The sequence below is a fragment of the Mesorhizobium sp. B2-3-10 genome (assembly GCF_006442275.1).
Lineage (GTDB): Bacteria > Pseudomonadota > Alphaproteobacteria > Rhizobiales > Rhizobiaceae > Mesorhizobium > Mesorhizobium australicum.
Map to the genome: position 1 here is coordinate 110,396 of NZ_VFVT01000003.1, position 113,870 is coordinate 224,265.

A 113,870-nucleotide genomic window follows, 5' to 3' on the forward strand; every position below is an offset into this window, starting at 1 on the left:
AAAAACCGGCATCGAGGGGCGCATGATCGTCACCGGCGTGCGCCATGTCGGTGTCGAGTCGATCGAGCGTGCGGCACGCTTCGCGGCGCGTTGCGGCCATCCGCTGGTCACCGGGTTCGGCGTCGCCGGCGATGAGCGCATGGGCGAGATGGAGGACTATGTCAGGGCTTTCGAGATCGCGCGCGAGGCCGGGCTCGGCATCACCGTCCATGCCGGCGAACTGACGGGCTGGGAAACCGTCCAGGCGGCACTCGACCATATCCGCCCGTCGCGCATCGGCCATGGCGTGCGCGCCATCGAAAACCCTGACCTTGTCCGGCGCATCGCCGACCAGGGTGTCGTGCTGGAATGCTGCCCCGGCTCCAATATCGCGCTCAAGGTGTTCGACAGTTTCGCCGACCATCCCTTTCCCGCCCTGCAGGCGGCCGGCTGCAAGGTGACGCTCAACTCCGACGACCCGCCCTATTTCTGGACCTCGCTGAAGCACGAATACGATATCGCCGCCGAACATTTCTCGATGAGCGAAAAGGCGCTTGCCGCTGTCACCAGAACAGCCATCGAAGCCGCCTTCGTCGACAGGAAGACCAAGACAGCGCTGCTCGGTCGGTTGGACGCGAAAGTTCGGTGAACAGTCAGTAGTCGGTAGTGACGGTGCACGCATCGAGCGGTTGAAGGCCGGCGCTTTCACTGACGCAGGGACTCGCAAATCGGCTCACTATTCACTACTCACTGTTCACCACTCACTATTCCGTCGGAGCACATCATGAAGGGCGTCACAGTCGTCGATCATCCGCTTGTCCAGCACAAGCTGACCATCATGCGCAAGAAGGAGACCTCGACGGCCGGCTTCCGGCGGTTGCTGCGTGAGATATCGCTGCTGCTCGGCTATGAGGTCACCCGCAATCTCGAACTGACGACGACAACGATCGAAACGCCTATGGAGACGATGGAGGCTCCGACGCTGGAGGGCAAGAAGCTGGTCTTCGCCTCGGTGCTGCGCGCCGGCAACGGCCTGCTCGAAGGTTTGCTCGACCTGGTGCCGGCGGCCCGCGTCGCCCATGTCGGCCTCTACCGCGATCATGAAACGCTGGAGGCCGTCGAGTATTTCTTCAAGGCGCCGAGCGACCTCGCCGACCGGCTGGTCATCGTCGTCGACCCGATGCTGGCGACAGCCAATTCGGCGATCGCGGCGATCGACAAGTTGAAAGAGCGCGGCGCCACCAACATCCGCTTCCTGTGCCTGCTGGCGGCGCCCGAAGGCATCGAGCGCTTTACCAAGGCGCATCCGGATGTTCCGGTCTTCACCGCGTCCATCGACCGCCAGCTCAACGAGAAGGGCTACATCATGCCCGGCCTTGGCGATGCCGGCGACCGCATGTACGGGACGAAGTAATACCCGAGCAATGTGCTTGGTATTTTTTACCAGGCGTTTACGCAAAGACGTGGTTCCGGCGCGCGTTAAAGCGGCAAACACCATCCGGCGCTAATGATCAGCTCTTCACAAAGGCCGATCCATGCTGCGCAAGCTTCTCATTCTCAGCGTCTTTGCCGGTGCGTCGGCATCGATCCCGGTCGTCTACCAGTCGAATCCGCGAATATTCGAAAACCTGCTGAAATCGGCGGTGACGGCCAAGCCAGCGGCCGAGACGCAACCGGATGTCAGCCTGGCCTCCGTTCCCGACAAGCCGGTAGCGCCGCTGCCGACCGGCCGGAAGGTCGTGGTCGCGGCGGACGGGCGCGGACACTTCTCGTCGACCTTCAGGCTCAACGGCCGTCAAGTCGACGGCATGATCGACACCGGTGCGACGCTGGTCGCGGTCAATATGTCGACGGCACGCCGGATCGGACTGTCGCTCAATCCCTCCGATTTCAGCCACGAAGTCAACACCGCCAACGGCACCATCAAGGCAGCCGTGGTGACGATTGATCGCTTGCAGATCGGCAGCATCAGCGTCGAGGGTGTGCAGGCGATCGTACTCGACGACAGGGCACTGCGCACCAACCTGATCGGCATGAGCTTTCTCAACAGACTCGGCAAATACCAGGCCGAAAACGGCACATTGCTGCTGGTTCAGTAGGTCCACTCAGCCACGCGGCAGAATCCGCCGGATGACCGACTTGTCGGCGGCCGGCTTCGAAGCACCGATCGCATACGCTGAAAGCACGGTCGCGGCTGCCGTCTCGGCATCTAACGGTGAGCGGGCGTGGATCAGAGCCAGCGCATCTCCGGCGTGTACTTCCGCGCCTATGGGCAGCAGCCTGGTGATGCCGACCGAGGGGTCGATCCTGTCCTCGGGCCGGGTGCGCCCGCCGCCCAGGCCGACGACCGCGAGACCGATGTCGCGGGTGGCGATGCCAGTGACGAACCCCTCCGACGTCGCCTTCACCGCGATTTCCGTTGCTGCTTCCGACAGATATTTCTCTGGCTTCTCGATGAAATCGGCGGGGCCGCCAAGCACCGTCACCATGCGCGCGAAGGTGGCGGCTGCGCGGCCGCTGGCGAGTGTCTCGGTGGCGCGTCGCATGCCGTCCTGGTTCGACGACACCAGTCCCGCCGACTGCAGCATTTCGGCTGCCAGCGCCAGCGTCACGTCCTCCAGCCGCCGGTCGCGCAGGCGGCCGGTCAGGAAATCGACGGCATTGCGCACCTCGACGGCATTGCCGGCGGCGGAGGCAAGCGGTTCGTTCATGCCGGTGATCAGTGCCGAGACTTTCAGTCCGGCGCCGCTGGCGACCTCGACGAGGCTGTTGGCAAGCGCGGTCGCATCCCGGGATTTCTCCATGAAGGCGCCATTGCCGACCTTGACGTCGAGCACCAGCGATTGCAGGCCCGCCGCGAGCTTCTTCGACAGGATCGATGCGGTGATCAGCGGCACGGACTCCACGGTTCCGGTCACGTCGCGGATGGCGTAGAGCCGGCGATCGGCAGGTGCCAGGTCGGCGGTTTGGCCGATGATGGCGCAGCCGGTTTCAAGCACGGCTTTGCGGAACAGCGTGATGTCGGGTTGGCTGATGTAGCCGGGAATGGCATCCATCTTGTCCAGCGTGCCGCCGGTATGGCCGAGACCACGGCCCGAGATCATCGGCACATAGGCGCCGCAGGCGGCAACGATCGGCGCCAGCATCAGCGAGACATTGTCGCCGACACCGCCCGTCGAATGCTTGTCGGTGACAGGGCCTGGCAAATCCGACCAGTCGAGCACGTCGCCCGAATCGCGCATGGCCAGCGTCATCGCCACCGCCTCGTCGCGGTTCATGCCGTTGAAGAACACCGCCATGGCGAAGGCCGCGACCTGGCCATCGGTGACGGTACCAGACGTCACGCCGTCGATGAAGGCGGCGATCTCGTGAGGCGCCAGCTTGTGGCCGTCGCGCTTGTGACGGATGATTTCCTGTGGAAGCATCAGCTCTCCAGCAGCCCGTCACGGAACACGCGCTGCAGCACCGTTGCCAGCCGCGATCCGCCAACCGGCGCCATGTCCTTGGTTTCCTGGTGCGAAAGCTCGGCTCCGGTCATGCCGGCGGCCAAATTGGTGATGACCGAACAGGCAGCGACGCGAAGGCCGAGGAAACGCGCGAGAATGACTTCCGGCACGGTCGACATGCCGACGGCGTTGGCGCCCATGATGCGCGCCATGCGGATTTCGGCCGGCGTCTCGAAGCAGGGGCCCGAGAACCACATGTAGACGCCCTTATGAAGCGCAGTGCCGGTCGCCTTCGCCGCGCCTTCGATCGCGTCGCGAATGCCGGCATCATAAGCTTCGGTGAGGCCGACGAAACGGCGGTCGCTGGGCTCGCCGATCAGCGGGTTGGTGCCGGAGAAGTTGATATGATCAGTGAGCAGCATCACCGAACCCGGCGGCATATCCGGATCGACCGAGCCGGCCGCGTTGGTGAGGATCAGTTTCGTGATGCCGATGCCGGCGAGCACTTCCAGCACCGGACGCATCGCCGCGGCGTTCCCATGCTCATAGTAGTGGGCGCGGCCGGACAGCATGAGCACGGGAACGCCGGCAAACAGCCCGGCGACCACTTGGCCGGCGTGGCCGCTGACACCGCTCCTGGGGAAGCCGGGCAGGTCGGCATAGGAGACGCGGATCGGATTCTCGATCCGGTCGACCAGGCCGCCCAGGCCCGAACCCAGCACAAGCGCGGTCGACGGCGCCAGGCCGTCCAGCCTTTCGATAAGGTGGTCGACCGTTTTTTGCGTCATATCAGCCAGCTCTTCATTTCAGGATGTCGCCGCGGAAGCCGTAGGGCAGCATGTCGCCCATGGTCACGGTTTCGGCCACGCCGGTGTTGTCGCAGAGATAGAGCTTCGTTTCCGGGCGGCAGAATTCGGCCAGTCGCTGGCGGCAGCCGCCGCAAGGCGAGCATTTGGCCATGCGTTCGGCAAGGACGGCGATTTCAACGATCTTGCCGCCGCCGCCCATGATATAATGGCCAAGCGCGGTGGTCTCGGCGCACCAGCCTTCCGGATAGGAGGCGACCTCGATATTGGCGCCGGTGAAGACGCGTCCGTCCTCGGTGCGTATGGCGGCACCCACCGGGAACTTGGAATAGGGCGCATAAGCCTTGGCCATGGCGGCCTTGGCCGCTTCGAACAGATCATGCGACATTCAGGTGTTCTCTCCGATGATCGTGTCCAAAACCCGGCGCTTCGTCTGCGCCGAACTGTCGACCTTTAGCGTTCCTTGACATAGGGCACGCCGCCGGCGCGCGGCGGGATGGCCTTGCCGATGAAGCCGGCAAGCAGGACGACGGTGAGGATATAGGGCAGGGCCTGCATGAACTGCACCGACACCTTGCCGACAATGGGCAGCGGCGTTCCCTGCAGGCGGATCGACGCCGCGTCGAGGAAACCGAACAGCAGACAGGCGAACATGGCGTTGACCGGCTTCCATTTGGCGAAGATCAGCGCGGCCAGCGCAATGTAGCCCTTGCCCGCGGTCATGTCCTTCACGAAGCCGCCATTCTGCACCATCGAAAGATAGGCGCCTGCAAATCCGGTCAGGATGCCCGTGCAGATCAGCGCGCGATAGCGCAGCCAGGCGACCGAGATGCCGGCGGTGTCGACCGCGGCCGGATTCTCGCCGACCGCGCGCAGCCTGAGGCCAAAACGCGTGCGAAACAGCACCCACCAGGTGAACGGCACCATCGCAAAGGCGAAATAGACGAGGATTGAATGGCCGGAGATCAGTTCGGCATAGATCGGACCGATGATCGGCACGCCCCTGATTGCATCGGCGCCGGGCCAGATGATCGCCTCGAATCGTTCGCCCGGTTGCAGCGCCGGCGTGCGGCCACCCTGCTGGAACCATGCCTGGCCGAGAATGATGGTCGATCCGGCGGCGACGAAGTTGATCGCAACGCCCGAAACGATCTGGTTGCCGCGATGGGTGATCGAGGCAAAGCCGTGCACCAAAGCGAAGGCGACAGAGATCAGGATCGCCATGCCGAGACCGATAAGCGCCGAATGGAACACGGAAGCCGCGGCAGCACCCGCGAAGGCGCCGACCAGCATCTTGCCTTCGAGGCCGATGTCGAAAATGCCGGCCCGCTCCGAATAGAGGCCGGCGAGGCAGGCAAGCAGCAGCGGCACCGACAGGCGGATGGTAGAGTCCAGCACCTGGATGATCGCGTTGAAGATATCCATCTCATGCGCCCTTCCCGTTGACAGCCTGCATGCCCACCGATTTCGGGCTGAACGAGGCGAACAGAGCCTGGATATAGGGCCTGAACATATGCTCCAGCGCGCCGGCGAAGAGGATGACCAATCCTTGAATGATGACGATCATGTCGCGGCTGATTGCCGGCATCTCGAAGGCGAGTTCGGCGCCGCCCTGGTAAAGCATGCCGAACAGGATCGCCGCCAGCACGATGCCGACCGGATGCAGGCGGCCCATCAGCGCCACTGCGATACCGACGAAACCGGCGCCAGAAACGAAGTCGATCGCGACATTGTGCTGGTCGCCCATCACCGGGTTGAGCGCCATCATGCCGGCCAGCGCGCCCGAGATCATCATCGCAGTGATGATGATGCGGGTTTCCGAAATGCCGGCATAGCGGGCCGCTTTCGGGCTGTGGCCATAGGTGCGCATCTCATAGCCGAGCTTGGTGCGCCAGATCAGCAGCCAGACCAGGAAAGCCATCACCAGCGCCAGCAGGAAGCAGATGTTGAGCGGGGCCGAGCGGATCTTGGCGCCGAACAATTCGATGATCCAGTTCAGTTTCGGCAGCTCCGCACCGGCGAGGAAGTTGCGCGTCTGCGGCGCCTGCGACCCTGCCGGCTTCAGCGGACCGACCAGCAGGTAGACCATGATCGAGGCGGCGATGAAGTTGAACATGATTGTCGTGATGACGATGTGCGAGCCGCGCTTGGCCTGCAGGTAGGCGGGGATCAACGCCCACAATGCGCCCACGAGCGCCGAAGCGACGATTGCCAGCGGAAATGTCAGCCACCAGGGCAGTGTGCTGTCGAAGGAAAGGCAGACGATGGCGATGCCGAGGCCAGCGATGTAGGCCTGTCCCTCGGTACCGATGTTGAACAGGCCGCAATGCGCCGCCACCGCCACCGAAAGCCCGGTGAATATGAAGGTCGTGGCGTAGAAGAGGGTGAAGGCGATGCCGGTGCCCTTGCCAAAGGCGCCTTCGACCAGGATGACGGCGGCACGGAAGGGGTTTTCGCCGACGAGCATGACGACGAAGCCAGCGACGATGAAGGCGACCGACAGGTTGATCAGCGGGATCAGCCCGTAGTCGGCCCAGGCCGGCAATTTGGCGTAAGGCGTGCTCATTGCGCCGCCTCCCGATGCTCGACACCGGCCATCAGCAGGCCAAGCTCGCCTTCGGTCGCGTCGGGGCCGCGCTCGCCGACGACCCGGCCGGCAAACATCACCAGGATGCGGTCGGAGAGCGAGCGGATCTCGTCTAGCTCGACCGAGACCACCAGCACCGCCTTACCCTGGTCGCGCATGGCGATCAGGCGCTTGTGGATGAACTCGATGGCGCCGACGTCGACGCCCCGCGTCGGCTGGCCGACGATCAGCACGCCGGGGTCCTGCTCGATTTCACGCGCGAGCACGATCTTCTGCTGGTTGCCGCCGGAAAAATTGGCCGTCTTCAGGCGCGGATTGCCGGGACGAATGTCGTATTTCTCGATCTTGTCCCTGGCATCGGCCATGATGGCATCGATGTTGAGAAACGGTCCCCTGAGGTAACGGGGATCGTCGTGGTAGCCGAGGATGGAATTCTCGTTCTCCTCGAAGGCCAGCACCAGCCCGACATGGTGGCGGTCTTCCGGTACGTGGGCGAGGCCACGGTCGCGCAATTCGCCGGGATCGGCCTTGCCGGTGAGATCGATCGGCTTGCCGTCGAGCGTCACGGAACCGGAAACGGCGTGCCTGATGCCGGAAATCGCCTCAAGCAACTCGGATTGCCCGTTGCCGGCAACGCCGGCGATGCCGACGATCTCGCCGGCGCGCAAATCGAAGGAGACGTCGTCGACCATGGTGACGCCACGGGAATCCCTGACCGTCAGGTTCTTGACCGCGAGCTTGACGGCACCGGCCTCGGCTTCGCCCTTTTCGACCCTCAAGAGGACACGCCGCCCGACCATCAGTTCGGCCAGTTCCTCGACGGTGGTTTTCCTGGTCTCCCGGGTCGCCACCATCGTGCCCTGACGCATCACCGACACGGTGTCGGTGATGGCCATGATCTCGCGCAGCTTGTGGGTGATCAGCACCACCGTCTTTCCCTGTTCCTTCAACTGCCTGAGGATGCGGAACAGGTGGTCGGCCTCGGCCGGCGTCAAAACGCCCGTCGGCTCGTCGAGGATCAGGATTTCGGCGCCGCGATAAAGCGCCTTCAGGATTTCCACACGCTGCTGCAGGCCGACCGGCAGTTCTTCGATGATCGCATCGGGATCGACGTCCAGCCCGTATTCGCGCTCCAGCCGGTCAAGCTCGGAGCGCGCCTTGGCGATGCTGCTCTTCAGAAGCGCATCGGTTTCGGCGCCGAGGATGATGTTCTCCAGCACCGAGAAATTGTCGACCAGCATGAAATGCTGGTGCACCATGCCGATGCCGAGCGCGATCGCGTCGTTGGGTGTCTTGATCGATGCCGGCTTGCCGCCGACGCGGATCTCGCCGCTGTCGGCCTGGTAGAAACCGTAGAGGATCGACATCAGCGTCGACTTGCCGGCGCCGTTCTCGCCGACGATGCCATGGATGGTGCCGCGCGCAATCTCCAGATTGATGTCGCGGTTGGCGCGCACCGCGCCGAAACTCTTGTTGATGCCGATCAGTTCGATTGCGGCTTGCGCCATGCAGCCTGTCCCACTCTTATTTTTTTATCGCTTGGTCAAAACGCCTAGCATGGCACTCCGCCCATGCCAATTGTCCGGAGCAGCATCCACTCTCGACAAATCCCCGCGCGCTTGTCAATTTCGAACGTGGCCGAAGCTCTCACATTCGCTACTATGGCGAGGTCGATTTGACGTTGCGGCGCAAGGTGTCGCGGTACAAACTGGGGACTTTGCATGATCATGCCCGCCGACCGGCTGACGACGCTGGAAATCCGCGCCGCGGAGCAGGAGAAGACCATCGAGGAACTGTCGGGCCAGATCGCCGAGCAGTGGAAGGTGATCGAACGCATGCAGCGCAAGCTTGATGCGCTGACAGACCGCTTCCTGGCGCTTGAAGAGCAGGCGGCACCGGATGTGCCGGTGACCAAGCCGCCACACTGGTGAGGAGAGGGGGAGGGCACGGATCATGGCCGGTGAGAGCGATCGTATCGCAAGGGCCGGCGACTATGTGCTGGGCCTGATGAACGATGCCGAGCGCGAGCGGGCCGAGCGCGATCTCGAGATCGACCCTGCGTTCCGCGACGCGGTGGTGCAGCTGGCCGAGCGCATGCATGTCTTCGATCGCGCCGAAAAACCAGCCGGCGTCAATCATTGGGAACTGGTTACGCAGCGACTCGCCGAATTGCCACAGATGCGAGGCGTTGGCCTGGGCGGCAACGATGCAAAGTCGCCGACAGTGATCCGAAGCCTGTCCCGACAGCCGTATGGCGTTGGCGTGCATTCGCTCGGCGGTCGGCGTGGACTTGTCGTCATGGCCGGGCTGATTGCGGCCTTCGCGCTCGGCTATCTCCTGGGCACATTGTGATCGAGCCGGCGCGACATCAGCATCATCGTTTCGCCGTCCTGTTCGCACAGCTCGATCGCGTCCCAGCCGAGCGCCACGTAGAACTCGCGCGCTTGCCAAGTGTAGAGGTAGAGCGTCTCGACGCCGGCTGACGCTGCATGCGCTTCGATCGCCTTGACCAGCGCGGTGCCGGTTCCCTTGCCTCGATGGCCGGCATCGACGACAAGCCCGGCCAGCCACGGTGTCAGATCATGCGCCGGTTCCAGTTCGTGGCGGACCAGCAGGCAGGTGCCTATCGGCACATCGTTCACACGGGCAACCAGAGCCTTTTCGAGGCCGTCGCTGGTCAGCAGGTTGCGAAGCCCTGCCACATCCTCTTCCAGCGTCCTTCCCGTCCCCTCGAAGAAGGCGGCAATCCGCAGTCGCGCGACGACTTCGATGTCATGCCCGCGGATGGGTTCGATCGTTGGCTGCATTCCTCGCTCCATGCCAGCTTCGTTCGATCGGCAAAAGCAAAACCGCCGGGCTTTCGCCCGGCGGTTGCAGATCATGGCCGTACGGTGCCGCCGATCAATAGGGGCAGGCGTTGTCGGCTGTGTAGTCGTGCACCTTGACTGTGCCGGCGATGATGTCGGCCTTGGCTTTTTCGACGGCCGCCTTCATTTCGTCGGTCACCAGTGCCTTGTTGTTGTCGTCCATGGCGTAGTCGACGCCGCCTTCCTTGAGGCCGAGATTCTCGACGCCACCCTTGAAGGTGCCGTTCTTGCCATCCATGAAGGCGGTGTAGACGGCAACGTCGACGCGCTTCAGCATCGAGGTCAGCACCTTGCCGGGCTGCAGGCCGTTCTGGTTGGAATCGACGCCGATGCCGAGCTTGCCGGCATCGGCCGCCGCCTGCAGCACACCGACGCCGGTGCCGCCGGCGGCCGCGTAAACCACGTCGGCGCCCTGGTCGATCTGCGTCTTGGCGATCTCGCCACCCTTGGCCGGATCGTTCCACGCCGCCGGCGTATCGCCAGTCATGTTCTGGATGACGTCGGTCGCGCCAGCGGACTTGGCGCCGCCGACATAGCCGCATTCGAACTTGCGGATCAGCGGGATGTCCATGCCGCCGACGAAGGCAACCTTCTTCGACTTCGACGCCATCGCGGCCATGATGCCGACGAGATAGGAGCCTTCATTCTCCTTGAACACCAGCGAGCGGACATTGGGCAGGTCGACCGCATCGTCGATGATGGCGAAGTTGAGGTCCGGGTATTCGGCCGCGACCTTCTTCAGCGCATCCTCCCAGGCAAAGCCTGCCATGACGATCGGGTTGTGGCCGTCCTCGGCGAAGCGGCGCAGCGCCTGCTCGCGCTGCGAGGCGTTGGACACTTCGAACTCGACATAGGCGACGCCGGTCTCGGTCTTGAATTTTTCGGCGCCATGGTAGGCAGCCTCATTGAAGGATTTGTCGAACTTGCCGCCCAGATCATAGAGGATGGCCGGCTGGACATCCGCGGCGAAAGCCGGAAGAACCATTGCGGTTGCGGCCAGAAGGCCGAGAACGATACGTTTCATGTGATCCACACCCTGTCGGTTATTTTTTCCGTTGCACACCGCCTGCTGCCCGGTTCTCCGGCAAGCAAACGACGTTAGCCAGGAGTGTATTGCCCTCCCGCTCCCGGGCAATCTGGCACGGCCCGAAACAAAATTCACGCGGAATTTTGACCTTTTGGAAAAGCGTGCCACGGGCAAGCCAAGCCGCGATCCGATCTTGCGTGCAAGCTTTCAGCAGCCGGCCGGAATGGTGCGGGAGATGGGTTCAGTTCGCGGCGAACTGTCCCGTGCGCCGCTGCCGCCGATAGCCGATGGCGTACAGCAGCAAGGCCAGCACCGCGAAGACGGCAAAGCCCGGCTGGTTGAGCACCCAGGCGATGACTGTGTCCCACAGCAGCGGACTGGCCTTGGCGCGGACGAAGGTTTCGAAGGCGGCCCGCGTGTCCGGCGAGACGGCCAGCCAACTGGCGTTGAGCGGGGTCAGCACAAGGGCCGAAGCCGCCACCGTGCGCGTCGTGTCGAGCACCGCCATAATGACGGAAACCGATAGCGCGACCATGGCCGCAAGACGAAAGACGAAGCGAAACATCAAGGCTCTCCCCCGGTTCCCCCTGGACGCTGACCAGAAGACCGCCGGTACATGTCCGAAACAGAAATAGAATGCGTGCGGTTCAGCTGCAATCGCGATACGCGAATTTAAGGCCCGCGCTTTTCTGGGCCCTATGCGACCGGCTCGCGCCTGGGGCGGTGAACGAGCCAGACGGCAAGAATGCCTCCGGCAATGGCGCCGACCACCAGCCCGGCCAATCCGATGAAGGCGGCAAAGTAGCCGCAGCCGCCCTCGAAGCAACTGACCTCGGCGACATCGGCGATCACCGAGCCAGCCAGGAAGCCGCCAACCGCGCCAATGACCGCGCCCAGGACGATGCCGAGCAAGGCAGCCACGATGGAAACGAAGACCGACGGCGCTTCGATCCGCGACCTGGCATAGACGCCCTCGGCGCCGGACCCACGGCGCAGCAGATAGATGCAGAGCAGGCCGATGGCGATTTCGGCGCCGCCGATAAGCAGGCTCCTGGCGGAAAAGACGAAATCGGGCACGGCGAGCACATAGGCCTGCCTCGCCAGCACCCAGGCGATGGTCGCCACCTGCCAGATGATGAACTGGCGCGGGAAGCGCGCCGAGCGGCCAAAGGCAAGGCCGAGCAAATAAAGCCCCCACAGGATGGTGATGATGTCGACGGCAAGCCCGCCAAGGAGGAAATAGAAGATCCTGTCCGGCAGGCCGGAATTGCCGGTCAGCCACCAGGCGGAGGCCAGGCCGTAGACCGACCACGCCATGACGAAGATGAGCCAGCCCACCGGCACGTAGGACAGCCCGCTGTCCGGGCGCCCGGTTGGCGCCTGCCCCGGCATCCTGCCGCCCGGTTGTTCACTGCCTGATGTCATGCCCGGACGATGCCCCCGCAAAGCCTCCGTTCCACTCGACAGGTGGCCCGCGACGAAGTCAAGCGCGGCCGGCCTTGCGGGCTCGCCTGTGCACATCATTCGGGGCGTCGGCACCTCGAAACGGATGCCGCGGCGGCCTCGCGAAGCGCTGTGTGGCCGGCAAAGCGAATAGACTGTCGTTATGGCTTGGCATTCGGCGCGGGATCGACTAGATGAGCCCCGCGCCTGTTGCTTTGACGGCTCAGGTGCCGGGGAGAGGTGTCCGCTGGTTGGCGGCACCCATAGCGCGGAAATCGCTACTCCTCCCTGAAGGGACTGCATTGTCCCCAACCCGCGCGGCGAAACCGGCCGTCGCGAAAAATGCAAGGACGGAGAGGTGGCCGAGTGGTTGAAGGCGCACGCCTGGAAAGTGTGTTTACGGGAGACCGTAACGCGGGTTCGAATCCCGCTCTCTCCGCCATTCTACAGAATAGCTGAATTTATTCAGCAAATCATGACCTTAGTGGATCGACCACCGGCGACTTAGACCAATCACTTAGACCAAACTGGCATCATTCCTCAATCTGCCCTCGGGCACGCTTCGCCGTCTGCCTTGCGACAATAGGCGGTAAGTATACTAGTGTGCCGTTCTGGTGATCTGACCATCGTGCGACGGACACGGCCCTGGAAGGAGACTTGTGCTCGTTAGAGTTATTTGGATTGTGGCTATCATCTGTTGCATCTATTGGTGGGTTCGAACCGTGGTGCCAACGATCCGGTTAGCTCTTTATTCTGGCATCCTAAAGGTGCGCGGGCGAGTTTACCTGCGCGAGATGCAGCCCATCCGTTTCTGGCTCGGAGTTACTTTCAACTTCTTTGTCATATTCCTTTTTTTGCTCGGTCTGTGGGCTCTATTGAGCCCAGGGTGTTGTGGAGAAAAGGCCCCGGGCGGGGCGATAGTGGGAGCTTGGGACATCCCGCCTATGCCCAACGACCCGGGGAAGTTGAATTAGAGCCCATGCGCCTTCCGGGCCGCTGCTATGGCCTGAGCATGCCCATGGAACACATGCCATTCACCCTTGGCCGCAGCCCTGCGGAGCGCCGGGTAATCGGCCTCGTCGACATGCTCGAAGTAGGTCTGAAGGTTCAGCCCATGCTGCCGTAGCACGTTCCTATCGAGGTGCTGACTGAACGCAGTCTCGACCACAGCCACCTCAACCTCCTCGATCCCGAAGGCTTCACCCACGGGTATCTCTCCGGTCGCGACGTAGGCGTCCACGATGAATTGCTGCTGGGCCTCGCTGTGGGTTTCCCTGAAGCGGTCAAGGCTCCGGTCGGCCATCCGCACAAACTCGGCATGTTGCTTCTCTTGCTTCTCGTCGTCGTTCAGTTCGTCGTCGGCCTCGGCGTCCTCGGCATTGTCCACGGCGGGCAACTCAGGGGCCGAAGCCCCCTCGCCACTCTCGGCCCCCGTGGTTACCTGAAAGACTTTGGCGCGGTGTAGCCACGGGCAGCCAGACCGTCGACCTCGGCCTTGTTGAACTCGTCCTGCGTGATCTGCCCTCGGCCATGTCCTTGGCCTGCTGGTATGAAACCTCGATACCGCCGAGGACCTTGACCGTGGTCTTCTCGACCTCTGCCGTAGGCGGAACAATCCCGACGTCCTGATACCGGATTGCCCTTGGGTCTTCACACCCATGCGCTGGGCTGCAAGCTGCTGGTTGAACTTGGACATCGAGAGTTCGACAGCACGGTCAATCTCCTCCTGCTTGGCCAGCTCTGCCGCCTCGGTAGCAAGGGCACCTTGCTTGGCCCTGTCAGCGTCAGCCTGTGCTTCCTGTGCCGGAACAGGCCCTTGGCCACGAGGGTGTTGTCGGTTTGGAACTTGTTCGGGTTGTGCTCGACAAGAACCGGTCGTCGCGCATGCGCTCGACGGCTTCGGCCAGGCAGGCCAATGATTGTTCGGTTGGCGGATGGTGGCGAGCGCTTGTGCCGGCTCTGGGCAAGGTTGCATAGTCCAACAAAGCGACTCAGCGTGCTGTGCGCATCGGCTCGGAGCAATCGTGATTGGACTTTATGACATCTGGCCTGCTTTTGTGGTCGTCGCGCTGCTTTGGCCGCTTGCGGGCATGCCGCTGTTTCAGCGGGTAGGTTTCGGATCGAACTCCTCCAGGGTGCGGGCAATAGACGGAATGCGAGGCTATCTGGCGCTTGCCGTCGTGCTTCACCACGCCGTCATCTACCATGAAATGCTGGCGACCGGCGCATGGAAGTATCCGCCCTCGGCTTTCTATGGCCCACTGGGACAGGTAGGCGTATCCTTGTTCTTCATCATCTCTGCCTATCTGTTCTGGGGGAAACTGCTGTCGGCCAGGTCCTCCGTGGATTTTCCGACCCTGTTCCTCAAGCGGGCTTTCAGGATCGGGCCGCTCTATGTTGTGGCCGTCGGCACGGCGATGGCTTTGGAGGTCGCCGATGGCGCGATCGACTATTCGGCCTTCGCAACTTACGAGCAGGCATTTTTCAATCTGCTGTTCGGTGTCTTCGGCTACGTCCCGCTTTCGAGTTCCCGCGTCTGCGCATTGGCCTGCGTAACCTGGACCTTGCCCTATGAATGGCTGTTGTATTTCAGCCTGCCGATCGCGGCGATATTCAGCCGGCATCCGGTGGCCCGCATGGGCTTGCCAGCCGTTCTCCTGGTTTTTTCAATTCTCATGTCAGTGAACGGAGGCCGCCCCGCCTACGGCTTTCTCGGACTTTTCGCGGGCGGAATGTTGTGCGCAACGCTTGAAGCACACGGCCTGCTGGTGACGTGGCATCGGCATGCCTTGTCCGCCGCCGCCCTTGTGATGCTGGTGTGTATCTTCGCTGTCTATAAGACTGCCTACGCGCCGGGGCCGATGCTGCTATGCATTGCCACCTTCTTCCTGGTGGTGACGGGCGCTGATTTCTTTGGTCTGCTGACGGCCTCACGCTCAGTGCGGCTGGGCGAGATCAGCTTTGGCATCTATCTCTTGCAGGGACTAGCCTTCGTCTCGACATTCTCCATCGCGCCCGTGCGGGCCTTCGCCATGGACAACCCCGCCCAATATTGGCTCGTGATATTGATTGCGATGGTGCTTCTGATCCTCCTGGCGCTGGTCGCGCATCTTGTGGTCGAAAAGCCGGGCGTCTCGCTGGGGAACCGTCTTGCGGCAGTTCTTCGCCTGTCGACGCATCGCGAGGTGCGTGAGACGACAGCCGCTGACGCGGCGCAGCCCTGGGGCATCGCGGACGTCTCACAAGACAGTCTGCAGGCAGCGCATAACGTCCAAGAGCGATGATTTCCGGGCCGTTCGAATGCTGATTGGCCTGTGCTGGCGGGAACGATGGGGGCATGGCGATCAGAGCACGACAGCCGCTTTTCATGTGAAATCTCCCGGCCCGGAACCTCTTGGCCCGCGGCGCGTTTCACGGCGTCCCGTCCGTGGACCAGCCCGGATATTTCTCCTGGCGCTGCTATAATCAGGAGCCCGCTTCATGTATGACAAGTTGTTTCATCCGCCCGTCGCACTGACCGTCGGTCTCGGCTTCAAGCGCGAAATCGCCTCGCTGGCCGAAATGCACGATTTCCTGACCAACTGGACGACCTCCCGACGTGGTCCGTTTTATCGCAATGCCGTCGAGGCGTGCAGCCTGGCCCTGGAAGGCTGCATCACGAGGGACGAGGCGCGCCATGCGCTTGTTGAATTCGCGGAAGCCACCGGTATTCTCTGGCCCGAGATCGAGCCGGTCATCGTGGCGCGGGCCGTCGCACGCGGCCATGGAGGCTACGCCGCCTGATCGTTTGAGCTGTCATTGCGATGGCCAGCTCGTAAGGCCGCTCCCCCGAAAGCCCGGCTTGGCCCTCCGAGCCCGGCTTTTCCGTTCCATCTTGCGGAGGGTCCGCAGACCAGGCCGCGGTCAATCGCACCAACTCGATGAGATGACGAGCGATGCCTCGAAGACATGGCGCCCGCTCTCGTCGCGCACCTTCACGGTGATGGCCGTTCGGTCGTTTTCGATCATCTCGTCGCGAATGATGTCGGGCAGGATAAGGATTGCCTCGCGCCGCAGACGCTCGCGCGAGTCGAACACCTGACCATGGTCATCCACCGTCAGGCCATCGCCATTGTAAAGGTCGAGAAAGTATCTGGGCATGATGCGGCCGGATCCCGAGCTGATGAAATTTCCAAAAGAGACTTGAGCGACAATTCGCGGGCTAAGCCGTTGTTCCATCAGAGATGATCTTCGTTGGCGAATAAGCGCCTTCTAACAAATGTTAATGCCCGCCGGCGCCCGACGACCTAGTGCTTCGGTAGCCGCCCCTTGCTTTCGACAGTTGGCGATCGGCTCTGAGCCCTTTCGCTGGAGATAGCGGTGCTGGAATCCCTGTATCTGAATCTCGCCCAGCACGACGCGCTTTCCGATGCCGAAAAGGCGCTGCTGGCAGAGGCCATGACTTTCGAGCGGCATTTCGCGGTCGGCCAGGATATCGTCGCATCGGGCGCGCGGCCCACCTATTCGACCCTGGTCCTCGACGGTTTGGCAGCGCGCTACAAGGTGCTCGAGAACGGCGGCCGGCAGTTCACCTCGCTGCAGGTGCCTGGCGATTTCGTCGATCTCCACGCCTTCCTCCTGAAGACGATGGATCACGGCATCGTTGCCATGTCGCCCTGTCATGTGATGTTCGCCGATCACAGCCGGCTTCGCGCCATCACCGAGGAAGCGCCGCATCTGACGCGGCTGCTGTGGCTGGACACGCTGGTCGACGGCGCCATCCATCGCGAGTGGATCGTGGCGATGGGCCGCCGCTCCAAGACCTCACACCTGGCCCATCTCCTCTGTGAGCTTTTCGTACGGCTGCAGGTGGTGCAGCGCACCAACGGCATGAGCTTTCACCTGCCGCTCTCACAGGCCGAGCTGGCCGATGTGCTCGGTCTTTCCGTCGTACACATGAACCGCGTCATCGGCGCCTTGCGCAAAGTCGGCGTCGTCAATTGGGCAAATCACACGGTGACAATCCTGGATTGGCACAGGCTCCAGGAAATCGCCGAGTTCGATCCGACCTATCTCAGCCTGACGCGGGAGCCGCGGTAGAGCGTTCCCAGCAAGGCCGCAAAGCGCGGCGGCATATCCTTCCCGGCAATCCGCGTCGACGAGCTGCTCTTCGACGGCGAGCCGCGCCGGAACCTTTATAGAATTCCTATTTCTTTCCCATCCGCCCCGTCTCGAACCTTTATGGCGATCGGGTCATATTCACGTCGAGCAAAAGCCGTCGGACGCCGCCCAGTGCGGCGCGCTGTCTCACGGTATTGCCGACCTGTCTTTGGCGGGCGAACAGTAGAAACTGGAAGCAAGGAAAAGCACAATGGACATTATTGTTCTTGGGGTCGGGGCTTTGTTCTTCGGTCTTTCCATCGTCTACGTCAAAGCTTGCGACAAGATTTAGGCTGAAGGATCGAACCATGCTTGTCGATTACATCCTCGGCGGTGGCGTGACCTTGTTCCTGCTCGCCTATCTGACATACGCCCTCATTCGTCCAGAACGCTTCTGAAGGCACGGAAAGCCACAGCCATGACACTGAACGGATGGATACAGATCCTCCTCTATTGCGGGATCCTTGTTTTGCTGGTGAAGCCGCTTGGCTTCTACATGCACCGCGTCTTCAATGGTGATCGCACGCCGCTTTCACCGATCCTCGGCCCGCTTGAGCGCGGGCTCTACCGCATTTGCGGAACCAGCGAGCGCGAGGAGCAGCACTGGACCACCTATGCGGTGGCTCTCCTGCTGTTCAACCTGGCGGGCTTCCTGGTGCTCTATGTCCTGCAACGCCTGCAAGGCAGTCTGCCCTACAATCCGGTCGGCATGAGCGCGGTCGACCCAGCGCTCGCCTTCAACACCGCCGCCAGCTTCATGACCAACACCAACTGGCAGAACTACGGCGGCGAAAGCACGATGTCCTATCTCGTGCAGATGGCCGGGCTGACGGTCCAGAATTTCGTTTCGGCCGCCACCGGCATCGCCATTGCAATCGCGCTGATCCGCGGCTTCGCCCGGGCGTCGGGCAAATCCATCGGCAATTTCTGGGTCGATATGACGCGCGCCACACTTTATGTGCTCTTGCCGCTCTGCGTCGTGCTCACCCTGGTCTATGTCTGGCTCGGCATGCCGCAGACGCTGGGGCCTTACGTCGACGCCACGACGCTTGAGGGCGCCAAGCAGACCATCGCGCTGGGGCCGGTCGCCTCGCAGGTCGCCATCAAGATGCTCGGCACCAATGGCGGCGGTTTCTTCAATGCCAACGCGGCACATCCCTTCGAGAATCCCGACGCCATCTCCAACCTGATCCAGATGCTGTCGATCTTCGTCGTCGGCGCCGCATTGACCAACGTCTTCGGCCGCATGGTCGGCAATCAGCGCCAGGGCTGGGCGATCCTCGCCTCAATGGGCGTGCTGTTCATCGTTGGCGTCGCCGTCTGCTACTGGGCGGAAGCCGCGGGCAATCCGCTGGTGCATGCGCTGGGCATCGACGGCGGCAACATGGAAGGCAAGGAGACCCGCTTCGGCATCGCGCTCTCGGCTTTGTTCGCCGTCATCACGACGGCCGCTTCCTGCGGCGCGGTCAACGCCATGCACGATAGCTTCACCGCGCTCGGCGGCATGGTTCCGCTCATCAACATGCAACTCGGCGAGGTCATCGTCGGCGGCGTCGGCGCCGGCTTCTACGGCATGCTGATGTTCATCCTGATCGCCGTCTTCGTTGCCGGCCTGATGGTCGGCCGCACGCCCGAATATCTCGGCAAGAAGATCGAGGCGAAGGAGGTCAAGATGGCGATGCTGGCCATCCTGTGCCTGCCGCTGGCGATGCTGATCTTCACGGCGACCGCGGTGGTGTTGCCGAGCGCGGTGGCGTCGATCGCCAATGGCGGGCCGCACGGCTTCTCCGAGATTCTCTACGCCTACACCTCGGCGGCGGCCAACAACGGTTCGGCTTTCGGCGGCCTCAGCGGCAACACGCCCTGGTACAACATCACGCTCGGCATCGGCATGCTGATGGGCCGCTTCCTGGTCATCATCCCGGCGCTCGCCATCGCCGGCGCGCTGGCGGCGAAGAAGACCGTCCCCGCCTCAGCCGGCACCTTCCCGACCGACGGTCCGCTGTTCGTCGGGCTGCTAGTCGGCGTCATCGTCATCGTCGGCGGCCTGACCTTCTTGCCGGCGCTCGCCGTCGGACCTGTCGTCGAGCACCTGGCGATGATCCATGGACAGACATTCTGAGGCAGACATGTCCTGGTTCAGCAACAAGCGCCGCAATATCAGGCATCGGGCCGATCCGGGGAAGGAGGGGCTGCCGCCTCCCTTCCCGACCATGTCGACGTTTTTTGGGCTTGCCGCCGCCATGATCGCGCTTTGGCTGCTGGCCTACGGGCTTCCTCATCTTTTTTCGGCATCCGACCAGTCGCCGCCGCACACCAACACTGAAGCCGGAGCTTCAAAATGAGTCAGTCAAAGTCAGCCAGCATCATGGATGCCGGCATCCTGTGGCCCGCCATCGGCGGCGCCTTCCGCAAACTCGATCCGCGCACGCTGGCCCGCAACCCGGTGATGTTCGTCGTCGCCGTCGTCTCGGCGCTGACATCGGTGCTGTTCGTCAAGGACCTCGTCACCGGCGGCGGTGATTTGCTGTTCACGCTGCAGATCATCATCTGGCTGTGGTTCACGGTGCTGTTCGCCAATTTCGCCGAAGCCGTCGCCGAAGGGCGCGGCAAGGCGCAGGCGGATTCGCTGCGCAAGGCTCGCACCGAAACCCAGGCCAAGCTTTTGACGGGCGTGGACCGCACCAGGTTCAAGCTGGTACCCGGCACCAGCCTGAAGGTCGGCGATATCGTTCTCGTCGAAGCCGGCGACATCATCCCGTCCGATGGCGAGGTGGTGGAAGGCGTCGCCTCGGTCAACGAGGCGGCGATAACAGGCGAATCCGCGCCGGTGATCCGCGAATCCGGCGGCGACCGATCGGCCGTCACCGGCGGCACGCAGGTGCTGTCGGACTGGATCCGCGTGCGCATCACCGCCGCCGCGGGCCACACATTCCTCGACCGCATGATCTCGCTGGTCGAAGGCGCCGAGCGCCAGAAGACGCCCAACGAGATCGCGCTCAACATCCTGCTCGTCGGCATGACGCTGATCTTCGTGCTGGCCACAGCGACCATCCCGAGCTTTGCCCACTACTCGGGTGGCTATATTTCGGTGACCGTGCTCGTCGTGCTGTTCGTGACGCTCATCCCGACCACGATCGGCGCGCTGCTGTCGGCCATCGGCATTGCCGGCATGGACCGGCTGGTGCGCTTCAATGTGCTGGCCATGTCGGGTCGCGCCGTCGAAGCCGCCGGCGACGTCGACACGCTGCTCCTCGACAAGACCGGCACCATCACGCTCGGCAACCGCCAGGCGACGGAATTCCGCCCGGTCAAGGGCGTCAGCGAGCAGGAACTGGCGGACGCGGCACAGCTTGCCTCGCTCGCCGACGAGACGCCGGAAGGCCGCTCGATCGTGGTGCTGGCCAAGGAAAAGTATGCCATCCGTGCCCGCGACATGGCGACATTGCATGCTGCTTTCGTGCCCTTCACCGCGCAGACCCGCATGAGCGGCGTCGACATCGACGGTTCGTCGGTACGCAAAGGCGCGGTCGATTCCGTGCTCGCCCATGTCAGCCAGACGACATCGGCCAGCCGCGCGACGCGCCCGAACAGCGACACGATCAGGGATTTGCAGGCGATCGCCGACGACGTCGCGAAATCCGGCGGCACGCCGCTGGCGGTCGAGCGGGACGGGCGCCTGCTGGGTATCGTGCACCTCAAGGACATCGTCAAAGGCGGCATCCGCGAGCGTTTCGCCGAGCTGCGCAAGATGGGCATCCGCACGGTCATGATCACCGGCGACAACCCGATGACGGCAGCCGCCATCGCGGCCGAAGCCGGCGTCGACGACTTCCTTGCCCAGGCGACACCGGAGGACAAGCTGAAGCTGATCCGCGACGAGCAGGCCAAGGGCAAACTGGTCGCCATGTGCGGCGACGGCACCAACGATGCGCCAGCCCTTGCGCAAGCCGATGTCGGCGTCGCCATGAACACCGGCACGGTCGCTGCTCGCGAGGCCGGCAATATGGTCGACCTCGACAGCGATCCGACCAAGCTTATCGAGATCGTCGAAATCGGCAAGGCGCTGTTGATGACGCGCGGCTCGCTGACCACCTTCTCGATCGCCAATGACGTGGCCAAGTATTTCGCCATCATCCCGGCCATGTTCGCCGTCTTCTACGTCGCGCCCGGCCAGACCACAGGTCCGCTGCAAGCGCTCAACATCATGCATCTGGCGACACCGCAGAGCGCCATCCTGTCGGCCATCATCTTCAACGCGCTGATCATCATCGCCCTGATCCCGCTGTCGCTGCGCGGCGTGAAGTACCGGGCGATCGGCGCGGGTGCGTTGCTCAGCCGCAACCTTCTCGTCTACGGTCTCGGCGGTATCGTCGTGCCGTTCGTCGGCATCAAGATAATCGACATGGCCGTCACGGCCCTTGGCCTTGCATAAGGATCATTCCGATGCTCAAGCAGATCAGACCCGCGATCATCATGATCGTTTTCTTCACCGTGCTGACCGGGCTCGTCTATCCCATCGGCATGACCGGCATCGCCCAGGCGCTGTTCCCGCGCCAGGCCAATGGCAGCCTGATCGAGAGGGGCGGCAAGGTGATCGGCTCCGAACTGATCGGCCAGGCTTTCGCCAGCGACACGTATTTCCACGGACGGCCGTCGGCTGCCGGCAACGGCTACGATGCCAGCGCCTCCGGCGGCTCCAACCTCGGTCCGACCAACCCGAAGCTGATCGAGCGCATCAAGGGCGACGCGGAAAAGCTGAAGTCTGAGAACCCGGACCAGCCGGTGCCGATGGACCTGGTGACGACGTCCGGCAGCGGCCTTGATCCGCAGATCAGTCCCGAGGCCGCTTATTCCCAGGTTCCGCGCGTGGCCAAGGCAAGGCGCATCGACGAGGCCAAGGTCAAGGCGCTCGTCGACAGCCAGGTCGAGGACCGGGAATTGGGCGTGCTCGGCGAGCCGGCGGTTAATGTGCTGGCCCTCAACCTGGCGCTGGATGCCGCGAAGTAGGTGATGTCCGGCGCCGGGGATCGACACGGTCCCCGGCGCCATTCATGATCGGACCCGATGCCGGACGACAGAAGCTACGTCGAAAACAGACCATCTCCCGACGCGCTGCTAGAGCATGCCGAGCGGGAAGGGCGCGGCCGTCTGCGCATATTCCTGGGCGCGGCACCCGGTGTCGGCAAGACCTACGAGATGCTGATGTCGGGTCGTGCCAGGGTGGCCGACGGTGCCGACGTGGTGATCGGCGTGGTCGAGACGCATGGCCGCAAGGAAACACAGGCCCTGGTCGAGGGGTATGAAGTCATTGCCCGCCGCAGGGTCGACTACAAGGGGCGCGTCCTCGACGAGATGGATATCGATGCCATCCTTGCCCGGCGTCCGGCGCTGGTCCTGGTCGACGAACTCGCCCACACCAACGCGCCCGGCAGCCGCCACCCCAAGCGCTATCTCGATGTCCAGGAAATCCTGGCGCGGGGCATAGACGTCTATACGACGCTGAACATCCAACATGTCGAAAGCCTGAACGATGTCGTCGCCCAGATTACCCGGGTCAGGGTGCGCGAGACGGTTCCAGACTCCATCATCGACCAGGCGGATGATGTCGAGATCATCGATCTGACGCCCGACGACCTGATCAAGCGGCTGGAGGAGGGCAAGGTCTATTTCCCCAACACCGCGCAGCGCGCCGTCGAGAACTATTTTTCGCCCGGCAATTTGACGGCGTTGCGGGAACTGGCGCTGCGCCGAACCGCCCAGCGCGTCGACGAGCAACTGCTCAACCACATGCAGTCCCACGCCATCCAGGGTCCGTGGGCGGCGGGGGAGCGGGTTCTTGTCTGCGTCGATGCCCGTCCGGGCGGGGCAGCCCGCATTCGCTACGCACGCAGGCTGGCCGACAGGCTTCGTGCGCCATGGACGGCGCTTCATGTCGACACGCCTCGCTCCGCCGGCATGTCCGAGGACGACAAGGACAGGCTCGCCACACTGCTGCGCCTCGCCGAGCAGCTCGGTGCCGAGGTGACGACCATCCCGGGCCAGAGCGTCGCGCAGGACATCGTTCGCCATGCGACGGCCAACAATTTCACCCACATCGTGGTCGGCAGGCCGACCCGGTCGCGCTGGCGCGAACTGATCGAAGGGTCGCTCACCTATGATCTGATCCGCAACGCCGGCGACATCAGCGTCCATGTCATCTCCGGAACGGAGCGGGACACCGAAACGTCTTCCAGGAGAGTGAACGCGGCAGCCGAGGAAAGGCATTTCCAGGCCAAGCCGTATTTGCTCGCCACGGCTTACGTTGCCGGATCATTGGCCGTCAGCACTGCTCTCGACCAGTTCCTCGACGTTCGCAATCTGGCGATCGTCTTCCTGCTCTCCGTGCTGACATCGGCGGTGGCCGGTGGTCTCTGGCCGGCGCTTTACGCCTGTTTCCTCAGTGTCCTTGCCTTCAACTATTTTTTCCTCGAGCCACGCTACACGCTGACGATCCGCGATCCTGAGAGCATCGTCGCGATTGCCGTCTTCGTCGCCGTTGCCGTCATCGCCAGCAACCTGACGGCGCGCGTGCAGCGTCAGGCCGCCGCCGCCCGCTCGCGGGCGCGGGCAACCGAGGACATCTATCTGTTCTCCAAGAAGCTCGCAGGCGCCGGCACGCTCGACGACGTGCTCTGGGCCACCGCCTTCCAGATCGCCTCGATGCTGAAGCTGCGCGTGGTGCTGCTGCTGCCGGAGGACGGCACGATCACCGTCAAGGCAGGCTATCCGCCCGACGACACGCTGGCCGAGGCCGACATTGCCGCCGCACGCTGGGCCTGGGAACACAACCGTGCCGCCGGACGCGGCGCCGACACGCTTCCTGGCGCCAAGCGCCTCTATCTTCCCTTGCGCACGGGACGCACCGCAATCGGCGTGGTCGGCCTCGACAGTGACAAGCAGGGCCCGCTTCTGACGCCCGAGCAGCAGCGGCTGCTCGACGCGCTGGCCGATCAGGCGGCGGTGGCGATCGAACGCATCCAGCTCGTCGCCGATGTCGACCGCGCCAAGCTCGCGGCCGAAGCCGACCGGCTGCGCTCGGCGCTGCTGACCTCGATTTCGCATGACCTGAAAACGCCGCTCGCCGCCATCATGGGCGCGGCCGGCACGCTCAAGGAATTCGCGCCCGACCTCCCCGAGCAGGACAGGGCCGAGCTCCTGTCGACCGTGATCGACGAATCGGAGCGGCTGAACCGCTTCATCGCCAACCTGCTCGACATGACCAAGATCGAATCCGGGGCGATGGAGCCGAACTACGCCCTCCATTATGTCGGTGATATCGTCGGCACGGCGCTCGACCGTGCCCGCAAGATCACCAGCGAGCACAAGATCGAGGTCGATATTCCGCCCAACTTGCCGGTGCTGCGGCTCGATCCCGTGCTGTTCGAACAGGTCCTGTTCAACCTTCTCGACAACGCCTCGAAATATTCGCCGCCCGGCTCGACGATCCGCATCCAGGCCTGGGCGGATAATGGCTCCGTCATCGTGCGGATCATGGACGAGGGACCGGGCATTCCGGCGCAGGACCTGGAACGTGTCTTCGATACCTTCTACCGGGTGCGCAAGGGCGATCAGGTGCGCGCCGGCACCGGGCTCGGCCTGTCGATCTGCCGTGGCTTCGTCGAGGCGATGGGCGGCACGATCGCGGCCGCCAACCGGACCGACCGCCCCGGTGGCGCCTTCACCATCAGGATGCAAGTGCCGGCGCAGGCGCGCGATATCGGCAACCGCGGCGACGAGCCCGGCATGGATCGGCCTCGATGACCACTTCGAATGTCAGGATACTGGTCGTCGACGACGAGCCGCCGATCCGCAAGCTGCTGCGGGTCGGCCTTGGCAGCCAGGGTTACGCGGTCAGCGAGGCGCCGAACGCCAAGGCGGCGATCGAGCTGATGGAACAGGAGACGCCGGATCTCGTGCTGCTCGATCTCGGCCTGCCCGGCATGGGGGGCCATGAACTCCTGCGCAAATGGCGGGAGGAGGGCGTCGACGTTCCCGTCGTCATCCTCTCCAGCCGTACCGACGAGGCCGGCATCGTCAGCGCGCTCGAACTCGGCGCCGACGACTATGTCACCAAGCCGTTCGGCATGAACGAACTGGTGGCACGCATCCGGGTGGCGCTGCGCCACAAGTTCCAGCAACAGGGTGAGAAGCCGATATTCCAGAGCGGTGACCTCAGCGTCGATCTTGTCAAGCGCGTCGTCAAGGTCGAGGACAGGGAGGTAAAGCTCTCGCCGAAAGAGTACGACATACTGCGCATCCTGGTGCAGCATGCCGGCAAGGTGCTGACCCACCACTTCATCCTGAAGCAGATCTGGGACGATTCGACAGACGTGCAGTACCTCAGGGTCTATGTCCGTCAGCTCAGGCAGAAGATCGAAAAAACCCCCGACCAGCCGCGCTACATCACCACCGAGACCGGTGTCGGCTATCGCCTGCGTGTCGAGTAAAATAGCCTGTCCGATAAACCTGCGTCAGCCGATGGCCTCCAGAGGCCGATTTGCCGCCGCCGATATCCGCAAGGCGGCGAGACAGCCCAGAATGCCGAGTGGCACGAAGGCAAGGAACAGCCAGCTCGCGACATTGGCCGCCGCGTCGTGATTCAGGCCTTGCGAAAAGCCGCTGGCATTGGCGACGATGCCGGCAATAGCGGCGCCCACGGCATAGCCGATGCGCTGCATGGTCGGCACCGCCGCCGAGGCGATGGTCTGCTCGTCGTCCGGTGCGGAGGCGACGATGACGCGGGTCAGGAACGGCCAGGCAATGCCGAAGCCGCCGCCCTGCAGCAGGGCGCAGACCAGGATCAGCGGGATCGAGCCCAGCGGTATCGTGTAGGCGAAGCCGGCGATGCCCGCCGCGATCATCAGCGCGCCGCAGACGATGATCAGCCTTTCGCGTCGCGGCGGCGCGTTGGCGACGAGGATCGACAGGATCGACCAGGCGATCGATTCGGCGGCGATGATGTAGCCGGTGGTCAGCAGCGGAATGTCGTGCAGGCTGGTCAAGAGCAGCGGCCCGTAGACGCCGAAGGAGCAGGTCGCGATGGAAAAGGCGGCGACCATCGTCATGCCGGCGCCGACCGGCGTGCGCCAGGAGAACAGCCGCGCCGGGAACAGCCTGGAGCGCGGCTTCAGCGTATCGACGTAGAAAAACAGCGCGAGGCCCGTCAGGCCTAGCACGATCAGCAGCGAGGAACGCAACAGGGCGATGTCGACGCCGGCCGAGGCGATCAGCACCACGGCGACGGCAAGGCAGCCAAGCGCCACGAAAGGGAAGGGCGGCGCTTTGCCGGCACTCGTGCTGGGTTTCTTCGCCTCCGGCGTGTTGAGTACGAGGAAGCTTGCCAGCGCCATGGCGGTGCCGCCGAGTGTGAAGACGCCGAAGGCCCAGCGCCAGGACAGCAATTCGGTCATAACAGCGCCAAGCAACGGGCCGCTGAAAGCAGCGACGCCCCAGATAGCCGACATGATACCGAAAAGCTGCGGCCAGATGGCACGCGAAAACAGCCGCTCGACCGATACGAAGGCCAGCGACACCAGCGCGCCGCCGCCGAGGCCCTCGATCAAGCGGCCGGCAAGGAACAATTGCATTGAGGGCGAGGTGGCGCAGATCAGCGCGCCGGCGGCATAAAGCAGGGCCGCGACCACCATGTTGGTGCGCAGCGGAACATAACTCACCAGGCGTCCGGCGGCGGCACCGGCGACGATGGCGCCGAGTTCGTAGATCGCCAGGGACCAGCCGACGAGCTGTACGCCGGCCAGTTCGCCGACCATGGCCGGCATGACCGTCGCCACCATCGTCTCATTGGTGGCGTGCAGCAGGATGCCGAGGCTGATGAAGCAGAAGCGGGCGAGATCGCCGCTTGCCCACAATGCGCGCCAGTCGACCTTGTTGCTGGTGATTTCAGTCATGTTCACCCCTGCCTTTGCCTATCTCGCTTGTAGCGCATGGCGCCAGAGGCCAGTGCGGGCTTCCGGCAGGACCATAAGGATCGACAGCGCCGTACCAGGCGCTGCCTACCCAAGGGCAGGCTTCTAGAACCTCAAGTATGGTTGAGTTCAAGCGGCTTTTTTGCAGACGTTCGCGAAGCCTCTCAATTTCGCCATCCACGGGCGGAGCAGCCGCGTAGCGGCGTCGCGAAGACCCGAGGATCCATGCCGCGACCTGGCTGAGGGGTGCAGCGGTGCTGGGTCCTGGACCGCTGCAGCGCTTCGGAGCCCCGGCATGGATCCTCGGGTCTGCGCCGCGTCGCTACGCTCCTAGCTCCGCCCGTGGATGACGAATCGCTGCGGAAGCCGCCCTCATGGCCCAGTCAATTCTCGGTGCTGCGCAACTGGAATTGGCTGACGCCGATGGCGAGATTGATGCCGGTCTGCGTCTGCAGGCTGAGCGGCTGCAGGGTAAAGGCCTGCGAGGAGCCGCCGACGAGGAGATTGGCGCCGGCGCCGACGGCGGCGGTCACTTCGGCGCTGGCGCCGATGTAGTCGCCGGCCAATGCACCCGGCGCGTAGATGTTCTTCAGCGGCGTCAGCACCAGCCAGCGCATCACCGCCTGCTTGGTCGTGCCGATATCGAGTCCGTATTTGTTGACGGCGCCGAAATAGGCTTCCGGCGCGAAGCTCTTGTCGGCCGGGGTGAAGGTGCAGCTCAAATCCTTGCTCGAGCCGAAGATGAAGCCGGTGCCGCCCGATATGGCGCATTCAAGCGCACCGAGTTCGATACCCTGGTCCTGCGCTCGTGCAGCGCCCGCAAGCATGATCGTGGTCGCGGCAGCGGCGATGGCTGTCCTGAACATGGCGGTCCCCTCAAAATCAAACGGCGCGGAACCATACTATCTGGTTCCGCGCCGCAGGGTGAGGGTCGTGGGAGCGCGTGGCTCCCTGCAATCACTTGAGCGAGTGGATCAGCTCCAGCGAGGTGACGGCGACCGCCAGGTTGACGCCGGTCTGCGCCTGGACGCTGAGTGGCTCCAGCATGAAGGCGCTCTCGAAGCCACCGACCAGCAAGTTGGCGCCGCCACCGGTGACGACGCTCGCCTCGGCGTTGACGCCGTAGTAGCTGCCGGCAAGGTCGCCCGCGTCACGGTCGCGGGTCGCGGCAAACACCGCCCAGACCAACTGGCCCTGGTGCGTCTTGCCGAGATCGACGCCGAGCTTCGAGATGACGCCGGTGTAAATTTCAGACGGCCCGTGATGATAGGGCCGGAACACACAGGACACGCCCTTGTTGGAGGTCACGAGATAGCCGGTGCCGCCATCGATGGTGCAGTCCAGCGTGCCGAGCTGCAACCTGCCGGCGCTGGCCGGGGCGGCAGCGAACATTGTCGTTGCAAGGGCGGCGGCGCAGACGAGTTTCTTGATCATGGGAGGGTCCTTTCGCAATCAGTCTTCAGTAACGTCTCGAGCGCCGCGACCGTTCCGCCGAAAACTTGGCGCGAACAAGGCGAGGGTTAACGGCTTGTCGCGGGGGTTAATACAGGGTTGCCGGATTGGCGGCGATCTTCAACGCCGCGTGTCCTTTCGGATACGCACGATGCAGTGCGCACCTTGCCGTGGGCCTGATGAGCCGACGTCAGCTGACGCGGGCGAGGCCGTCCTTGGCCGGCTGGTAGCTGGGGTTGAGGCGCACAGCCTCGCGATAGGCCTTCGCCGCCTTTGCCTTGTCGCCGCGCCGTTCGTAGATCAGCGCCTGGTTGGCCCAGGCCTCGGCGTTCTGGCCGTCGAGCTTGATGGCCATGTTGAAATCGGAGAAGGCGTTATCCTCGTCGCCGGTCGCCAGATAGGAGAGGCCGCGGCCGTTATAGGGCTCGGCGGCGTCAGGAGCCAGCGAGATGGCGGTCGAGAAATCCTCGATGGCGAATTTGTGCTGGCCCTGGCTCTGGTAGATCAGGCCGCGATTGTGGTAGGCGCGGGCGTCCGTCGTGTCGAGCTGGATCGCCTTCTGGAAGTCGTTGAAGGCATCCTGGGTGCGGCCGGCCTTGCGGTAGAGATTGCCGCGGCCGATATAGGCGGCGTCGTAATTGCCGTTGATCTGGATCGAGCGATTGTAGTCGGCAAGGGCTGCTTCCTGGTTGCCGAGGAAACGCTGGATGAGGGCCCGGTTCGAATAGGCCTGGTAGAAATTCGGATTGAGCTGGATGGCCTGGTTGAAATCCTTGAGCGCCGCCTGGTACTGGCCGCCGCGGCCATAGGCCGAGCCGCGGACATTATAGCCTTCCGGATCCTGGGGATTGCGCTGGATGACCGCCGACAGCGAGGAGATGTTCTCGCTCGACCCTTGCGCCTTGTCGATGTTGTTGAATTCACCGGCCGGGCCCGATGTCTGGCAGCCGGCAAGCACCAGTCCAGAAAGCAGGGCCGCTGTCAGGGCGAAACCACGCAATGCGGTCCCGCGCTCCACGCTTGTTGCGTTCATGTCTGCCCTGTCCTCACTTGCGCCGTCGTTCAGGTCCGGTTCCCCCTCCGGGCCGGGTCACATCAAAATAAAAGGGTGGCGGCGATTCCGCATCGCGCCACCCTGGTATCCTTCGAAAAGGACGAAATATTGGCGATAATCAGCGCGGCGGACGCGCTGCACCGGCGGCACCGCCAGCAGCGACCGGACGCGGGGTCATCGGCAGCAGGCCTTCGCGCTGTGCGCGCTTGCGGGCCAGCTTGCGGGCGCGGCGAACGGCTTCGGCCTTTTCACGGGCGCGCTTCTCGGAAGGCTTCTCGTAGTGGCCGCGCATCTTCATTTCGCGGAAAATGCCTTCGCGCTGCATCTTCTTCTTCAGCGCGCGAAGCGCCTGATCAACGTTATTGTCGCGGACGAGTACCTGCACGGGCAATCCTGTCTTTCGGGTTTGATATCAACAGGCAAGCAGCCATAGCCGCAAGCCTCCGCGGCGCTCGACACCACGAATTGTGGCGGCTGATAGCAGAATCAAGCCTCGCTGTCCACAGTCGAAATGAGAGACGACAGCCAAATTGCCACGTCGCCTGGAGATAGTGTGCCCGTTACGCCGTCGCCAAGTGCAGCCGCTCGAAATCCTCGAAGAACTCACCGTAGTCGCAGGTGATCTCCTCGCCGACGGCGATATCCCGGGTCGCGGTCGCGCCGCCATATTGCGAAAAGTCGGTGTTCGGTGTCGCCGAATGGTTCATGAAGCGGCCATTGTCGACCTCGTAGACCATGAAACCGGGCTTGTCCGGGCTCGGATAGGCATAGCGGTCGAGCAATTCCTTCAGGGGCTGGGGTGCGGCCTCATATTTGTCCATCGGAATCAGCCGGTCGAAATCCGGATCCAGGCGCCAGATCGAGGCGCCCTTCCGGATTGGTTCGGCGGCGAACATGCCGACGCCTTCGATTGCGCTCTGGGCGACATAGGTTCGGACCAGCATCATGGTTTCACAACCCGTCTTGGCAAGAAGACCCGTTTCGACAGGAAACGGAATCGCCAAATCGCGCCGAAAAAGCAAGAGCGGCGGCCTGCGTCACAACGACGAACAGGCAGTTCTCCGTAAAAATCCTTCACGTCCGGTTGATCGACACACCGCCATCGGCAAACAACGCGGTACCCGTGGTGAAGCTCGAGGCGTCAGAGGCAAGGTAAAGCGCCGAGCGGGCGATCTCTTGCGGCTGGGCCATGCGTTTCAGGGCATGGAGGCCCTCGACGAAGGCGCGGGCCTCGGGTGTGGTTGTCGTCGCGCCGGGTGTGTCGGTGCCACCCGGCAGCAGCGCGTTGACGCGCAGTCCCTTCGGTCCGTATTCGGCGGCCAACACCTGCGTCAAACCGATCAGGCCTGCCTTGGCGGCAGCGTAGGCGGCCATGCCCGGCATGCCGGCGGTATAACCGACAAAGCTCGATGTGAAGATCAGCGAGCCGCCGCCGCGCTCCAGCATGGCCGGTATCTGATACTTCGCGCCGAGAAAGGCGCTGGTCAGGTTGGTGTCCATCGTCCCGTGCCATGTCTGTGCCGACATGTCGGGGACGGAGCCCATCAATCCGACGGAGCCGGCATTGTTCAACGCGATGTCGAGGCCACCGAAGCTGCCGACCGCCAGCTCGACGAGGGCTTTCGCATAGCTCTCGTCGGTGACATCTCCCGCGAGAACGACGGCCGTGCCGCCGGCGTCCTCGATTTCGGCGGCGAGTGCATCGAGCTCCGCTCGGCGGCGAGCGGAAATGACGAGCCTGGCGCCTTCCTCGGCGAACAGCTTTGCCGTGGCGCGGCCGATGCCGGAACTGGCACCGGTGACGATGGCGATCTTGTTGGCGAGTGCGAGCATGTTTGGCATCCTTGTCCTTCGCGCCAGCTTCGCCGGCGATCGGATGCTTGGTCGCAAATCGGCAGAACAGCAGCCACCCGAAAGCTGCAGAGATCCGCGCCACTACTGCCGCAGCAGCCATGCCAGACGATCCAGCGAGAACGCGTAGCTGATGACGATCAGCAAGGCCATGATGATGGCCGTAATGGTATGGCCCGCCAAATGGAAACCCGCGGCGCCGCCGAACAGGACGATGAATTCCAGCGCCAGCCTGACAGCGCCCGGTACAGGCACCGGTGCCCGGCCCGACCGGCTTGGATCGTTGAGGACCGCGAAGATACCCCATGCCGCGGCTGCGGCGAGCGGCAGGGCAATGGCGAGGACCCAACGCCACGCTTCGTCCGAAAGGCTCCAGCCTGCCGTGCCGAGGCCAAGCAAGGCGGCAAGCTCCAGCAGGAAGCGCAATGTGAGATTCCACCAGGCGTTGCCCATCATCATCCTCCGAATCCCAGCGCCGAGAAGTGTGACTGAAGGCAATCGTGGGAGCCAGGCCGGATAGCTCTTTTTCAGCGCGGCGCAAAACGGCAAGCGCCGTCGCAAACAGCGCAAGGGTGGCAGCGCTGTTTCGCTAGTGATACACCTCGCGCGCCGGGGCTTGATGATGAACGCCCGGCTGCCATTTGCGAGGCTGGAACGTGAAGAAATATTCGGTATTCGCCATCGCCCGCGAGGCCATGCGCGGCCACAAGGGCTGGGAGGAACAATGGTCCTCGCCGGAGCCGAAGAAGGAATACGACGTTATCATCGTCGGCGCCGGCGGCCATGGGCTGGCAACCGCCTATTACCTCGCGACCGTGCACGGCATCACCAATGTCGCGGTGCTGGAAAAGGGCTGGCTGGGCGGCGGCAATACCGGCCGCAACACCACCATCATCCGTTCCAACTATCTCTATGACGAGAGCGCCGGGATTTATGACCATGCGCTGAAGCTCTGGGACGGGCTCTCCCAGGAGCTCAACTACAACGTCATGTATTCGGCGCGTGGCGTCATGATGCTGGCGCACAATGTGCACGACATCCAGGTGCTGAAGCGCCATGTGCACGCCAACCGGCTCAACGGCATTGACAATGAATGGCTGACACCCGAGCAGGCGAAAGCATTCTGCCCGCCGCTCAACACCTCCAAGGACGCACGCTATCCGGTGGTCGGTGCGGCGCTGCAGCGTCGTGGCGGCACGGCGCGCCATGACGCGGTCGCCTGGGGTTATGCGCGCGGCGCCTCGGCGCGCGGCGTGCACATCATCCAGAACTGCGAGGTGACCGGCGTCAAGCGGGCCGCCAATGGCGCGGTGACGGGCGTCGACACGACGCGCGGCTTCATCGGCGCCAAGAAGGTTGGCGTCGTCGCCGCCGGACACTCCTCCGTCATCATGAACATGGCCGGCGTGCGCATGCCGCTGGAAAGCTATCCGCTGCAGGCGCTGGTGTCGGAGCCGATCAAGCCGGTCGTGCCTTGCGTTGTGATGTCGAACACGGTGCACGCCTATATCTCGCAGTCCGACAAGGGCGAGCTGGTGATCGGCGCCGGCACCGACCAGTATGTCTCCTATTCGCAGACCGGTGGGCTGCACATTCTTCAGCATACGCTCGACGCCATCTGCGAAATGTTCCCGATCTTCACGCGCATGAAGATGCTGCGGTCGTGGGGCGGCATCGTCGACGTCACACCCGACCGCTCGCCGATCCTGGCCAAGACGCCGGTGCCCGGCCTCTACGTCAATTGCGGCTGGGGCACGGGCGGCTTCAAGGCGACGCCGGGGTCCGGGCATGTCTTTGCCCACACCATTGCCAAGGACGATCCGCACCCGATCAACGCGCCCTTCACCATCGAGCGCTTCCGCACAGGCCGCCTCATCGACGAGGCGGCGGCCGCGGCGGTGGCGCACTGATGATGATGGCCGAGGTGGCAGTCGCGGTGCCGCTGATGCTGGCGGGGGAACAGGGCATGTTCCATGTTCCGACGGCGCAGGAAGTGCGGCTGCAGCCGATCAGCCGTGCGGGAAACGAGACCGGCTGGCCGTTTTCTGTCGACGAGGGAATGCTCGCCTGCGTCTGGAGTGTCGGCCAGAAAGTGGTGATGTTCTTCGAAGGCAGGCCGCATGGGCTGGATGAAGACGAGGATTTCCAGCCGCGTGGCGTCATCGTTACGACAGATCCGATGCAGCTGACGCTCGGCAACATGGCCAACCGCGATCTGTTCAGCGCGGCGACGAGCGTCGAGGAGCGGCTGCGGCTCGTCGCTCCCTTCATGACCATGGGCCAGAAGCTTTGCGATCAACCGGCTGGCGCGCGCGTCGGCCACGGCGAATTGTAGGAACAAACACGATGCTTCTCATCCGCTGCCCCTATTGCGAGGAAGAGCGCCCGGAACTCGAATTCCGCAACGCCGGCGAGGCGCACATCGCACGCTCGGCCAACATATCAGGCGAGAGCGACGACGACTTCGAGAAGTTCTTCTTCATCCGCTCCAATCCAAAGGGCATTATCTATGAGCGCTGGCGCCACATGCATGGCTGCGCGCGCTTCTTCAACGCGGTGCGTGACACCGTCACTGACAAGTTCGTCATGACCTACAAGGCCGGCGAACCGAAACCCTCCAAGCTGCCCGGAGTAGCGAAATGAGCGGCGCGTTGCGCATTCCCGGCGCCGGACGCCTCAGCCAGGCCAAGACCGCGCGGTTCAGCTTCGACGGCCAGTCCTACGCGGGCATCGAGGGGGACACTCTGGCCTCGGCGCTGCTCGCCAATGGCGTGCATCTGGTCGGCCGATCGTTCAAGTACCACCGCCCGCGCGGCATCCTGTCGGCCGGCGCGGAGGAGCCGAACGCGCTGGTGCAGATCGTGCGCGACGACGCGCGCAAGACGCCGAACGTGCGCGCCACCGTGCAGGAGCTCTATGACGGGCTCGCCGCCAATTCGCAGAACCGCTGGCCGTCGCTGTCCTTCGATGTCAGCGCGGTCAACGACCTGGCCTCGCCGCTGTTCTCGGCCGGCTTCTACTACAAGACCTTCATGTGGCCGAAGGCGGCCTGGAAGAGCCTTTACGAACCCAAGATCCGCGAAGCCGCCGGCCTCGGTGTTTCGCCCGACAAACCCGATCCCGACCATTATTCCTCGCGCTACGCCCATTGCGACGTGCTGGTGCTGGGTGGCGGCGCGGCCGGCATCGCGGCGGCACTTGCCGCGGCGGAGACCGGCGTGCGCGTCATCCTGGCCGACGAGCAAGCCGAGTTCGGCGGCAGCCTGCGCTTCGAATCTGGTGCGAAGATCGACGGCCAGGACGGCTTTGCCTGGGCACAAGCGGCGATCGCCAGACTGAGCGCGATGGACAATGTCCGGGTGCTGCCGCGCACCACGGCGTTCGGCTATTACGCGCAGAATTTCGTCGGTCTGGTCGAGCGCGTCAGCGATCACCTGAAGGTCCCCGGCCACGATCTGCCGCGCGAACGGCTCTGGCAGGTCCGCGCCAAGCGCGTGGTGCTGGCCTCCGGCGCCATCGAGCGTCACATGGTGTTTGCCAACAATGACAGGCCCGGCATCATGCTGGCGGGTGCGGCGCGCACCTTCCTCAACCATTATGGTGTCGCGGTTGGCCGGAATGTCGGCGTCTACACCGCCAACGATTCGGCTTACGGCGCCGCGATCGACCTGAAGAAGGCCGGCATCAACGTGGCGGCGATCGTCGATTTGCGTGACAACCCGACCGGCCCGGTGATCGATGAGGCCAGGGCCCTCGGCATCGAGATCAATTTCGGCCGTGCAGTGATCCGCGCCGGTGGCAAGCTGCGCGTGTCGTCGATGACGGTGCAGCCGAAGAATGGCGGCGGCGAACGCACTATTCCCGTCGATGCGATCCTGATGTCCGCCGGCTGGACGCCGTCGGTGCATCTGTTCTCGCAATCGCGCGGCAAGGTTGCCTTCAACGACGAGACCAAGCGCTTCGTGCCTGGCACCTACGCGCAGGACTGCGTGTCGGTCGGTGCCTGCAACGGCACCGACGGCCTGACGGCGACCGTGGACGAGGCCTATGCGGCGGGCGCCAAGGCGGCGAAAGAAACAGGCGGCAAGGCGTCCAAGGGCATCAAGCCGAAGGTCGAAGCCTCGGAAAGCTGGTCGCGCGGCATGCTGGGTGCTGGCCCCGGCGCCGGGCCGGACACGACGGTGAAAGCCTTCGTCGATTTCCAGAACGACGTGACCGCCAAGGACATCCGCCAGGCGGTGCATGAAGGCATGCGCTCGATCGAGCATGTCAAGCGCTTCACCACCAACGGCATGGCGACCGACCAGGGCAAGACCTCTAACATGCACGGACTGGCGATTGCCGCCGAAACGCTGGGCAAGCCGATCCCGGACGTCGGCCTGACCACGTTCCGCGCGCCCTACACGCCTGTCACCTTCGGCGCGATCGTCAGCCACGCGCGTGGGCCGCTGTTCGACCCGACACGCAGAACCGCGATCCATCCCTGGGCCGAGGCGCAAGGCGCGGTATTCGAGGATGTCGGCCAGTGGAAGCGCGCCTGGTACTTCCCCAAGGCAGGCGAGGACATGCATGCGGCGGTCGACCGCGAATGCGTCGCCGTCCGCAACCAGGCCGGCCTGTTCGATGCGTCGACGCTGGGCAAGATCGAAGTGGTCGGCCCGGACGCGGCGAAGTTCATGGAACTGCTCTACACCAATCCGTGGGAGAAGCTGGAGCCCGGCCGCTGCCGCTATGGCATCATGCTGCGCGAGGACGGCTTCATCTATGATGACGGCGTCGTCGGCAGGCTGGCGCCGGACCGCTTCCATGTAACGACGACGACGGGCGGCGCGCCGCGCGTCATGAACCACATGGAGGATTACCTCCAGACCGAGTTCCCGCATCTTAATGTCTGGCTGACCTCGATCACCGAGCAGTGGGCGGTCATTGCCGTCCAGGGGCCGAAGTCGCGCGAGATCATTGCGCCGCTGGTCGAAGGCATCGACATGTCCGACGAGGCGCTGCCGCACATGTCGGTGCGCGAGGGCAAGATCTGCGGCGTGCCGACGAGGCTGTTCCGCATGTCGTTCACCGGCGAGCGCGGTTTCGAGGTCAATGTGCCGGCCGACCATGGCCAGGCGGTCTGGGAAGCGTTGTGGGCCGAGGGCCAGAAGCATGGCGCCACCGCTTACGGCACCGAGGCGATGCACGTGCTGCGCGCCGAGAAGGGCTACATCATCGTAGGCCAGGATACGGACGGTACGGTGACGCCAAACGATGCCGGCCTGGACTGGGCGGTCGGCAAGAAGAAGGCCGATTTCGTCGGCATTCGCGGCCTGACGCGGCCTGATCTCGTCGCCAAGGGGCGCAAGCAACTGGTCGGCCTGAAGACCAAGGATCCAAAGGTGGTGCTGGAAGAAGGCGCGCAGATCGTCGAGGATCCCAAGCAGGCGATCCCGATGAAGATGCTCGGCCATGTCACGTCGAGCTATTGGTCGCAAAATTGCGGCCGTTCCATCGCGCTGGCGCTGGTCGCCGGCGGGCGTGACCGGATGGGCGACACGCTCTATGTGCCGATGCCGGACGGGGTGATCGAAGTGGAGGTTACCGGCATGGTGTTCTTCGACGAGACGGGAGGGCGCCTCAATGGCTAAGGCTGCTGCAAAGACGGCCACGATGGCTTCTTCATCAGCAGAGCGGCGTCCGGCATTGGCCGGGCGCACTGTCTCCGCAACGAGTGTCAAGGTCGAGGTGCTGCCGCCGGCCGAGCGTATCTCGCTGCGCGCGCCGGAGGCTTCAGTCGCCGCTTTGTCGAAGGCGCTCGGCCTGACCTTGCCGAAGAAGCCGAAAACCTCGGCGTCGAAGGGCGGGCGTACGGCGCTGTGGCTTGGCCCGGACGAGTGGCTTGTCATCGACGAGGCCGGCAAGGACCCACTCGCCGATTGCGCAGGAGTTTCCGCCTTGCATTCGTCGGTCGGTATCTCGCATCGCAACATCGCGATTTTAGTCGCCGGTCCGGCGGCGGAAGCCGCGATCAATTCGGGCTGCCCGCAGGACCTGTCGCTCGACGCCTTCCCGGTGGGCGCCGCTTCGCGCACCATTCTCGGCAAGGCCGAGATCGTGCTGCTGCGCACGGCCGACGAGGCCTTCCGGGTCGAGTGCTGGCGTTCCTTCTCGGACTATGTCTTTACTTTCCTGTCCGAGGGAGCCCGCGACGCCGCCGGCTGACCCCGGAACGTTTGCCGCCCGCGTCCGTTGAGCGGCGACAGTCGAGGGAGAGATGCCGATGCCGTCGAAGTCCGCGCCGAAATCGCCGAAAACCGCGGCGGTCCGTTCGCTCGAACATGAGCGGCATTACGAGGCCAACGCCGAAGAGGAACTTGAGGAAGGCCTCGAGGACACGTTCCCGGCCAGCGATCCCGTGTCGATTACCGGGTCGTCCATTCCTGGAGCACCGGCGAAACCCGGCAAGGCCAAGACCGTCCCCGGCCGCAAGACCCGCAAACCCTGATTTCAGAATTTTTGGCTGACGGCCTCTTCCCAAGACCTCCGTGGATGCGATATTCAAAGCGCTTTGGAGAGGAAAAATGCCTGTTAGAGCCGTTGTCTGGGGTGAAAACGTCCATGAACAGACCAATGCCGCCGTGCGCGACCTCTATCCGCTGGGTATGCATGGCACCATTGCCGCCGCACTCAACCAGGACAAGGGCGTCGAAGCGACCACCGCCACCTTGCAGGAACCCGAGCATGGCCTGAGCGAGACGCGCCTAGCCGCCACCGACGTGCTTTTATGGTGGGGCCATGCCGCCCACGGCGAGGTCAAGGACGAGATCGTCGAGCGCGTGCAGAAGCGGGTCTGGGAAGGCATGGGGTTGATCGTGCTCCATTCCGGCCACTACTCAAAGATCTTCAAGCGGCTGATGGGCACGCCCTGTTCGCTGAAATGGCGTGAGGCGGGCGAGCGCGAGCGTGTCTGGGCGATCAACCGCGGCCACCCAATCGCGCAAGGCATCGGCGAATGCCTGGAGATCGGCGAGACGGAAATGTATGGCGAGCCGTTCGCGGTGCCGGAGCCGCTGGAGACGGTATTTGTCTCCTGGTACCAAGGCGGCGAGGTGTTCCGATCGGGGCTGACCTATCAGCGCGGGGCGGGAAAAATCTTCTACTTCTCGCCGGGCCATGAGACCTATCCGATCTATCACAATGAAGGCGTTCAGCAGGTGCTACGCAACGCCGTGCATTGGGCGCACAACCCGGCCCCGGCCTGGTCCGGCATCACCAATGCGCCGAACGTGCCGACGGACAAGGCCAAGGAGAAGATCGTCCAGAAAGGCCTGCGCCTGCATGCGGACGGTGACAAGGGACTGAGCTGATGCACCGCCTGCTCTTGCTCGGCACCGGTTGGATCGCGGCGCATCATATCGAGGAGTTCGGTCAGGTCCCGGGCTGCGCCATCGTCGCTTGCGTGGACCACCTGCCGGGCCGCGCGGCGGCGTTCGCAGCCGCCAACAAAATAGGCACTTTCTTTGAAAGCCTCGATGCGGCGATCGCTTGGGGTGAGTTCGATGCCGCCATCAACGCCACGCCCGACCAGGTTCACAAGGCGACGACGCTGGCCCTGCTGGCCGCCGGGAAACATGTGTTCTGCGAAAAGCCGCTGGCGCCGAACCACGCCGATGCGCTTGCGATGAGCGATGCCGCCGAGGCGGCCGGGCTCGTCAACATGGTCAACCTGACCTATCGCAACACTCCGGTGATCCAGGAGGCGCGGCGCATGGTGCGGGCCGGCGAGATCGGCGAGTTGCGCCATGTCGAGGCGAGCTACCGGCAAAGCTGGCTGGTCAGCAAGTTCTGGGGCGATTGGCGGGTCGACGACAAATGGCTGTGGCGCCTGTCGGGCCGGCACGGTTCGACAGGTGTTTTGGGCGATGTCGGCATCCATATCCTCGACTTCGCGACCTATGGGGCGGCCGAGGATATCGTCAGCCTGCATGCCGATCTGGTGACGTTTCCGAAAGCGGAGGGCGACCGCATCGGCGACTATGTGCTCGACGTCAATGACAGCTTGGCGATAACGGCGCGGCTCGGTTCAGGCGCGCTGGCCACGATCATGGCCAGCCGCTACACGACAGGCCATGGCAATGATTTGTCGCTGGCCCTGCACGGTACCAAGGGCGCGATCAAGGTCGAGACCGACGGCAAGGTTTCGAAACTGTCCGCTTGCCTGGGTGACGACGTCGATCAGCACCGTTGGCGGACGCTGACGCCACCTGGCGTCAAGCACAACGCCCAGCGCTTTGTCGATGCGCTGGACACGGGACAGAACGGCGATCCGTCGTTCCGGCGGGCCGCCGACATGCAAAGGCTGATCGACGCCGCCTTCGAAAGTTCAGCGACCAAACTGCCGGTCTCGATCGGCTGAAATCACCATCCGGCCGGCTGAGCCGGCCAGAACCTACTTTCGAAAAATCTCAGTAGGCGCTCGGCATGATCCACGGGTTCACCGTGATGCCGAGCCGGGGACCCTTCCCGTCGGTCGTGGCTTCCGTGGAGGCCTTCTTGTCGACTGAGCCGGTCGAAGCGCAATCGAGCTTCATATTGGTCTTGGTGTCGACGCAGGTCGCGGCGGGAACGTGCTTGACCGCGTGGCTGGCGTTGGCGGCAAAGGCCGAGCCCGAAAGTGCCAGCACGGCGGCGAGGGTGAGGAGTGTCTTTTTCATGGCCTGTCTCCGGTTTCGGCGGGTGAATTTTTTTCGTACATGTACGTTATTCCGTACAAATACGTCCGTCGATCGCGAAGTTCAAGAGAAATCGTACGCGTACGGTAGTTTTTTGTTAACCAAGAAAGTCGCCCCGGAAGGCTTGGAGGGGCGGTGCGGAATCTGGGAGAACAAAGGATATAGCGCTCAGCAGTTGACCGGTGTCTCGGTCAATGGCGGCACATCTTGCGTGCTGAGCGTGGCAAGGGTGAAGTCGCACATTCGCTTCACGAAAGCCTGCGGGTCGCCGAACGGGTAGAAGGGGAAGGTGATCAAAAGCGAGATCGTGCCATGGCCGACGGCCCACAGTATGGTGGCGATGGCGCGTGGATCGCCATGCAATTTGCCGGCGGCGACACAGGCCTCGACCCTGCTGATCAGCGCCTTCATTGCGGGGTTGCTTTCCTCCATGTCCTCGTAGCTCCTGCCTTCCGGCAGCTTGGTCTTTTCGGTCATGAAGACGGTGCGGTATTCGTTGGGGTTGCCGAGCCCGAAGGCGGCATATTCGGTCATGACCGCCTGCAAGGCCTCGATCGGATCGTCGGACGGGTGCTCCTCGATGCGTCGGGCGAGCGTTTCGAACGCGTCCTCGGCCAGGGCGAACAGGATGTCCTGCTTGTCGGCGAAGTAGGAATAGACCGACATCGGCGCATAGCCGACCCGCTTGGCCAGCTTGCGGATGGTCAAGCCTTCATAGCCTTCTTCCTGGACGAGCTTGTGCGCGGCCGCGACAAGCTCCGAGCGCAGTTCGGCCTTTTGTTTCTCGCGGCGTTTCTGGACGCTCAGCGGCAAGTCCGTTGCCCTTGTCTGGTTGGTGCCTGGCTAAATTATATACGCTGTACGGAAACGGACAAGGGTGCCGCGGGTTCCCACGCGGCAGGCGTCAGATCGCGCCGACACCGCCATCGATGGCCAGCGCATGGCCGGTCATGAAGGAATTGGCCGGGTCGGCGGCAAACAGGATGGCCGTGGTGATCTCGTCGACTTCCGCCACGCGCTTCATCGGTATGCCACGGGTCAGCTCGGCCAACGCCTCTGCCTCCGGAATGCCGGAGACGCTCACGAAACCGTCTATCATGCCCGTTCTGGTGTGGGCGGGGCAGATGGCATTGATGCGCAGACCCTTGCTGGCATATTCGACCGCCGCCGACCGGGTCAGGCCGATCACGCCATGCTTGGCGGCTGCATAGACCGAAAGCTTCGGCGCGCCCGAAAGGCCGGCGGCCGAGGCAATGTTGACGATGGCGCCGCCCTTGCCGGTCGCCTTGAACTGCCGCTCCATTTGCGGGATCTGGTGCTTCATGGCGTAGAAGACGCCGAGCAGGTCGATCTCGAGCACCCGGCGGGCTTCGTCCGATGGAACCTGCGGCAGGCGCACGAAACTCTGAACGATGCCGGCATTGTTGACGGCGACATCCAGGCGGCCAAATTTTTCCAACGCCAGCGCCACCAGTGCTTCCGACAGTGCCTCCTCGGCAATGTTGCCTGCCAGCATCGCGGTCCCGGTATCGAGCGTCTCGGCGAAACTCATCAGGGCCGTTTCATCCAGGTCCGAGAGAACCAGCCGGGCGCCTTCGGCGGCAAAGCCCTTGGCGGCGCCACGGCCGAGGCCGCCGGCCGCGCCCGTGATCAGCACCGTGGTTCCATCAAAGCGGCCCATTGCTTAGTCTTCCTTGTCGATCAGCTCGGCGGCGAGGTGCGACAGCAGCTTCACCGCCTCGCCATAGGTCCTGGCTTTTTCCGGATTGGAAGCATTGCCGTCCAGCGCCCGCTTGTAGACACCTTGGCAGATTGCCGCCAGGCGGAAGAAGGAGAAGGCGAGGAAGAACGTCCAGTTGCCGATGCCGGCGAGGCCGCGCCGCCGGCAATAGGCAGCGACATAGTCTTCTTCCAAGGGCAGGCCGAGGGCCGGGCGATCGATGCCGCCAAGGCCGCGAAAGCCGGAGGCATGCGGCAGGCGCCATTGCATGCATTGATAGGCGATGTCGGCGAAGGGGTGGCCCGATGTCGACAATTCCCAATCGAGCACCGCCAGTACCCTCGGCTGGTCCGGCGCAAAGATCAGATTGTCCAGCCGATAGTCGCCATGCACCAGCGATATCAGGCCGTCATCGACCGGCAGGTGGGTTTCCAGCCAGGCGATCAGCCGGTCCATGTCGGCAATGATACCGGTTTCGGAAGCACGGTACTGGCCGGTCCAGCGTGCCAGCTGCCGCTCGAAGTAATTGCCGGGGCGTCCGAAATCGCCAAGACCCACGGCCTCGACATCGACATCGTGCAGGGCGGCGAGCGTGGCGTTCATGGCGTCGTAGATCGCGGCGCGTTCCTCGTTGCCGTGCGTCTCCGGCAGTGCCGGATCCCAGAAGATGCGGCCGTCGAGGAAATCCATGACGTAAAACATGCGGCCGATGGGCGAATCCTCGGTCGACAGGTGCAGCATTTCGGGCACTGGTACGGCGGTGCCGGAAAGCGCCTTCATCACACGGAATTCGCGGTCTACCTGGTGAGCCGATTTCAGGAGTTGGCCTGGCGGCTTGGCGCGCAGCACGTAACGGCCGCTTGCCGCCGTCAGGAGATAGGTCGGGTTGGATTGGCCGGATTTGAATTTTTCGATGGCCGCGAGTCCGGAAAAACCCGGGATATGCGCGTCGAGGTAAGGCGCGAGCGTCGCCTGGTCGAGCGCGTTGGCGTCGTTCATGCTGTCTCGGGCTGGCGTTCAAGCAAGGTCAGCGTCAGCCAACGGGCGGTGAGCGCCGGTTTTTTGGAGCCTTCGATCTCGATGGTCACGTCGTGCGCCGTCTGCACCCAGCCCGACGGCCTGACCTTGACGTCGGCCAGCACGAAACGGGTGCGGATGCGCGCGCCGGTCTTCACCGGGGCGAGAAAGCGCAGCGAATCGAAACCGTGATTGACGCCCATCTTGCCGTTTTCCAGCGGCGGCATGGTCTCGAACGTCATCGCCGACAGCAGCGACAGCGACAGGAAACCATGCGCGATGGTGCCGCCGAACGGCGTTTCGCGCTTGGCCCGCTCCGGATCGCAGTGGATGAACTGGTGGTCGTCGGTGGCGTCGGCGAACTGGTCGATCATGCGTTGCGTGACCACCCGCCAGGGCGAAACGCCGACCTCCTTGCCGACACTGGCCAGAAGCACATCGAGACTGATTGGTTCCACGCTCATGTCCTCCAGTTCACCTCCGGCTTCTGCGGCCGGAAAATGTCATTCCTTGAACAAGGTCAACCCATGCTGCACCGACTGCCCGCCGTCGATCGGAAGGATGGCGCCGGTGACATAGCTGCCTGCACGGCTGCACAAATAGAGCGTTGCGCCGGCAATGTCATCCGGTGTGCCGATGCGGCCGATCGGGACATGGCCGCCGACATGCCTGGCCTGCTCGTCCGTGCCGGTGGCAAATGCGGTCATACGGCTCTGGAAGGGACCGGGGGCAAAGGCGTTGACGGTGATGCGGCGGCCGGCGAATTCGAGCGCCAGCGTGCGTGTCAGGTGATGAACGGCCGCCTTGGAGGCGGTGTAGGAATAGGCGTCGTCGGCCAGCGGCTGCGTTCCCATCACCGAGCCCAGATTGATCACGCGGGCAGGATCTTCGTCGCTGGCGGCGGCATCGAGCAGCGGCAGCAATTCGCGCGTCAGATGGAAAACCGCGGTGACATTGACGCCGAACACCTTGGCCCATGCCGAATAAGGGAAGCTCTCCAGCGGCGCGCCCCAGGACACGCCGGCATTGTTGATGAGGATATCGAGTTTGCCGGTGCGCGCCTTGACCTCGCCGACCAAGGCAGCAATGCCGGCTTCGCTGGAGACGTCGCCGGCAAAGCCTTCCGCTTGGCCCGGAGCGCCAAGCCCGTTCAATTCACTGGCCACCTTGACGCAGTCCTCGCCCTTGCGCGAGGCGATCATCACGCTGGCGCCGGCATTGACCAGCGCGGTCGCCGCCATGCGGCCGATGCCGGTCGCGGCTCCCGTCACCAGCGCGGTCTTGCCGGTCACCGAAAACAGCTCGTCCAGATAGCTCATCACAATCCTCCGCACGGCCTGCGGGCAAACAGTTCGCGTTGACAAGGCTATCCGAAGTACGGTCATCCTTGCCACTGACAAAATGCCCGGCCTGCATGAAGGGTTAGCGACCGATGACGGAGATGAATCTCGGCATGACCGAACGGTTGAAGCCGATCCACGCCCGCGTCGCGGCCATGGTGCGCGACGAGATCATGCCGCTCGACAAGGAATTCCTGAGCGAGGTCGGCAAGGCCGGCGACCGTTGGGTCTACAGCAAGCGCCAGAGGGAGATCCTTGAAGGTTTGAAGAAGACCGCACGGGAGCGCGGCCTATGGAACTTCTGGCTGACCGGCTCGGAACGCGGCTACGGCCTGTCCACCGTCGAATACGCCTATTTGGCCGAGGAGATGGGCAAGGCGCATCTGGGCGCCGAAACCTTCAACTGCTCGGCACCCGACACCGGCAACATGGAGGTTCTGGAACGCTACGGCTCGGCCGAGCACAAGCGGGAATGGCTCGAGCCGCTGCTGGACGGAAAGATCCGCTCGGCCTATCTCATGACGGAGCCGGACGTCGCCTCCTCCGACGCCACCAACATTTCCATGCGCTGCGAGCGGCAGGGCGGCGACTATCTGCTCAACGGCGAGAAATGGTGGGCGTCGGGTGCCGGTGACCCGCGCTGCGCCATTTACATCGTCATGGTGCGGACCGCCGGCGATGAAGAGCCACAGCACCGCCGCCATTCGATGATCCTGGTTCCCTCGGGCGCGAAGGGCGTGACCAAGGTCCGGGCGATGCAGGTCTATGGCGACGATGACGCGCCGCATGGCCACATGCATCTTCGCTTCGACAATGTGCGGATATCGACGTCGAACCTGATCCTCGGCGAGGGCAGGGGCTTCGAAATCGCGCAAGGCCGGCTCGGCCCCGGCCGCATCCATCACTGCATGCGCGCCATCGGCCAGGCCGAGATGGCGCTGGAGATGCTGTGCCAGCGTTCCCTACGCCGCGAGGCCTTCGGCCAGAAGCTGGCGAAACTCGGCGCCAATCTCGACATCATTGCCGAATGTCGCATGGAGATCGAGATGGCCCGGCTGCTCTGCCTCAAGGCGGCATGGATGATCGATCAGGGCGACTCGCGGGCCGCGGCCCCCTGGATCAGCCAGATCAAGGTCATCGCGCCGCGCGTGGCGCTCAAGGTCACCGACGAGGCGGTGCAGATGTTCGGCGCGCAAGGCATCAGCCAGGATACGCCTCTCGCACGCTCGTGGACGCATCTCAGGACGCTGCGCCTCGCCGACGGGCCCGATGCAGTGCATCGGCGGCAGGTGGCACGCATGGAGCTGAAGAAATACACGCATGAAAAGACCTGAGCGCTGCCCGGCAGCGTTGCCGCTGACAAACAAGGAATACCGTCAATGACGATCCCCTCCGAAATGAAGGCGCTGCTCTTGGTCGGTGACGGCTATACGAGCACGCCGAGCGGCAGTGCGCTCGAGGCGATGGAGCCGTATCTCGAGCCGGGCAGCATCCCTGTGCCTGCTCCCGGACCTGGCCAAGTGCTGATCAAGGTCAGCCTCGCTTCGATCAATCCATCGGATGTCGCCTTCATCAAGGGCCAGTACGGCCAGCCGCGCGTTATGGGCCGTCCGGCCGGCTTCGAGGGTGTCGGCACGGTCGTCGCGGGCAGCGAGGAGCCCTATCCCAAGAGCCTTGTCGGCAAGCGCGTCGCTTTCGCCACCGGTCTGAGCAATTGGGGCTCGTGGGCTGAATATGCCGTCGCCGAGGCGGCGGCCTGCATTCCGCTTCTCGATACGGTTCGAGACGAGGATGGCGCTGCGATGATCGTCAATCCGCTGACCGCGATCGCCATGTTCGACATCGTCAAGCAGGAAGGCGAAAAGGCCTTCGTCATGACCGCCGGTGCAAGCCAGCTCTGCAAGCTGATCATCGGGCTGGCGAGGGAGGAAGGGTTTCGGCCTGTTGTCACGGTGCGCCGTGACGAGCAGATCGCGTTGCTGAAACAACTTGGCGCGGCGCATGTCCTCAACGAGAAGGTGCCTGATTTCGAGGCCACGCTGCGCGAGGTGATGAATGCCGAACAGCCGCGCATCTTCCTCGATGCCGTCACCGGGCCGCTGGCGTCAGCCATCTTCAACGCGATGCCAAAAAGGGCGCGCTGGATCATCTACGGCCGGCTTGATCCCGAGGCAACGATCATCCGCGAGCCTGGCCAGCTGATCTTCCAGCACAAGCACATCGAAGGCTTCTGGCTGAGCGAGTGGATGCGGCAATCCAGGGATCGGCGAGGTCCGGCGGTCCTCGAGGCACAGAAGCGTTTTTCCGACGGACGCTGGTCGACCGACGTGACGGCGGTCATTCCGCTGGCCGAGGCAATGGCGCGAATGCCGGCGGAACTGGCCAAGCCCAACGGCAAGGTGTTCATCCGGCCCTGATGCCGTCTTATGCGGCGCCGGAAGGGCGATCGCAGGCTTTCTGGACGCTTTTTCCAGTTCGGTCGACCATCCTTGATAATCCCCGAAATTGATCGCCGCGTCTTTCGGCCCCTATGCCTCGTCGCTTTGTCCGTGATATGTCGCCGCCATCGAATGCCGGGACGGCGCCAAGGCTGAGGCGTCTTCCCCAATGGCGTGCGGGGTGAATTGATGACGATTTCCAAGCCGGTTTTCGATCGTTTGGGGCTGGGCATGTGGATCGGGGCATTCCTGATCGTTCTCGGCCTGGTGCTATGGTCGCCCGGCACGCGCACGGTGACGCAGGCCTATGGATATGGCAGCGAAGCGTTCCTGACCGGGCGGCCGCTGTACAATCTTCAATCCGAGATGGGGTACCTGTATGCGCCAGCCTTCGCCGCGCTCTACCTGCCGGTGCTGAAGCTCGGACCCTATCTGGGCGGCGTGGTGTGGCATGTGGTGGGCTTCGCAGCGCTCACCTTCGCGGCGATGCGGCAAGTGCGCAAAATCGGCGGTGAGGAATTGCCATGGCTGCTTTCCTTCGGCCTCTTCCTTGCCCTGCCGATGGCGCTGGGTGCGATCCGCAACGGCCAGGCGACGATCCTTTTGACCGCGGCCTGCTGGCTCCTGACCCTGTCGGCGCTCGAAGGGCGGCGCGCCGAAACCTTCTTCTGGGCTTCGGTCGCCATCATCGCCAAACCGACCGCGATCATCATGCTTTTGCTGGTGGGAGCCCTGCGCCTGCGGCTGATACCCGTGCTCGTGCTGGCAGTGCTGTTGGTACTGGCCATACCGTACGCGTTCGCGCCTGCCGGCTACCTCAACCAGCAGTACGGCGATTTCGCCCGCATGTTGACCTCCATGGCCGTCGACAAGTCCGGCCACTTTGTCCCTACCGACTTCACGGCGCCTTTCACCTCGGCCGGGCTGCCCATGCCTGAGTTCGCCGCCACGATCGTGCGCATCGTCGGGGCATTGCTTACGCTGTCGACCGTCCTCTGGTTCGACCGCAAGCTCCAGCCTGGAATAGCCGCACTGGCGATCTTCCTGGCGGCTGCCTTCTACATGTGCGTCTTCAATCCGCGTGTCGAGCCAAATACCTATGCCATGATCGCCGTGCCCGCCGGCCTGGCTATCGCCACACTGTGGCGGGAGGAGCGTGGCGGCGTCCTGGCCTCGGTGCTGTCGACGGTATTGTTCCTCACAGGTTTGACCAGCGTCGAGCGCCACATGCATGATTTCTTCTACCCTTGGTTCCGGCCGATCGCGGTCACCTTCATCGCCTGTTCGCTGATCTGGTGGTTCTGGGCCAAGGCGCGCGAAAAGATCGTGAGCGTCGGACCCGTTGCACATGGCTGATCCGCGTCAAAAACTCGACATCGTGGCGCCCTTCTTCAACGAGGCGCAATCGGCGCCGGCCTTTGCCGCCCTGCTCGACAGGCTCGAGGAAGCGGTATCAAGCCGTTTCGGCATGGCCGTCCACAAGATCCTGGTCGACGACGGCAGCCTCGACGATGGCGCCAGGCGATTTTCGCAAGCCCTGTCGGGATCGTGGGAGATCGTTCGCCTCAGCCGCAATTTTGGCAAGGAGGTCGCGGTGCTCGCCGGCCTCGACCAGTCGCGGGGCGACATGGTGCTGATCATGGATTCGGATCTGCAGCATTCCATGGATATCAGCTTGAAGATGATCGCCGAGCTGGTGGAAAGCCCCGATATCGACGTCGTATACGCGCAGAACGACCGCCGCGAGGCGAGCTGGCGGCGCAGCCAGCTGGCGCGACTTTTCTACAGCCTGATCAACAGCAGCCAGCGTTTCGACATTCCGGAGAACGCCGGTGATTTCCGTGTCATGCGCGGTCCCGTGGTGCGCGCGCTGACCAGCCTGCGCGACAAGCGGCGCTTCAACAAGGGCCTGTTCGCATGGGCCGGTTTCCGTCAGAGAGCCATACCCTATTCGCCGGAAAACCGCGCCATCGGCACGTCGAAATGGAGCCGGCTCAACCTGATCGCCTTTTCGCTGGAAGGGTTTACATCGTTTTCCGTAATTCCGCTGCGCATCATCAGCTTGAGCGGGATGCTGGCGGCGCTGGCGGGCGTCGTTTACGGCGCCAAAGTGTTCTTCGAGGTGATGTTCTACGGCGTTGCCGTGCCTGGTTACCCCAGCTTGATGGTCGCCGTCGTGCTGCTCGGCGGTCTCAACCTCACCTTGCTCGGCCTGATCGGCGAATATGTCTGGGTCACGCTGTCGGAGAGCAAGGACCGGCCGGTCTATCTGGTGCGCGATGTGGTGCTCAGCGAGACCGCTCACGACAAGCCGCCGGGCGCGTCCCGCGGATGACGCGGCGCATTCGCCTGATCGCCGATGACTACGGGCTGGCACCAGGGGTTTGCGCCGGCATTCTCGACCTGCTCGACCGCGGACGCCTGACCGGCACCAGCTGCATGACCGGTTTTCCGGAATGGGCCGAGGCGGCGGCGCGCATAAAGCCGCTGCGCGGCCGCGCGGCGATCGGGCTGCACCTGACCCTTACGGACCAGCCAGCGGTCACTGGCAAATCGAGCCTGGCGCCCGAGGGCCGGTTGCCGCCGCTTCGTTCGCTGGCCCTGCCGATCCTGCGCGGGCGGATCGACGAGCGCGACGTCCATGCCGAACTCGACGCGCAATATAGCCGTTTCGTCGAGGCGCTGGGCCGCAAGCCCGACTTCATCGACGGTCATCAGCACGTGCATTTCCTGCCTGTCGTGCGCGGCTGGCTGCGGACACGTTTTCCCGACACTGCCGGCAGGCCGGTGCTGCGCGGCGCTCCGGCGCTGAGCGATGCCGCCGCCGCACCGAAAATCGCGGCAATCGCTGCCGTGGCCGCCGGCTTCAACCAATCGATGCAGCGCGCCGGCTTTGCCGTTTTGAAGCCGCTCGCCGGCATCTATGACTGGCGGCAACCCGAAAAGTTCGCCCCCCTGCTGGAGGCTGCCGTCGAGGCGCTGTCGGACCGTGGGCTGTTCATGTGCCACCCCGGCCATGTCGACCAAACGCTCTGCGCGCGTGACCCGATGCAAGGCGTGCGCGAAGTGGAATTCGGCGTTCTGGCTTCGGATGCGTTCGGCGCGAGCCTGGCCCGAGCCGGTGTCGAGATATTGGACGGCAGGGAATGAATGGCGTTCAGCCACGGCGTTCGACCGGCAGTAAGATCGTCCGTTTTGCGCTGGTCGGACTGGCAAATACGGCCATCGACCTTGCCGGTTTTTTCCTGCTGCTCAAGCTGCACGCCCCGCCGCTGTCCGCCAATGTCATCTCGTGGTCGATTGCCGTCGTCTTCTCTTTCGTGGCGAATGGCTTCTGGTCGTTCGAACGCAATCACGCCATTCGGCTGCATGATGCCTTCCTGCGCTTCGTCTCGGCTGGGGCGTTAATTTCGCTCGGCGTGTCCAGCCTGTCGATCGCACTCTTCGCCGGCATCGGCGGTGTGTGGCCGGCAAAGATCGGCGGGGTCATCGTGGCGGCCGTGCTGAACTTCCTTGCCGCGCGTTGGTCGATCGAGGGCCGGCTGCTGAAATAGGTATCTCTATTCCGCCGGTTCCACATTGGTGTAGGCGGCTTCCTCGAGTTCGCGCTTCAGCCGTGCTTCCTCATGGGTCTTCGGCGTGACGAAGCGGCCAAGCAGGAGATAGGCGACCGGGGTCAGGAACAGCGTCGAGATGGTGGCCAGGCCAAGGCCGCCGACAATGACCCAGCCGAGCGCTACGCGTGCCTCGGCGCCCGCACCGGCGGCCAGCACGAGCGGCACACCGCCAAGTATGGTGCAGATCATCGTCATCATCACCGGCCGCAGGCGGATGGTGGAAGCCTGCTCGATCGCTTCGCGCACGCCCAGGCCCCGATCTCGCAGCTGGTTGGCGAATTCGACGATCAGGATGCCGTTCTTGGCCATGACGCCGACCAGCAGCACTAGGCCGATCTGGCTGTAGGCGTTGAGGCTGGTGCCTGAAAGCAGCAGCGCGAAAATGGCGCAGGCAAGGCCGAGCGGCACCGTCGCCATGATGATGACGGCGCTGACGAAACTCTCGAACTGGGCGGCCAGCACCAGGAGGATGATGACCAGGGCGAAGCCGAAGATGGTGACCATGGCGCTGTTGGTTTCACCCAAAGTCGCAGCCTCGGCCAGGGGCAGGATGCGGCTTCCAGGCGGCAGGAGCGGCGTGGCGATCTGCTCGGCGCGTGTCAGCGCATCGCCAAGCGCGAAATTGCCTGAGAGGTTGGAGGTGATCGCCACCGATGGCTGCTGCTGTTCGCGCGACAGCGACGGCGGCACGGCGCGCTCGGTCAGCGTGGCGATGGTCGACATCGGCACGAAGCGGCCGTCCGCCGTCTTGAGAAAGACATTTTCCAGGTCGGTCGGGTCGTTGATCGGATTGGTGGTCGAGACCAGCTTTACGCCGTAGCTGCGGTCGGCGATGTAGACATCGACGACGTCGTTGCCGTCGAGCATGGCTTGCATGGTGTTGGCGAGCCCCGTGATGTCGATGCCGAGATCGGAGGCGCGCTCACGGTCGATGGCCACGGCCAGTTGCGGCTGCGTCGGGTCGATCGACAGGCGCGGCGTCTGAAAGCGCTCATCCTTCTGCATCTCGGCGATGATCTTGACCGCTGCATCGCCAAGCGCCTTGCGGTCGTTGCCGACCAGAGCGAATTGCAGGCCGTTGCCGGCGCCGCGGATGCCGAGACTGTTGGGTTGGACCGGGAAGATCCGCACGCTGGGCACCTGCCTGGCCAACTGACTGATCTCGGCCATGATCTCCTGCTGGCTGCGGCTGCGCTCGTCCCACGGCGCCAGCGTCATCACCATGAAGCCAGAATTGTAGGAGCCGTTCTGGCCGGCGTTTTCGAAAGTCGAGCGGATCTCGCCGGAATCGCGGATCGGCTGGATCAGCCGCTCGATCTTCTGCATCTGCTGCGTCGTGTAGTCGAGGCTGACGCCTTGCGGGGCGTTGATGCGCAACAGCACGGCGGCGCGGTCCTCGGTCGGCGTCAGTTCCTGGCGGATGGTGCCGAATAGCGCAAAGGCGACGCCGGCAAACAGCACCGCGACCAGAACCACGATCCAGGGCGCATCGAGGCAAGCGTGCAGCGCGCGCTTGTAGCCGGCATTCAAGACGCCGCCGATGCGAGCGCCGACGCCTTGGCCGCCTTCGTGGTGAAGCGGCGCGCTGGTCAGCATGCGCGAAGCAAGCATCGGGCAAAGCGTCAGCGCGACCACGCAGGACAGAAGCACCGACATCGCAAGCACGAAGCCGAATTCGCGGAACAGGCCGCCGGTCTGGCCGGGCAGGAACGAGATCGGCACGAAGACGGCGACAAGCGTCAGTGTCGTGGCGACGACGGCGAAGAACACTTCCTGCGCGCCGAGCACGGCCGCCGCACGCGGCCCCATGCCTTCGTTGCGGCGTCGCACGATGTTTTCCAAGACGACGATGGCGTCGTCGACGACAAGGCCCGTCGCCAGCACCAAAGCGAGCAGCGTCAGGATGTTGACGGAGAAGCCGGCCAGATAGATGGCGGCGATGGTGCCGATCATGGCGACCGGCATCGACAGGCCGGGGATGAGCGTGGCGCGCCAGTCGAGCAGGAAGATGTAGATGACGATCAGCACCATGGTAACCGACAGCCCAAGCGCGATCTCGACCTCGTGCACCGCACCCTTGACGAAGACAGCGTCGTCGCTGGTGATCTTGATCGACATGCCCTTGGGCAGATTCTCCTGCAGCTTGGCGACGGCGGCCTGGACACCCGTCGAAATGTCCAGCGTGTTCGATTCCGCCTGGCGGATAATGCCGAGGCCGATTCCGGTCTTGCCGTCCGAACGCAGCGTCGTCTGGCCAACATCGGGGCCGAGCGTGACGGCCGCGACATCGCGGATGCGCGTCGTGCCGCCGATGATGATGTTTTCGAATTCCGCGGGCGTCGTCACGTCGGCCGTGGTGCGGACGATCAGGTCTTGGTTGGTCGTTGTGATCGATCCGGCCGGGGAATCGAAGGCGACGGAGGCAAGCGCCGCCCGGAGGTCGGCGACCGTGAAGCCGAGGCTGGCGAGCTTGTTTTGGTCGACATCGATGCGAAAGATCTTGTCGCGGTCGCCATAAACCTGAACGTCGGCGACGCCGGGCACGGCGGCCAGTTCGTCCTCGATCTGGTCCTGGACCACCACCGTCATGTCCTGGATCGACATGGTGTCCGAAGTCACCGCCAGCCGCATCACCGCGTCGGAATTGGCATCGGCCTTGACGATGCGCGGCGGATCGGCGGTATCGGGCATCTGGTTGGCGACCCGGCCGACGGCATCACGCACATCCGAGGCGGCGACGTTGAGGTCGACACCGTCGTTGAATTCGATGGTGACGCGGCTCGAGCCGAAGGAGGAGGAAGACGAGATCGATTTGACGCCGGAGACGCGAGCGACGGCGCCCTCGATCGTGTCGGTCAGTTCGCGGTCGACGGTTTCGGCGGCCGCGCCTTCGAAGGTCGTGGAGACCGTGACGAGGGCGCGGTCGACGTCGGGCAATTCGCGGATTTCGACACCGTAGAAGGCAGCGAGGCCGGCAACGGCAATAAGAGTGTTCAGCACGAACGCCATGACCGGCCTGCGGATGAACAGTGCGGTGAAGCCGGTATCGCTGGCGGCGTTGACGGAGCCGGTCATGAGCCTTCCGCGGCGTTGGCGGCGCGCTGCTCCTGGCCCGCGATGCGAACCTCGCCGCCTTCGCTGACACTTTGGGTGCCTTCGGTGACCACCATGTCGCCGCTGTCGATCTCCGCGTCGATCAATACGGTCTCGGTGTTGCGCTGGATGATGCGCACCGGCACGCGCCTGGCCTTGCCGTCCTCGACCTGCCAGACATAGGCGCCGTCCGAACCCCAGAGGATCGCCAGCGGGCTGACGGCCGGATAGGTCTCGCCGGGGAATTTCATGGTGATGGAGAACGACATGCCGGCGCGCAGCGAATCGGCCGGATTGGCGATGGTGGCCTTGACCAGAAGTGTGCGGCTCTTTTCGTCGATATGATTGTCGATCGCCGAAACCGTGCCGGTGTATGCGTTGCTCGGATTGGCGATCGGCGTCGCCGTCAATTGCGCGCCGACCTTGACGGCGGCGGCGAAGCGCTCGGGTACCTGGAAATCGACCAGGATAGAGGACCGGTCGTCAAGCGTGGCGATCGCCGACTGGTTGGTGACGTAATTGCCGGCCGAGATCGGCAGGATGCCGACCGTGCCGGTGATCGGCGCCAGGATCGAGCGGCGCTGCAGTGCAAGCTCGGCATCCTGAAGCGCCAGCTTGGCGCCGGCCAGAACCACTTCGGCATCGGCGACCGCGACCGGTGTCGCCGCGTTGGAGGCACGCAGCGACTTGACGCGGTCGAGCTTGGACTGAGCATCCTGCAAGGCAAGCTTGGCGCGGTCCTGTGCGATGATCTCCGTCTCGGAATCGAGCGTTGCGATGATCTGTCCCTTGTCGACATGAGCGCCGGATTCGACCAGCAACTCGGCAAGACGGCCGGAACTGTAGGGATTGACGGTCACCGAGGCGTTGGCACGGCCGGTGCCGATCGCCTGCAGGCGGTCGTTTATGGTGGCCGTACCGGCAGGCAAGGCGACGACGTTGACCTGCCGGACTCCATTGCGATTGCCAGCCTGTTTCGCGCCGTCCGCACCGCTTCTGGCGGGAGGCGTTGCCGCGTACGCCCAATCCATCCCCCAGCGCGCCAGCACTTCCGGCGCGCCTGGATAGAAGCGTGCCCAGGCGGCCGCGGCGGCGACCACGATCACAAGCGCAACGACAATTTGCTTCCAGGTCCGCATCGACACTCCGGTTTCAGAAATCGTCGGCCATTCCCGAAGGAACGGCACAGTGACGATGCGGGCGGGCGGCAAAAATCCGGCCACGCCACACCCCGATATCAGCGGTTTATGGCAATTATCACGCAATCGCGCACATTAAATCTCGGTAACGTGAAACCGAGACGGCCGCGAAGCCGATGCAATGATCCGGAGGATTCTGCCTATCGCAGGCCTTCCATCTCGCGGATGCGCCGGGCGCCGTCGGCCTCGAGTTGCCTGGTGACGGCGCCGATCAGCGTTTCGGCGACGACGAAAAGTGCCGCTGAGGAATCCCATGCGGAAGGCACGGCGGTTCGTCCGGCGATGACATGGCGAGCAAAGCGGGCGATCGGCGACAGCCACTGGTCGGTGAACAGTACGATCTGAACGCCGCGCTGATGCGCCTTCTCGGCGAAGCGGACGAGGCTGTCCTGGTAGCGCCTGATGTCGAAGATCACCAGCACGTCGCGCTTGCCCATGTCGATCAGCCGGTCACGCCACATGCTCTCCTGGCCGGCGAGGTGAAAGACATCGGGCTGGATGACGGCGAGATGGGCGGCCATGTAGCGCGCCAGGGGGTCGGTAAAGCGGCCGCCGATCAGGAATGTCTTGCCACGCCGCTCGGCCAGCCTGGTGGCAATGTCGGCAAGCTGCTTGTCGGACAGGTGCCTGAAGGTCTCGCGCATATTGTCGAGCGTTGCTTCCAGCATGGGCGACACCGTGCCGCCAATAGGCGAGGGCGGGTTGAGCGTTCGTATCGCCGGCGATTGCAATTGCGCCGCCAGTTCATCCTGCAGGCTCGACTGGAACTCGGGGTAATTCTGGAAGCCCAGCCGGGCGACGAAACGCAGGATCGTCGGCGAGGAAACGCCGGCCGCGGATGAGAATTCGGCGACTGTCTTGAGGCCGATCATCGGATAGCTCGCGATCAGCGTCTGCGCTGCGCGCCGTTCGCCGGCGGGCATCGCGCCGATACGGTCGGCAATCAATTCGGCAATGTTGGAAATCATCTTTTCCCCACCCTTGGCCCGCCGATCGTCTTTTCCCCAGATCGCATTTGACAAAGCCAAACAAACTGTATGAAATCATCCACCGGGACGCAATGAAACAAAATACGTAACATACGATACAGCGCTCCCAGGGGACGGCAGGACTATGGAGACAGCGCGGCCCGCCAGCCTTGCATCGTCTGCTACCGTGGGGGTGACGAACCCCGGCGGATCGAGCCCCTTCGTGCTGACCTGCGATCACGCTTCCAATTTCCTGCCGGCTGAATTCGGCACGCTCGGCCTCGCCGCCGACGACCTGTCGCGTCACATCGCTTGGGATCCCGGCGCACTGCCGGTTGCGCTGCGGATGGCGCAGGCGCTTGATGCGACGCTGGTCGAAACCCGCATTTCGCGTCTCGTCATCGACTGCAACCGGCCGCTCGACGCGCCGGACCTGGTGCCGCCGGTCAGCGAAACCACTGCCATACCGGGCAATACCGGCCTGTCGGAAAAACAGCGCGCGGCGCGGGTCGCCCTGTCATGGCAACCGTTCCATGGCGCCATCGAGCGCATCGTCGAGGACCGGTTGGCGCGCGGCCAGGAGACCCGCCTGGTTTCCGTTCATTCCTTCACGCCGGTCTACAAGGGCCGCAATCGGCCCTGGCATATCGGCATCATCCATGACGAAGATCGCCGGCTGGCGTCGCCGCTGATATCGGCGCTGCAACGGCTCTCAGGCATCACCGTCGGCATCAACGAACCCTATTCGCCGGCCGACCGCGTCTATTTCACGCTGGAACGGCATGCGCGCTCGCGCGGGCTACCCTGCGCGATGATCGAAATCCGCAACGATGAAATCTCCGGCGAAACCGGGCAGCGGAAATGGGCGGATATGCTCACGGGCATTTTTTCGGATCTGGAGCCAGAGGAGGCCAAGGGCTCTCGACGAAGCGCAGTCGGAAAGTCAGTTCAATCGGCCAGCTAAGAACCAACAGGGGAACTCTGACATGACAACACCTGATCACTCTGACAAGTCGGAGGACACAAAAATCCTCCACAGTATGGGCTACGCCCAGGAACTAGCGCGCCGCATGAGCGGCTTCTCCAACTTCGCCATTTCCTTCTCGATCATCTGCATTCTGGCGGGCGGCATTACGTCTTTCCCGCTGGCCATGGCCACCGGCAGCGGTTTCGAGGCGACCATCGGCTGGGTCATCGGCGGCGTCTTTGCGCTCGTGGTCGCGGCTTCTCTCGGCCAGATTGGATCGGCCTATCCGACAGCCGGCGGCCTCTATCACTGGTCCTCGATCCTGGGCGGACGCGGCTGGGGCTGGGCCACGGCCTGGATCAACTTGCTCGGCCTGATCTTCGTCGTCGCTTCGGTGAATGTCGGCGTCTACCTGCTGTTTCAGGGGCTCGTTGCTGGCCCGATCTTCGGCTGGGACACATCGGCCTGGGGCTTCTGGCAACAGACGGCGGCAGTCGTCTTGATTACAGTTACCCAAGGTCTGTTCAATCATCTCGGCATCAAGACGACGACGATGTTGACCGATTTTTCCGGCTACCTCATCCTCGTTGTCGCGGTCGTGCTGACGCTGACCTTCCTGATCTGGGGCGCGCATGGCTTCGACCTCGCGCGGCTGACGACTTTCGTCAACACGACCGGCGATCTCGGTGGTGGCTATGTTCCGACGGCCCGCACCGCACTCGTGGCCTTCCTGATTGGCCTTCTCTACCCGCTTTACACGATCACCGGCTTTGACGCCTCCGCGCATACCGCCGAGGAAACGCACAATGCCCGCGTCGCTGTGCCCAGAGGCATGATCCACGCGGTCCTCTGGTCTCTCGTCTTCGGTTTCGTCATGGCGGTCTCCTTTGTCCTTGCCAGCCCCGATCTCGTGGCGACCGCCAAGGACGGCGGCAATGCCTGGTTCAACCTGTTCAACAATCTGCCGGCGCCAACCTGGCTCAAGGCTCTGCTCGGCATCGCCATCGTGCTGTCGAACTATCTGTGCGCGCTAGCAGGGCTCACTTCGACCTCGCGCATGATCTTTGCCTTTTCGCGTGACGGAGGTCTGCCGGGGTCTTCTTTATGGAAGCAGGTTTCGCCGACCTGGCGCACGCCCGTCCCAGCCATCTGGCTCGGCGTCGTTCTGTCGATCGCCGCCACGCTCTATTCGCCGGCTTTCGCGGCGCTGGCAGCCGGCTGCGCACTCTTCCTCTACGTCTCCTACGCCATGCCGATCGCGGCCGGACTTCTTGCGGAAGGAAAGAGCTGGACCGAGTTCGGGCCATTCCGGCTCGGCATCTGGTCAAAGCCGTTCGCCGTCATCACCGTGCTTGGTGTTCTGGTGTTGATGTATGCCGGCATCCAACCGCCCTTCGACATCTTGATCAACTATGCGATCGGATTGATCGTTCTGCTTGTCGTTTTGTGGTTTGCCGTCGAGAACCGCCGCTTCCAGGGGCCGCCCATCGGCGAGACGGCAATCGCCAAGCGCAGGGCGATCATCGCAGCGGCCGAAAAGGCCGTCGGCGAATCCGCCTAAACAACCAATCAAGCCGTGGCGGGTTCGCTCGCCACGGTTTTTTGTTCTCGTTCAATATGACAAGCCCGAAACGCCAAGCACTGGAGTGCCAAAGGAATGGCCGGAAGTTTCTCGTTCGATCAGTTGAAGAAAGCGGTCTCCAGCGGCGAGATCGACACGGTGCTGGCATGCATTGTCGACATGCAGGGCCGGTTGGCGGGAAAGCGGTTCCTGGCGCAATACTTCGTCGATTCCGCGCATGACGAGACGCATGGCTGCAACTACCTGCTGGCGGCCGACATCGATATGGAGCCGGTGCCGGGCTACAAGGCGGCAAGCTGGTCGAAGGGCTATGGCGACTTCGTCATGAAGCCGGACCTGGCGACGCTGCGGCGCATTCCCTGGCTGGAAAAGACGGCGCTCGTCATTTGCGACGTGCTCGGCCACCACACGCATGACGATCTGCCGCATTCGCCGCGCGCCATCCTGAAGAAGCAGGTCAAGCGGCTGAGCGAGCGCGGCTATATCGGCTATTTCGCTTCCGAGCTCGAATTCTATCTGTTTAACGAAACCTACGATTCCGCCCGCAAGAAGCATTGGCAGGGGCTCGATACAGCCTCGCCCTATATTGGCGACTACCAGATCGGCATCACCACCAAGGAAGAAGGCGTCATGCGCCGGCTTCGCAACGAGATGGAAGCCGCCGGCATTCCGATCGAGAATTCCAAGGGCGAGTGGGGTCCGGGCCAGGAAGAGATCAATGTGCGCTACGCCGAGGCGCTCGACATGGCCGACCGCCACGTCATCCTGAAGAACGGCGCCAAGGAGATTGCCGAGTCCGAAGGCAAGGCGATTTCCTTCATGTCCAAGTATAATTACGGTCTCGCCGGCAATTCGAGCCACATCCACAATTCGCTGTGGAGCGCGGACGGCAAGACGCCGCTGTTCTTCGACAGACAAGCCGACTGGACCTTGTCGACGCTCGGCCAGCAATGGGCGGCCGGGCAGTTGAAATACGCCAGGGAATTCACCTGGTTCCTGGCGCCCTACATCAATTCCTACAAGCGCTTCCAGGCCGGCACTTTCGCGCCGACCAAGATCATGTGGAGCGAAGACAACCGCACCGCCGGCTTCCGCCTGTGCGGCGAGGGCACCAAGGGCATCCGCATGGAATGCCGCATCGGCGGCGCCGACCTCAATCCCTATCTCGCCTTCGCGGCGCTGATCGCGGCCGGCCTCGCCGGTATCGACGAGAAGCTGGAATTGCAGAAGCCTTTCGTCGGCGACGCCTATCAGGCTTCTCGTTTGCCGGAAATTCCAAAGACGCTGCGCGACGCGACCGAGACGCTGGCGAAATCGAAGATGCTGAAACAGGCGCTCGGCGAGGATGTGCTCGAGCACTATGTCCACACAGCGAAGTGGGAGCAGTTCGAATACGATCGGCGTATCACGGATTGGGAACTGCACAGAGGGTTCGAGCGATATTAAAGCTTTACGCAGCTTTATTGTTGACAATGTAGTTAATGTAGCTCATATGAAGGCTGCAAGCTGCAATTGTTGGGGAGTTCGCAATGTCCAAATATGCGCCGCTGAAGGAATTTCTGGTCGCCCAGAATGCCGACCGTGTGCCTATGTCGTTCGATGAGATCGAAAGCGTGCTTAGTCTGCCGTTGCCGGCATCGAAGCGATACCCCGCGTGGTGGAGCAACAATCCGAGCAACAATCCCATGACCAGGGAGTGGCTCGAGGCCGGGTTCGAAACCGAATCCGTCAACGTAGGCGCTGGCAAGCTTGTCTTTCGCCGCGTTCGCAAGATGCCGACCGGTGACGCCGCACCCGCTGTGCGTACGCACCGTCACCCTGGATTTGGTTTCATGAAGGGCTTGATAGCAATCGAGGCCGGGTTTGATGTCACCAAACCGTTCGATGATGAGCCTTGGGATCGGGGTTATCTGGGCGGTGAAACTCAGGCGCAGCATGGTAAACACGTGATGCGCAAATGAGTGAAGAGCCGAGCCTGCTGCTGGACACGTGCGCGATGATCTTCATTGCAAACGACAGCAAAATCGACCCTCAGGCAAGTCAGGAGATTTCCGACGCGGCCTATGATGGCCGCCTCTATCTCTCGCCGATGTCAGCATGGGAGATCGGCATCGGTGTGGCCAAGGGCCGGCTCAACTTGCCCATAGCGCCGCTCGATTTCGTAGAGCGATTCATTGAGCGCATGTCCGCGAAACTCAGCGCGATTTCGCCGGCCATTCTGATCGCGTCCTCCAACTTGCCGGGTTCGCCCCATGGCGATCCTATGGATCGAATACTGATTGCCACTGCAAGGGCCTTGGACATGGTTCTTGTGACGCGAGACGAGCCCATCCTTCGCTACAGCCGCAACGGCCATCTGCGTACATTAGCCTGCTAAATGGAGCACCTTTTGGAAACCGTAAAACTCAAATCCCCCATCGACGGCTCGATCTATGCGGAGCGGCCGATCGCTACCGACCAGGCGATCAACGCCGCGGTCGAGCGTGCCAAGGCGGCGCAGGAGAAGTGGGCGCAGACGCCGATCGTCGAGCGCGGCAAGTACATGCTGGCGATGCTGGAAGCACTGGTCGCGATGACCGACGAGATCGTGCCGGAGATCGCCTGGCAGATGGGGCGTCCCGTTCGTTATGGCGGCGAGTTCGGCGGCGTCAAGGAGCGTACCAACTACATGGTCGAGATCGCGGAAGCGGCGCTCAAGTCCGTGCCGGCCTCCAACCCGAAGGACGGCTTCCGGCGCTATGTGAAGAAGGATCCGCTTGGGGTGGTCATGGTGATCGCGCCATGGAACTATCCCTATCTGACAGCGGTCAACACCATCGTGCCGGCGCTGATGGCCGGCAACGCCGTCATCCTGAAACATGCCGCGCAGACGTTGCTGGTCGGCGAGCGCTTTCAACAGGCTTTCGACAAGGCCGGCCTGCCAAAGGGCGTGTTCCAGAATGTCGTGCTCAACCATGCACAGACGGAAAAACTGCTGGGTTCCGGCAAGATCGACCATGTCAATTTCACCGGCTCGGTCGCTGGCGGCCGTGCTATCGAAGAGGCGGCGGCAGGCACCTTCATGACGCTTGGGCTCGAACTCGGTGGCAAGGATCCGGCCTATGTGCTGCCCGACGCCAAGATGGACCATGCCGTGGCCAATCTGGTCGACGGCGCCTTCTTCAATTCCGGCCAGTGCTGCTGCGGCATCGAACGCGTCTATGTGCACGAAAAAGTCTATGACGAGTTCGTCGAAGGCTTCATCGCCGAGACCAGGAATTATGTCGTCGGCAATCCGCTGGAGCAGGCGACGACGATGGGACCGATGGCGCAGGCGCGCTTTGCCGACCTGATCCGCGAGCAGAAGGCCGAAGCGCTGCGCAAGGGTGCCAAGGCGCACATCAACATGAAGGTGGCTAACGACAAGGCCGGCTCGCCTTACCTGGCGCCGGAGGTGTTGACGCAAGTCGACCATCAGATGAGCGTCATGCGTGAGGAAAGCTTTGGCCCGATCGTCGGCATCATGAAGGTGCGCAACGATGAGGAGGCGATCGCTTTGATGAACGACAGCCCCTACGGGCTGACGGCCTCGATATGGACGCGCGACACCGAGCATGCGGTGGCGATCGGCGACCGCGTCGAGACCGGCACGGTGTTCATGAACCGCTGCGACTATCTCGATCCCGCGCTGGTCTGGACCGGCGTCAAGGACACCGGCAAGGGCGTTGCCCTGTCGGCGCTGGGCTATGACAATCTGACCCGGCCGAAATCCTTCCATCTGCGTGAAGCCATCTAATTTTCGAAAGACAAAAATGTCCAAGCTCATCTCCAAATGGAACTACCCCACCACCGTTCGCTTCGGCGCCGGGCGCATCAAGGAACTGCCGGAGGTGCTCGCGGCCACCGGCATCAAGCGGCCGCTTTTCGTCACCGATCCGGGATTGGCGAAACTGCCGGTCGTCGCCTCGACGCTCAGGATTCTCGACGAGGCCAAGGTGCCCTATGGCGTGTTCTCCGAGGTGAAGCCGAACCCGGTCGAGTCCAACCTCACCGCTGGCATCGCGGTGTTCAAGAAGGGCAAGCATGACGGCGTCATCGCCTTCGGGGGCGGCTCGGCGCTCGACCTCGGCAAGCTGATCGCCTTCCAGGCCGGCCAAGTCAGGCCGGTCTGGGACTTCGAGGATGTCGGCGACTGGTGGACGCGCGCCAACTCCGACGCCATCGCGCCAATCATCGCGGTGCCGACCACCGCCGGCACCGGCTCGGAGGTCGGCCGCGCCGGCGTCATCACCAACGAGGAGACGCATACCAAGAAGGTCATTTTCCATCCGAAGTTGTTGCCGGCGATCGTCATCGCCGATCCGGAGCTTTCGGTCGGCATGCCTTCCTTCATCACCGCCGGCACCGGCATGGACGCGCTCGCCCATTGCCTCGAAGCCTATTGCGCGCCGGGCTACCATCCGATGGCCGACGGCATTGCCGTCGAAGGCATACGCCTGGTGTTCGAGAACCTGCCGAAGGCTTATGCCAATGGCAAAGACCTCGTCGCCCGCGCCCACATGATGAGCGCGGCCGCCATGGGCGCCGCGGCCTTCCAGAAGGGGCTGGGTGCCATTCACTCGCTGTCGCATCCGATCGGCGCGCTCTACGACACCCATCATGGCATGACCAATGCCGTGTTCATGCCATATGTGCTGGCCTTCAATCGCGACTCCATCGAGGAGCGTATCGCCCGGCTCGCCGCCTATTGCGGCATCAAGGGCGGTTTCGACGGCTTCGCCAAGGCTGTTATCAAGCTGCGCAAGGAGTTGAAGGTGCCGCACGCGCTGCCGGGCCTGATCAAGGGGCTCGACATGGACAAGAAGCGCAAGGGGCTGATCGCCGACATGGCGGTGGTCGATCCGACGGCCGGCGGCAACCCGGTCAAGCTGACCAAGAAGGCGGCGCTGACACTGCTCGAAAACGCCATCGCCGGGACGGTCTGAGGCCGGTTCCTGGATGCGGAAGTTGATCGGGAAACGAGGGGAAAGGAGAGGGGAAGGGGCGATATAGGGGCGGATTAATGATTAGCCGGAAAATTAAGTGATGGCTAATTGCTACAGTCCGTTAAAAAGAGTTAACTTTTCACGCTGCGAGGCGCCGGTTTCACAAAGCTTTCATCTGGCTGTCACACGAAAACGATACCGCATCGCAGACGTCCAACGGCGTCAGTTCAATGGAGAGAACACATGTTCAAATTCACGGGGAAAGTGCTTTCCCTTTCGGCCGCGACCCTGATGGTGTCGTCGGTGATTTCGTCCGCCGCTTCGATGGACGATCTCATCAAGGCCGCCAAGGCCGAAGGCCAGCTCACCACGATCGCCTTGCCGCATGACTGGTGCGGCTACGGCGACGTCATAGCCGGTTTCAAGGCGAAGTATCCGGAAATCACCGTCAACGAACTCAACCCCGACGCCGGCTCCGGCGACGAAGTCGAGGCGATCAAGGCCAACAAGGACAACAAGGGTCCGCAGGCTCCTGATGTCATCGACGTCGGCCTGTCCTTCGGCCCGACCGCCAAGGCCGATGGCCTGTTGATGCCATACAAGGTGTCGACCTGGGACTCGATCCCGGACAGCGCCAAGGATGCCGATGGCGCCTGGTACGGAGACTATTATGGCGTTCTCTCGTTCATGGTGAACAAGGACCTGATCAAGGAGTCGCCGAAGGACTGGGCCGATCTCCTCAAGCCCGAATTCGCCAACGCGGTCGCCGTTGCCGGCGATCCGCGCGCTTCGAACCAGGCCATCCAGGCCGTCTACGCCGCAGGCCTTTCCGGTGGCGCGGCTGCTGGTGAAGCCGCTGGCACCGCCGGCCTCGACTTCTTCAAGAAGCTCAACGCCGCCGGCAATTTCGTGCCGGTTGTCGGCAAGCCGGCAACGCTTGCCCAGGGCCAGACCCCGATCCTGATCAACTGGGACTACAACGCGCTCGCCGGTCGCGACACGCTGAAGGGCAACCCGCCCGTCGACGTCATCGTGCCGAAGACCGGCGTTGTCGCCGGTGTTTATGTGCAGGCGATCAGCGCGTTCGCGCCGCATCCGAATGCAGCCAAGCTGTGGATGGAATATCTCTATTCCGACGAAGGCCAGATCGGCTGGCTGAAGGGCTATTGCCACCCGATCCGCTTCAATGATCTTGCCAAGAACGGCAAGATCCCCGCGGACGTTCTGGCCAAGCTGCCGCCGGCGGAATCCTACGCCTCGGCCGCCTTCCCGACGCTCGACGAGCAGGGCAAGGCGAAGGAGACCATCAGCAAGAACTGGGACGCCGTTGTCGGCGCCAACGTCAAGTAAGGCTTGAAATCCACCGGGCGGCCGCGAGGCCGCCCGGCTTCCCCTCGAAGACGGTAGCCGGCGCATGACCGATCTTACGCTTTCAAATCAGTCCGTCACCACCAAGCCCGCGCCGCCGAACGAGGCGACCACTTTCCGCTTTCCGATGCAGTGGATTGGCGTGGCGCCTTTCTTCATCTTTGTCCTGATGTTCCTGATCCTGCCGACGATCTATCTCGTCCTGGGCGCTTTCCAGAATGGCGACGGTCAGCTGACGCTTGATAATATACTGCAGCTGGTCAGCGATCCCTCGATCAGCGCTTCCTACTGGGTTTCGATCAAGATCAGTTTCTGGTCGGCTGTCATCGGTGCCTTTGCCGGGCTCGCGATTGCCATCGCCATCGTGCGCGGCGGGCTTCCCAACTGGACCCGCTCGGCGACCCTGACTTTTTCGGGTGTCGCCTCGAATTTCGCCGGCTTGCCGCTGGCCTTCGCCTTCCTGGCGACCCTCGGCCGCGTCGGCATCGTCACGACGCTTCTGCGCGACGTTCTCAATGTCAACATCTACGCGATGGGTTTCAATTTCCTCACGACATCGGGTCTGATCGCGGTCTATCTGTTCTTCCAGATTCCGCTGATGGTGGTCATCATCGTGCCGGCCATCGACGGCTTGAAGAAGGAATGGGGCGAGGCCGCCGCCACGCTCGGGGCCACCCAGTCGCAGTATTGGCGCATGGTGGTCATCCCGGTCTTGTGGCCGAGCTTCCTCGGCACCGTTATCCTGTTGTTCGCCAATTCCTTCGGCGCCATCGCCACGGCTTATGCGTTTGCCGGCCCGGCACTCAACATCGTTCCCATCAAGCTCTATTCGCAGATCAATGGCGACGTGCTGCACAACCCGCAGCTCGGCTATGCCATCGCCTTCGGCATGATCGTCATCACGGGCTTGGCCAACGTCTTCTACATCTGGTTCCGGACCCGGTCCGAAAGGTGGCTGAAATGAAGTCGGGCAAATTCTGGGCCTGGGTCGTCTTCATTGTCGGCGCGGCCTATTTCTTCATTCCGCTGATGGCGACTGTCGAGTTCTCGTTGCGCATGCGCCGCGGCGTCCATTCCTTCGATGCCTACCAGATCGTGCTGGGCGACGCTCGCTTCCAGTCGACCTTCCTGTATTCGGTAGTAGCGGCCGTCTTCACCATCATCCTCGGCGTGCTGATCGTGGTTCCGGCCGCCTACTGGATCCGGCTGCGTCTGCCGCAGCTCAGGCCGATCGTCGAATTCATCACGCTGTTGCCGCTGGTCATTCCGGCCATCGTCATCGTGTTCGGCTATATCAGGATGTACGGCTCGAATTCCCCGCTGCCGTTCCTGGGCAGCAATATGGGTGCGAATGCGCTGCTGGTGATCGGCTATGCGACGCTGGCTCTGCCCTACATGTATCGCGCCGTCGATACGGGGCTGCGCACCATCGATGTGCGGACATTGACCGAAGCAGCGCAGATTCTGGGCGCCGGCTGGAGCACGATCATTGGCCGGGTGATCTTGCCTAATGTCCTGATCGCCGTGCTGTCGGGCGCCTTCCTGACCTTCGCCATCGTCATCGGCGAGTTCACCATGGCGAGCCTCCTCAACCGTCCGGCCTTTGGCCCGTATCTGCAAAACGTCGGCGCCAACCGCGCCTATGAACCGGCAGCCCTTGCCATCATCGCCTTCGCCATTACCTGGGGCTGCATGTCGCTCATCCAGATTCTGTCCCGCTTCGCGCCGAAATCGGCGAACCGCCCGAATTGACCTGAGAGAAAAAGCCATGGCCGAGCCATTCCTGTCCATCCAGCATGTGCGAAAGTCCTACGGGTCCAACACCGTGGTGCAGGATTTCAGCCTCGACGTCGAGCCGGGCGAGTTCGTCTCGTTCCTGGGGCCATCCGGATGCGGCAAGACGACGGTGCTGCGCATGGTCGCCGGCTTCGAGGAGCCGTCGGCCGGCAAGATCGTCGTCGCCGGCAAGGACATCACGCGGCTGAAGCCCAACCAGCGCAACGTCGGCATGGTGTTCCAGGCCTATGCGCTATTCCCGAACCTGACGGTGGCGCAGAACATCGCTTTCGGGTTGAAGGTTGCCGGCATGCCGAAGGCCGACGCGGACAAGCGCGTCGCCGAGATGCTCGACATGATCAGGCTGCCGCAGATGGCGGACCGCTATCCCTACCAGCTCTCCGGAGGCCAGCAGCAGCGCATCGCGCTGGCGCGTGCTATCGCGCCGAAACCAAAGCTCCTGCTGCTCGACGAGCCGCTGTCGGCGCTGGACGCCAAGGTGCGCGTGTCGCTGCGCGAAGAAATCCGCTCGATCCAGAAGAAGCTCGGCATCACCACCATCTTCGTGACCCATGACCAGGAAGAGGCGCTGTCGATCTCCGACCGCATCGCCGTCATGTATGGCGGCAAGGCCGAGCAGGTCGCGACGCCGTTCGAGATCTACAACCGGCCAGCGACCAAGTTCGTCGCCAATTTCGTCGGCACGCTGAACGTGCTCGAAGGCAAGGTCACCGACGCCGCCTCCGGCAAGGTGCAGGTCAACACGCAGGAAGTCTCGCTCAAGGGCAAGCTCAACGGCTCGAAGTCCGGCGACACGCTGTCTCTGGCGCTGCGGCCCGAGGCGATTTCGCTCGGCCGCCAGCCCGGCCGCGACTCCAGCCTGACCGGAGAGATTTCCGAAGTGCACTTCCTCGGCTCGGTTATCCGGGTCCGTGTCGGCATCGGCGGCAACACGGTGTCGCTCGACACTTTCAACAACTCCGCCACCCCGCCGCCCGCAGTCGGGGAGAAGGCCGAGATTTCGTTCTCGTCGAGCGATATGCTGGTGCTGCACTAGGTAGTCCGCTGTCGGAAGGCGCTCCCAAACGGGCGCTCCAGCCGTCGGGATTTCTCATGCTGCCGGCGGCGACACGGCCCGTGCCAGAGATGTCCCTGTTGTTTCACGACCATGACTTTGGCACTGCCAATCGCCTCGTTCGGCGGCTACGATAGAGCATGGCTCTTTTCGAACTGACGCTTATCCTCCTGTTGATTGCAGTCGCGCTGACGGCGCTGTCGCGGCGGCTGCAAGTTCCCTATCCGTCGCTGCTGGCGCTGGCGGGCGCGGGCATCGCCTTCCTGCCCGGCATGCCCACCATCGAAATCGACCCGGAACTGGCGCTGGCCTTGTTCATCGCGCCGGTGCTGCTCGACGCCGCCTATGACACCTCGTTGCGCGACCTCAATCGCAACCGGCTGCCGCTCGCCCTGTTGGCCTTGGGGGCTGTCGTTTTCACCACCGCAGCGGTTGCGCTGCTCGGCTGGAAGATGGCAGGCCTGCCGATCGCCGCGGCCGTCGCCCTTGGCGCCATCGTAGCGCCGCCCGATGCCGTCGCGGCGTCGGCCGTGCTCGGACAATTCAAGGTGCCGCATCGCATCACCACCATCCTGCAAGGCGAGAGCCTGCTCAACGATGCAACCGCGCTGCTGATCTACCGTATCGCTGTCGCCGCCGCCCTCGGTCCGTTCCTGTTGAGCAGCGCCGCGCCCATGGTCGTCTTGTCGACCGTTGGTAGCCTGGTGGCCGGCTATGTACTCGGTCGGCTGTCGCTTGCCACGCTGAGCCGCATCGAGGACGCGGCCAGCGGTACCGTGGTGCAGTTCGCCGGCACGTTCGGTGTCTGGATCCTGGCGGACAGGTTGGGTCTGTCGGCGATCATCACCATCGTCGTCTACGCCATGACCATCGCACAGACCGCGCCGCGCCGAATGTCAGCAAGAAAGCGTGTCAGTTCCTATTCGGTCTGGGAGACGGCTGTGTTCGTGCTCAACGTGCTGGCCTTCGTGCTGATGGGTCTGCAGGCTCGGTCGATCGTCGGACGGCTCGCCGGTACGGGAGAGCTCGACGCGTTCGTCTTTGCCGCGGCAGTGCTGGCGGTCGTCATCGTTTCGCGCCTGATCTGGGTGCTGGGCTGCGGTGCAGTCATCAGGTGGTTTGCCCGCTTTGGCGGCGCCGAGCATCAGCCGGATACGCCGTCCTTTCGCGGCGGCGTGCTCATCGGCTGGTGCGGCATGCGCGGACTGGTAACCCTTGCCGCGGCATTCGCCTTGCCGGTCGAATTTCCTGCTCGCGACCCGATCGTGCTCGCCGCCTTCACGGTCGTGCTCGGCACCCTGGTGCTGCAAGGAATGAGCCTGAAGCCGCTGCTGCGCGTCCTGAAGCTGGATCCCGACGAAACGGTCGACCGGGAGGTAGCGAAGGCGCGCGTCGTGGTCATGCAGGCCGCGCTTGATGTATTGAGCGGCAAGACCTCGAGCGCCGCAGCCGCGGTGCGCGAGCAATATGCCGCCCAGCGCAAGGTCGCCAAAAATCCCGAGGATGCCCAGGCCGCGACCGAATATGACAGGCTGCGTCTCTATGCCATCAAAAGCCAGCGCGATGCCCTGGAGGAGCTGCGCCGCAACGGCACCATCGGTGACGAAGCCTATCACCGTCTGGAGGAAGAGATCGACTGGACGGAACTTGCGGCATCGCCGGCAGGCCGGTTCCAGCCGCTGACCACCGACTAGCAGATACCGCGTCTCGGCCGCTGCCCTGCTGGCCCAAGCCCCGTCCGTCCTCCTGCACATTGCAAGCGATCGGCCGAACCGTTACTGCCAACACCGAAAAGTGAGCCGGATAAGCAATGAAGCTGGTCAGCTACAACATCCAGTACGGATTCGGCAGCGACGGGCGCTACGATCTTTCGCGTGCGGCACGCCTTGTCGCCGGCGCCGACATCATCGCCTTGCAGGAGGTCGAGCGGCACTGGCAGCGCAGCGATTTCGACGACCAGCCGGAGCGGCTTTCCCAATTGCTGCCTGGGTATCACTGGGTCTACGGCCCAGCCTACGACATGGATGCCAGCGAGCTGCGTGACGGCCGCCTGGTCAACCGCCGCCGGCAATTCGGCACCATGGTTATGTCGAAGCTGCCGATCGTCTGGTCGCGACTGCACGCGCTGCCGATGCGCCGCACGCTGCGGCCGCTCAACACCCGCAACGCCGCCCTCGAATGCATGATCCGCACGCCGGCCGGGCCGGTCAGGGTGCTGTCGCTGCATCTCGCGCACATCGCGGCGGAAGAGCGGCTGGAGCAGATTGATTATCTCATGGCCGAGCATCGCCGGGCACCATCGGAAGGCGGACCGTGGAGCGGCGCGGACGATGAACCTTCGCGTAACTGGACACATGGGGAAGTCGAGCCGGAAAATCCGCTGGCGACGATCTGGATGGGCGATTTCAACATGGAACCCGGCAGCGCCGAATATCGCCGCATTGTCGGCAGCACGCCCTATCATCGGGGCGCTGCCTATCTCGACGGCTTCGTCGATGCCGCTTCTGTCGCCAGCGAGCCGGTGGCGGATTTCCATACGCATGAGAAGATCATCGACGGCAGACTGGCAAAGCGCCGGCTTGACCATTGCTTCGTCGGCGGCATGCTGGCCGGGCGTGTGCGTTCGGTTGGATCAGACATGGGCGAGGTGGCTTCCGACCACTTCCCTGTCCGGGTCGACATCGATCTCGAGACGCCCTTCGGCCTGGGAGGTCGATGAGCTCCACATGACGCTTTTCGTCTTCTTCGCGGTGCTTGCCGCGGCCGCCATGCACGCGATCTGGAACGCACTGGTCAAGGTGCATCTCGACCGTTTTCTGTCGATCACGCTGATGACGCTCGGCATGGGCACTGCTGCCATCGTCGTGCTGCCATTCGTCGAGTTGCCGAAGGCGGAGGTCTGGCCCTACATCATCGCTTCGGTGATCTTCCACATGGGCTATCGCACCTTCCTGATCGGCGCCTACCAGGCCGGCGATTTCGCCCAGACCTACCCGCTGGCGCGTGGCACGGCACCCCTGCTGGCCGCGATTGGCGGCATGTTCGTCGTCGCCGAAGTGCCGGCGCCGCTTGCCATCCTTGGCATCCTGCTGTTGTCGGCCGGCACGCTGGTGATGTCGTTTCGCGGTGGCGCGCATCTGGAGAAGCTGAATCTGCGCGCGGTCGGCTATGCGCTGGGCACGTCGATCTTCATCGCCAGCTACACGCTGTCCGACGGCAGCGGCGCGCGGCTGGCGGCAACGGCGCAGAGCTATGCCGCCTGGCTGTTCATCTGCGATGCATTTGGGGCGCTGGTGCTGTGCCTCGTTTTCCGAGGGCCCAAGGCGCTGCCCGTTCTGGCGCGCGACTGGAAAACGGGACTGTTCACCGGTGTGCTTTCCGGCGCCGCCTACTGGATCGTCATGTGGGCGATGACCAAGGCGCCGATCGCCTCGGTGGCGTCGCTGCGCGAGACCTCGATCCTGTTTGCCATGATGATCTCGGTCTACGCCCTCGGCGAAAAGATGACAGGCTGGCGCGGCGCCGCCGCGCTCAGCATTGTTGCAGGCGTCATCGCGTTGAGGATGGGTTGACCTCTCAGCCGAGCACCGTCATTACCTGGCCGCGCCGCTCCGGACTGAAGCGGATGACGACGATGATGCAGACGGCGACGACGCCGGCAAAAAGCGCCAGCGCATAGCCATAGCTGCCGCCGGGGGCTTCGGCGATCCCGGCCTGATATGGACCGCCATAGGAAGCGGCGAGATTGCCGGCCTGGTAGATGAAGCCGGGCAAGGTGGCGCGCACCGCACCCGGCGAAAGCTCGTTGAGGTGGACCGGGATGACGCCCCAGGCGCCCTGGACCGCGACCTGCATGACGAAGGCGCCGATGGCCAGCATGAACGGCGTTGAACTGTAGGCCCATAGCGGGATCGCCGGCAGGGCGATGATGCAGGCGAGTGTAATGGCGTTGACGCGGCCGATCTTCTCCGACAGCGCACCGAATGCCAGGCCGCCGACGATGGCGCCGATGTTGGCAACGATGGTGATCCAACTCACCGTATGTGGATCGAAGCCGTGCTGCTTCTTCAGGAAGGTCGGATAGAGATCCTGCGTGCCATGGCTGAAGAAGTTGAAGAACATCATCAGCACGACGGCATAGAGCGCGACGCCCCAGTGCTTCTGCAAGGTCTCCAGCATCCCCGGTCGAGCGGTTTTCTGTGCCTCGACGAAGGCAGGAGATTCCGGCACATGCGAGCGGATGAACAGGACGACCAGCGCCGGGACGAAGGAGAGCAGGAACATGGCGCGCCAGCCGATCGTGTAGCCGCCGATCGTCTGCTGGTAGAGCAGGCCATAGACCACCGCCGCCAGCAGGTAGCCGGCCGGATAGCCGCATTGCAGGATGCCCGAGACGATGCCGCGGGCGCTCGGCGGGACGGATTCCATGGCGAGTGAACTGCCGAGGCCCCATTCGCCGCCCATGGCGATGCCGAACAGCGCGCGCAGCGCCAGGAAGATGCCGAGATTGGGCGAGAAGGCGGCCAGCGCCCCGATCACCGAATAGCTGACGATGTTGAGCATGAGAATGGGCTTGCGCCCGTATTTGTCGGCTAGCATGCCAAAGAAGAACGCGCCGATGAAGCGCGTGGCCAAGGTCAGGAACAGTGCCTTTGACACTGCCGGGACATCCGTCTGGAATTCAGTCGCAATATCGGTGAGCAGGAATGTCAGAAGGAAGAAATCAAAAGCATCGAGCGTCCAGCCCAGGAATGAGGCCAGGACGGTTTTCTTCTGCTCGGTAGTGAGGTTCAAGGCGTCCTCCTTTGCATCCCCCAAAGGAACGATATGTCGCCCTGTCGGCAAAAGAGAACAGCGATCAGCCGGCTTTCGAAAGGCCGGCGGTCACTTTTTCGTAAGATCGAGATCGAAGACCATCAATCCGTCCGCGCCGCCTTCGAGAGCCGCGAGCAGCCGGGCGCCGGCACGCTGATGCGCCTCATGGACGAGATAGGCGTCGCGCGCCGCGGCATCGCGGAAATCGATGGTGAAGCCATAGGTGAACCCGCGCGCGAAAGGCTCTGGGCTGACATTGGTGCTGAACTGGACGGTGTCCATGCCTTCGATCACCTGTCGCAACGCCTCGAGGCCGGCGTGGATGGCCGTGCGCTCGGTCGACGACACATCGCTGCGAAATCTGGCGAAAACGCAGTGCCTGATCATTTTACCACTCCCTATGCAGCACGATTGCCGGAAAACACTGCCGGCGGCAGCGGCTCGCGGCCGAGGATCAGGTCGGCACCCTTTTCGCCGACCATGATCGTCGGCGCATTGGTGTTGGAGGAAGGCACGCGCGGCATCACAGACGCATCGCAGACGCGCAGCCCCTCGATGCCGCGCAGTCTCAGGTCCGGCGTCACCACCGCCATCTCATCATGGCCCATGCGGCAGGTGCCGACAGGATGGTGATCGGTCTTGGAGGTGCGGCAGGCATAGTCGATCAGCTCATCGTCGCTGGCGAGCGACGGGCCGGGCAGCACCTCGCGCAGCACGTAAGGGGCAAGCGCCTTCTGCCGCATGATCTCGCGCGCCAGCCGCAGCCCTCTCAGCGACATGTCGCGGTCATAAGGATCGGACCAGTAGTTGGGGTCGATCAGCGGGTGGTCGGCGGGATCAGCGCTTTTCAGCCGCACCGTGCCGCGTGAGCGCGGGCGCAGGAAGGCCGAGTTCAAGGTGACGCCCGGGTTTTTCAGCTTCTCGACGCCAGCCTCGATGCCGGAGCCGAGGCCCAGATGGAACTGGATATCGGGCGAGGCGGCGGTCGGGTCGGCGTACCAGAAGCCGCCGGTCTCGAACAGGCTGGACGCCACCGGCCCCTTCTTCAACAGCAGATATTGCAGGCCAGCCCAGGCCGTGCGGTGCAGCTTGGCATAATTGTCATAGGTGTGGTCGCCGGTGCATTCGGCGATGACGAACAGGTCGAGATGGTCCTGCATGTTGGAGCCGACGCCGGGCAGGTCATGCACCGGCGTGACGCCGACCGATTTCAGATGGTCGGCCGGGCCGATGCCCGACTGCATCAAAAGCTTAGGCGAACCGATGGCGCCGGACGAGACGATCACCTCGCGGTCGGCGCGCAGGATTTTTGTCTCGCCGCCCGGCCTGTCGACCACCTCGACGCCGATGGCGCGACCGTTCTCGACGACGATGCGGGTGACCAGTACGTCGGTCCTGACGGTGAGGTTCTTGCGAGCGCGGATCGGCCTGAGATAGGCGACCGAGGCGGAGGAGCGCCGGGCATCCTTCTGGGTCAGCTGGTAATAGCCGACGCCTTCTTGGGCAGCGCCGTTGAAATCCGGATTGAAGGGAATGCCCATCTCCTGGCCGGCGCGGAAATAGGCTTCGCAGATCGGCAGCGGCGCAATCGGGTTCGAGACGCCGAGCGGGCCCTGGTCGCCGTGGAAATCGTTGGCGTAGCGCTGGTTGTTTTCGGCCCGTTTGAAATAGGGCAGCACGTCGCGGTAGCCCCAGCCGGCCAGCCCTTCCTCCTTCTCCCAGGCGTCGTAGTCGCGCGCATTACCGCGCGTGTAGATCTGGGCGTTGATTGAGGAGCCGCCGCCGACCACCTTGGCCTGCGTGTACCAGAAGACGCGGTCGTTCATGTTTCTCTGCGGCACCGTCGACCAGCCCCAGGACGCAATGCCCTTGGTCATCTTGGCAAAGCCCGCCGGCATGTGGATATAGGGATGCCAATCCTTGCCACCGGCTTCGAGCAGCAGCACGGAGTTGGAGGGATCCTCGCTCAGCCGGTTGGCCAGCACGCAGCCGGCAGGGCCGGCGCCCACGATGATGTAGTCGGTCATTGTCTCATCCACTCACAGCCGAGGCACGGAAAGCGCGCCGTCGACATTGATGATCGAACCGGTCGAAAAGCCCAGTCTCCCGGCAGCGAGCGCGGCCACCATGGCGCCGATGTCGGAAACTTCGCCCCAGCGTTTCGCCGGCACCAGGCCGCCGTCTATCAAAGCGTCGTATTTGGCGGTCACGCCCGCCGTCATGTCGGTGCGGATAATGCCCGGCCGCAGCTCGAACACGCCGATGTTTTCCGGGGCGAGCCTGAGCGCCAGATTCTTCACCCACATCGAAAGCCCTGCCTTCGATATGCAATATTCGGAGCGTTCCGGCGAGGCCATCTCGGCGCTGACCGAGGTGATGGTGATGATCGATTTCGCTTCATCGCTGGGCTGGCGGAGCATCGCCTTGGCGACCGCCTGGCTGAGAAAGACGGTGCCCCGCAGGTTGACGCCGATCGCACGGTCGAAATTGTCGGGTTTGAGGTCCAGCAGGTCGCCCCGCACCACGGCGCCGACGCCGGCATTGTTGACCAGGCAGTCTATGCGGCCGAAGGCGCGCATGGCGGTTTCGACCAAGGCGGCGTGGCTGGAAAGATCGGCGATGTCGCAGCTGACATAGGCGAATTTGGCGCCGCGTTTGGCGACGTCTTGCGCAAGCTCGTCAGCGGGTTTCGCGGCAACATCGGCGACAAGGATGTCAAAGCCGGCATCAGCGAGTGCCTGAGCGCAGGCAAGACCAATTCCGCGCGCGCCGCCGGTGACGATGGCTGCGGGGCGGGTCATCGGATACTCATCCTTATGTCAGCGCCGCCCCTCATCGCCCTGCCGGGCACTTCTCCCCGTATAGTGACGGGGAGAAGGACGCTGTTATCGCCTGCTTCACCATGCGCCAGCATTGCAGAAAAAGCGCCGAGATTGCGGCCAGCGTGCTTCTCCCCGTTTACGGGGAGAAGGTGCCGGCAGGCGGATGAGGGGCGGCGCTGACCGATCATGCGGCGAGGTCCGTCTTGCGGATGTGCTCGGCGACGCGCAGCGCCTGGGCGGCGATCGACAGCGCCGGGTTGACGGCGGCCGAGTTCGGCAGAAAACCGGCGTCGACGACGAACAGGTTCCGGTGATCGAAGGCACGGCAGAACGGATCGAGCGGCGACGTCGCCGGATCGTCTCCCATTTTCACCGTGCCGCACTGGTGCGAGGGCGTGCGTTTGTCGAAAGGGCGCGACAGCACCAGGGGATAACCGCAGGCGCGAAAATTCTCGCGCATCACCTTGGTCAGCCCGTCGAGCGACTGCATATTGGAGCGCCGCCATTGCATGACGATGTCCTTGCCGTCGGCCATGATGCGGCTTTCGGGATCTGGCAGGTCCTCGCACATCAGGTACCAGTCGACCGCATGGCCGGCCATGAAATCGAGCGCGAATTTCGGCACTCGTTTCACATTGGCCTTGAGCATGTTGCCGTCGATCTTGCCGAGAAGCTGGACATTGCCGAGCGGTTTGCCGCCCTTGCCGTCGGAGAGGTAATAATCGTTGAGCATCAGCGTCTTCTGGTAGACGGCATCGTTCCGGCGGCGCGGATCGATCGCCAGCATGGCGCTCGAATTGTGGTTCATGAAGTTGCGGCCGACCTGGTCGGAGCGGTTGGCCAGGCCCTTGCCGCCCCCCTTGCCATTGCTGGGTGAGGGCGAGCGCAGCAGGATGACCGCTGAATTGACCGCGCCGGCCGACAGGATAACCAGTTTTGGCGACAGCTTTTTCAGCTCGCCGCTCTGGCGGTAATGAACCGCTGATACGGTTTTACCGTCCGGAGCAGTCTCGAGATATTCGACATGGGCGCCGGTTTCGAGCTTGATGTTAGGATCGTTCAGTGCCGCCGCCAGCGGTGCGGTCTGGGCGTCCATCTTTCCCTGGCCAGTGTTCGGAAAAGCGTCCCAGCCGGTCCTGCCTTCCCTGAGCCAGGTGTCGATATCGACGCCGAGCGGCAGCGAGGCCGGATGCAGGCCCAGCCCCTTGAGCTTGGCGCGGGCACGGGCGATCGGCGCCTCGTCCGGCACTGGCTTGTAGGAATAGGGGATCGAGTGGAACGGCTCGGTCGGGTCCTCGCCAAGCGTGCCGCGCACGCGGAACAGCTGCTCTGCCCTGGAATACCAAGGCTCGAATTCGTCATAGGAAAACGGCCAGGCCGGCGAGACGCCGCCGAAGTGCTCCATGGCGGAGAAATCCTCTTTGCGGTAGCGGATCAGCACCGCGCCGAAGAATTTCGAATTGCCGCCGACATAGTAGTAATTGCCCGGGTTGAATGCGGCGCCACCGGCCTCACGCCACATCTCCTTCGGCCGGTAGTGGCCATCAACGAAAATCGAGCGCGTGTCGCGTGCATGCGGCGTTGCCGGCAGCGGCTCGCCGCGTTCCAGCATCAGGATCGAGGCGCCGCTGCCGGCCAAGCCGGAGGCGATCGTGGCGCCGCCGATGCCGGAGCCGATGATGACGATATCCGGGTTTGTCATGGCCTAAAGCGCGCCGCTTTTGAATGGACACATGCGACGCGCTTTAGGTCTATTGTCTTGATGCATGTCGTTGCCCCAAAACCGGACCCACTTTTGGTCGACGCACATCAGCGGATACGGCTCTCGGTCGCCGGATCGAAGAACACCGCCTTGGTCAGGTTGAAGGCGAGCGGCGTGTTGGTGCCGGGCTGGATGTTGGCATCTGCGCGCAGCCGCGCCACCACGCCTTTGCCGCCGAGGTTGGTGACGGCGAAGGTATCGGAACCGGCCGGCTCCACCACCTCGATATGGCAATCGGCGGTGGCGATTTGCGAGGCGTTGCGCTCCGCGCCTTCCGGATCGGTGAGCGCCTCGGGGCGAACGCCGAAGATGACCGGCTTGCCCTTGAACGCCGACAATCCGGCCGGGGCGTTGGCCATCGGCAGAGTGATCGGCTGGCGTGCCTCGCGATCGAGCACGACGGCCAGGTCGCTGCCATTGCCGTCGATGGTCGCCGGGATCAGGTTCATCGCCGGCGAACCCATGAAGTCGGCGACGAAGACATTGCTGGGGTTGTTGTAGATCTCGGCCGGCGTGCCGAATTGCTGCACCTCGCCATCGCGCATGACGGCGATTTTGGTCGCCAGCGTCATCGCCTCGATCTGGTCGTGGGTGACATAGACGATGGTTGTGCCGGTGGTGGCATGCAGGCGCTTGATCTCGATGCGCATGTCGACGCGCAGCTTGGCGTCGAGGTTGGACAGCGGCTCGTCGAAAAGGAACAGCTTGGGGTCGCGCACCAGCGCCCGGCCCATGGCGACGCGCTGGCGCTGGCCGCCCGAAAGCTGGCTCGGCTTGCGGTTCAGCAGATGGCCGATCTGCAGCACCTTGGCCACCTTGTCGATCGCCTTCTGGCGTTCGTCGGTCGGCACGCCGCGCATCTCCATGCCGAAGGAGATGTTCCCGGCGACCGTCATGTTGGGGTAGAGCGCGTAGCTCTGGAATACCATGGCGATGTCGCGCTTGGACGGGTGCAGATCCGTGATGGTGCGGCCATCGACGCGGATATCGCCGGAGGTGATGGTCTCCAGTCCGGCGATGGTGTTGAGCAAGGTGGATTTGCCGCAGCCGGAAGGGCCGACCAGCACCAGGAAGCCGCCCTTTTCCAGTTCGAGATTGATCCCCTTCAGGATCTCGACCTGGCCGAAACGCTTCCTCAGACCATCAATTTCCAGAAAAGCCATTGGGTTATCCTTTGACCGCGCCCGCCATCAGGCCACGCACGAAATAGCGGCCGGCGAGCACGTAGACGAGAAGGGTGGGCAGTGCCGCGATCATCGCGGCCGCCATGTTGACGTTGTATTCGACGACGCCTGTCGAGGTGTTGACGACGTTGTTGAGCGCCACCGTCATCGGCATGGCGTCGCCGGTGCCGGCATAGGCGGAGGCGAACAGGAAGTCGTTCCAGATGTTCGTGAACTGATAGATGACGGTGACGACGAAGATCGGCATCGAATTCGGCAGCATGATGCGCCGAAAGATCTGGAAGAAAGAGGCGCCGTCGACCTGCGCGGCCTTGACCAGTTCGGTCGGGAACGCCTCGTAATAGTTGCGGAAGAACAGCGTGGTGAAGCCGATGCCGTAGACGACGTGGACGAACACCAGGTTCACCGTCGGGTTGCCGAGGCCGAAGCTGGTTCCGACCGTGTTCTGCAGCGTCACGCCGAACCGGCCGAGGCTGCCCAGGATCGTCGCCATCGGCAGCAGTACCGACTGGAACGGGATGAAGCAGGCAAACAGCATCAGCCCGAATACCAGCGTCGCGCCGCGAAAACGCCATTTGGTCAGCACGTAGCCATTGAGCGCGCCGAGCATGGTCGAGATCAGCACGGCCGGAACCACCATCTTTATGGAGTTCCAGAAATAGCCCTTGATGCCGGCGCAGGTGAGGCCTACGCAGGTCTCACCCCAGGCCTTCAGCCAGGGGTCGAAGGTCGGCGCCTTTGGCAGCGCCAGCATGTTGCCGTTCTGGATCTCGTCCATGGTCTTGAACGAGGTCACCAGCATGACGAACAGCGGCATCAGGTAGAACAGTGCGAACAGCGCCAGAAGCCCGTAGATGACGATGCGGTTGACAATCTTGACGTTGACGCCGCCGCTGGCCCGGCGGGCGGGAGTGGTCACGGCGCTCATCGCGATTTCTCCCTAAGTTCGGAATAGAGATAGGGCACGATGATGGCGACGATGGTCATCAGCATGATCACGGCGCTTGCCGAACCGACCGCCATTTCGTTGCGCTTGAAGGTGTATTCATACATGAAGTTGGACGGCAGCCAGGCCGAGCCGCCGGGGCCGCCGCTGGTCAGTGCCACGACCAGGTCGTAGGATTTGATAGCTAGGTGCGCGAGCACGATGAAGGCCGACAGGAAGATCGGCCGCAAGAGCGGGATGACGATGCGGCGATAGAGCTGGAAGGTGGTGGCGCCGTCGATCTGCGCCGCCTTCATGATCTCGCCGTCAATACCGCGCAGGCCGGCCAGGAACATCGCCATGATGAAGCCGGAGGCCTGCCAGACGCCGGCGATGACCACGGTGTAGATGACGAAATCCTTGTTCTTGATCCAGTCGAAATGGAAGCTCGTCCAGCCCCATTGATGCAGCGTCTGTTCAAGACCGAGGCCGGGGTCGAGGAACCATTTCCAGGCAACGCCGGTGACGATGAAGGAGAGCGCCATCGGATAGAGATAGATGGGGCGCAAAACGCCTTCGCCGCGAATCTTCTGATCGAGCAGGATGGCCAGGAACAGGCCGAGCGCCAGGCAGATCAAGATGTAGAGAAAGCCGAAAATGCCCATATTGGTGATCGACGTGTACCAGCTCGATGGCGGGTCGGTGTCGAAGGTCCAGCCCCACAATCGCTGATAGGCGCGTGCGCCTGTTATGGCATAGGACGGGAAGGTCTTGGAGTTGGTGAAGGACAGATAGATCGTCCACAGGATGAAGCCGTAGACGAAGACGATGGTGATGGCGAAGCTCGGCGCCAGCACGATCTTGGGCAAGGCATCCTGCAGGCGCGAGCGCACCGAGGTGCGCGACCGCTCCGGCGTCAGCTTGATCTGGGTTGTCGCTACACTGCTCATGGGGTTCCTCCCGTCGGCATCCGGCCGATCGGCCTCACGGACCGGAAACCTTCCCCGCCGGAGCGGGGAAGGTGTTTGTGGCCGGCGCTTACTTGGCGTCGTCGATCGCCTTGACCAGTTCGGTCACGGCTTCGTCCGAGGTCTTGATCTGACCGTGGACAAACTTCGAGATGACGTCCTTGTAGGCATTGGCGACAGCCGGAGGCGCGCCATAGCCCTGGGCCAGCGAGCCGAACAGCGTGCCGCCTTCATTGGCCTTCTTCAGGTCGGCGATACCCTTCTTGCCGCAAGCGTCGAAGTCGGTGTCAGGCACGTCGGTGCGGGCCGGAACCGAACCCTTGACGACGTTGAAGGCCGACTGGAAGCTCTTCGACAAGGTGGCGGTGGCCAAAGCGACCTGGGCGGCCTTGCGGTCGTCCGGAACGTTGAACATGCCGAACATGTCGGAGTTGTAGATCACCGAGCCGTCGGTGCCCGGGAAGCGATAGCAGAGGAAGTCCGTACCCGGTGTCTTGTTGGCGGCGTGGAACTCGCCCTTGGCCCAGTCGCCCATGACCTGCACCAGCGCATCGCCCTTGATGACCATGGCGGTGGCCAGGTTCCAGTCGCGGCCAGAGAAGTTCGGGTCGACATAGGTGACGAGCTTGGCCAGATTGTCGAACGACTTCTTCATCGTGTCGGACTTGAGCGACGCGTCGTCGAGGTCGTTCATCGCCTTCTTGTAGAACTCAGGTCCGCCGGTCGACAGCACGACGGAATCGAACATGGTCGCTTCTTGCCAGTTCTGGCCACCAAGCGCGAGCGGGGTGACCCCGGCCGCCTTGGCCTTGTCGAGCAGGGCGATGAAATCATCGAAAGTCTTCGGCTCGGTGCCGCCGATCTTGTCCATCACCGCCTTGTTGATCCACAGCCAGTTGACGGAGTGGACGTTGACCGGAGCGGCAACCCACTTGCCGTCATAGACGGAGAACTTCTGCAGCGCGGCCGGAACCGACTTGTCCCAGCCTTCCTTCTTCGCCGTCTCGGTGAGGTCGCCCATCACGCCGGCAGCGGCATAGTCGAGCACGGTGTAGCCGAGCATCTGCGAGGCGGTCGGATAGTTGCCGGCCGCGACCATCGCCTTCAGCGCGGTCATGGCGGCATCGCCGCCGCCGCCGGCCACGGGAACGTCCTTCCAGGCATAGCCTTCCTTGGCCAGATCGCCCTTGAGCACGTTGAGAGCAGCTGCTTCGCCGCCCGACGTCCACCAATGCAGCATCTGCACTTCCTTGACGTCCTCGGCATGGGCCGCGAAAGCCAGGCCCGAAGCGAGCGCCGTTCCGATAAGCAGTTTGCGCAACATGTACTTCCTCCCTTGTTGCATTACACGACCGGTGGCAGCCCACCGGGTTCTTCCCAACTCAGCCGACCCACCAACCGGTGCGCTGGCCGCGATGAAACTGGATTGTCTTTTCCTCGGTATAATCCTCGACAGCGCGCTTGCCGAGTTCGCGGCCCAGACCGGACTGCTTGTAGCCGCCGAACGGCAGTTCTGGATAACCTTCCATGAACGTGTTCACCCAGACCGTCCCCGAACGCACGCCCCGCGCCACCGACATGCAGGTGTCGATGCTGGCGCTCCACACACCCGCCGATAGACCATAGGGCGTGTTGTTGGCGATGCGCAACGCCTTTTCAATCGATTCAAAAGTCAGCACCGAGAGCACTGGTCCGAACACTTCCTCGCGTGCGACCGCCATGTTTTCGGTGACGTTGCGTAAGATCGTCGGATCGAGATATTGGCCGGCATTGGAAGGGCGTTGCGCGCCGCCGCTGTAGATGCTGCCGCCCTCGCTCGCGGCGGCCGCGACGTAGTCGGTCACCTTGGCCAGATGGTCGGACGAAATCATCGCGCCGACCTTGGTGAGGTCGTCGAGCGGATCGCCCACGGTTACCCTGGTGGTCAATCCCTTCACGGCGTCCAGGAAGTCGTCGGCGATCGCCTCATGCACGATCAGCCGGCTGCCGGCATTGCAGCACTCGCCGGCGTTGAAGAAGCCGCCGAATACCGCGGCATCGGCAGCGGCTTTAAGATCGGCATCGGGGAAGACGATCTGGCCGTTCTTGCCGCCGAGTTCCATCGAAACTTTTTTAAGGGAATTCGAGGCCGCGGCCATGGTCATCTTGCCGACACGGGTGGAACCGGTGAACGAAACCATCTCGACCAGCGGATGGCTGACCATCGGCGCGCCGACATCGGCGCCGAGACCTGCGAGGATGTTGACGACTCCAGCGGGAACGCCGGCTTCCAACAGGATATCGCCAAGCACGAAAGTCGAGGCCGACGTCATTTCACTTGGCTTGACCACGGCCGTGCAGCCGGCGGCGAGCGCGAAAGGCAGTTTCTGGCTGACGATGAGGAACGGGAAATTCCACGGCGTGATGATCGAGACGACGCCGATCGGCTCACGCAGGACGACGCCCAGCATGGCATCGCCGAGATTGGCGTAGCTTTCGCCGTGCAACGTTCGGGCCAGTGAGGCGGCATAGCGCCAGATGTCGACGGCACCGCCGATCTCGCCGCGCGCCTGGGCGATCGGCTTGCCGGATTCCAGCGCATCGAGCCGGGCGATGTCTTCCAGCCGGATCTCGATCAGGTCGGCGGCCTTGAGCAGGATCGCGGCGCGTTCGGACGCTTTCATGCGCGGCCAGGGGCCGGTCTCGAAGGCCCTGTGCGCCGCCTGCATCGCGGCTTCCACTTCGGCGGCACCCGCCTGAGCATAGTGTGAAACCATGAAGCCGTGGCCGGGGCTCTTGCGTTCCAGCATGCGGCCATCGCGGGCATCGACATGCTTGCCGTCGATCAGAAGCTTGTATGCCTTGGGCGCCACGGAGGCCTCGGCAGGCATGGAAATCTTCAGAGGTGCATTCATGTGATTTCCACTCTGTCCTACGAACGCGAAAACACGGGCTTCTGCTTGGTCTTGAAGGAGCCGACGCCGGCCTTGAGATCGCTGGTGAGCGCCATGAAGCCGCTGGCCAAGGCCTCTGTCGCAGCGGCACTTTCCTCGCCTTCCGCCACCGCAATCATCAGCTTGGCGGCTTCGGTCGCCAGCGGTCCGCGTTCGGCGATTTTTTCAGCCCAGATCCTGGCTTCATCCGACGCCTTGCCGGCTTCGACGACGCGGTCGACGATACCCAGCGCAAGCGCTTCCGGCGCCAGGAAAATCTCGCCACCGAGCGCCATGCGCCGCACCGTCTGCGCACCGAAGCGGCGCACGGCGCGTTGCGTGCCCGACCAGCCGGGCACAACGCCGATCGAGGTCTCGGGGAAGCCCAATTTCACATGCGCCTCGGCGACGCGGAAATCACAAGCGACGGCCAGTTCCAGCCCGCCGCCAAGCGCGTGGCCGGACAGCACGGCAATGGTTGGTTGCCTGAGGCGCGCCAGCCGATCGAAGACACGATGGCCATAGCGCACCCATTGCACCTGGAAATCAGCGGCGCTCATTGCGCCCCAGGCCTCCACGTCACCGCCGGCGCAAAAGCCCTTGCCTTCGCCGCGGATGAGCACGACGCGCACGCCTTCGGCGATCTCCGCCTCGTCCAGCGCCGCTTCCAGCGCGCGCAGCATCGGGATATCGAGCGCATTGAACTTTTCCGGACGGCACAAGGTGACAATGCCGATCGCGCCATCCTGCTCGAAGGTGACGAGGCGCTCAGCCATGCGCGCCTCCGAGCGAGGCGCCGCCATTCAGCGACAGGCCAATCGGCCGATCCTGGTAGAGCGCCGCCGGCGTCAGCTTGAGGTCGTTGGCTACGTTGAGCGGGATCTCGGCCTGCGCCAGCACATCGCGCTCGAGGTCGATGCCCGGCGCCAGTTCCGTCACCATCAGCCCATCGGGCGTCAGCTTCATGACGCAGCGCTCGGTGACATAGGTGATGTCCTGTCCCTGCGCGACGGCGCGCTTGCCGGAGAAGGAGATGTGCTCGACCTCCTCGACGACTTTCTTGACCTTGCCTTCCGCGTCGATGCGGATGCCGCCATTGGCGAGCGACAGCTTTGCCCCGGCATTGAAGAAGCCGGAAAAAACGATCTTCTTCGCCCGTGACGTGATGTCGACGAAGCCGCCGGCGCCGGCGGTGACATGCGGCCGCGCCGAAAGCCTGGACACGTTGACCGAGCCGTGGCGGTCGATCTGCAGGAAGGAGAGCAGCGAAGCGTCGAAGCCACCGGCCTGGAAATAGATGAACTGGTGCGGCGAGGGCATGATCGCCTCGGCGTTGGAGGCGCAGCCGAACTTGAAGTCGAGCAACGGCACGCCGCCGACCGCGCCCTGTTCGATCAGCCAGGTGACCTTGCCGTGCTGGCCTTCTTCCAGAAGAATACGCGGCACGTTGGCCGAAATGCCGAAGCCGATGTTGACGGCCATGCCGTCGCGAAGCTCCATGGCGACCCGGCGCGCGATCACCTTTTGGACATTCATCTCGGCATTGCGGAAGCTCGACAGCGGCCGGAAGATCTCGCCGGAGATTGCGGGATCGTAGGGCGTCAGCGTCGTCTGCAACTGATCCGGCGCAATGACGATATGGTCGACCAGCACGCCCGGCACGCGCACATCATGCGGCTTCAACGTGCCGTTCTCGACGACGCGTTTGACCTGCGCGATGACGATGCCGCCATTGTTGCGGGCGGCGAGCGCCTGCTCCAGCCCGCCGAGATAGGCCCCCTCATGCTCGTAGGTAAGGTTGCCGCGCTCGTCAGCCGTGGTGGCACGGATGATCGAGACCTGCGGCACGATGGCGCGGAAGTAGAGCCATTCCTCGCCGTCGAATTGCTGCACCGACACGATCGGCTCGGCGGCGGCGGCGTTCATGGCGCAGCCCTGGTGGCGCGGGTCGGCGAAAGTGTCGAGGCCGACCTTGGTCAGCACGCCCGGTCGCTTGGCGGCGGCCTCTCGGTGCATGTCGAACAGGATGCCGGACGGCACGTTATAGGCGGCAACTGCATTGTCGCCGATCATCTTCCAGATTTGCGGCGGCTCGGCGGAGGAGGGACCTGACGGATAGGAGCCGCACAGCGTACGCTTCAAGAGGCCGGGCTTCGCCAGATGATCGATGCCCTTGATGCCATACATGTCGCCGGCGGCGATCGGGTGCAGCGTGGTGATATCCTTCGGATGGCCCTCGCCATCGAAGCGTTCGCCGATCGCGGCGAGCACGGCGTCTGGACAGCCGAGGCCGCTCGACGAGGACACCGAGACGACCATGCCGTCCTTGATCAGGCTGGCGGCCTGCGCCGATGAGACGACCTTGCTCAATTCATGCTCCCGAGTTTCGGGTCGATCTTGACGGTCCTGCCGGAAGCCGCCGATTGCAATGCCGCCTCGGCCGCGGCGAGCGACCAGATGCCGTCTTCTCCGGTGGCGGAAGGCTGGCCCTCGCCACGGACCGCGGCATGGAACCCGCGTACCGACCTGGCGTATAGATCCTCGCGGTCGAAGCTCAACTGTTCTTCGCCGCTGGCGGTGCGCAGGAGGACCGAGCCGGCCGGCTTCTGCGTCATCACATCGCGGGCGATGAGCGAGCCCTGCGAGCCGTGCACCTCGAAGCCGGTGTCGGCAAACCTGGTGGTGAACCCCTCATGCGATTGCGCGATAAGGCCCGATTTGAAGCGCCAGACGCACATGGCGCCATCTTCCAGCCCGCTCCCGGCCATGCCGGCGGATTGCGTGAAAGCGGAAACCTCGACCGGATCGTCGCCAAGCACGAAGCGCAGCGTGTCTGCATCGTGCACGGTGATGTCGAGCACCACCCCGCCGCCCGCCTCGGGCCTGGCGATGCGCCAGCCCTGCAGGTTTTCGGGCAGGTAGACGGAATGGAAGACACGCGCGGCAATGGGGTTGCCGATGCGGCCCGCGGCAACGGCGTCGCGCATGGCACGGTGCGCGCCGGCATTGCGCAGATGATGATTGGTACCGAGCACGATGCCAGCCTCCTTGGCCGAAGCGACCATCTTGCGCGCGTCATCGCTGGTCAGCGCCAGCGGCTTCTCGCACAGCACATGCTTTCCCGCCTTGGCGGCGGCCAGCGCCTGTTCGAAATGCAGTTCATTGGTGGTGGAGATGTAGACGGCGTCGATGTCCGATCCGAGCAAGGCGTCGAGATTCGATACGGCGGCTGGAATGCCATTTTCCCTTGCATAGGCCGTGGCGCGTTCCGCGCTGGAACTCATGACAGCCGCGATCTCGCCATCGGGTTGAGCGCGAATGGCATCGATCATGAATTGCCGGGCGATCGTGCTGGCGCCGATCAGCCCCCATTTGACGCTCATGGCGCGGTTCCCGCTGCCACGGGCCTTTTTCGCGTGCGGCGATCCGGGCCGCAGCTTTCCCTGACCACGAGATTGACGGCGCCGACATGATCCTCGGCCCGCGTGGTGCGCGACTGGATCATCTTGATCATGACGTGGGCCGCGCGTTCGCCGAGACCGGCGGAGTCCACCGCTACGCTGGTCAGCGGCGGCATATAATGTTCGGCCTCGACCACATCGTCGAAGCCGACGACAGCGAAATCCGCGCCCGGCTCAAGTCCGCGCTTGCGCAGCGCCAGCATGACGCCAAAGGCAACGGCATCGTTGAAGCACAGCGCCGCGGTCGGCGGCTCGGCCATTGCCAGCGACGTTTCCAGACAGGCCATGCCGCCCTTGCGGTTGGTCTCGCCCTCGATGATAAGCGCATCGCGGGCGTCGATGCCGAGCGTCTCGCAGGCCTCGCGAAAGCCGCCCAGGCGCTCATGATAAACGACGAGGTCGGACGAACCGCCGAAGAAGGCTAGGCGGCGATGCCCCTTGCCGACGAGATGCGAAGTCGCGAGATAGGCGCCCCGATGATTGTCGGGAGCAATCACCGGAATGCGGCTTTCAGGCAGCCGGCGCATGGCGAAGGCAATCGGCAGACCGGCTATTTCCAGCCGCCGGAACGCCCCTGGCGTCGTGCCGCGCGCCGGGGAAACGATGAGCCCGGCGACGCCCTGTTCCATCAGAGACTTCAGCACTTCTTCCTGGCGCACCGGATTTTCGGCAGTGTTGGCGATGAAGGGCACGATGCCGGCCGACTGGAAGACCCGCTCCATGCCGACCGCCATCTCGGCGAAGAACGGATTGGTGAGGTCGTTGATGACCATGCCGATGACGTTGGAGTGGGCCTTGCGCAGATTGGCGGCGCCGCGGTTATAGACATAGCCGACATCCTCGATCGCCTTGCGCACCTTGACCGCGGTTTCGGGGCGGATCAGGCCGCTGCCCTGGAGCACGAGCGACACCGTCGATTTGGACACGCCTGCTTCGCGGGCGATGTCGAAGATCGTCGCCTTCGGCCGGCTGGCCATCCAGATATCCTCCCCGGTTTTTTCAATCGAATTTATTGGAACGTTCTAATCCTTGCTCCGAGGATGAGTCAATCAGGATTTTTCTCTAGGAAGAGCAGCAGGTCATATGTGGTCAAACGATATGCTACCCAAGGGGTCGTTGTGTTGCAACGCAGCATCGCTGGCCGTCCATCTCAAACCTTAAAGGTTCTTGATTTATTGGAACGTTCCATTTAGGAGACACGAAAGGGAGAGATCCATGGACATTGCCTTGCCTGGCGAGGGTGGCCGCAGCACACCCTACGCGCTTGTCGGACAGCCGGTCCAGCCGGTGACCGGCGCGCGGTTTTCGCGCATCGCCTATGCCGCCGCGCATGTCGTCGCCGATCCGCTGGGAATGACAGATCCATGGTCGCGGCCCGTTGTCGATTGGGACAGGACGATGGCGTTTCGTCATCATCTATGGCGGCTCGGCTTCCGCATCGCCGAGGCAATGGACACGTCGCAGCGCGGCATGGGTTTCGATTGGACGAATGCGCAGGAATTGATCCGCCGTTCAATCGCGGAGGCGCGGACCGTCGCTGGCGCCGATCTCGCCTCGGGTGCGGGCACCGACCATCTGGCGCCGTCGAAGGCCCGGACGGTCGACGACGTGGTCGCCGCCTATGAGGAGCAGTTCGCTTTCATCGAAGGCCAGGGCGGCAAGGCGATCATGATGGCCAGCCGCGCGCTGGCGGCCGTGGCGAAGGGGCCGGACGATTACGCCCTGGTTTACGACCGCATATTGGGCCAGCCCTCCGGCAAGGTCGTCCTGCACTGGCTGGGCGACATGTTCGATCCGACCTTGAAAGGCTACTGGGGCAGTGACGATTTCGAGACCGCGCTCGATACGGTGATCGCCATCATAGAGCGCAATGCCGGCAAGGTCGAAGGCATCAAGATATCGCTGCTCGACGCCGGCAAGGAAGTGGCGCTCAGGAACCGGCTGCCGGACGGCGTGATGATGTTCACCGGCGACGACTTCAATTATCCCGAGCTGATCGCCGGAGACGGCAAGCGGCACTCGCATGCGCTGCTCGGCATTTTCGACGCGATCGCACCGGTCGCCAATGCCGCGCTGGCGAAGCTGGCTGCCGGCGATCGTGCCGGCTACGACGCGCTGATGGCGCCGACCGTGCCGCTGTCACGAAAAATCTTCGAGGCGCCGACTGAATATTACAAGGCCGGCATTGTCTTCATGGCCTGGCTCAACGGCCACCAGGACCATTTCTCGATGGTCGGCGGCATGCAGTCGGCGCGCGGCATCCGCCATTATGCCGACGTCTTTCGCCTCGCCGACCAGGCAGGATTGCTGGCCGACCCCGACCTTGCCCTTTCGCGGATGAAAAGCCTGTGTGCTGTCGCGGGGGCCTAAAACGCGTTTCGCGATCGGATCACCCGTCGTCCATTCCGGTGAGCGCCAGGACGCTCGCGCCATTATGCAAGGTCCGAATATCTGGGTTGGATGGTGGGCGTGACAGGGATTGAACCTGTGACCCCTGCAATGTCAATGCAGTGCTCTCCCGCTGAGCTACACGCCCATCCGAAGCCGCGCATACACCATTTTTGGTCAGGCGCGTCAATAGCAGGAAAAGAGGAAAAACACGTCTTCCCGCCGCGGCTGTGGACCGACGCCGGCGGCTTGCGAAAGGCGGTTCAAGCCGCCTGCAGCATCTTCTCGACCTCGTTGACCAGATCGCGCAGGTGGAAGGGCTTGGACAGCACCTTGGCGTCTTTCGGCGCCTTGGAATCCGGGTTCAGCGCGACGGCGGCAAAACCGGTGATGAACATGACCTTGAGATCGGGATCGATCTCGGTGGCGCGACGCGCCAGTTCGATGCCGTCCATCTCCGGCATGACGATGTCGGTCAGAAGCAGCGAGAACGGTTCCTCACGCAGCCGCTCATAGGCGCTGGCGCCGTTGTCGAAATCGCTGACCTGATAGCCGGCGCGCTCCAGCGCCTTGACGAGGAACCGACGCATATCGTCGTCGTCTTCCGCCAGAAGAATGCGTGCCATGTTATCCCGTCCGAATCACCCGCCGGAGACTGCCGTGGGGCAGGCCCGTTAACCATCCTGTATATGAGGAGGTGAGAGTAAACATCAAGTGAACGCGGACGCGCCTGACCCACATTTGCCCAGCCGCACGACCGCCGAAATGCTGGACATGCGGCCAGCAAGGTGGCAGTTTCATGCCATGATGCACTGGTGTTTTCGGGTTCGTTCAAATTGAAGACGGCAGCCGAGGATTTTTCGGTCTTTCCACCCTTCGAAATCCGGTCGGGCGCCGAGCAGCGCGTCCCCTTCCTTTTCAACTCGCCGCATAGCGGCCGCTACTATCCCGAACGCTTCCTTGCCATGGCAAGGCTCGATCGCAATGCCATCCGCCGCTCGGAGGATTGCTATGTCGACGAGTTGTTCGGCGGCGCCGTGGCGCTCGGCGCGCCGCTGCTGGCGGCGAATTTCCCGCGCGCCTATCTCGACGTCAACCGCGAGCCCTGGGAACTCGACCCGCGCATGTTCGCCGAGCCGGTGCCGTCCTTCTGCAACATCCGCTCCGCGCGCGTGGCCGGCGGGCTCGGCACCGTGCCGAAGCTGGTGGGCGAGGGGCTCGACATCTATTCGGGCCGCTTGCCGCTCGCCGAGGCGGTTGCCCGCATCGAGGCCGTCTACAAGCCCTATCACGAAACGCTGAAGCGGCTTTTGACCAGGACCCACGCCCGGTTCGGCTTTGCCGTGCTGATCGATTGCCATTCTATGCCAGCGAGTATCCGTGTCGGCGACAACGGGCTGCGGCCGGATTTCATCATCGGCGACCGTTTCGGCATCTCGGCCACCGCGGCCCTGACCGAAACCGCGATCGGCCTGTTGACCGCGATGGGCTATACGGTTGCCCACAACAAGCCTTACGCCGGCGGGTTCATCACCGAGCATTACGGCCGTCCGGCGCGTCATTTGCACGCGCTGCAGATCGAGGTCAATCGCGGGCTCTACATGAATGAGCGGACATTCGAGAAAGCCGCCGGCTTCGACGCGCTGGCCGACGACCTGACGCGGTTTTCAGCCGACCTGATGGCGATGCCGGACCATCATTTCATCGATCTGCCGCTGGCCGCGGAGTGAAGACCACGCCTTGTCCCGTGCGTGCCGTTGCCCAAGATTTTTGTGTGCTTCTTTGGACGGCCCGCTCCAGGAGCGGCCGTGAAAAAAAGACCGCATCGTTTGCACGATACGGTCGAAGTCTAGGGAGGAAACGCCCAAGGAGGGCATGGACAGGAAACCCTGTCCGAGATTGAGGGTATTGTGCAGCGCACAAATGTCAAGCGACGTTTAGGCTTTTTTAATTCAGAGTGATGTGGAAATTGCGTTTCGATGACGTTGGAGTGACATTCCGGCCACAGTTGTCGCGGCGGATAAATCGATAAACAAGCTTGTCTTGGCGGGAAGTCGCGGCAAGCCCCGGCTCGGGCGCGCTGCAAAGCGGGAGAATCAGTTGGACATCAGCATCGATTTCATGCGCCGTATCGCGCAAGCGGCGGCGGCGGAGACCTTGCCGCGCTTCCGCGCCCAGGGCGCGGTCGCCAACAAGGAAAAAGGCAGTTTCGATCCGGTCACGGAGGCCGACCGCGAGGCCGAGCGCGCCATCCGGGCGCTGATATCGGCTGAGTATCCCGACCACGGCATCCTGGGCGAAGAGCACGGCAGCGAGAACATCTCCAGCCGGCATGTCTGGGTGATCGATCCGATCGACGGCACCCGCGCCTTCATCTCCGGCCTGCCGGTGTGGGGGACGCTGGTCGGGCTGACGGTCGATGGTGAGGCGGTCGCCGGCATGATGGCCCAGCCCTTCACCGGCGAGCTGTTCTACGCCAACGCCTCCGGATCACATTATGAGGGGCCGGGAGGGCCCCGCAAGCTGACGACCCGCAAGACGACGAAGCTGGCCGAGGCCACGTTGTTCACCACAACGCCGGCCCTGTTCAAGGGCGAGGCACGCAATCGCTATGACGCGTTCGAGCGGCAAATCCAGCTCGCCCGTTATGGCGCCGATTGCTATGCCTTCGCCATGATCGCCTCGGGGAGCGTCGACATCGTCGCCGATCCTGGATTGAAGCCCTACGACATCGTGGCGCTGATCCCGATCATCGAGAAGGCAGGCGGGGTCGTCACCACCTTCGACGGCGGGCCCGCGGAGAATGGCGGCGATGTTCTAGCGGCCGCGACACCGGAGCTTCATGCCGCCGCCATGGCTGCCCTGCGCGGCTGACATCGCCTCCGGTCGGCGGCTCTCGACCGCTGGAATGCCGCCAGCGTACGCCCATAGGTCTGCCTGAACGCCGCCAGCGCCTCCTTCCTGAAAAAGGGAGTGTCAGCTACGCCCTCTCGCGGAAGAGCCGCGGCCCGTCAGGCTGTCGGGTCATCTGAGCCGGGGACGAAGGCGTCGAAGGCAGCGAGGAATTGTTCGCGGTAGAGATCGGCTTCCTGCAGGATTTCGTGCTTGGCACCGTCGATCATCAACAGCGAACCCAGCCGTAGATTTCTCGCATATGCCTCCACCGCCCTGGTCGAGACGACCTGGTCGGCGCCGGCGGCGATGATCAGCAGAGGCACCTGAATGCGGGCCATGAAGTCGGGGTCGCTGATGGCTGCCGACGCCTTCGCCGCCGCCTGCAGCCAGCGGATCGTCGGGCCGCCGAGCGCCATTTGCGGATATTCTTCATAGATGCGCGTGTTACGGCGATAGCGTTGCGGATCCGATGTAACCTTGTTGGCTTCGAAGGGCAGCGTGTGTCTCGGCCTTGGACCCCAGGCGGCATAGAGCCAGCCGAGCCCAAGGGCGCAGAAAAACGAACAGATCCGGCGCACCGTCGCTATCGAGACCGGCAGGTCGGGCAATGTCAGGAACGGCGCGATCAGCACCATGCGCCGCACGCGGTTCACCATCGACGGCGCGGCAAGCAGCGCGATCACAGCGCCGGCCGAATGGGCGAGGATATAGTACGGTCCGCGGCAGTCCGGCAGCACGATCTCTTCGAAGAACTGCTCGAGGTCAGCCGTATAGTCGCGGAACGACCTGACATAGCCACGCTGGCGATCGCGGATCAGCCTGTCCGAACCGCCCTGGCCGCGCCAGTCTAGGATGGCGACACCAAAGCCGCGCGCGGCAAGGTCACGGATGGTCTCGAAATATTTCTCAATGCACTCGTTGCGGCCGCCGAGCAGCACCACGGTGCCCCGCATCGGCCGCGCCACCGCCGCGAACAGGCCATAACGTATTTTCTTGCCGTCGCGCGTGGTGAAAAAGCCGCCGGTGGCGTTTTCCGGTCGCGGATTGCCCTCGGTTTCGTGGAAGAGCGGAGTGTCGTCGAAAAGATCCGTCATTCGGCGCTTTGTGCTCGTCGTCCTTGCGCGCCAGCCGGTCGCGGCTGGCCTCGTCACGGTGATAGACGCCAACACATCAAAAGCAAAGCAAATCCGGGTTATGGAGGACTGCGACGGGTAAGGCCGGAAGCGGCTTTGAGCGCGCTTCCGGCCCCTGTCGATCCGGGAGGAAGGGACGTTAACACCCGGTTCGGCCTCGTTGCGGCACCTTCGCAGATCCGGCGCCGCCAATCCTTGATCTTGAAAGCCACTTTAGCGCTGGCTGTCTGAACGGGCGCCGAAGCGCTGGTTCATCTGCCGTTCATCAAAGGTTGGCCGCTTCGTTCTTTTTTGCCGTCAAACGAAACTTGAAATGCTTTCGAGCGCTCCCCAGATGTGGGTTGCGGTCGCCAATCGGGGCCGCTGGTCCTCCCGAAACGCCGCTCGCGGGTTTCGCACCGACCATACGCAAACCATGTTGCTCAACAGGAGAACACCTCATGCGTCACGTTGATTTTTCCCCGCTTTACCGTTCGACCGTCGGCTTCGACCGTCTCTTCACCATGTTGGATTCGCTTGCGCAGCCCGACGGCGCGCAGACCTATCCGCCCTATAACATCGAGCGCACCGGCGAGGACTCCTATCGGATTTCGATGGCCGTCGCCGGCTTCTCGGACGAGGAAATCTCGATCGAAGCTCACCGTAACGTGCTGACCGTGAAGGGCGAGCGCAAGGACGAGGGCACCGGCGAGGGTTCCGAACTGCTCTATCGCGGCATTGCCTCCAGGGCGTTCGAGCGCCGCTTCCAGCTTGCCGATCACGTTGAAGTCGTCGGCGCCGCGCTGAAGAACGGCCTGCTCTTCGTCGACCTCAAGCGCAACATTCCCGAAGAGCTGAAGCCGCGCAAGATCGCGATCACCTCGGCTCCGGCCAAGGCCAAGCAGATCGAGGCCAAGACGGCAGCCTGACGACCGCATAAAATCTAAAGTCTCCTCCCGAGACGGAAGCGGCGCCGCGAGGCGCCGCTTTTTTGTCCGAAGATTGACTGTTATCCGGCGATCAGCTGGCCAAAGCGGTCGACTTCCTCAGTCGTCGTGGCAAAGCTGGTGACGAAGCGATAGAGCAGTTCGTCCTCGCCGATATGGCCGTCAAAACCATGCGGCCTGTGCCAGTCATAGAAGGCCGCGCCTGCCGCCTGCAGCCTGTCTGCTTCGGTTTTCTCGATCACCGCGAACACCTCATTAGCCTGCGGCAGCCAAGCGAGCTTTGCCGTGGCCGAATCCTCGATCGCCGCCGCCAGGCGCGCGGCCATGGCATTGGCATGCCTGGCGGTGTCGAGCCACAGCCCGTCCTTGAAATAGGCTTCGAACTGCGCCGCGACGAAACGCGACTTCGAAAGCAGCTGTGCGGCACGCTTGCGCAGGAAGGCCAGTTCCTTGGCACGGTCGAGGTCGAACAGCACGATCGCCTCCGCGCACCAGCAACCGTTCTTGGTACCGCCGAAGGACAGGACATCGACCCCGCGTTTCCAGGTCATTTCGGCCGGCGTGGTGTCGAGCGCGGCCAGCGCATTGGCAAAGCGGGCGCCATCCATGTGCAGTGGCACGGAATGCTGTTTGGCGATGGCCGAGATCGCGTCAATGTCGTCCAGACCATAGACGGTGCCGACCTCGGTCGACTGGGTGATCGAGACGGCCATCGGCCGGCCCCAATGGACAACCTCGCTTGCGAAACGGCCGATCGCCCTGTCCAGATTGGGCGGGTCGATCTTGCCCAGGGGGCCGTCGACGGCGTGCAGCCGCGAGCCGCCGGAAAAATACTCCGGCGCGCCACATTCATCCTCGATGACATGCGATTCTCGGTGAGCGAAGGAAATGCCGCCCGGCTTGTTGAAAGTGGTCAACGACAGCGAATTGGCGGCGGTGCCGGTTGCCACGAAGAACACCGCGACCTCGCGTTCGAATAGTTCACTGAAGCGCCGATAAACCGCCTCGTCGAGGGCGCTGTCACCATAGGCGGTGGCAAAGCCGCCGGCCGCGGCCGACAGGCCGGCAACGATATTGGGATGGGCGCCTGCCCAATTGTCGGAAGCGAAGAACATGCATCTGCCTGTGTTGGGGAAATCAGCCGGAGTTGACCGGTTTAACGCGCCGACCGCAAGGGCCATGCGCCGGAAAACCGTTGAAGCCAGCCAACGTGGCGGCAAGCGTCGACGACTTAAGCTTACGTTTTTCCTCGACCCCGCGTAATTTTATGTCGCGGAAGCTCCAAGTTTTTTGTGAATCGGTCTTGTGCGCGTTTAGGAATTCTGCCATAAAAATTTAGGACAGTAGTGCTGTCTTATTTTGTCGCACAAAACAGGCCGGATTGGCGTAACATATTGGCCTCTCCGGCTGTTGCCGCGAGCGACAGGTGGACGGCCGGACGCTGGCCTGTACGATACCAGATGCGAAGCATGCGAAAAGCCGCATGGTTCGAAAAAGGATTTCGCAAGACGTGCCGCAAGGATCAGGGTGAGCCAAGCGCTTGCCGAGGCAAACCAGCGCCTGAAGGGCTGGAATGGAGGACAGGACAATGACGGAATTGACGCTCTCTGCGACGAACGGCCAGGCCGCGCAGACGAAAGCGGCCGCCGTCAAAAATACCTCCACCAAAAATCGCGCGTCTGCCGGCGGCTTGACCGCCCAGGGCCTCTACGATCCGCGCAACGAGCATGACGCCTGCGGCGTCGGCTTCATCGTCAACATGAAGGGCGTGAAGTCGCATCAGATCGTCAAGGACGGGCTTGCCGTGCTCGAGAACCTGACGCATCGCGGCGCCGTCGGCGCCGATCCGCTGGTCGGCGATGGCGCCGGCGTGCTGGTACAGCTTCCGGATCTTTTCTTCCGTGAGGAGATGGCGGCCCAAGGTATCGAACTGCCACCGGTAGGCCAGTACGGCGTCGGACACTGGTTCATGCCGCAGGATGCTGCCCTTCGTGCACATATCGAGGAGATCATCGCCGAATCGGCGCAGTCCGAAGGGCTGCCGCTGCTCGGTTTCCGTGACGTGCCGGTCGACAATTCGTCGCTATCGAAGGCGCCTGACATCGTCGCGTCCGAGCCGTTCCACCGCCAGGTCTTCATCGGCCGCACGGCCGACATCACCGACGACGAGGAATACGAGGCAAGACTTTATCTGCTGCGCAAGGTCATATCGGGCCGCATCTACGCGGAGAACGACAACAAGGACATCGGCGCCTACTGCGTGTCGCTGTCGGCGCGCACCATCGTCTACAAGGGCATGTTCCTGGCTTATCAGGTCGGGGCCTACTACAAGGACCTCAAGGACCCGCGTTTTGAGACCGCGCTGATCCTCGTCCACCAGCGCTTCTCGACCAACACCTTCCCGTCGTGGAAGCTGGCGCATCCCTACCGCATGGTCGCGCATAATGGCGAGATCAACACGGTGCGCGGCAACAACAACTGGATGGCGGCGCGCCAGGCGTCGGTCGATTCCGAACTGTTCGGCAACAACATCTCGAAGCTCTGGCCGATCTCCTATGACGGCCAGTCCGATACCGCCTGCTTCGACAATGCGCTCGAGTTTCTGTTCCAGGGCGGCTACAGCCTCAGCCACGCCATGATGATGCTGATCCCGGAAGCCTGGGCCGGCAACAAGCTCATGGATGCCGATCGCAAGGCCTTCTACGAATACCACGCCGCGTTGATGGAGCCTTGGGACGGGCCGGCGGCGGTCGCCTTCACCGACGGACGCCAGATCGGCGCCACGCTGGACCGCAACGGCTTGCGCCCGGCACGCTACATCGTCACCGATGACGACCGCGTCATCATGGCTTCCGAGGCCGGCGTGCTGCCGGTGCCGGAGGAGAAGATCGTCCAGAAGTGGCGGCTGCAGCCCGGCCGCATGCTTCTGATCGACCTTGCCAAGGGCCGCATCGTCCCCGACGAGGAAATCAAGTCGGAGATCGCGACCAAACACCCCTACAAGACCTGGCTTGCCAATACGCAGCTCATCCTGGAAGATTTAAAGCCGGTCGAGCCACGCGCGCTGCGCAAGGATGTCAGCCTGCTCGATCGCCAGCAGGCGTTCGGCTACACCCAGGAAGACACCAAACTATTGATGTCGCCGATGGCGACCACCGGCCAGGAAGCCGTGGGCTCGATGGGCACCGACACGCCGATCTCGGCGATGTCGGACAAGTCGAAGCTGCTCTACACCTACTTCAAGCAGAATTTTGCCCAGGTCACCAACCCGCCGATCGACCCGATCCGCGAGGAACTGGTGATGAGCCTGGTGTCGTTCATCGGACCGCGGCCGAACATCTTCGACCTGGTCGGCAATTCGCGCCGCAAGCGGCTCGAAGTGCGCCAGCCGATCCTGACCAATGGCGATCTCGAGAAGATCCGCTCGATTGGCCACACCGAGGACCGTTTCGACACCAAGACGATCGACATCACCTATGGGTCGAGCGAGGGTGCTGCCGGCATGCAGGGGGCCATCGACCGGCTGTGCGAGCGGGCGGAGGCGGCAGTCGCCGGCGGCTACAACATCATCATCCTGTCCGATCGCCAGCTCGGACCGGACCGCATCGCCATTCCGGCGTTGCTGGCCACGGCCGCCGTGCACCACCATCTGATCCGCAAGGGGCTGCGCACCGCGGTCGGCCTGGTCGTCGAATCGGGCGAGCCGCGCGAGGTGCATCATTTCTGCTGCCTTGCCGGCTACGGCGCGGAAGCGATCAATCCCTATCTCGCCTTCGACACCTTGCTCGACATGCACAAGCGCGGCGAACTGCCCGAGGAGGTCGACGCCTACGAAGTGGTGTCGCGCTACATCAAGTCGATCGGCAAGGGCATCCTCAAGGTGATGTCCAAAATGGGCATCTCGACCTATCAGTCCTATTGCGGCGCGCAGATCTTCGATGCCATCGGGCTGAAGACCGATTTCGTGCAGCAATACTTCACCGGCACCGCGACACTGATCGAAGGCGTCGGACTGGATGAGGTCGCAGGCGAAACCGTCAGCCGTCACACGGACGGTTTCGGCAGCGATCCGGTGCTGCGCAACAGCCTGGAGGTCGGTGGCGAATACCTGTTCCGCATGCGCGGCGAGGCGCATATGTGGTCGCCCGACGCGGTCGCCACCTTGCAGCACGCCGTGCGCCAGGGATCGTGGGAGACGTTCAAGGACTATTCGGCGCAGATCGACAGCGAGACGGCCCGCGCCCAGACCATACGCGGCTTGTTCAAGATCAAGCTGGCGGATGAGACCGGCCGCACGAAGGTCGCCCTCGACGATGTCATGCCGGCGGCCGACATCGTCAAGCGCTTCTCGACCGGGGCGATGTCGTTCGGCTCGATTTCCAGGGAAGCGCACACCACGCTGGCGCGTGCCATGAACCAGATCGGCGGCAAGTCGAACACCGGCGAGGGTGGCGAAGAGGCCGATCGCTATCTGCCGCTGCCAGGTGGCGGCAAGAACCCCGAACGTTCGGCGATCAAGCAGGTCGCGTCGGGGCGTTTCGGCGTGACGGCGGAATATCTCGTCAACTCCGACATGATGCAGATCAAGGTGGCGCAGGGCGCCAAGCCCGGCGAGGGCGGCCAGTTGCCCGGCCACAAGGTCGACGCAACCATCGCCAAGGTTCGGCATTCAACGCCGGGCGTCGGCCTGATCTCGCCGCCGCCGCACCACGACATCTATTCAATCGAGGATCTGGCGCAGCTGATCTACGATCTGAAGAACGTCAATCCGGCGGCCGACGTCTCGGTCAAGCTGGTGTCGGAGGTTGGTGTAGGCACGGTCGCGGCCGGCGTTGCAAAGGCGCGCGCCGACCACATCACCATCTCTGGCTATGATGGCGGCACCGGTGCGTCGCCGCTGACCTCGCTCAAGCATGCCGGCAGCCCGTGGGAAATGGGTCTTGCCGAAACGCACCAGACGCTGGTGCTGAACGGCCTGCGCTCGCGCGTGGCGCTGCAGGTCGACGGCGGCCTGCGCACCGGGCGCGACGTCATCATCGGCGCGCTGCTCGGCGCCGACGAGTTCGGCTTCTCGACCGCGCCTTTGATCGCGGCCGGCTGCATCATGATGCGCAAATGCCATCTCAACACCTGCCCGGTCGGCGTCGCGACGCAGGATCCGGTGCTGCGCAAGCGCTTCAAGGGTACGCCCGAGCACGTCATCAACTTCTTCTTCTACGTGGCGGAAGAGGTGCGGGCGCTGCTCGCCGAAATGGGCTTCACCCATATCGACCAGATCATCGGTGACGCCGACCTTCTGGAAAAGCGTGACGTGATCCAGCACTGGAAGGCGCGCGGGCTCGATTTCTCGAAGATGTTCTACAAGCCCGATGCGCCGCATGAAGCGGTGCACTGGACCGAGCGGCAGAAGCATCCGATCGACGATGTGCTCGACCGCAAGCTGATCGAACTGGCCAAACCCGCGCTGGAGGCCAAGCAACCGGTCAAGATCGAGGTCGACATCCGCAATGTCGACCGTTCGACGGGCGCCATGCTGTCGGGCGAGGTCGCCAAGCGCTTCAAGCACAAGGGCCTGCGCGAGGACACGATCCAGGTAAAACTCACCGGCACGGCCGGCCAGTCCTTCGCCGCCTTCCTGGCACGTGGCATCTCGTTCGAGCTCGTCGGCGCCGCCAATGACTATGTCGGCAAGGGCCTGTCGGGCGGGCGCATCGTCATCCGGCCACCGGAAGAGGCAAGGATCGTCGCGGCCGACTCCATCATCGTCGGCAATACGGTGCTCTATGGCGCGACCGAGGGCGAGGCCTATTTCGCCGGCGTCGCTGGCGAGCGCTTCGCGGTGCGCAATTCGGGCGTCGCCGCGGTCGTCGAGGGCGTCGGCGACCATGGCTGCGAATACATGACCGGCGGCGTCGTCGTCGTCATCGGCAAAACCGGCCGCAACTTTGCCGCCGGCATGTCGGGCGGTGTCGCCTATGTGCTGGACGAAGCAGGTGATTTCGCCGAGCGCTGCAACATGGCCATGGTCGAGCTGGAGCCGGTCCCAGAAGAAGACGATCTGATGGAAAGGCTGCTGCACCATGGCGGCGACCTCGACCACAAGGGCCGCGTCGACGTGTCCGGCGACATGACCAGTCATGACGAAGAACGGCTTTACCAGCTGATCTCGAACCACGTGCACTATACGGGTTCGGTGCGCGGCCGCGAGATACTCGACGACTGGGCTATTTTCCGGCCGGAATTCCGCAAGATCATGCCGGTCGAATACCGCCGCGCGCTGATCGAGATGGAACGCATGCGCATGGGCGTCGCGGCCGAATAGATTTGAGAATTGCCGGGGGGCCCAGGCTTCCCGGCCCCTTCATCGACAGTTTGACCTCGGGCTCAAGGTTGCCACGGCTGCCTCAAGAGGTTAACGGGTGCGGCGAAAACCGCACCATCTGGACAGCAGGAACTGGACTATGGGCAAGGTAACAGGCTTTCTCGAAATCGACCGGCAGGTGCACAAGTACCAGCCGGCCTCCGACCGCATCCGGCATTTCCGCGAATTCACGCTGCCGATGTCAGACAAGGAAGTCGAGAAACAGGCCGCGCGCTGCATGGATTGCGGCATTCCGTTCTGCCATGGGCCAACGGGCTGTCCGATCCACAACCAGATCCCCGACTGGAACGACCTCGTCTACAACAGAGACTGGGACAACGCGATCCGCAACCTGCACTCGACCAACAATTTCCCGGAGTTCACCGGCCGCATCTGCCCCGCGCCTTGCGAGGAAGCCTGCACGCTGAACCTCGAAGACATTCCGGTCGCCATCAAGACGGTGGAGCAGGCGATCGCGGACAAGGCTTACGAGACCGGCCACATCAGGCCCTATCCGCCGGAGAAGAAGACCGGCAAGCGGGTCGCCATCATCGGCTCCGGCCCAGCCGGCATGGCGGCCGCCCAGCAGCTTGGCCGCGCCGGTCACGACGTGCATGTCTATGAGCGCGAGAGCCGCCCCGGCGGGCTGATGCGCTACGGCATCCCCGACTTCAAGATCGAGAAGCATTATATCGACCGGCGCATCGAACAGATGCAGGGCGAGGGCGTCACCTTCCATTGCGGCGTCAATGTCGGCATCGACAAGCCGGTGGCTGAACTCCTCGCCGAACATGACGCCGTGCTCTATTGCGGTGGTTCGGAAACGCCGCGCGCTGCCGGTATTCCCGGCGACGATCTCGGCGGCGTGCATGACGCGATGCCCTATCTGGTGCAGCAGAACCGCCGCGTCGGCGGCGAACCGATCCAGTCGGTGGCATGGCCGTCGCATCCAATCATCGCCGGTGGCCAGCACGTCGTCGTCGTCGGCGGCGGCGACACCGCGTCCGACTGCGTCGGCACCGCCTTCCGCCAGGGTGCGGTGCGCGTCACCCAGCTCGACATCCGTCCGCAGCCGCCCGAGAAGGAAGACAAGCTCTCCGTCTGGCCCTACTGGGCGACCAAGATGCGCACCTCGTCCTCGCAGGCCGAGGGCGCCGAACGCGAATTCCAGGTGGCGACGCTCGAATTCATCGGCGAGGAAGGCCAGCTTACAGGCGTGAAGTGCTGCGAGGTCGACGACAAGCGCAAGCCGATCGCCGGCACTGAATTCGTCATCCGCGCCGATCTCGCCTTCATCGCCATCGGCTTTGCTGGCCCGGCGATGGCGGGCGTTGCGGCGGAACTCGAGGGGGAGATGAAGATCACCACCGACAGCCGCCGTTCCAGGAATGTCGAGGCCAATGACCGCGATTACAGGACGAGCGTCGACCGGCTCTACGCGGCGGGCGACGTACGCCGTGGCCAGTCGCTGGTCGTCTGGGCGATCCGCGAAGGCCGCCAGGCGGCACGCTCGATCGACGAGGCGCTGATGGGGACGACCGTCCTGCCGCGTTAAGGGCTGACCGCCGTGGTGGTGTCGGACGCTGACGCTGTCGCCGGACTTGCCTTCAGCGGCCGGGAAAAGTCGTCGGCGCGGCCTGGGGAAGCCTCCGGCGCCTTGCCCTCGATCACCAGCCTTTCGCCAGGAAGAGCCGGATTGGCCTTCGGCGGTGGGGCGGCGCCGAGCAATTCTGTGCCGCCGTCGAGCGCGGGATCGCTGAGCAGCATAGGTTGGGTGCGATCGATGACGATAGGCGCGGCCGCTGGAGCGGGGGTCTCGACCGGTGCGCCCGCGGGCGCCGTCGTCGGTGCCACGCTTCCCGGCGCGGCCAGTCCAAGGATCTTAAGCAGCGGCTTTTCGGTGTAGAAGGCGAGCTTGCGCTTGCCGGCTTTGGACACGTTGATGCCGTCATCGGCGCGCAGTCGCACCGGCTGACCGTTCATGTCGGGGCCAGAGGTGACGAAGGCGCCGTTCTCGTCGACGAAGCCGTCCCAGACATCGACGAATTCGCCGCCGTGGCTTTCGGCGGCCTTGTGGTAGATGTCGTTGAAGGCCAGCATGTCGGAGGTCATCTTCGGCACCCGGAAGGCCGGCATGCCGACCCACAGGAAAGGCACCTTGGCGGTGGCGATTGCCTTGCCGAGCTCATCGGTGCGGCGCTCGTATTCCTTCGTCCAGTTTTCGGAGCGGGGCTGTTCGCGTACGTCGCCGACCTTCATCTGCTGGCGGTCGTTCGACCCGAGCATGACGACCACCGCGGCGGGTTTTTCGGTGTCGATCAGCGATTTGATCTGTTCGGGCCAGTTGTAGAAATCATCGCGCACGAAGCCTGACGAGCCATTGCTGCGGACCACGATCCTGACGCCGGTATTCTCGGCGAAGGCTTCGTCCAGACCCTCGGCGAGGCCGGCCGCCATGAAGTCGCCGACCACCAGGACGGTGCGGGCGTCCGGCGCTTTTTCGACCACGGGCGTTGCCGGCTCCTCTGGTGGGCGAGGCGCACGCGGTTTCTTCTTCGGCTTAGGTCTCGCCTTCTGGATGTCCTGTGGCGGCTCGACCCGCTCGCTGCGGCGCGGAAACAGAAGGTCGCGCAATGACCAGCCCCGGCTTTGCTGCGGCTGTTCCTGCGCCATGGCTGGGGCGTGGACGGCTCCGGCCACGGCAATGGCGAGCACGGCGAAGGCCAGGATCAGCACCGGCATGCGACGGACGAACGTCCCGATGCGCGTAGGCCAAACCAATCGCTCCCTCCCTACTCAACTTCGTCAGGCTCTATTTCTGCCTGAGCCATTTCAGCACTTCCAAGCTCGGATAGCCATCCTGGGTCAAGCCAACCTTGGCCTGATAAGCCATGATGGCCGTCTTCGAGCCGTCGCCGATCTTGCCGTCGAATTTGCCGTCGTAAAGGCCGTGCTGGGAAAGTCGCTTCTGCAACTCCTGCCGTTCCTCGAAGCTGAGCTTGGTAAAAGGCCGGTTCCAATCCTGGACCAGGCCGCTGCCACCCGCGATCTCATCGGCAAGCAGACCGACGGCGAGCGCGTATTTGTCGGCATTGTTGTAGGCCTTGATGACCGAAAAATTCCTGACCATCAGGAAGGCCGGCCCGCCACGGCCGTCCGGCACTTTCAGCGTTGCCTTGTCGGTGAGGTTCTTGAACGGCTTGCCGCTGGCGCGGCCCACGCCGAGCGCCTGCCATTGCGCCAGGGTCTTCGACCCGGCGGGAAGTTTGCCGGCTGGCAACGCGACCTCGTAGCCCCAGGTCCTGCCGGCCTGCCAGCCATTCTTCTTGAGCAAATTGGCTGATGTCGCCAGCGCATCGGGAATGGAATTCCAGATGTCGCGCTTGCCATTGCCGTCCATGTCGACGGCATAGTGCTGGTAGCTGGTCGGGATGAACTGGGTCTGGCCCATGGCGCCCGCCCAGGAGCCCATCAGGTGGCTTTCGTCGATATCGCCGGTCTGCAGGATCTTCAGCGCCGCTACCAGCTGGGTGCGGGCGTATTTCGACCGTTTCGCGTCGCCATAACCCAAAGTCGCCAGCGAACGGATGACGTTGCGCATGATGTCGTCGCGCTTGAGAATTTCGCCATAGTTCGATTCCATCGACCAGATGGCCAGGAGAACGTAGCGGTCGACGCCGAATCTCGCCTCGATCCTGTCCAGCCAAGGCTTCCATTTCTTCGCCATCTGCTGCCCGACGGCGACGGACTGGTCATGGACGCGGTTGTCGAAATAATCCCAGGCGGGCGCGGTGAATTCGGGCTGGGTGCGGGCCTTTTCCAGCACCACCGGATCGGGCTCGTTGATGCCCCGGAAAGCCTGGTCGTAAACGGCGCCGGAAACGCCACCCGCCACGGCGGTGGCGCGGAAGCCGGCGACCCATTGCCGGAAACCGGCGTCGGCGAAGGCCGGCCCGGTGGGGACAAGCAAAGCGAGCGAGAGGCTGGCCGCCGTCATGACGCTGGCGAAACGTTTTGCGGCATTGCGAACGGACATCTTTTCCTCCTTCTCTGTCCCAGGAAAGACCATTCTTCGCCGAACCGGGTTAGGAATTAGTTTACCATAGGCGTCGGCTGGAACGAAAAGACACCTCGATGCTTTAACCGGCGGGAGTTTCCCTCAGCCGTCCCACTAATCTTCAATTCCGGCGTGAAAATGTCGGGGGATGGGGATTGCGGAGCTGGCCAGCAAACGGATAATTTAAACTATGAAGAGAGTTCGCAAGGCAGTTTTCCCGGTCGCCGGTCTCGGCACGCGGTTTCTCCCGGCCACCAAGGCTGTTCCCAAGGAGATGCTGACCGTCGTCGACAGGCCAGTCATCCAGTATGTCGTCGACGAGGCGCGCGAGGCGGGCATCGAGCATTTCATCTTCGTCACGGGCCGCAACAAGGCGGTCATCGAGGACCATTTCGATATCCAGTTCGAACTCTATGATACGCTGGCACAACGCGGCAAGGACGAGCAGCTTGCCCGCCTGCAGCGGCTGCAGCCGGCACCGGGGCAGACCAGCTTCACCCGCCAGCAGGTGCCGATGGGTCTTGGCCATGCCGTCTGGTGTGCGCGCGAACTGGTCGGCGACGAGCCGTTCGCCCTGTTGTTGCCCGACATGATCATGCAGTCGGAAAAGAGCTGCACGAAGGCGATGGTCGAGCTCTACGAGGAGACCGGCAACAACATCATCGCGGTGCAGGAATGCGACCCGGCGGAGGCTCATAAATACGGCATCGTCGGGCGCGGCGAAGACACGCATCACGGCTTCCGCATCACCGAGATGGTCGAGAAGCCGAAGTCGGGCACCGCGCCGTCCAACCTCTACATCAACGGCCGCTACATCCTGCAGCCCGAGATCTTTAGGATTCTGGAAGGCCAGGAAAAGGGCGCCGGGAACGAGATCCAGCTGACCGACGCGATGCTGAAGCTGGAGAAGCAGCAGGCCTTCTACGGCTACCATTATAAGGGCCGCACCTTCGATTGCGGCTCGCCGGAAGGTTTCGTCGAGGCCAATGTCGCTTTCGCGCTGTGGCGCAACGACATGAACCAGAGCATGGCCGGCGTCATCCGCACGCTGCTCGACGAGATGAAGCCATCAGAACGGCGCGGGGCAGCCTTCTAGGGTATGCCTGATATTCAGGTGATGCCGGCCTGCGAATGGCCGCTCCTACGCTTCCCAGTTCTACTGCGTCGCAGTAGAATTGTGCTCACGTACATAAAGTACGCTCCGCTGCGGTTCTCGGTATCAGCCATTCTCGACTCGGCCCGACCCTGACTCTCGCCATACCTTGGCGCACACGCCTTCAGCGCTGCACCTTCACGCCGACGAAGATGCTGTTGGCGGTGTAGTCGCGGCCGGGCAGGTTACTGGTCAGCTTTTCGGTCCTTACCCTGCTGGTGAGGCCCGCATAGCGGTTCAGCCACCAGGTCAGCCCGGCCTCGGCGCTCAAGATCCTGTCATGGCCGTCAATGCCGACATAATCGCGCCAATCCAGGCCCAACGCCGCATTCGCGGTAAGATTGGATCGGATCACGCGCTCGCCCGTCAGGCGTCCGGAGTAGAGGATATCGCCGCTTTCGCCCGATGTGGTCGTGGTCTCGACGGTGGTCTTGCCGGTCAAGCCGATGGTGGTGCCGCGCTGCGGCGACCATTTGAGGTCGGCATTGAGGGTGGCCCCCGAAATCGCTTCCAGGCTGTTGTCGTCGATCGCCTCTCTGAGCCAACCGGCCGAGAATTCGCCCGACAGCTTCTCGCCCATGTCGAGTTGCAAGCCGGCGCGGGCGCCAAGACGCGTCGAGGAGCGCTCGAAGCCTTCATTGTCGATGCGCTGGTCGTAGGCCCGGCGGCCGACCTCGATCTCGGTGAAGGGCGTGAGCGCGGGGGAAATCTCGTAGCCGGTGCGCAAGGTTGCAGTGTAGAGCGTATTGTCCTGATCTTTCTGCGACAGCGAGGTGCCGTCCGAGAGCTTGGCGTCACCATAGAAGTCGTGCGAGACCGCCCCGGTCAACGTATACTGCATCTTGCCGACGGCCTTTTCGACGCCGATGCTGCCGTCGATGGTCTGCCGCAGCGGCTGGGTGCTGACGCCAGCGATGGCATCGGGCGAGGACGCGGATTCCGGCACGGCTTCGTAGCCGAGCTTGGCGATGGCACGCAAGTCATTGTCGAGGTCGACATTGAGCTGGCCTTCGATGCGGCCCTGCGCGTCGTGAACCGGGTAGCCCGACACGGTTTCACGGAAAATTCCGTAGCCGTCGATGGTCGCGGCGTTTTCACGCCAGTCGGAAGCGGCGGTAAAGCGAAGCGCCGTCTCGGACAGCAGCGCTGATGTGCCGGCACTGCTCGAATCGCCGTTCGTCGTCGCCGTCAGCCCCTGTTCGATGGTCGGCCGGATGATGAAGGAGCCCCATTTGACGCCGGTTGCGGCGAACGGATCGTCCTCGGGTTTCTTGTTCTGGCCCTCGATTGCAGCGGTGCGCTCGGCGCCGGGGTCGAGTTTCTGCTTGTCCGCACTGTCGATGGTGAGTGCACGGCGATTGGCCGCTTCCTGATCCGCCGCGATATCGGCGGTGTCGTCCGTCGCGGCCGTCGTGGCGGTGGTGGTTGGATCCGTAGCCGCCATGGTGTTCTTTTTTTTCTTCTTTTTGTCGGCGACCTTGTCCTTTGCCTTGTCGGCCGCATTCTGCCTGGCGGTCGAAGCGCGGCGTGGCTTGGGCGGCGTGGGCGCGTCGGCAGAGGCATCGTCGCTGGCCTGGGGCGGGTCGAAGACGCTGGTGGTCGAGTTCGCGGCGTCCGCGTCGTCAGGCACGGCGCCGGCGCTGGCCGGCAGATAGGTTCGCGCCGGCGCATTGTCCTGCGCGGCCGCGTTGGCCGCCGCTTGCTGTGCAAGAACCAGGTTTCTCGCCTTGCGCTGCTGGTCGGACAGGATCGCCGATTCCGACACTTCTCCGCGCAATTCCGTTTCCTGGGCATGGAGTGGCGTGGAACGCAGCAAGGCAAGGATGCTGGTCGCCAGCAGCAAGGCGCAGATCGCCTTGCCCTGTCGTCCTCTCAATTTTTCTGGCTGGACCCCGGACATCGCCACCACTGCCTGCGCGGCGCACGCGCGCCATACTTACCGAACCGTAAATGGGGATGGTTAACGGAGGGTTGAGGTCGCGCGCGCCACTGGCTCCAAACGCGGATTTCCGCGGGCGACAATGCGGGTCTGCGTCGTGCCTTCCATTTGATCCTTGTCGTCGTCCCCAACGACCGCACACATCCGGCCGTCATGCAGAGGCCATTTCTGTTGGACAGGCGGGCGGCAAAGCGCTAATCGCATCACCCATGCATGCGAGATCTCTCGATAAGAAGCCTCTGGACAGGCAAGCGTCGATCGAATCGGCGCTGAGAACGGTAACAACCGAACAGGCGGGAATCGCGGCCCTTGCCGAGGCGCTTGAGAACGGACTGGCGGCACCCTTTGCCCAGGCCGTCGAGACGATCTCGAAGATCGAGGGCCGGCTCATCGTCACCGGTGTCGGCAAAAGCGGCCATATCGGTTCGAAGATCGCCGCGACGCTGGCCTCGACCGGCACGCCGGCCTTCTTCGTCCATCCCGTCGAGGCAAATCACGGCGATCTAGGCATGATCGCCAGGGACGACGCCATCATCGCGATCTCATGGTCGGGCGAGAGCAAGGAGATGATGGGCATCGTCGCCTATTCCAGGCGCTTCTCCATTCCACTCATCGCCATCACCTCCGGAGAAACCTCGGCGCTGGCGCGCGCGGCCGACGTCGTGCTGCTTTTGCCGCGCACCCCGGAAGCCTGCCCGCACGGCCTGGCGCCGACGACGTCGACGCTGCTGCAACTGGTCATCGGCGATGCGCTGGCGATCGCACTGCTCGAGGCGCGCGGCTTCACGCCGGACCATTTCCGCACCTTCCATCCCGGCGGCCAGCTCGGCGCCAACCTGACCATGGTCTCCGAGATCATGCGGGTCGGCGAGCAGATGCCGCTGGCTTCGCTCGGCACCAAGATGCCGGAAGCGGTGATGACGCTGTCGCAGAAGAAGGTCGGCTGCGTGCTGATCGTCGACGCCAATGGCGAGTTGGCCGGGATCATCACCGATGGCGATGTCGCGCGCAACCTGCACCGCAACCTGGCCGACGTCATCGTCGACGAGGTGATGACCCGCACACCCAAGACGGTCGACCCGCAGACGCTTGCAGGCACTGCGATCGCGCTGCTCAACGAGCACAATGTCGGTGCGCTGGTGGTGACCAGGAACAACATGCCGCTGGGCGTGGTGCATTTCCACGACCTGCTGCGCATCGGCGCCGCCTAAGATATTGATCTTCAGGTGAGGCCGGCCTGCGAGCGAAGGCTTCCTGCGCTTCCGGCATAGGCCGGAGCGCACGGACTTAATGTCCGCCCTGCTCGTCGCAAGAGCGACCCGAAACCAATCGTTCACGACTTGGCCTGACCTGAATCTCAATACTTTAGCGCGTTGGCACTCGCTGGAATTCAGACCCGCTCCACCGTCAGTTCCAGATCCGTGTCCGCGGCGCTTGTCACACGAACCTGAGTGCCGGCGGGCAGATCGGGGCCGGAGACACGCCACAGCGTGTCGCCGAGCTTGATGCGGCCACGACCGTCGCGGATCGGTTCGGCGAGCGTCGCCATCCTGCCGACCATCTGGGCGCCACGGCGATTGAGCAGCGGCTGATCGGTTGGCTGGTCGTGTCCGCCCATGAGTTTCTTGCCGACAAAGGCTGAAACCAGCGACAGCACGAGGAATAGCAGCACCTGGACCTGCCATGTCCAGATGGCGACATCCCAGATCAGCAGCGACACCGCGCCGACGATCAGAGCGGCGATGCCGATCCAAAGCATGAAGAAACCCGGTGCGATGACCTCTACCACCAGCAGCACGAAGCCCAGAACCATCCAGTTCCACGGCCCGAGTTCAGAAACGATGCGGTCGATCATGAGAGTGGCCTATCTCAGTTGTCGGAGGGCCTGACGACAGGCGGACGTGCCGCCTGCCTTTGCGCGCCGGTCGTGCCTTCGCTGCGAAAGACTTCCTTGGCGATTTCGCCGATACCCCCGAGCGAGCCGATCAGCGACGATGCCTCGAAAGGCATCAGCACGATCTTGCTGTTGGTGGCGGTGCCGATCTTACCCAGCGCCTCGGTGTATTTCTGGGCGACGAAGTAGTTCAGTGCCTGGACGTCGCCCTTGGAGATCGCTTCCGACACCACCTGGGTGGCGCGGGCTTCCGCTTCGGCGGAGCGTTCGCGCGCCTCGGCGTCGCGGAAGGCGGCTTCCTTGCGGCCCTCCGCTTCGAGGATCTGCGACTGCTTGAGGCCCTCGGCGGCCAGGATCTGCGCGCGCTTGTTGCGCTCGGCGGTCATCTGGCGGCCCATCGATTCGATCAGGTTGGCGGGCGGGTTGATATCCTTGATCTCGACGCGGGTGATCTTGATGCCCCAAGGATGCGCGGCCTCGTCGACGACGCGCAGCAGGCGCTCGTTGATGGCGTCGCGGTTCGACAACAGCTCATCGAGGTCCATCGAACCCATGACGGTACGGATGTTGGTCATCGTCAGGTTGAGGATGGCGTTCTGCAGGCCGGCAACCTGATAGGCGGCCTGTGCCGCATTGAGGATCTGGTAGAAAGCGATGCCGTCGACACCGACGATGGCATTGTCGCGGGTGATGATCTCCTGGCTCGGAACGTCGAGCACCTGTTCCATCATGTTCATCTTGGCGCCGATGCGATCGACGAACGGAAAGATGAGGTTCAGGCCGGGGCTCAGTGTCTTGGTGTAACGACCAAAGCGTTCGACGGTATAGTTGTATCCCTGTGGGATTGTCTTGATGCCCTTGAACAGCACCAGTACGACAAGCGCCACCAGAACAACGACCGCAATATCGAAACCACTGAAATCCATCTGGCCCTCCCTCAGAGGCAGGCCACGCGAGCCATTCCCGCGCAACCGGCTTCACCAAAGACTTAAGTGTGTTTCAGGAGCGTTACAATCAGGTGATGAGCGATTGTTTGTGGGTATGCACTCAGCGGTTGAAGGCAAACAGGCTTGCATCCGTGTCTTCAAGCCCGCCAATGGAAGCAGAGATGATCTCGGCGGCGATGCGCGAGAAGGTGATGCCGTTGCCGCCATAACCCATCACGGCATGGATGCGCGGGTGCCTGGGAATGGCGCCGATGTAGGGGAGGCCAGTGGTCGTGGTGCCGAAGGAGCCGGTCCAGGCAAAGTCGGGCCGGGTGTCGAGGTGCGGAAACATCAGGTCGAGTTTTGCGGCAATGCGGGCGCTTTTGTCGGCTATCAGCTTATCGCGCCGCGTCTCGTCAAGGAATTCCTCGTCCTCGCCGCCGCAGATGACCCGGCCATCGGCGGTTGCCCTGACATAGAGGTAGGGATCCGACGCCTCCCAGATGAACGCCGCGCCCGGCCAGAGCTTCCGTGGTTGCGGACATGTCGCAATCGCCCATGTCGAGATGACCCGGTGAGCGGCCGCCGGCACGATGTCGATCAGCTCGTAACCGGTGGCCAGGACAACATGCCGTGCCGTGATGGTGGGGCCGTCCGTGGTTGCCACCACCACCTCATCGGCGCTGTCCTCGATCGCCGTCGCTTCGACGGGAGCGTATAAACGTGCCTTGCGCTCCAGCGCCTTGAGCAGCAGCCCTGCCGTCAGCTTGCGAGGGTCGAGCGCGATGTTGCCATGGCTCAGGATGGCGCCACCCCGATCGATGCCGAATGCTCCGGCCAATGGCGCCGATGTAAGATAGGTCGCGCCGATACCGGCCATCTGCCGCGCCTCGGCTTCGTCCCGGAGTTCCGATGGGCCGAGCACGGTGCCAGCCAGATAAAGCGATTGGGTGCGGCTTATGCCGCAGTTGATGCCGAGTTCGGCGATGCGGGCGGCAAGGTTGGAAACGGCTAGCCGGGAGCGTCGCCAGGCCTGCCGTGCCTGGCCCTTGCCGATCATCCTCGAGAGCGTTGAAAGCGGCTGGTCGATCTCGAATTGCACAAGCGCGGTTGTTGCCGCCGTCGATCCTTTCAGCGGGCCACGCCGGTCGATGCAGATCACGGCGTGAGCGCCGGCTGTCAGCGCCTCGGCCATCATGGCGCCGCTGATGCCCATGCCGACGATCAGCACATCGGTCTTGACGTCCCGGGTCAGACTGCCAGTCGGTACCGCGGGCGCCCGATAGGCGGACCAGACGGGCCGGCCAGTGCTGAGGTCAAGTTTGCGGAGCATTGAGTTCTCCGGAGGCGCTGCTCAACGCTCCGGAGCTGGTGTTGTTCCGGCATCAAGTCCAGCCTGACAGCTCGCGCCGTACCATCGCTTCGATCACCGCCATGCCTTCAGGGCTGTCATTCAGGCATGGTATGTGGGCGAAGTTCTTGCCGCCGGCATGGTGGAAGGTCTCGGCCGCTTCGCGGCCAATCTCATCCAGCGTCTCGATGCAGTCGACTGAAAACCCCGGATTGACGATGGCGATCGACTTGACGCCGTCCTTGGCCAGTTTCTCCACAGTCTTGTCGGTGTAGGGCTGCAGCCATTCTTGCGCCCCGAAGCGTGATTGGAAGGTGGTGATCAGTTTTCTTTCGTCCCAGCCGAGCCTGTCGCGCAGCAGCCGCGTCGTCTTCAGGCAATGGCAATGATAGGGATCGCCCTTCTCAAAATAGGGTTTTGGAATGCCGTGATAAGAGGCGATGACCACCTCGGGCTGGAAATCCAGGGTCGCCAGGTGCCGTTCGATCGAACTGGCCAGCGCCTCGCTGTAGACTGGCTCATCATAATAGGGCGGCACGCTGCGGACGGCAGGTGCTGCCCGCATCTTCATCAAGGCGCGAAACAGCTGGTCGTTGGCGGTGGCGGTCGTCGTCGCCGAATATTGCGGATAGAGTGGAAAGCTCAGGATGCGATCGCAGCCTTGTGCGACCAGCCTTTCGGCGACGCTCGACGTCGAAGGGTTGCCGTAGCGCATCGCCCAGTCGACGACCACGTTGGGCAGATCGCGTAGCGCCTCGGCCAGTTTTTCACCTTGTGCGCGGGTATAGGTTCGCAAAGGCGACTCGTTCTTCTCCCGGTTCCAGATCCTGGCGTAGTTGGCGCCCGACTTCTTCGGTCGCGTGGTCAGCACCAGTCCATAGAGGATGGGATACCAGATCGCCTTGTTGAGTTCGATAACGCGTGGATCAGACAGGAACTCCCTGAGATAATGCCACATCGGCCTGAACTCGGTGCCGTCGGGTGTTCCAAGGTTGACCAGCATGACCCCTATCTTGCCGGTCTTGACGGGCGGATGCCCGACCGGTCGTGGGCCAGGGGCTTTCGCGGCTTTGGGATCGACAATAGTGGAAAGCGGCATATGGGTCTCCGAGACGTGAACCTAACGATCCTGCAGGAGCTTTCAATGCCGCGTCTGGCCGCACCTTACAGCATGTCGCGGCGGATAGGATTCGCCCGACCTGCCGTAAGCTTCTGATAATCGAGGACACCTCCGGGCGACATGCATCAGGCCATGGAAATATAAACCCGCCCGGTTCCCCGGGCGGGCGATGTGGCGGAGCTGGACGAAATTACTTCGCCGGGATGGTCAGTGTCGCGCCCGGCATAAGCCGATGCGGCCTTTGGCCCTTGTTCGCCTCATAGATGAGCTTCCACTTGGTCGCATCGCCATAGGCCTTCTTCGCCAGATCCCAGTAGGTATCGCCGGTCACGACGACATGATTGCCGGTGGCTGGTGTGGCTTCAGCGGGCTTTGCCGGCTCGGCGGGCGCGGGCGTCGCCGGCGCAGTGGCCGGCGCGGGAGTGGTCTCGGCAGGCTTCGCCGGTTCGGCAGGTGCCGGCGAGGCCGGTGATGCAGGCGCGTTTTCCGTCGATATGGCTGGCGGCGTGTTGGCGATATCGCCTGAGTTGGCAGGCAATTCCGGCATTGCCGGTGCAGCCGGTTTGGCAGCCTCGGCCGGTGCCGGCGCTGCCGGTGCAGCCGGTTTGGCAGCCTCGGCCGGTGCCGGCGCTGCCGGTGCGGTCTCCGCCGGCTTTGCTGGTTCGGCGGCGGGAGCTGCCGCTGTCGTCGCGGCGATCTCGGTGATGCGGCCGTCGAGCTTCGGCGTATAGGGCCGGTGCGCGCCGAGATAGTCGGCCACGACCTGTTCGAGGCCAGGGCCGTAGTCATAAGCGTTCTTGGCCTTTTCGGCGAAGACCTTGTAGCCGTCGCCGCCCTGGCGGACATAGTTGTTGGTGGCGACCAAATAGTCCTTGGTCGGATTTATCGGCGTCCAGGCGCCATTTTCCATCACCTCCACCGACTTGACGCGGCCGGCATTGGGTGCGACCGATCTGTCGAAGGAATATTTGAGGCCCGCCACCTGCGGGAAGCGGCCGGCGCCGTCCTCGATCTGGCTGAGCCCGCCTTCGAGGCCGGCGACCAGGTCCTTGCCGGAAATCTGGAAGGTCGCCAGCGTGTTTTGAAACGGCAGCACGGTCAGCACCTCGCCCATGGTGACGGTGCCCTTGTCGATGGAGGCGCGCAGGCCGCCACCGTTGGAAATGACGATCTCGACGCCCTGTCCCTTGACCCGATCGAGGATGGCGTCGGAGACGAGATTGCCCATCGCGCATTCCTTGGCGCGGCAGCTTTCGCGGCTGCCGTCGATGACGTCGGTGGTCTCGGCCACTTCCTTGTTCTTCAAGGCCTCGATCGGCGCGCCAAGCTCCTTGATGCGGGCAAGCACGGCCGGGTCCGGCGTGATCGATTTGTCGAGATAGATCGGGTCGCCGCTTGCCGATTTGACGACGCCGTTG

The 113,870-nt window shown here is 63.4% G+C and carries 105 protein-coding genes and 2 tRNA genes (2 of these 107 running past the window's edge); 52 read left to right on the forward strand and 55 right to left on the reverse strand.

The window, feature by feature from the left end:
• The 3 genes from FJ943_RS10210 to FJ943_RS10220 form a co-directional block, all read left to right on the forward strand.
• On the forward strand, nt 1-628 hold the 3' portion of the coding sequence (locus FJ943_RS10210) for an adenosine deaminase (RefSeq protein WP_140721207.1). Its footprint begins 347 nt before the window's first position; only the last 628 of its 975 coding nucleotides appear in the window; its start codon lies off the left edge, out of view; the stop codon is at nt 626-628.
• 135 nt (nt 629-763) lie between these two features.
• The gene (upp, locus tag FJ943_RS10215) at nt 764-1,393 is read left to right on the forward strand and encodes a uracil phosphoribosyltransferase (protein WP_015315749.1); all 630 of its coding nucleotides are present in this window, start codon (nt 764-766) and stop codon (nt 1,391-1,393) included.
• Nucleotides 1,394-1,514: 121 nt separating this feature from the next.
• Nucleotides 1,515-2,078 (forward strand): TIGR02281 family clan AA aspartic protease, encoded by a 564-nt coding sequence (locus FJ943_RS10220; protein WP_015315750.1) that lies wholly within the window; start codon nt 1,515-1,517, stop codon nt 2,076-2,078.
• A gap of 6 nt (nt 2,079-2,084) precedes the next feature.
• Here FJ943_RS10220 and deoA read toward each other — a convergent pair whose 3' ends face one another.
• The 6 genes from deoA to FJ943_RS10250 all read right to left on the reverse strand — a co-directional run bounded on the left by deoA (nt 2,085) and on the right by FJ943_RS10250 (nt 8,326).
• Nucleotides 2,085-3,404 carry a thymidine phosphorylase gene (deoA, locus tag FJ943_RS10225; RefSeq protein ID WP_140721210.1) on the reverse strand — a complete coding sequence of 440 codons (1,320 nt, stop codon included), beginning with the start codon at nt 3,402-3,404 and terminating at the stop codon, nt 2,085-2,087.
• Nucleotides 3,404-4,213, reverse strand: coding sequence for a purine-nucleoside phosphorylase (locus tag FJ943_RS10230; RefSeq protein ID WP_140713251.1), 810 nt, complete (start codon nt 4,211-4,213; stop codon nt 3,404-3,406). The genes deoA and FJ943_RS10230 overlap by 1 nt, the downstream gene beginning before the upstream one ends.
• A 13-nt stretch (nt 4,214-4,226) precedes the next feature.
• Nucleotides 4,227-4,619: a cytidine deaminase gene (cdd, locus tag FJ943_RS10235; RefSeq protein WP_015315753.1), complete on the reverse strand. Its 393-nt coding sequence runs from the start codon at nt 4,617-4,619 to the stop codon at nt 4,227-4,229.
• Nucleotides 4,620-4,684: 65 nt separating this feature from the next.
• Nucleotides 4,685-5,656, reverse strand: coding sequence for an ABC transporter permease (locus FJ943_RS10240; RefSeq protein ID WP_140661733.1), 972 nt, complete (start codon nt 5,654-5,656; stop codon nt 4,685-4,687).
• A gap of 1 nt (nt 5,657) precedes the next feature.
• A complete protein-coding gene (locus tag FJ943_RS10245) occupies nt 5,658-6,797 on the reverse strand; it encodes an ABC transporter permease (RefSeq protein ID WP_015315755.1) in 1,140 nt (379 codons plus the stop codon).
• Nucleotides 6,794-8,326 carry an ABC transporter ATP-binding protein gene (locus tag FJ943_RS10250; protein ID WP_140661734.1) on the reverse strand — a complete coding sequence of 511 codons (1,533 nt, stop codon included), beginning with the start codon at nt 8,324-8,326 and terminating at the stop codon, nt 6,794-6,796. Before FJ943_RS10250 ends, FJ943_RS10245 begins: the two co-directional genes overlap by 4 nt.
• Nucleotides 8,327-8,542: 216 nt before the next feature.
• On the opposite strand from FJ943_RS10250, the gene FJ943_RS10255 reads away from it, so the two are divergent.
• Both FJ943_RS10255 and FJ943_RS10260 read left to right on the forward strand, forming a co-directional pair.
• Nucleotides 8,543-8,749, forward strand: a complete 207-nt coding sequence (locus FJ943_RS10255) for a SlyX family protein (protein WP_123151274.1) — start codon at nt 8,543-8,545, stop codon at nt 8,747-8,749.
• 22 nt (nt 8,750-8,771) lie between these two features.
• Nucleotides 8,772-9,170 carry a hypothetical protein gene (locus tag FJ943_RS10260; RefSeq protein ID WP_015315757.1) on the forward strand — a complete coding sequence of 133 codons (399 nt, stop codon included), beginning with the start codon at nt 8,772-8,774 and terminating at the stop codon, nt 9,168-9,170.
• Here the strand turns inward: FJ943_RS10260 and FJ943_RS10265 are convergent.
• The 4 genes from FJ943_RS10265 to FJ943_RS10280 all read right to left on the reverse strand — a co-directional run bounded on the left by FJ943_RS10265 (nt 9,149) and on the right by FJ943_RS10280 (nt 12,137).
• Nucleotides 9,149-9,625 (reverse strand): GNAT family N-acetyltransferase, encoded by a 477-nt coding sequence (locus tag FJ943_RS10265; RefSeq protein WP_140721213.1) that lies wholly within the window; start codon nt 9,623-9,625, stop codon nt 9,149-9,151. The two genes, FJ943_RS10260 and FJ943_RS10265, sit on opposite strands and share 22 nt — an antisense overlap.
• A 94-nt stretch (nt 9,626-9,719) precedes the next feature.
• The gene (locus FJ943_RS10270; RefSeq protein ID WP_015315759.1) at nt 9,720-10,709 is read right to left on the reverse strand and encodes a BMP family ABC transporter substrate-binding protein; all 990 of its coding nucleotides are present in this window, start codon (nt 10,707-10,709) and stop codon (nt 9,720-9,722) included.
• Nucleotides 10,710-10,953: 244 nt separating this feature from the next.
• Complete coding sequence (locus FJ943_RS10275) at nt 10,954-11,277, reverse strand: hypothetical protein (RefSeq protein ID WP_140661735.1); 324 nt, start codon at nt 11,275-11,277, stop codon at nt 10,954-10,956.
• A gap of 131 nt (nt 11,278-11,408) precedes the next feature.
• Nucleotides 11,409-12,137 (reverse strand): DUF2569 domain-containing protein, encoded by a 729-nt coding sequence (locus tag FJ943_RS10280; RefSeq protein WP_246671852.1) that lies wholly within the window; start codon nt 12,135-12,137, stop codon nt 11,409-11,411.
• Between the two features lie 370 nt (nt 12,138-12,507).
• On the opposite strand from FJ943_RS10280, the gene FJ943_RS10285 reads away from it, so the two are divergent.
• Nucleotides 12,508-12,597 (forward strand) — tRNA-Ser (locus FJ943_RS10285).
• 528 nt (nt 12,598-13,125) lie between these two features.
• On the opposite strand, the gene FJ943_RS10290 is transcribed toward FJ943_RS10285, so the two are convergent.
• The gene (locus tag FJ943_RS10290; protein ID WP_140721219.1) at nt 13,126-13,542 is read right to left on the reverse strand and encodes a hypothetical protein; all 417 of its coding nucleotides are present in this window, start codon (nt 13,540-13,542) and stop codon (nt 13,126-13,128) included.
• A 637-nt stretch (nt 13,543-14,179) separates the two neighbouring features.
• Between FJ943_RS10290 and FJ943_RS10295 the strand changes: the two genes are divergently transcribed.
• Together FJ943_RS10295 and FJ943_RS10300 are read left to right on the forward strand one after the other, a co-directional pair.
• The gene (locus tag FJ943_RS10295) at nt 14,180-15,439 is read left to right on the forward strand and encodes an acyltransferase (RefSeq protein ID WP_140721221.1); all 1,260 of its coding nucleotides are present in this window, start codon (nt 14,180-14,182) and stop codon (nt 15,437-15,439) included.
• Nucleotides 15,440-15,635: 196 nt separating this feature from the next.
• On the forward strand, nt 15,636-15,938 hold the full coding sequence (locus FJ943_RS10300) for a DUF982 domain-containing protein (RefSeq protein ID WP_140721224.1): 303 nt from the start codon (nt 15,636-15,638) through the stop codon (nt 15,936-15,938).
• 120 nt (nt 15,939-16,058) lie between these two features.
• Here the strand turns inward: FJ943_RS10300 and FJ943_RS10305 are convergent, their stop codons facing one another.
• On the reverse strand, nt 16,059-16,295 hold the full coding sequence (locus FJ943_RS10305; protein ID WP_140721227.1) for a hypothetical protein: 237 nt from the start codon (nt 16,293-16,295) through the stop codon (nt 16,059-16,061).
• 219 nt (nt 16,296-16,514) lie between these two features.
• On the opposite strand from FJ943_RS10305, the gene FJ943_RS10310 reads away from it, so the two are divergent.
• From FJ943_RS10310 to FJ943_RS10345, 8 genes are all read left to right on the forward strand, one after another.
• Nucleotides 16,515-17,234: a Crp/Fnr family transcriptional regulator gene (locus FJ943_RS10310; protein WP_140618800.1), complete on the forward strand. Its 720-nt coding sequence runs from the start codon at nt 16,515-16,517 to the stop codon at nt 17,232-17,234.
• A 368-nt stretch (nt 17,235-17,602) separates the two neighbouring features.
• Nucleotides 17,603-17,692, forward strand: coding sequence for a K(+)-transporting ATPase subunit F (gene kdpF, locus FJ943_RS10315; protein ID WP_015315765.1), 90 nt, complete (start codon nt 17,603-17,605; stop codon nt 17,690-17,692).
• Between the two features lie 20 nt (nt 17,693-17,712).
• A complete protein-coding gene (gene kdpA / locus FJ943_RS10320; protein WP_140721229.1) occupies nt 17,713-19,416 on the forward strand; it encodes a potassium-transporting ATPase subunit KdpA in 1,704 nt (567 codons plus the stop codon).
• 7 nt (nt 19,417-19,423) lie between these two features.
• Nucleotides 19,424-19,639, forward strand: a complete 216-nt coding sequence (locus tag FJ943_RS10325) for a hypothetical protein (RefSeq protein WP_140721231.1) — start codon at nt 19,424-19,426, stop codon at nt 19,637-19,639.
• Nucleotides 19,636-21,729 (forward strand): potassium-transporting ATPase subunit KdpB, encoded by a 2,094-nt coding sequence (gene kdpB, locus FJ943_RS10330; RefSeq protein ID WP_140721234.1) that lies wholly within the window; start codon nt 19,636-19,638, stop codon nt 21,727-21,729. The genes FJ943_RS10325 and kdpB overlap by 4 nt, the downstream gene beginning before the upstream one ends.
• A gap of 11 nt (nt 21,730-21,740) precedes the next feature.
• Complete coding sequence (kdpC, locus tag FJ943_RS10335; protein ID WP_140721236.1) at nt 21,741-22,304, forward strand: potassium-transporting ATPase subunit KdpC; 564 nt, start codon at nt 21,741-21,743, stop codon at nt 22,302-22,304.
• A gap of 57 nt (nt 22,305-22,361) precedes the next feature.
• Complete coding sequence (locus FJ943_RS10340; protein ID WP_140721239.1) at nt 22,362-25,097, forward strand: sensor histidine kinase KdpD; 2,736 nt, start codon at nt 22,362-22,364, stop codon at nt 25,095-25,097.
• Complete coding sequence (locus FJ943_RS10345; RefSeq protein ID WP_140721242.1) at nt 25,094-25,783, forward strand: response regulator transcription factor; 690 nt, start codon at nt 25,094-25,096, stop codon at nt 25,781-25,783. The genes FJ943_RS10340 and FJ943_RS10345 overlap by 4 nt, the downstream gene beginning before the upstream one ends.
• A gap of 24 nt (nt 25,784-25,807) precedes the next feature.
• On the opposite strand, the gene FJ943_RS10350 is transcribed toward FJ943_RS10345, so the two are convergent.
• The 8 genes from FJ943_RS10350 to FJ943_RS10385 all read right to left on the reverse strand — a co-directional run bounded on the left by FJ943_RS10350 (nt 25,808) and on the right by FJ943_RS10385 (nt 32,078).
• Nucleotides 25,808-27,244 carry an MFS transporter gene (locus FJ943_RS10350; RefSeq protein WP_140721245.1) on the reverse strand — a complete coding sequence of 479 codons (1,437 nt, stop codon included), beginning with the start codon at nt 27,242-27,244 and terminating at the stop codon, nt 25,808-25,810.
• 401 nt (nt 27,245-27,645) lie between these two features.
• Nucleotides 27,646-28,128 (reverse strand): DUF992 domain-containing protein, encoded by a 483-nt coding sequence (locus FJ943_RS10355; RefSeq protein ID WP_015315773.1) that lies wholly within the window; start codon nt 28,126-28,128, stop codon nt 27,646-27,648.
• A gap of 91 nt (nt 28,129-28,219) precedes the next feature.
• Nucleotides 28,220-28,696: a DUF992 domain-containing protein gene (locus tag FJ943_RS10360; RefSeq protein WP_140721248.1), complete on the reverse strand. Its 477-nt coding sequence runs from the start codon at nt 28,694-28,696 to the stop codon at nt 28,220-28,222.
• Between the two features lie 208 nt (nt 28,697-28,904).
• On the reverse strand, nt 28,905-29,747 hold the full coding sequence (locus FJ943_RS10365; protein ID WP_127275461.1) for a tetratricopeptide repeat protein: 843 nt from the start codon (nt 29,745-29,747) through the stop codon (nt 28,905-28,907).
• A gap of 139 nt (nt 29,748-29,886) precedes the next feature.
• A complete protein-coding gene (gene rpsU, locus FJ943_RS10370) occupies nt 29,887-30,153 on the reverse strand; it encodes a 30S ribosomal protein S21 (protein WP_010911429.1) in 267 nt (88 codons plus the stop codon).
• A gap of 175 nt (nt 30,154-30,328) precedes the next feature.
• Nucleotides 30,329-30,715 (reverse strand): SET domain-containing protein-lysine N-methyltransferase, encoded by a 387-nt coding sequence (locus tag FJ943_RS10375; RefSeq protein WP_140721251.1) that lies wholly within the window; start codon nt 30,713-30,715, stop codon nt 30,329-30,331.
• Nucleotides 30,716-30,842: 127 nt separating this feature from the next.
• Complete coding sequence (locus tag FJ943_RS10380) at nt 30,843-31,601, reverse strand: SDR family oxidoreductase (protein ID WP_140721254.1); 759 nt, start codon at nt 31,599-31,601, stop codon at nt 30,843-30,845.
• Nucleotides 31,602-31,703: 102 nt separating this feature from the next.
• Complete coding sequence (locus FJ943_RS10385) at nt 31,704-32,078, reverse strand: DUF2568 domain-containing protein (protein WP_246671853.1); 375 nt, start codon at nt 32,076-32,078, stop codon at nt 31,704-31,706.
• 197 nt (nt 32,079-32,275) lie between these two features.
• On the opposite strand from FJ943_RS10385, the gene FJ943_RS10390 reads away from it, so the two are divergent.
• The 8 genes from FJ943_RS10390 to FJ943_RS10425 all read left to right on the forward strand — a co-directional run bounded on the left by FJ943_RS10390 (nt 32,276) and on the right by FJ943_RS10425 (nt 40,020).
• On the forward strand, nt 32,276-33,529 hold the full coding sequence (locus FJ943_RS10390; protein ID WP_140661744.1) for a sarcosine oxidase subunit beta: 1,254 nt from the start codon (nt 32,276-32,278) through the stop codon (nt 33,527-33,529).
• A gap of 2 nt (nt 33,530-33,531) precedes the next feature.
• Entirely contained in the window at nt 33,532-33,954 is a 423-nt protein-coding gene (locus FJ943_RS10395) for a hypothetical protein (protein ID WP_140619005.1), read from the forward strand.
• Nucleotides 33,955-33,965: 11 nt separating this feature from the next.
• Entirely contained in the window at nt 33,966-34,262 is a 297-nt protein-coding gene (locus FJ943_RS10400) for a sarcosine oxidase subunit delta (RefSeq protein ID WP_015315781.1), read from the forward strand.
• Complete coding sequence (locus FJ943_RS10405; RefSeq protein WP_140721257.1) at nt 34,259-37,252, forward strand: sarcosine oxidase subunit alpha; 2,994 nt, start codon at nt 34,259-34,261, stop codon at nt 37,250-37,252. The genes FJ943_RS10400 and FJ943_RS10405 overlap by 4 nt, the downstream gene beginning before the upstream one ends.
• Nucleotides 37,245-37,826 (forward strand): sarcosine oxidase subunit gamma, encoded by a 582-nt coding sequence (locus FJ943_RS10410; RefSeq protein WP_015315783.1) that lies wholly within the window; start codon nt 37,245-37,247, stop codon nt 37,824-37,826. The genes FJ943_RS10405 and FJ943_RS10410 overlap by 8 nt, the downstream gene beginning before the upstream one ends.
• A 58-nt stretch (nt 37,827-37,884) precedes the next feature.
• A complete protein-coding gene (locus tag FJ943_RS10415) occupies nt 37,885-38,109 on the forward strand; it encodes a hypothetical protein (RefSeq protein ID WP_140721260.1) in 225 nt (74 codons plus the stop codon).
• 76 nt (nt 38,110-38,185) lie between these two features.
• Nucleotides 38,186-38,971 carry a ThuA domain-containing protein gene (locus tag FJ943_RS10420; protein WP_140721263.1) on the forward strand — a complete coding sequence of 262 codons (786 nt, stop codon included), beginning with the start codon at nt 38,186-38,188 and terminating at the stop codon, nt 38,969-38,971.
• The gene (locus FJ943_RS10425; protein WP_140721266.1) at nt 38,971-40,020 is read left to right on the forward strand and encodes a Gfo/Idh/MocA family oxidoreductase; all 1,050 of its coding nucleotides are present in this window, start codon (nt 38,971-38,973) and stop codon (nt 40,018-40,020) included. Before FJ943_RS10420 ends, FJ943_RS10425 begins: the two co-directional genes overlap by 1 nt.
• A 49-nt stretch (nt 40,021-40,069) precedes the next feature.
• Here FJ943_RS10425 and FJ943_RS10430 read toward each other — a convergent pair whose 3' ends face one another.
• The 6 genes from FJ943_RS10430 to FJ943_RS10455 all read right to left on the reverse strand — a co-directional run bounded on the left by FJ943_RS10430 (nt 40,070) and on the right by FJ943_RS10455 (nt 44,392).
• Nucleotides 40,070-40,318, reverse strand: coding sequence for a DUF680 domain-containing protein (locus tag FJ943_RS10430; RefSeq protein ID WP_140721269.1), 249 nt, complete (start codon nt 40,316-40,318; stop codon nt 40,070-40,072).
• A gap of 186 nt (nt 40,319-40,504) precedes the next feature.
• A complete protein-coding gene (locus FJ943_RS10435) occupies nt 40,505-41,149 on the reverse strand; it encodes a TetR/AcrR family transcriptional regulator (protein ID WP_015315788.1) in 645 nt (214 codons plus the stop codon).
• 91 nt (nt 41,150-41,240) lie between these two features.
• On the reverse strand, nt 41,241-42,017 hold the full coding sequence (locus FJ943_RS10440) for an SDR family oxidoreductase (RefSeq protein WP_140618768.1): 777 nt from the start codon (nt 42,015-42,017) through the stop codon (nt 41,241-41,243).
• Between the two features lie 3 nt (nt 42,018-42,020).
• Nucleotides 42,021-43,055, reverse strand: coding sequence for a phosphotransferase (locus FJ943_RS10445; protein WP_140721272.1), 1,035 nt, complete (start codon nt 43,053-43,055; stop codon nt 42,021-42,023).
• Nucleotides 43,052-43,537 (reverse strand): MaoC family dehydratase, encoded by a 486-nt coding sequence (locus FJ943_RS10450; RefSeq protein WP_023770549.1) that lies wholly within the window; start codon nt 43,535-43,537, stop codon nt 43,052-43,054. The genes FJ943_RS10445 and FJ943_RS10450 overlap by 4 nt, the downstream gene beginning before the upstream one ends.
• A gap of 39 nt (nt 43,538-43,576) precedes the next feature.
• On the reverse strand, nt 43,577-44,392 hold the full coding sequence (locus tag FJ943_RS10455; RefSeq protein WP_140721275.1) for an SDR family oxidoreductase: 816 nt from the start codon (nt 44,390-44,392) through the stop codon (nt 43,577-43,579).
• A gap of 113 nt (nt 44,393-44,505) precedes the next feature.
• Here FJ943_RS10455 and FJ943_RS10460 point away from each other — a divergent pair, with 113 nt between their 5' ends.
• The 6 genes from FJ943_RS10460 (at nt 44,506) to FJ943_RS10485 (ending at nt 50,405) form a co-directional block, all read left to right on the forward strand.
• Complete coding sequence (locus FJ943_RS10460) at nt 44,506-45,747, forward strand: acyl-CoA dehydrogenase family protein (RefSeq protein WP_140721278.1); 1,242 nt, start codon at nt 44,506-44,508, stop codon at nt 45,745-45,747.
• 45 nt (nt 45,748-45,792) lie between these two features.
• Nucleotides 45,793-46,830 carry a zinc-binding dehydrogenase gene (locus FJ943_RS10465; RefSeq protein WP_140721281.1) on the forward strand — a complete coding sequence of 346 codons (1,038 nt, stop codon included), beginning with the start codon at nt 45,793-45,795 and terminating at the stop codon, nt 46,828-46,830.
• Between the two features lie 210 nt (nt 46,831-47,040).
• A complete protein-coding gene (locus FJ943_RS10470) occupies nt 47,041-48,207 on the forward strand; it encodes a glycosyltransferase family 87 protein (protein ID WP_015315795.1) in 1,167 nt (388 codons plus the stop codon).
• Nucleotides 48,200-49,186, forward strand: a complete 987-nt coding sequence (locus tag FJ943_RS10475; protein WP_140721283.1) for a glycosyltransferase family 2 protein — start codon at nt 48,200-48,202, stop codon at nt 49,184-49,186. The genes FJ943_RS10470 and FJ943_RS10475 overlap by 8 nt, the downstream gene beginning before the upstream one ends.
• Nucleotides 49,183-50,001 (forward strand): ChbG/HpnK family deacetylase, encoded by an 819-nt coding sequence (locus FJ943_RS10480; RefSeq protein ID WP_140721285.1) that lies wholly within the window; start codon nt 49,183-49,185, stop codon nt 49,999-50,001. Before FJ943_RS10475 ends, FJ943_RS10480 begins: the two co-directional genes overlap by 4 nt.
• Nucleotides 49,998-50,405, forward strand: a complete 408-nt coding sequence (locus tag FJ943_RS10485; RefSeq protein ID WP_140661756.1) for a GtrA family protein — start codon at nt 49,998-50,000, stop codon at nt 50,403-50,405. The genes FJ943_RS10480 and FJ943_RS10485 overlap by 4 nt, the downstream gene beginning before the upstream one ends.
• Nucleotides 50,406-50,411: 6 nt before the next feature.
• Here FJ943_RS10485 and FJ943_RS10490 read toward each other — a convergent pair whose 3' ends face one another.
• The 3 genes from FJ943_RS10490 to FJ943_RS10500 all read right to left on the reverse strand — a co-directional run bounded on the left by FJ943_RS10490 (nt 50,412) and on the right by FJ943_RS10500 (nt 55,728).
• The gene (locus FJ943_RS10490) at nt 50,412-53,543 is read right to left on the reverse strand and encodes an efflux RND transporter permease subunit (RefSeq protein WP_140721288.1); all 3,132 of its coding nucleotides are present in this window, start codon (nt 53,541-53,543) and stop codon (nt 50,412-50,414) included.
• Nucleotides 53,540-54,700 carry an efflux RND transporter periplasmic adaptor subunit gene (locus FJ943_RS10495; protein WP_140721291.1) on the reverse strand — a complete coding sequence of 387 codons (1,161 nt, stop codon included), beginning with the start codon at nt 54,698-54,700 and terminating at the stop codon, nt 53,540-53,542. Before FJ943_RS10495 ends, FJ943_RS10490 begins: the two co-directional genes overlap by 4 nt.
• A gap of 200 nt (nt 54,701-54,900) precedes the next feature.
• Complete coding sequence (locus FJ943_RS10500) at nt 54,901-55,728, reverse strand: MurR/RpiR family transcriptional regulator (protein WP_140661758.1); 828 nt, start codon at nt 55,726-55,728, stop codon at nt 54,901-54,903.
• A gap of 145 nt (nt 55,729-55,873) precedes the next feature.
• On the opposite strand from FJ943_RS10500, the gene FJ943_RS10505 reads away from it, so the two are divergent.
• From FJ943_RS10505 to FJ943_RS10570, 14 genes are all read left to right on the forward strand, one after another.
• The gene (locus FJ943_RS10505) at nt 55,874-56,692 is read left to right on the forward strand and encodes an N-formylglutamate amidohydrolase (protein ID WP_140721294.1); all 819 of its coding nucleotides are present in this window, start codon (nt 55,874-55,876) and stop codon (nt 56,690-56,692) included.
• 22 nt (nt 56,693-56,714) lie between these two features.
• Nucleotides 56,715-58,256 (forward strand): amino acid permease, encoded by a 1,542-nt coding sequence (locus FJ943_RS10510; protein ID WP_015315803.1) that lies wholly within the window; start codon nt 56,715-56,717, stop codon nt 58,254-58,256.
• A gap of 96 nt (nt 58,257-58,352) precedes the next feature.
• Entirely contained in the window at nt 58,353-59,723 is a 1,371-nt protein-coding gene (locus tag FJ943_RS10515; protein ID WP_140721297.1) for a glutamine synthetase family protein, read from the forward strand.
• Between the two features lie 83 nt (nt 59,724-59,806).
• Entirely contained in the window at nt 59,807-60,238 is a 432-nt protein-coding gene (locus tag FJ943_RS10520; RefSeq protein ID WP_140721299.1) for a hypothetical protein, read from the forward strand.
• Entirely contained in the window at nt 60,235-60,654 is a 420-nt protein-coding gene (locus FJ943_RS10525) for a type II toxin-antitoxin system VapC family toxin (protein ID WP_015315806.1), read from the forward strand. The genes FJ943_RS10520 and FJ943_RS10525 overlap by 4 nt, the downstream gene beginning before the upstream one ends.
• Entirely contained in the window at nt 60,655-62,052 is a 1,398-nt protein-coding gene (locus FJ943_RS10530) for an aldehyde dehydrogenase family protein (protein ID WP_140721302.1), read from the forward strand.
• 16 nt (nt 62,053-62,068) lie between these two features.
• Nucleotides 62,069-63,241 carry an iron-containing alcohol dehydrogenase gene (locus FJ943_RS10535; RefSeq protein WP_023770536.1) on the forward strand — a complete coding sequence of 391 codons (1,173 nt, stop codon included), beginning with the start codon at nt 62,069-62,071 and terminating at the stop codon, nt 63,239-63,241.
• A 243-nt stretch (nt 63,242-63,484) separates the two neighbouring features.
• A complete protein-coding gene (locus FJ943_RS10540) occupies nt 63,485-64,591 on the forward strand; it encodes an ABC transporter substrate-binding protein (RefSeq protein WP_015315809.1) in 1,107 nt (368 codons plus the stop codon).
• Nucleotides 64,592-64,736: 145 nt separating this feature from the next.
• Nucleotides 64,737-65,573: an ABC transporter permease subunit gene (locus FJ943_RS10545; RefSeq protein ID WP_181165828.1), complete on the forward strand. Its 837-nt coding sequence runs from the start codon at nt 64,737-64,739 to the stop codon at nt 65,571-65,573.
• Nucleotides 65,570-66,361: an ABC transporter permease gene (locus FJ943_RS10550; protein WP_140721305.1), complete on the forward strand. Its 792-nt coding sequence runs from the start codon at nt 65,570-65,572 to the stop codon at nt 66,359-66,361. Before FJ943_RS10545 ends, FJ943_RS10550 begins: the two co-directional genes overlap by 4 nt.
• Before the next feature lie 16 nt (nt 66,362-66,377).
• The gene (locus FJ943_RS10555; protein WP_015315812.1) at nt 66,378-67,442 is read left to right on the forward strand and encodes an ABC transporter ATP-binding protein; all 1,065 of its coding nucleotides are present in this window, start codon (nt 66,378-66,380) and stop codon (nt 67,440-67,442) included.
• Between the two features lie 158 nt (nt 67,443-67,600).
• Nucleotides 67,601-69,154 carry a sodium:proton antiporter gene (locus tag FJ943_RS10560; protein ID WP_140721308.1) on the forward strand — a complete coding sequence of 518 codons (1,554 nt, stop codon included), beginning with the start codon at nt 67,601-67,603 and terminating at the stop codon, nt 69,152-69,154.
• Between the two features lie 116 nt (nt 69,155-69,270).
• Nucleotides 69,271-70,179, forward strand: coding sequence for an endonuclease/exonuclease/phosphatase family protein (locus FJ943_RS10565; RefSeq protein ID WP_140721310.1), 909 nt, complete (start codon nt 69,271-69,273; stop codon nt 70,177-70,179).
• Between the two features lie 7 nt (nt 70,180-70,186).
• Nucleotides 70,187-71,032 (forward strand): EamA family transporter, encoded by an 846-nt coding sequence (locus FJ943_RS10570; protein WP_140721313.1) that lies wholly within the window; start codon nt 70,187-70,189, stop codon nt 71,030-71,032.
• A 4-nt stretch (nt 71,033-71,036) separates the two neighbouring features.
• On the opposite strand, the gene FJ943_RS10575 is transcribed toward FJ943_RS10570, so the two are convergent.
• The 14 genes from FJ943_RS10575 to FJ943_RS10640 all read right to left on the reverse strand — a co-directional run bounded on the left by FJ943_RS10575 (nt 71,037) and on the right by FJ943_RS10640 (nt 87,286).
• Nucleotides 71,037-72,254: an MFS transporter gene (locus tag FJ943_RS10575; RefSeq protein WP_015315816.1), complete on the reverse strand. Its 1,218-nt coding sequence runs from the start codon at nt 72,252-72,254 to the stop codon at nt 71,037-71,039.
• A gap of 90 nt (nt 72,255-72,344) precedes the next feature.
• Nucleotides 72,345-72,662 (reverse strand): Dabb family protein, encoded by a 318-nt coding sequence (locus FJ943_RS10580; protein WP_140661768.1) that lies wholly within the window; start codon nt 72,660-72,662, stop codon nt 72,345-72,347.
• An 11-nt stretch (nt 72,663-72,673) separates the two neighbouring features.
• Entirely contained in the window at nt 72,674-74,302 is a 1,629-nt protein-coding gene (locus tag FJ943_RS10585; RefSeq protein WP_140721316.1) for a choline dehydrogenase, read from the reverse strand.
• Between the two features lie 12 nt (nt 74,303-74,314).
• Entirely contained in the window at nt 74,315-75,076 is a 762-nt protein-coding gene (locus FJ943_RS10590; RefSeq protein WP_140721319.1) for a 3-ketoacyl-ACP reductase, read from the reverse strand.
• 205 nt (nt 75,077-75,281) lie between these two features.
• Nucleotides 75,282-76,799, reverse strand: a complete 1,518-nt coding sequence (locus tag FJ943_RS10595) for a GMC family oxidoreductase (RefSeq protein ID WP_140721322.1) — start codon at nt 76,797-76,799, stop codon at nt 75,282-75,284.
• Nucleotides 76,800-76,906: 107 nt separating this feature from the next.
• Nucleotides 76,907-78,022 (reverse strand): ABC transporter ATP-binding protein, encoded by a 1,116-nt coding sequence (locus FJ943_RS10600; RefSeq protein ID WP_140721325.1) that lies wholly within the window; start codon nt 78,020-78,022, stop codon nt 76,907-76,909.
• 4 nt (nt 78,023-78,026) lie between these two features.
• Nucleotides 78,027-78,971: a carbohydrate ABC transporter permease gene (locus FJ943_RS10605; RefSeq protein WP_140661773.1), complete on the reverse strand. Its 945-nt coding sequence runs from the start codon at nt 78,969-78,971 to the stop codon at nt 78,027-78,029.
• Nucleotides 78,968-79,918 (reverse strand): sugar ABC transporter permease, encoded by a 951-nt coding sequence (locus FJ943_RS10610; protein ID WP_015315823.1) that lies wholly within the window; start codon nt 79,916-79,918, stop codon nt 78,968-78,970. The genes FJ943_RS10605 and FJ943_RS10610 overlap by 4 nt, the downstream gene beginning before the upstream one ends.
• An 88-nt stretch (nt 79,919-80,006) precedes the next feature.
• Entirely contained in the window at nt 80,007-81,260 is a 1,254-nt protein-coding gene (locus tag FJ943_RS10615; protein ID WP_140721328.1) for an ABC transporter substrate-binding protein, read from the reverse strand.
• Nucleotides 81,261-81,318: 58 nt separating this feature from the next.
• Nucleotides 81,319-82,830: an aldehyde dehydrogenase family protein gene (locus FJ943_RS10620; RefSeq protein WP_140721331.1), complete on the reverse strand. Its 1,512-nt coding sequence runs from the start codon at nt 82,828-82,830 to the stop codon at nt 81,319-81,321.
• 17 nt (nt 82,831-82,847) lie between these two features.
• The gene (locus tag FJ943_RS10625; protein WP_140721334.1) at nt 82,848-83,624 is read right to left on the reverse strand and encodes an enoyl-CoA hydratase/isomerase family protein; all 777 of its coding nucleotides are present in this window, start codon (nt 83,622-83,624) and stop codon (nt 82,848-82,850) included.
• Nucleotides 83,617-85,218 carry an acyl CoA:acetate/3-ketoacid CoA transferase gene (locus FJ943_RS10630; RefSeq protein ID WP_140721337.1) on the reverse strand — a complete coding sequence of 534 codons (1,602 nt, stop codon included), beginning with the start codon at nt 85,216-85,218 and terminating at the stop codon, nt 83,617-83,619. Before FJ943_RS10630 ends, FJ943_RS10625 begins: the two co-directional genes overlap by 8 nt.
• Nucleotides 85,215-86,231 carry a Gfo/Idh/MocA family oxidoreductase gene (locus FJ943_RS10635; protein ID WP_140721339.1) on the reverse strand — a complete coding sequence of 339 codons (1,017 nt, stop codon included), beginning with the start codon at nt 86,229-86,231 and terminating at the stop codon, nt 85,215-85,217. Before FJ943_RS10635 ends, FJ943_RS10630 begins: the two co-directional genes overlap by 4 nt.
• On the reverse strand, nt 86,228-87,286 hold the full coding sequence (locus FJ943_RS10640) for a LacI family DNA-binding transcriptional regulator (protein ID WP_140619360.1): 1,059 nt from the start codon (nt 87,284-87,286) through the stop codon (nt 86,228-86,230). Before FJ943_RS10640 ends, FJ943_RS10635 begins: the two co-directional genes overlap by 4 nt.
• 238 nt (nt 87,287-87,524) lie before the next feature.
• Between FJ943_RS10640 and FJ943_RS10645 the strand changes: the two genes are divergently transcribed.
• Nucleotides 87,525-88,679 (forward strand): dihydrodipicolinate synthase family protein, encoded by a 1,155-nt coding sequence (locus FJ943_RS10645; protein ID WP_140721342.1) that lies wholly within the window; start codon nt 87,525-87,527, stop codon nt 88,677-88,679.
• Between the two features lie 91 nt (nt 88,680-88,770).
• On the opposite strand, the gene FJ943_RS10650 is transcribed toward FJ943_RS10645, so the two are convergent.
• Nucleotides 88,771-88,845 (reverse strand) — tRNA-Val (locus FJ943_RS10650).
• A gap of 115 nt (nt 88,846-88,960) precedes the next feature.
• Entirely contained in the window at nt 88,961-89,323 is a 363-nt protein-coding gene (locus FJ943_RS10655; RefSeq protein WP_006199474.1) for a response regulator, read from the reverse strand.
• Between the two features lie 162 nt (nt 89,324-89,485).
• Here FJ943_RS10655 and FJ943_RS10660 point away from each other — a divergent pair, with 162 nt between their 5' ends.
• A complete protein-coding gene (locus FJ943_RS10660; RefSeq protein WP_140721345.1) occupies nt 89,486-90,427 on the forward strand; it encodes an N-formylglutamate amidohydrolase in 942 nt (313 codons plus the stop codon).
• Nucleotides 90,428-90,797: 370 nt separating this feature from the next.
• Nucleotides 90,798-91,571, forward strand: a complete 774-nt coding sequence (hisN, locus tag FJ943_RS10665; RefSeq protein WP_140721348.1) for a histidinol-phosphatase — start codon at nt 90,798-90,800, stop codon at nt 91,569-91,571.
• Between the two features lie 137 nt (nt 91,572-91,708).
• Here the strand turns inward: hisN and FJ943_RS10670 are convergent, their stop codons facing one another.
• Nucleotides 91,709-92,686, reverse strand: a complete 978-nt coding sequence (locus FJ943_RS10670; protein WP_140721351.1) for an alpha/beta hydrolase — start codon at nt 92,684-92,686, stop codon at nt 91,709-91,711.
• A 479-nt stretch (nt 92,687-93,165) separates the two neighbouring features.
• Here FJ943_RS10670 and FJ943_RS10675 point away from each other — a divergent pair, with 479 nt between their 5' ends.
• Nucleotides 93,166-93,633 carry an Hsp20 family protein gene (locus tag FJ943_RS10675; protein ID WP_013893124.1) on the forward strand — a complete coding sequence of 156 codons (468 nt, stop codon included), beginning with the start codon at nt 93,166-93,168 and terminating at the stop codon, nt 93,631-93,633.
• 80 nt (nt 93,634-93,713) lie between these two features.
• Here the strand turns inward: FJ943_RS10675 and FJ943_RS10680 are convergent, their stop codons facing one another.
• Nucleotides 93,714-94,766: a low specificity L-threonine aldolase gene (locus tag FJ943_RS10680; protein ID WP_140721354.1), complete on the reverse strand. Its 1,053-nt coding sequence runs from the start codon at nt 94,764-94,766 to the stop codon at nt 93,714-93,716.
• Nucleotides 94,767-95,239: 473 nt separating this feature from the next.
• Between FJ943_RS10680 and gltB the strand changes: the two genes are divergently transcribed.
• Nucleotides 95,240-99,973, forward strand: coding sequence for a glutamate synthase large subunit (gene gltB / locus FJ943_RS10685; RefSeq protein WP_140721357.1), 4,734 nt, complete (start codon nt 95,240-95,242; stop codon nt 99,971-99,973).
• Between the two features lie 139 nt (nt 99,974-100,112).
• Nucleotides 100,113-101,567: a glutamate synthase subunit beta gene (locus tag FJ943_RS10690; RefSeq protein WP_015315836.1), complete on the forward strand. Its 1,455-nt coding sequence runs from the start codon at nt 100,113-100,115 to the stop codon at nt 101,565-101,567.
• Here the strand turns inward: FJ943_RS10690 and FJ943_RS10695 are convergent.
• Together FJ943_RS10695 and FJ943_RS10700 are read right to left on the reverse strand one after the other, a co-directional pair.
• Entirely contained in the window at nt 101,564-102,754 is a 1,191-nt protein-coding gene (locus FJ943_RS10695; protein WP_140721924.1) for a DUF459 domain-containing protein, read from the reverse strand. The two genes, FJ943_RS10690 and FJ943_RS10695, sit on opposite strands and share 4 nt — an antisense overlap.
• Before the next feature lie 70 nt (nt 102,755-102,824).
• The gene (locus FJ943_RS10700; RefSeq protein ID WP_140721360.1) at nt 102,825-104,048 is read right to left on the reverse strand and encodes a lytic murein transglycosylase; all 1,224 of its coding nucleotides are present in this window, start codon (nt 104,046-104,048) and stop codon (nt 102,825-102,827) included.
• A 211-nt stretch (nt 104,049-104,259) separates the two neighbouring features.
• Between FJ943_RS10700 and galU the strand changes: the two genes are divergently transcribed.
• Complete coding sequence (gene galU / locus FJ943_RS10705) at nt 104,260-105,165, forward strand: UTP--glucose-1-phosphate uridylyltransferase GalU (protein ID WP_015315839.1); 906 nt, start codon at nt 104,260-104,262, stop codon at nt 105,163-105,165.
• Nucleotides 105,166-105,346: 181 nt separating this feature from the next.
• On the opposite strand, the gene FJ943_RS10710 is transcribed toward galU, so the two are convergent.
• A complete protein-coding gene (locus FJ943_RS10710; protein WP_181174534.1) occupies nt 105,347-107,122 on the reverse strand; it encodes an outer membrane beta-barrel protein in 1,776 nt (591 codons plus the stop codon).
• Nucleotides 107,123-107,370: 248 nt separating this feature from the next.
• Between FJ943_RS10710 and FJ943_RS10715 the strand changes: the two genes are divergently transcribed.
• Nucleotides 107,371-108,372, forward strand: a complete 1,002-nt coding sequence (locus tag FJ943_RS10715) for a KpsF/GutQ family sugar-phosphate isomerase (protein WP_140619376.1) — start codon at nt 107,371-107,373, stop codon at nt 108,370-108,372.
• A gap of 179 nt (nt 108,373-108,551) precedes the next feature.
• Here the strand turns inward: FJ943_RS10715 and FJ943_RS10720 are convergent, their stop codons facing one another.
• The 5 genes from FJ943_RS10720 to FJ943_RS10740 all read right to left on the reverse strand — a co-directional run.
• Nucleotides 108,552-109,016, reverse strand: coding sequence for an NfeD family protein (locus FJ943_RS10720; protein ID WP_015315842.1), 465 nt, complete (start codon nt 109,014-109,016; stop codon nt 108,552-108,554).
• Nucleotides 109,017-109,030: 14 nt separating this feature from the next.
• Complete coding sequence (locus tag FJ943_RS10725) at nt 109,031-109,981, reverse strand: SPFH domain-containing protein (protein WP_015315843.1); 951 nt, start codon at nt 109,979-109,981, stop codon at nt 109,031-109,033.
• A gap of 121 nt (nt 109,982-110,102) precedes the next feature.
• Nucleotides 110,103-111,314, reverse strand: a complete 1,212-nt coding sequence (locus FJ943_RS10730; RefSeq protein WP_015315844.1) for an FAD-binding oxidoreductase — start codon at nt 111,312-111,314, stop codon at nt 110,103-110,105.
• Between the two features lie 52 nt (nt 111,315-111,366).
• Complete coding sequence (hemH, locus tag FJ943_RS10735; RefSeq protein WP_140721363.1) at nt 111,367-112,431, reverse strand: ferrochelatase; 1,065 nt, start codon at nt 112,429-112,431, stop codon at nt 111,367-111,369.
• Nucleotides 112,432-112,642: 211 nt separating this feature from the next.
• Nucleotides 112,643-113,870, reverse strand: the 3' portion of a protein-coding gene (locus FJ943_RS10740; protein WP_140721366.1) for a bifunctional UDP-sugar hydrolase/5'-nucleotidase. It continues 881 nt past the right edge of the window; only the last 1,228 of its 2,109 coding nucleotides appear in the window; its start codon lies off the right edge, out of view; its stop codon occupies nt 112,643-112,645.

Excerpts from the sequence above, each read along its gene's own strand:
- FJ943_RS10280 (WP_246671852.1), bottom strand. The coding sequence starts at position 12,137 with ATGACATCAGGCAGTGAACAACCGGGCGGCAGGATGCCGGGGCAGGCG.
- FJ943_RS10345 (WP_140721242.1), top strand. The coding sequence starts at position 25,094 with ATGACCACTTCGAATGTCAGGATACTGGTCGTCGACGACGAGCCGCCG.
- FJ943_RS10365 (WP_127275461.1), bottom strand. The coding sequence starts at position 29,747 with ATGAACGCAACAAGCGTGGAGCGCGGGACCGCATTGCGTGGTTTCGCC.
- FJ943_RS10375 (WP_140721251.1), bottom strand. The coding sequence starts at position 30,715 with ATGATGCTGGTCCGAACCTATGTCGCCCAGAGCGCAATCGAAGGCGTC.
- FJ943_RS10400 (WP_015315781.1), top strand. The coding sequence starts at position 33,966 with ATGCTTCTCATCCGCTGCCCCTATTGCGAGGAAGAGCGCCCGGAACTC.
- FJ943_RS10675 (WP_013893124.1), top strand. The coding sequence starts at position 93,166 with ATGCGTCACGTTGATTTTTCCCCGCTTTACCGTTCGACCGTCGGCTTC.
- FJ943_RS10655 (WP_006199474.1), bottom strand. The coding sequence starts at position 89,323 with ATGGCACGCATTCTTCTGGCGGAAGACGACGACGATATGCGTCGGTTC.
- FJ943_RS10275 (WP_140661735.1), bottom strand. The coding sequence starts at position 11,277 with ATGTTTCGCTTCGTCTTTCGTCTTGCGGCCATGGTCGCGCTATCGGTT.
- FJ943_RS10430 (WP_140721269.1), bottom strand. The coding sequence starts at position 40,318 with ATGAAAAAGACACTCCTCACCCTCGCCGCCGTGCTGGCACTTTCGGGC.
- FJ943_RS10440 (WP_140618768.1), bottom strand. The coding sequence starts at position 42,017 with ATGGGCCGCTTTGATGGAACCACGGTGCTGATCACGGGCGCGGCCGGC.
- FJ943_RS10305 (WP_140721227.1), bottom strand. The coding sequence starts at position 16,295 with ATGCCCAGATACTTTCTCGACCTTTACAATGGCGATGGCCTGACGGTG.
- FJ943_RS10455 (WP_140721275.1), bottom strand. The coding sequence starts at position 44,392 with ATGAGCTATCTGGACGAGCTGTTTTCGGTGACCGGCAAGACCGCGCTG.
- FJ943_RS10670 (WP_140721351.1), bottom strand. The coding sequence starts at position 92,686 with ATGACGGATCTTTTCGACGACACTCCGCTCTTCCACGAAACCGAGGGC.
- FJ943_RS10405 (WP_140721257.1), top strand. The coding sequence starts at position 34,259 with ATGAGCGGCGCGTTGCGCATTCCCGGCGCCGGACGCCTCAGCCAGGCC.
- FJ943_RS10520 (WP_140721299.1), top strand. The coding sequence starts at position 59,807 with ATGTCCAAATATGCGCCGCTGAAGGAATTTCTGGTCGCCCAGAATGCC.
- FJ943_RS10300 (WP_140721224.1), top strand. The coding sequence starts at position 15,636 with ATGTATGACAAGTTGTTTCATCCGCCCGTCGCACTGACCGTCGGTCTC.
- FJ943_RS10625 (WP_140721334.1), bottom strand. The coding sequence starts at position 83,624 with ATGGCTGAGCGCCTCGTCACCTTCGAGCAGGATGGCGCGATCGGCATT.
- FJ943_RS10250 (WP_140661734.1), bottom strand. The coding sequence starts at position 8,326 with ATGGCGCAAGCCGCAATCGAACTGATCGGCATCAACAAGAGTTTCGGC.
- FJ943_RS10480 (WP_140721285.1), top strand. The coding sequence starts at position 49,183 with ATGACGCGGCGCATTCGCCTGATCGCCGATGACTACGGGCTGGCACCA.
- FJ943_RS10450 (WP_023770549.1), bottom strand. The coding sequence starts at position 43,537 with ATGAGCGTGGAACCAATCAGTCTCGATGTGCTTCTGGCCAGTGTCGGC.
- FJ943_RS10425 (WP_140721266.1), top strand. The coding sequence starts at position 38,971 with ATGCACCGCCTGCTCTTGCTCGGCACCGGTTGGATCGCGGCGCATCAT.
- FJ943_RS10415 (WP_140721260.1), top strand. The coding sequence starts at position 37,885 with ATGCCGTCGAAGTCCGCGCCGAAATCGCCGAAAACCGCGGCGGTCCGT.
- kdpA (WP_140721229.1), top strand. The coding sequence starts at position 17,713 with ATGACACTGAACGGATGGATACAGATCCTCCTCTATTGCGGGATCCTT.
- FJ943_RS10640 (WP_140619360.1), bottom strand. The coding sequence starts at position 87,286 with ATGGCCAGCCGGCCGAAGGCGACGATCTTCGACATCGCCCGCGAAGCA.
- FJ943_RS10580 (WP_140661768.1), bottom strand. The coding sequence starts at position 72,662 with ATGATCAGGCACTGCGTTTTCGCCAGATTTCGCAGCGATGTGTCGTCG.
- FJ943_RS10325 (WP_140721231.1), top strand. The coding sequence starts at position 19,424 with ATGTCCTGGTTCAGCAACAAGCGCCGCAATATCAGGCATCGGGCCGAT.
- FJ943_RS10420 (WP_140721263.1), top strand. The coding sequence starts at position 38,186 with ATGCCTGTTAGAGCCGTTGTCTGGGGTGAAAACGTCCATGAACAGACC.
- FJ943_RS10535 (WP_023770536.1), top strand. The coding sequence starts at position 62,069 with ATGTCCAAGCTCATCTCCAAATGGAACTACCCCACCACCGTTCGCTTC.
- FJ943_RS10245 (WP_015315755.1), bottom strand. The coding sequence starts at position 6,797 with ATGAGCACGCCTTACGCCAAATTGCCGGCCTGGGCCGACTACGGGCTG.
- FJ943_RS10730 (WP_015315844.1), bottom strand. The coding sequence starts at position 111,314 with ATGCTCCGCAAACTTGACCTCAGCACTGGCCGGCCCGTCTGGTCCGCC.
- FJ943_RS10500 (WP_140661758.1), bottom strand. The coding sequence starts at position 55,728 with ATGATTTCCAACATTGCCGAATTGATTGCCGACCGTATCGGCGCGATG.
- FJ943_RS10570 (WP_140721313.1), top strand. The coding sequence starts at position 70,187 with ATGACGCTTTTCGTCTTCTTCGCGGTGCTTGCCGCGGCCGCCATGCAC.
- FJ943_RS10470 (WP_015315795.1), top strand. The coding sequence starts at position 47,041 with ATGACGATTTCCAAGCCGGTTTTCGATCGTTTGGGGCTGGGCATGTGG.
- FJ943_RS10240 (WP_140661733.1), bottom strand. The coding sequence starts at position 5,656 with ATGGATATCTTCAACGCGATCATCCAGGTGCTGGACTCTACCATCCGC.
- FJ943_RS10600 (WP_140721325.1), bottom strand. The coding sequence starts at position 78,022 with ATGGCTTTTCTGGAAATTGATGGTCTGAGGAAGCGTTTCGGCCAGGTC.
- gltB (WP_140721357.1), top strand. The coding sequence starts at position 95,240 with ATGACGGAATTGACGCTCTCTGCGACGAACGGCCAGGCCGCGCAGACG.
- FJ943_RS10380 (WP_140721254.1), bottom strand. The coding sequence starts at position 31,601 with ATGCTCGCACTCGCCAACAAGATCGCCATCGTCACCGGTGCCAGTTCC.
- FJ943_RS10340 (WP_140721239.1), top strand. The coding sequence starts at position 22,362 with ATGCCGGACGACAGAAGCTACGTCGAAAACAGACCATCTCCCGACGCG.
- FJ943_RS10635 (WP_140721339.1), bottom strand. The coding sequence starts at position 86,231 with ATGAGCGTCAAATGGGGGCTGATCGGCGCCAGCACGATCGCCCGGCAA.
- FJ943_RS10725 (WP_015315843.1), bottom strand. The coding sequence starts at position 109,981 with ATGGATTTCAGTGGTTTCGATATTGCGGTCGTTGTTCTGGTGGCGCTT.
- FJ943_RS10680 (WP_140721354.1), bottom strand. The coding sequence starts at position 94,766 with ATGTTCTTCGCTTCCGACAATTGGGCAGGCGCCCATCCCAATATCGTT.
- FJ943_RS10495 (WP_140721291.1), bottom strand. The coding sequence starts at position 54,700 with ATGCGGACCTGGAAGCAAATTGTCGTTGCGCTTGTGATCGTGGTCGCC.
- FJ943_RS10465 (WP_140721281.1), top strand. The coding sequence starts at position 45,793 with ATGACGATCCCCTCCGAAATGAAGGCGCTGCTCTTGGTCGGTGACGGC.
- FJ943_RS10585 (WP_140721316.1), bottom strand. The coding sequence starts at position 74,302 with ATGACCGACTACATCATCGTGGGCGCCGGCCCTGCCGGCTGCGTGCTG.
- FJ943_RS10710 (WP_181174534.1), bottom strand. The coding sequence starts at position 107,122 with ATGTCCGGGGTCCAGCCAGAAAAATTGAGAGGACGACAGGGCAAGGCG.
- FJ943_RS10230 (WP_140713251.1), bottom strand. The coding sequence starts at position 4,213 with ATGACGCAAAAAACGGTCGACCACCTTATCGAAAGGCTGGACGGCCTG.
- FJ943_RS10720 (WP_015315842.1), bottom strand. The coding sequence starts at position 109,016 with ATGATCGACCGCATCGTTTCTGAACTCGGGCCGTGGAACTGGATGGTT.
- kdpB (WP_140721234.1), top strand. The coding sequence starts at position 19,636 with ATGAGTCAGTCAAAGTCAGCCAGCATCATGGATGCCGGCATCCTGTGG.
- FJ943_RS10355 (WP_015315773.1), bottom strand. The coding sequence starts at position 28,128 with ATGTTCAGGACAGCCATCGCCGCTGCCGCGACCACGATCATGCTTGCG.
- FJ943_RS10510 (WP_015315803.1), top strand. The coding sequence starts at position 56,715 with ATGACAACACCTGATCACTCTGACAAGTCGGAGGACACAAAAATCCTC.
- FJ943_RS10395 (WP_140619005.1), top strand. The coding sequence starts at position 33,532 with ATGATGGCCGAGGTGGCAGTCGCGGTGCCGCTGATGCTGGCGGGGGAA.
- FJ943_RS10695 (WP_140721924.1), bottom strand. The coding sequence starts at position 102,754 with ATGCCGGTGCTGATCCTGGCCTTCGCCGTGCTCGCCATTGCCGTGGCC.
- hemH (WP_140721363.1), bottom strand. The coding sequence starts at position 112,431 with ATGCCGCTTTCCACTATTGTCGATCCCAAAGCCGCGAAAGCCCCTGGC.
- FJ943_RS10560 (WP_140721308.1), top strand. The coding sequence starts at position 67,601 with ATGGCTCTTTTCGAACTGACGCTTATCCTCCTGTTGATTGCAGTCGCG.
- deoA (WP_140721210.1), bottom strand. The coding sequence starts at position 3,404 with ATGCTTCCACAGGAAATCATCCGTCACAAGCGCGACGGCCACAAGCTG.
- FJ943_RS10270 (WP_015315759.1), bottom strand. The coding sequence starts at position 10,709 with ATGAAACGTATCGTTCTCGGCCTTCTGGCCGCAACCGCAATGGTTCTT.
- FJ943_RS10505 (WP_140721294.1), top strand. The coding sequence starts at position 55,874 with ATGGAGACAGCGCGGCCCGCCAGCCTTGCATCGTCTGCTACCGTGGGG.
- FJ943_RS10460 (WP_140721278.1), top strand. The coding sequence starts at position 44,506 with ATGACGGAGATGAATCTCGGCATGACCGAACGGTTGAAGCCGATCCAC.
- FJ943_RS10610 (WP_015315823.1), bottom strand. The coding sequence starts at position 79,918 with ATGAGCAGTGTAGCGACAACCCAGATCAAGCTGACGCCGGAGCGGTCG.
- FJ943_RS10565 (WP_140721310.1), top strand. The coding sequence starts at position 69,271 with ATGAAGCTGGTCAGCTACAACATCCAGTACGGATTCGGCAGCGACGGG.
- FJ943_RS10715 (WP_140619376.1), top strand. The coding sequence starts at position 107,371 with ATGCATGCGAGATCTCTCGATAAGAAGCCTCTGGACAGGCAAGCGTCG.
- kdpC (WP_140721236.1), top strand. The coding sequence starts at position 21,741 with ATGCTCAAGCAGATCAGACCCGCGATCATCATGATCGTTTTCTTCACC.
- FJ943_RS10645 (WP_140721342.1), top strand. The coding sequence starts at position 87,525 with ATGGACATTGCCTTGCCTGGCGAGGGTGGCCGCAGCACACCCTACGCG.
- FJ943_RS10605 (WP_140661773.1), bottom strand. The coding sequence starts at position 78,971 with ATGAGCGCCGTGACCACTCCCGCCCGCCGGGCCAGCGGCGGCGTCAAC.
- FJ943_RS10350 (WP_140721245.1), bottom strand. The coding sequence starts at position 27,244 with ATGACTGAAATCACCAGCAACAAGGTCGACTGGCGCGCATTGTGGGCA.
- FJ943_RS10475 (WP_140721283.1), top strand. The coding sequence starts at position 48,200 with ATGGCTGATCCGCGTCAAAAACTCGACATCGTGGCGCCCTTCTTCAAC.
- galU (WP_015315839.1), top strand. The coding sequence starts at position 104,260 with ATGAAGAGAGTTCGCAAGGCAGTTTTCCCGGTCGCCGGTCTCGGCACG.
- FJ943_RS10700 (WP_140721360.1), bottom strand. The coding sequence starts at position 104,048 with ATGTCCGTTCGCAATGCCGCAAAACGTTTCGCCAGCGTCATGACGGCG.
- kdpF (WP_015315765.1), top strand. The coding sequence starts at position 17,603 with ATGCTTGTCGATTACATCCTCGGCGGTGGCGTGACCTTGTTCCTGCTC.
- FJ943_RS10595 (WP_140721322.1), bottom strand. The coding sequence starts at position 76,799 with ATGACAAACCCGGATATCGTCATCATCGGCTCCGGCATCGGCGGCGCC.
- FJ943_RS10525 (WP_015315806.1), top strand. The coding sequence starts at position 60,235 with ATGAGTGAAGAGCCGAGCCTGCTGCTGGACACGTGCGCGATGATCTTC.
- FJ943_RS10385 (WP_246671853.1), bottom strand. The coding sequence starts at position 32,078 with ATGATGATGGGCAACGCCTGGTGGAATCTCACATTGCGCTTCCTGCTG.
- FJ943_RS10590 (WP_140721319.1), bottom strand. The coding sequence starts at position 75,076 with ATGACCCGCCCCGCAGCCATCGTCACCGGCGGCGCGCGCGGAATTGGT.
- FJ943_RS10620 (WP_140721331.1), bottom strand. The coding sequence starts at position 82,830 with ATGAATGCACCTCTGAAGATTTCCATGCCTGCCGAGGCCTCCGTGGCG.
- FJ943_RS10410 (WP_015315783.1), top strand. The coding sequence starts at position 37,245 with ATGGCTAAGGCTGCTGCAAAGACGGCCACGATGGCTTCTTCATCAGCA.
- FJ943_RS10550 (WP_140721305.1), top strand. The coding sequence starts at position 65,570 with ATGAAGTCGGGCAAATTCTGGGCCTGGGTCGTCTTCATTGTCGGCGCG.
- FJ943_RS10265 (WP_140721213.1), bottom strand. The coding sequence starts at position 9,625 with ATGCAGCCAACGATCGAACCCATCCGCGGGCATGACATCGAAGTCGTC.
- FJ943_RS10445 (WP_140721272.1), bottom strand. The coding sequence starts at position 43,055 with ATGAACGACGCCAACGCGCTCGACCAGGCGACGCTCGCGCCTTACCTC.
- FJ943_RS10360 (WP_140721248.1), bottom strand. The coding sequence starts at position 28,696 with ATGATCAAGAAACTCGTCTGCGCCGCCGCCCTTGCAACGACAATGTTC.
- FJ943_RS10690 (WP_015315836.1), top strand. The coding sequence starts at position 100,113 with ATGGGCAAGGTAACAGGCTTTCTCGAAATCGACCGGCAGGTGCACAAG.
- upp (WP_015315749.1), top strand. The coding sequence starts at position 764 with ATGAAGGGCGTCACAGTCGTCGATCATCCGCTTGTCCAGCACAAGCTG.
- FJ943_RS10485 (WP_140661756.1), top strand. The coding sequence starts at position 49,998 with ATGAATGGCGTTCAGCCACGGCGTTCGACCGGCAGTAAGATCGTCCGT.
- FJ943_RS10540 (WP_015315809.1), top strand. The coding sequence starts at position 63,485 with ATGTTCAAATTCACGGGGAAAGTGCTTTCCCTTTCGGCCGCGACCCTG.
- FJ943_RS10555 (WP_015315812.1), top strand. The coding sequence starts at position 66,378 with ATGGCCGAGCCATTCCTGTCCATCCAGCATGTGCGAAAGTCCTACGGG.
- cdd (WP_015315753.1), bottom strand. The coding sequence starts at position 4,619 with ATGTCGCATGATCTGTTCGAAGCGGCCAAGGCCGCCATGGCCAAGGCT.
- FJ943_RS10515 (WP_140721297.1), top strand. The coding sequence starts at position 58,353 with ATGGCCGGAAGTTTCTCGTTCGATCAGTTGAAGAAAGCGGTCTCCAGC.
- FJ943_RS10490 (WP_140721288.1), bottom strand. The coding sequence starts at position 53,543 with ATGACCGGCTCCGTCAACGCCGCCAGCGATACCGGCTTCACCGCACTG.
- FJ943_RS10615 (WP_140721328.1), bottom strand. The coding sequence starts at position 81,260 with ATGTTGCGCAAACTGCTTATCGGAACGGCGCTCGCTTCGGGCCTGGCT.
- FJ943_RS10530 (WP_140721302.1), top strand. The coding sequence starts at position 60,655 with ATGGAGCACCTTTTGGAAACCGTAAAACTCAAATCCCCCATCGACGGC.
- FJ943_RS10220 (WP_015315750.1), top strand. The coding sequence starts at position 1,515 with ATGCTGCGCAAGCTTCTCATTCTCAGCGTCTTTGCCGGTGCGTCGGCA.
- FJ943_RS10260 (WP_015315757.1), top strand. The coding sequence starts at position 8,772 with ATGGCCGGTGAGAGCGATCGTATCGCAAGGGCCGGCGACTATGTGCTG.
- FJ943_RS10545 (WP_181165828.1), top strand. The coding sequence starts at position 64,737 with ATGCAGTGGATTGGCGTGGCGCCTTTCTTCATCTTTGTCCTGATGTTC.